Below are 115,343 nucleotides of genomic sequence, written 5' to 3'. Positions count from 1 at the left end.
CAGCGTGGTGTGAGCGCTGATACGGCCCTGCGTCTGGAGCGCTACTTTGGCAGCGAAGCGCAAGGCTGGCTGAATCTGCAGACGGCCTACGACCTGCGCATGGCGCAAATTTCAGAGGGGAAGGCCATCGCCCGGGCGATTACGCCGCTGGCCGCTTTCGCTTGAGGTTGGAGAAGTCAGTCGGGAGCCTCGCTCGTGCGAGCGCTCCTCAAGTTGCACCGATCAGGTGGGCAGAGCTGCCTGCGGCGGCCGCAACTCATCCAGCGGCCAGCGCGGACGCACGCCAAAACCATATTCCTTGCGTGCCGCACCGGGTTCCTCACGCAGGCGCATGGCACCGGCAAAAGCGATCATGGCACCGTTGTCGGTGCAGAATTGCAGTTCCGGGTAGAACACTTCATAACGCCGCTTGGCCGCTGCAGCATTGAGTGCCGCACGCAGCTGCGCATTGGCACCGACACCGCCGGCGATGACCAGGCGCTTCAGGTTGGTCTGTTTCAGGGCCGTCATGCACTTGGCCACCAGCACGTCCACGATGGCATCGACGAAACCGCGCGCGATGTTGGCCTTGTCCTGTTCGCAGATATTGGCGCTGTGCTGCTTGACCACGGTCAGCACCGCCGTCTTCAATCCCGAGAAACTGAAATCCAGGTTCTTTGAGTGCAGCATCGGACGCGGCAACTGATAGGCGGCCGGATCGCCGAACTCGGCCAGGCGCGAGATCGCAGGTCCACCCGGATAGCCCAGTCCCAGCAGCTTGGCCGACTTGTCGAAGGCTTCCCCGGCGGCATCGTCCAGCGTCTCGCCCAGCAGTTCATAGCGGCCCACGCCATCGACCCGCATCAGTTGCGTATGCCCGCCCGAGACCAGGAGGGCGATGAAGGGAAAGCGCGGCGGCTTGCTCGCCAGCAGCGGCGAGAGCAGGTGGCCCTCCAGGTGGTGGATGCCCAGCACCGGCTTGTCCAGCGCCAGGCCCAGTCCGCAGGCCACTGACGCGCCGACCAGCAGCGCCCCGGCCAGACCCGGTCCTTGCGTGTAGGCGATGGCGTCGATGTCGGCGGCTTGCACCTGCGCATCGGCCAGGGTTTGTTGCAGCAGCGGAATGGCGCGGCGAATGTGGTCGCGCGAGGCCAGCTCGGGGACTACGCCGCCATATTCCTGGTGCATGGCAATCTGCGAATGCAGGGCATGCGCCAGCAGGCCGCGCTCGGTGTCATACAGAGCAAGGCCGGTTTCGTCACAGGAAGATTCGACGCCGAGAACTAACATGGGGATGGACTCAATGAAGCTGCCGCCAAATAGCCCGGACAGGCCGCGCGGCAAAGGCGCCATTGTAACGGAAAGCCATCCGGCAAGCGCCCCGGCTGCGGCATGCGGCGGTTTTGGTGTACCCTTCGGCCATGCAAAACGATGCCCACATTCCTGCTCCGGCTGCGGCCGTCGAGCCTGCCTCCAGCGCTGCCGTCGTCACAGCGGCTCCCTTCGCTGCCGCCCGTTTCATCAAGGAAATCGGACGCGGCAAGGACGGTGCCCGCAGCCTTTCGCGCGAAGATGCGCAACTGATGTATGCGGCCATGCTCGATGGCCGCGTGAGTGATCTGGAACTCGGCGGCATCCTGCTGGCCATGCGCATCAAGGGCGAGTCGGTCGAGGAGATCGCCGGCTTCCTGGCCGCGGCCGAGGCCTCCTTCACGCCCCTGCATGCGCCGGCCGGTCCCTATGCGCCGGTGGTGCTGCCCAGCTACAACGGCTCGCGCAAGATGGCCAACCTGACGCCGCTGCTGTGCATGCTGCTGGTCCGCCGCGGCGTGCCGGTGCTCATGCACGGTGTCACCCACGATCCCCAGCGCGTCACCAGCGCCGAGATATTCAGTGCACTGGGCGTGGCCCATGCCGGGTCGGCAGCGCAGGCCGAGGCACTGATGGCGGCCGGCCAGCCGGCCTTCATTCCCATCGCCGCACTGGCACCCGCCATCGCCCGCCTGCTGGGCATGCGGGCGATCCTGGGGGTACGCAATTCCACCCACACCCTGGTCAAGATCATGCAGCCGTTTGCGCAGCCGGCACTGCGTCTGACGTCGTACACCCATCCCGAATACCTGGAGATGCTGACCGACTACTTCAGTCACGCCGCACCCCATGATCGCGGTGACGCCTTCCTCATGCGCGGCACCGAAGGGGAGACCGTGGCCAACGCGCGGCGCGCCCAGCGCATCGACTGGTTCAGCCGCGGCACGCGCACCGTGCTGGTCGAAAAGCAAAGCGTGGCCGAAGACTTGCCCGACCTGCCCGAGGGCCACGATGCCCGCGCTACCGCGGCCTGGATCAATGAGGTGCTGGACGGTCGCCGTCCGGTGCCGCAAGCCATCGCCGAGCAGGTCGACCACTGTGTGGCCGTCGCTGCACGCGTGGGCCGCTGATGGCCTGCTGCGTGGATGATTTGCTACAGTTGTTCCCGCCAAGCGGGAAGCTGACAGGCTGACAGGCTGCGTGCGCGCGGCAGCCAGCCCTCGTGCCGGTTCGCACGCACCTGGTGATGTGAGCAGAAATCGAAGGAAGCAAGATCCCAGGGGGGAGCGGGATCGTGATTCTGGAGGGAGAAATCCCGGGGAATTCGCTGCAGCGGATCACGCAGCCAGCATGGCGGGAGCGTGTCTCAGGTGCGCGTACGGCGACGGGTGGTGGTAGCGGTCTTGGCCGCAGCGGGAGCTTTCTCGGCGGCTTGGGCAGCGACCTGGGAGAAGGCGAAGATCACTTCCTTGACGATCTTGCGCTGGGGGGCGGGCAGGTTGATGAAAGCTTCGAAGGCTTCGCGCTCGCGGTAGCCGATGGCTTCTTCCCAGCGGGCGCGGCGCTTGTCGATACGCTTGCCGATCTCTTCGCCGAAGCGCAGGTGCTGCGGAGTGACGATGAGCCATTCGGCCAGCGTTTCCAGCTTGTCCTGCTTGGGCATGGATTCGCCCAGCAGCCAGCGGCGAACGCCATGCAAGGTCATCGGCTTGCCCCAGTAACGCAGATTGAATTCCCGTTCCAGAACGGCGGGCTTGGGTTCGTATCCAGCTTTTTCCATCGCTGCGCGCAGGCGCTTTGCGAATTTTTGATTGGCGGTTTCCATGATTTCGAAGGTACTTTGAGGTAGCGCTTTCCGGGGTACGTTTGTCTCTGAGGTGAGTTACGCAGCAAACGTGATTTATGCTCACTGGTCGGAAATGGCCCGCCATCGCGCTTTGGGCGCACCATGCGCCAGCTCGCCGAACCCATGTCGGCGGGCAGTTCCATCGGGTGGGAAAGCGTTCACGTGCAGGTCTCCAGTGCGTTCCCTGGCCCCGTGTTTGGCTGCATCCGGCCCATGGATGGGTGCGCAGATGTCAGGTCATCAGGCCAGTTCGAGTACGTCGTCCGGGAGGGGGGAATATCTGGAAACCGGTGGCTCCATCGCTGGCAATGAGCAAGGAGAGTCCGGTCTTGTGATGCCTGCATTGTCGGTCCAGATGCCTTTCGTGTGCGTGCCCGGCCGACAATTATTTAAGGCTTGTGTCCGCAGCGAGACAACGAGACACGGCGTTCCAGCATTGGCGCGCCGCAGTATTTCCGGCCCGAAGCGCGCTAGAATAGCGGGACATCGAAAGGGGCACCGGTCTTCCGGTGGATGAATAGCCGATATGTTTCCCGTCCCATGGGGATGGAAATTAGTTAGAGAATTGGCACCTGCCTTTTCAGGGGCATCACCGACCCGGATCTTGCCGGGCAGTCACACAAGCAGCACGCTGGTTGAATCAAATCGAACAAATCAAAGAAGTCAGCAGCATCCCTGTGGTACGTTTTGGTTACGTAACTTTTTGAGGTTCCTGGAATGGCGCCGGTGTGCGTCGTGACTGCGGCATGGATTTTTGCCGGGTGCGATGTGCCGGCCTCCGTTCCAGGATGGAACGCGGCGACCCGTTGCCATGCAACGGCGATCGACTGACGTCCTGCGGCCCGCTGCGCCACGTTGCCAGCGCGCAAGCTGCCAGGACGGAACGGCCGCGATACCGAGCAGGCGTCCTTTCCTGCGGGCTCCCAGCGATCGCCCGCGAGGAAGGTGCGCACCCGAGCCCAGGTTCGACAATGTCAGCTTCCTTTCATTTCCTGCTGTTGGCCTTCGCCCTGCTGGTGGCCAGCCTGTCGGCGTACGCCGCGCTGGAGGTCTCCGAGCGCATCGTGCTGCAGGAAGCCCAGCATCGCCGCGTGTGGCTCTCGGTGGGCGCGGTGGTGTTCGGCCTGGGCGTGTGGGGCGCCATGCTGCTCAGCGTGGCCTCGCTGGATGCGCCCTTCACCATCGCCTTCGATGCGCGCATGGTGGTGCTGGCCCTGCTGCTGTGCCTGGGCAGCGCCTTCTACCTGATGCACCTGACGGGCATGCGGCGGCCTCATCCGACCCGGCTGGTGATCGGCGGGATGGCCATCGGCGCGCTCTTCAATGCCGCCTTCCACATCGCGCTCAAATCCATGACGCTGGTGCCGCCACTGCTGTATCACACACCCTTGCTGATCGTGGCGCTGGTGGTGTCGGAGGTGGTGGCGGTATTCATCGTCACCCTGTTCTCGGCCAGCAACGGGCGCAAGCCCATGACGGGGTCACTCAATTCGCAGCAGGCACGGCGCGTGCTGGCCGCTCTGCTGGTGGGCGCCGGGCTGGTCTCCTCGGCTGCAGCGGGGCTGCGTGCCGTGCTCATCGAGCCGCAGGCGCAGAGCGTGGTGGCCAACGGCATCAGCCGCGAGCACCTGGTCAATGGACTGGTGTTCCTCGCCTTCATGGCCATGGCGCTGGCGCTGGTGGTCAGCGGCGTGCAGCGCAATGAAGTCCTCAAGAAGATCGTCGGGCGCACCAATGACAAGCTGCTGCATTTCGCCACCCATGACGTGCTCACCGGCTTGCCCAACCGCGCGCTCCTGTCCGACCGCATCCAGCATGCGGTGGAAGTGGCACGCCGCAATGGCAAACCGTTCGCGGTGCTGTTCATGGACCTCGATGGTTTCAAGGCCATCAATGATTCGCTCGGCCATGCCGTGGGCGATGGCCTGCTGGTGGCGGTGGCGCAGCGCATCCGTGCCTGCATCCGCGGCGAGGACATGGTCGCGCGCATCGGTGGCGATGAATTCGTGGTGGTGATGAGCAACCTGTCTTCGCCGGAGGTGGTGGAGCAGTTGTCGGAGAATATCCTGTCGGCATTGCGCCAGGATTTCCAGGTCGAGGATGCCACGCTGCGCGTGACCTCCAGTATCGGCATTGCCGTCTATCCCAACAGTGGCGACTCGGTCGATGCCCTGATGAAGAATGCCGATGCCGCCATGTACGAGGCCAAGCAGAGCGGGCGCAATACCTATCGTTTCTTCGAGCCGGCCATGCATGCCAGCGCCATGCGCCACCTGCAGGTGCGCCAGGCGCTGCAGCAGGCCATCGACGGCCGCCAGTTCCGCCTGCACTTCCAGCCCAAGTATCGCGGTGCCGCCAAGGAACTGACCGGACTGGAAGCGCTGCTGCGCTGGCATCATCCGGAGCTGGGCGAGATGGCGCCGTCCGAATTCATCCCCATCGCCGAGCGCTCGGGGCAGATTCTTTGCATCGGTGACTGGGTGCTGCAGGCCGTCTGCGACCAGATCGCGTGCTGGGATGCGGCCGGCATGAAACCGGTCAAGGTGGCAATGAATCTTTCACCGCTGCAGATGCGCAGCGATCTGGTGGACAGCATCATCAAGGTGGTCAGCGCAGCCGGGATCGCGCCACAGCGGCTCATGTTCGAGATCACCGAGACGGCCGCCATGAAGGATGTGGAGCGCACGACGCGGGTGGTGCGGGAGCTGCAGTCGCTGGGATTCGATATCGCCATCGATGATTTCGGCACCGGCTATTCCAGCCTGGCCTACCTGGCGCAGTTCCACTGCCGGCAGGTCAAGATCGATCGCTTCTTCACCTCGCGCCTGGACCTGGACGATCACTCCGGCCGCGCCATCGTGGCCGCCATCATCGCGCTGGCGCACGCGCTGCAGATGGAAGTGGTGGCCGAGGGCGTGGAGACGGAAGGGCAGCTGCGCGAACTGCAGCTGCTGCATTGCGACCAGGTACAGGGTTTCCTGCTGGGCCGGCCCGACGAAGCGCCCAGCGTGCCTGGCCTGGTCAATGCCAGCAATGACGATCTGTTCGCCGCCGGCGGCCTGCTCAAACGCTGAGTTCGCCGCGCTGCGCGCGGGCCTGGATCACGCGCAGGTAGGCCAGCAGGCCCACCGCCACCATGCCCAGGCTGAGGCTGTTGGCCAACCAGAAGCCGGACGGGCCGCGCAAGGCGGGCGGGGCCATGCCCAGGGGATCGAGTCCCAGCAGATAGCCGCCGCCCAATCCCACTCCCCACAGTGTGACCGCATAGATGACGGTGGGCACCACCGCCACCTTGTAAGCCCGCAGTACGAAGGCGGTGGTCACCTGCATGGAATCGAAGAGCTGGTAGAAGGCGATGTAGAGGAACAGCGGCAGCGCCGCGCCCACGATCACCGGATCGGGCGTATAGGCACGAATGATGTGCTCGCGCAGGAACCACACGATCACCCCGATCACCACCGACAATGAAACGGCCAGGCGGATGCCGGCGCGGCCGATCTTCTTGGCCTCCAGCATGTTGCCGCCGCCGATGGCTTGCGCCACCAGCGTGCTGGTGGCGCTGGCGATGGATAGCGGCAGCATGTAGAGCACCGTGCCGACGTTGGCCGTGATCTGGTGACCGGCCACCGGGACCGCACCCAGGCGGGCGATGAAGACGGCCATCAAGGTGAAGGCGGTGACCTCGATGAAATAGGACATGCCGATCGGAATGCCCAGCCGCAGCAGCGTGCGCTGGCTTTTCCAGGAGGGCGCCACGAAGCCGCTGCCGAACAGCTTGAGCGGACGATACAGCGGCAGGCGCGCCACCAGGAGCCAGGCCGCGATCATCATCAGCCAGGCGATCACCGTCGTGGCGATGGCGCAACCGGGGCCGCCAAAGGCAGGCAGCCCCAGGCCGCCGAAGATGAGCAGTGCATTCAAGGGGAGTTTGAGCAGCAGGCCGCCCAGCTGCAAGGCCATCACCATCTTGGGCTTGGCCAGCGCCGTGTTGAGCGAGGAGTAGACGCGGAAGAACAGCGTGGCAGGCAGGGCCAGTGCCTCGATGCGCAAGTACAGCGTGGCCTTCTCGACCAGTTCCGGCGAAGCCTTGGCGACGGCCAAAAAGAGCGGCGAGAACATCAGGATCAGCGAGCCGACGATGGAAAGCAGCACCGCCAGCCACATGCCCTGCTTGACCTCATGGCCGATCTCGCCCACGCGGCCTGCGCCGTAGAGCTGACCGATGGTCGGCTGCAGCGCCTGCAGCACGCCGGACAAGCCGACGAAGACGCTCACGTAGATCGACACACCCAGCGCCAGCGCGCCCAGGTCCAGCGCGGAAAAGCGCGAGACCATCGCGGTATCGATGACGCCATTGGCGATGATGGCCAGCTGGCCGATCAGCAGCGGCCAGGCCAGCCGCGCGATGCGGCCGGCGTGATGGCGGGAGGAGAGGGCGGGCAGTTCAGTGGTCACGCGAGAAGCAAGCCCTGGTCAGCGGCCGGCACGGCGATAGAGGCGGAAGCGCTCGTCACGGTCGGAGGGGCGGCGGCCTTCCCAGACCATGCGCCAGTTGCCGGGATATTGGCGCAACAGGAGCGTGGCGTCCTGGTTGCTGATGTCATCCTGCAGCAGCAGGTAATCGCAACTCTGGTCGCGCTCATCGGCAAAACGCACGTTGCCGAAATAAGCGAAGGAAGCCCGCTGCGCCGGGCCGACATTGGTCTGCACGCACTGCTTGACCGAGGTCAGCTTGGCTTCGATCTGCTCGGCCACGCCGGCATAGCTCTTGCCATAGTTGACCCAGGGCAGCCACAGCGTCATGAGCAGCACCCAGCACAGGATCACGCCGCCCGAAGACAGCACCACCGCCCGCCACAAGACCGAAGGACGGCGCGAGATGCGCCAGTGCACCACCACGATCCAGGCGATGGTGGCGGCCACCGCAATGGCCAGCGAGATCCATTCGAACCCGGGCTTGAAGCCGGGCGCAAGCTTGTAGGCATTGCGCGCGATCTTGGCCGGCCAGCCGGTTTCCTTGGCGATCCAGCCGATCCAGATGAAGGCGGCCGAGGTGGTCAGCGTCATCACCGAGAACCAGTCCACCGCATTGATGGCGCCGCGCTTCATGGTGGGCAGGCCGAAGGCGGCCAGGATCGCCAGCGGCGGCAGCAGCGGCAGCAGCATGCCTTCTTCGCGATGCACGTTGATCAGGATCAGCAGCGTGATGGGGATCAGGAAGGCCAGCGGCAGCGCGATATGCAGCGAACCCAGCTGGCGCCGCCAGGCGTAGAGCGCCCAGCCGGCGAAGGGCCAGGCGGGCCAGGCAAACCAGACGCCGTACTTGCCGAGGAAGGCCACGGTGGCCAGGGTGGGACGGTTCAACTGGTAGATGTTCCAGCTCATCCACAGCTCGAACTGGCTGGCGGCTTCAGCCGGGATCAGCTTGTGCAGGGTGACCACCCACGCGGCGCTCATGAGCAGGGCCAGCGGCAGCGACAACAACAGCAGCAGGCCCAGGGCCCGGCCATCCTTGCGCAGCGCGGCCAGCAACACCAGGGCGATCAATACGCCGGCCGGCAGGAGCCAGCCATAGGTCAGCACCAGCATGCCCAGCGCCGCGCCCAGCCAGATGCCATGGCGCAGCTTGCCGGCATCGAACACGCGGGCCGCGCCGAACATGGCATAGGCCACCAGGGCGATCTGCAGGGTCTTGGGACTGGTCTCATGGCTGTGCAGCAGCAGGCCGAGGAAACCGAGATAGATCAGGAAGGCACCATCGGCCAGGGTACGGCCGAAGTCCTTGGGTTCGGGCTGGCCACCGAAGGCCAGCTTCAAGGGCTGGGCTTCGGCACGACGGCCCAGCAGGTAGGTGGTGTACCAGATCGAGAGCGAACCGACCAGGAAGCAGCCGATGACCGAGAGGCGCGCGGCCAGCGGGTCGCCCAGCAGCCAGCCGAACAGTTTGATGCAAATTGCACCGAACCAGTAGGCCAGAGGGCTTTCAGCCGGCAGCGGCAGGCCGGCCACGTTGGGGGTGAGCCAGTCGGTGAGCGTACCGTGGGCCATGGTCCACATGACGCCAAAGGTGGTGGCGTCCTCGTTCTTCCAGGGATCGCGGCCGATCAGGCCGGGCAGGATGTAGAGGAGGGCGAGCGCAAGCAGCGCCATGCGCGGAAGCGCATTGGTCGCGGCGGCGGGAAGACGGACTGGCTTCATCAAGATCTTGTTGCTCTTGTTCTGTGCTGCGTGTTGGGTGATGCGCGGGCTGGGGTGGCCTTGGCCGCGCTTGCCGTTGTCGGCGGCTGGTATTGTTGGCTGTTTTTTTAGCAGGCCCTATTGTGCAGGAAAACCCGGTAAATAGTTGTTTCTGTCTGCTACATGCTGGTGCAGGCCACGGGCTGCGCACCACGGGTGGAGCAAACAAAAAAGGCAGCCGGAGCTGCCTTTTTTGGAGGAAGTACTGATTACGCCTTCGAGACAGCAGTCTTCGAACCGACGGAACCGAACTTCTGGCGGAACTTCTCGACGCGGCCAGCGGTGTCGACGATCTTGTGCTTGCCGGTGTAGAACGGGTGCGATTCGGAAGACACTTCGATCTTCACCAGGGGATATTCCTTGCCTTCGAACTCGCCGGTTTCGCGGGTGCCGATGGTGGAGCGGGTGATGAACTTGAAGTCGTTCGACATGTCGTGGAACAGGACTTCGCGGTAATCCGGGTGGATGCCTTCTTTCATGATTGCCTCAAGAGTAGTTTGGTAGCCAATCGCCACTTCGTCGGTCGCCCTGCTTCTTGACCCGATTGATGATCACTTGCCGGTTTGGAAAAGTCCGAAATTATACAGTGGAATCAGGGGCTTGGGTCAAGGCGGGTGACCGGCTGGGCCGGGGCGGCGTGGTATTTCAGATGAAAATGCGCCCGCCTTGTTTCCCATGGGGCAATGAAAAACGGCATGTCCGGTGAGGGACATGCCGTTTTCCGAACCTGCCAAGGACTTAGTTGCTTTGATGAACTTAGTTGCCCCGGCGCATCATGTCGAAGAACTCGGCGTTGTTCTTGGTGGACTTCATCTTGTCGAGGATGAATTCCATCGCCTCGATTTCATCCATGTCGTACATGAGCTTGCGCAGCACCCAGATCTTTTGCAGCTGGTCCGGCTTGATCAACAGCTCTTCGCGGCGGGTGCCGGACTTGGAGAGGTTGATGGCGGGGTAGACACGCTTTTCGGCCAGGCGGCGTTCCAGGTGCACTTCCATGTTGCCGGTGCCCTTGAATTCTTCGTAGATCACGTCATCCATGCGCGAACCGGTTTCGATCAGGGCGGTGGCGATGATGGTCAGCGAGCCGCCTTCTTCGACGTTACGCGCAGCGCCGAAGAAACGCTTCGGGCGTTGCAGCGCGTTGGCGTCCACACCACCGGTGAGCACCTTGCCGGAGGCCGGGATCACGGTGTTGTAGGCGCGTGCCAGGCGGGTGATCGAGTCCAGCAGGATGACCACGTCCTTCTTCATTTCCACCAGGCGCTTGGCCTTTTCCAGCACCATTTCGGCGACCTGCACGTGACGCGTGGCCGGTTCGTCGAAGGTGGAGGCGACCACTTCGCCGCGCACCGAGCGCTGCATTTCGGTCACTTCTTCAGGACGTTCGTCGATCAGCAGCACGATCATCACGGTGTCCGGATGATTGGTGGTGATGGCGTGGGCGATGTGTTGCAGCATCACCGACTTGCCCGACTTGGGCGAGGCCACCAGCAGGCCGCGCTGGCCGCGGCCGACCGGGGCGATCAGGTCGATGATGCGGCCGGTGATGTTTTCCTCGCCGCGCATGTCGCGCTCAAGCTGCAGGAGCTTGTTGGGGTGCAGCGGCGTGAGGTTTTCAAACAGGATGCGGTGCTTGGAGGCTTCCGGCGGTTCGCCGTTGACCTTGTCGACCTTGACCAGGGCGAAATAGCGCTCGCCATCCTTGGGCGTACGCACTTCACCTTCGATGGAGTCGCCGGTGTGCAGGTTGAAACGACGGATCTGCGAAGGCGAGATGTAGATGTCGTCGGTGGACGCCATGTAGCTGGCGTCGGGCGAGCGCAGGAAGCCGAAGCCGTCAGGCAACACTTCGAGGGCGCCATCGCCAAAAATCTGTTCTCCTGATTTTGCGCGCTTCTTCAGGATGGCAAACATCAGCTCCTGTTTGCGCAGGCGCGCAGCATTCTCGATGTCCAGGCTGATGGCCATTTCCAGCAAGGCAGAGACGTGCATCGCTTTTAGTTCTGATAAGTGCATATGAGTGTCCCGGGACGGGATAAGTAAAGGTGGGGGAGGGAATTGCGTGGTGTGGATCTAGGATAAAGCCGGCCACCGTGTGGCGGGCGGACGGCAGCGCGAGCGCGCCGCCGTCGGATGTTACATCAGAATCAGATATTGCTGTCGATGAACGAGACCAGCTGGCCCTTGGCCAGTGCGCCGACCTTCTGGGCAGCGGCGGCACCGTTCTTGAACAGGATCAGGGTCGGGATGCCGCGGATGCCGAACTTGGCCGGGATGGCCTGGTTGGAGTCCACGTCCAGCTTGGCGATCTGCAGCTTGCCGTCGTATTCCTTGGCGACTTCTTCCAGGATCGGGGCGATGGCCTTGCAGGGGCCGCACCATTCCGCCCAGAAATCAACCAGCACGGGCTTGTCGGACTTCAGCACATCGGCTTCGAAGGAGGCGTCAGTAATATGTTTGATATGTTCGCTCATGGCATTTCCTCGGTGTGAGGCAGTGGTGTAATTAGTCAATCAGCGCCGGTGGACACATACCATCAGGCATGGCGTGAGCCATCAACGCTTCCGGAGTTGCTAGGTCTACGTGGAGTCGTTGCGCGCCGATTCAAGTTGTAATTGAAGCGCGGCAGAGGTAAGCGGCGGGATACAGGGGCAATCATAACCCATTTTGAGGGAAAGTGTGGACGCGCGGTCCGTGGCCTGTTGTCACCCGTCCTCATCCCTGCCATTGCGGCGCTGCGCTAGCACCGGCGCGGCTTTGCCCGCTGTGCTTGCAGGACCGCAGGGCAGCCGTCTGGCATACAATGCGCAGCACAGGCTGCCCCGGCGCGATTGAAAAAACCTGTTGGAGCAAGAGAAAAATACAATGACCGTGCGCTCCGCTGTCGCTCTTGTGCCGCCTCGCCGGCGTATCCGTAGATATACGCGCTATCCTCACCAGCCCTCACTGAATCCAGAGAACGCATGCTGCTTGCCACCGTACCGATCCCGCCCACTCCCGATTTCTGGCAACAGGCCGTGCGCGCGCTGCTGCGCGAGGACCAGCCGCTGGGTCAGGCGCTGCAGGCGCAACAGGACGGCGTGCTGGATTTCTCGGGCGTGCAATTGATGGTGCCGGCGTTTTCCCACGCGCAGAATTTCAAGGCGGCCCTGGCGCGCGAACTGCGCCGGCCCTACATCGCCCCGCGCATCAATACGCTCTCCGGCCTGCTGGCGATGCAGCCGCCGGGTGAGAGCGTGCCGCCCTCCGAGAGCGAGCGGCTCATGCAGCTCTATGCGCAACTGCGCGAACACGGCTGGCTCAAGAAAATGTTTTCCGCCCGCCGCAATGCCGACCTGCTGCCGCTGGCGCAGACGCTCTTGTCCTTGTCCGATGAGCTGACCCTGGCGCTGCTGCCGGAGATCCGCGCCAATGCAGAGGGCGAAGAGGCTGCGGTGGGCCGCTGGACCCAGGCCCTGGCGCAATTGCTGGAGCCGCTCGCACCTTCGGCGCACGGCATGCTCTCCGATGAAGCGGCGCTGGTATGGCAGGTCTGGAAGACTCAGCTCGATGCCCATGACCGCATCGTCCAACGCTTTGATGCCATGCTGACCCTGGCTGACCAGGCCAGCCTGCCGCTGGTGTGGGTCAGCCCGACCGAACCGGAACCGCTGGATGCGGCCTTCCTGTCGGCCTATGCACAGCGCCAGCCGGTGCGCATCGTCACGCTGGACTGGAGCCGTGCGGCGATTGCGCCGCTGCATCCGCTCTATTTGTCGGCCTGGGAAGAGCTGGTGCGCGACGATGAAGGCCTGCCGATGGAAGCGGACCAAGCTGCCGCATCCCCCGTACACCCCGTCGCGCTGCCCCGGCTGTGCCCGGCCGGCGACCTGGAAAACGCCGCGATACAAAGCGCACAGATCGTGCTGCGCTGGCTGCAGCAGGGCAAGACCGACATCGCCATCGTGGCCCAGGATCGCGTCACCGCACGCCGCCTGCGCGCCTTGCTGGAGCGTGCCGAAGTGGCCGTGGCCGACGAGACCGGCTGGAAGCTCTCCACCACCCGTGCTGCTGCTGCGCTGGCCGCATGGAATGACCTGGTCTCGGCGCGCGGTGAAACCAATGCGCTGCTGGACCTGTTGAAGTCGCCCTTCGTCTTTCCCGATGATGCCGACCGCAGCGACCGCGTCATGCGCATCGAAGCCCGGCTGCGCCGTACCAACATTGCCGGCGACTGGCAGGCACTGCAGTCGGCCTTTGCCGAAGCGGGGCAGGCTGATGACCTGGCCTGCATCATCACGCTGGCCAAACAGGCCGCGCGCTTCGGTGGCCGCAAGACGCTGGCGCAATGGTGCGAGACGCAGCGCGGCCTGTGCCAGGCGCTGGGCATGGAAAGCGCGCTGCGCGCCGATGGCGCGGGCGAGCAATGCCTGCTGATGCTCGACGAGATCGCCGCCGAGCAGGGTGGACTGGGCGATACCTTCAGTTTTGCGGAATGGCGCGCGCTGCTCAACTTGCGCCTGGATGCGACTTCCTTCATGCCGCCCATCAAGGACCGGCGCGTCGTGATGCTGCCCCTGAACGGCGCGCGGCTGCGGCGTTTCGAGGCGGTGCTGGTGATCGGTGCGGATGCGGCGCACTTGCCTTCACCTCCGCAGGAAACCCTGTTCTTCTCCAATGCCGTGCGGCGCGAACTGAACCTGGCCACGCGTGCCACGCGCCAGCGCCAGCAATTGCGCGACCTCACCGAATTGCTGTGCGTGAATCCGGACGTGGTGCTGTGCTGGCAGACCCACCAGGATGGCGAGCCCAATCCCGTCAGCCCGTGGATCCAGCGCCTTGAACTGAAGCTGGCGCAGCAGGGCGCCACGCCCCTGGAACGTGTGAGCTTGCCGCCGCCATTGAAATCATTGAGTGCGGTGCTCTCCTCCATGCCGATGCCGAGCGCGCCGGATCTCTTGCCGGCGTCGCTGTCGGCCAGCGGCTTCGGCAGTTTCCTGGCCTGCCCGTATCAGTTCTTTGCGCAACGCATGCTGCGCGTGGCGGTGATGGATGAGCTCTCGGACATGCCCGAGAAGCGCGACTACGGCAGCTGGCTGCACGAAATTCTCTATCGCTATCACGCGCACCTGCGCGACAACGACACCCCGCTGCCGGCCCGTGCGCCTTTGCTGGCGCAGCTTTCCGAGGAAGTGTTCCAGCGCGAGATGCAACGCCATCCGGCCGCGCTGGCCTTCCATGCGCGCTGGCAGAAGGTGATGCCAGCCTATCTGCTGTGGGCCAACGAGCGCGAAGCCGAAGGCTGGCAATTCGCCTTCGGTGAAGAGTCGCAATCACACGCCCTGCAATGGCAGGATGGCGGCATCGAGTTGTTCGGACGCCTTGACCGGGTCGACCGCAATGCCGACGGCGAGCGCGCCGTGCTCGACTACAAGACCCGTACCGCCGCCAGCCTCCGGCAGAAGGTCAAGGAAGAGGATGACCACCAGCTGGCCTTCTATGGCCTGCTGGCCGGTGGTGCGGTGGAACACGCGCACTACGTCGCCCTCGAACTGGGCCCTGACAAGAAAACCGGCGACGCCGCCGCTCCCGATTTTGCACGCCAACAGAAGATGCTCCAGCAACAGATCACCACCACCATGCAGGCCGTCGCCCACGGCGCGGCGCTGCCGGCCAACGGCATTGAATCGGTCTGCCAGTATTGCGAGATGCGCGGCCTGTGCCGCAAGGGAGCCTGGCTGTGAGCGCGGCCGACAAGCAACCCGCGGCCTACGAGGTCAATGGGGAAGCCGTCGAGGCCGCTGTCTTCACGCGCGCCGCCTGCGATCCGCGCCATTCGGTCGTGGTCGAGGCCTGCGCCGGCAGCGGCAAGACCTGGCTGCTGGTAGCGCGCATGCTGCGCCTGCTGCTGTCCGGAGCGCAGGCACCGGAGCTGCTGGCCATCACCTTTACCCGCAAGGCCGCGCAGGAGATGCGCGAACGCCTGCTCGAACTGCTGCACGAACTGGCCCTGGCCGACGATACCGAGGCGGCGATGCTGCTGCGCGAACGTGGTGTGGCCGAGCCCGACCTGCCCCGCTTGCTGCCGGTGGCGCGCGGACTGTACGAGCGCATCCTCTCGTCTGAACAGAGCCTGTCCATCGACACCTTCCACAGCTGGTTCGCACGTTTGTTGCAGATTGCACCTTTGGCCTCCGGTGTGCCACACGGCTATACCCTGACCGAAAAGAACGGCGAGCTGATCGATGAAGCTTATCGCCGCTTCATGCAGACACTGCGCGAGCCGGAGGGCGCGCCCGTCAAGGCGGCACTGCTGGAACTGTACGAACTGGCAGGCGACTTCAACGCGCGCCAGTTGCTCGATGCCTTCATCGACAAGCGCGCCGAATGGTGGGCTGCCACGCAAGACGATAGTGAGGAAGGTGAAGAGGCGGCCGACATGTCCTCGCCCCTGCGCTGGCTGGAAGACCTGGTCGGCCCCGATGCACGGCGCGATGCGCGCCTGTCGCTGTGGGACGATCCCGCACTGGTCGCGCGGGCCAGCCAGGTGGCGATCCTGCTGGGCCAGGGGGGCAGCGCCAACAAGACCCGCGCGGTAGCGATCGAATCGGCATTGACGGCCGGGTCTGCGCTGGAGAATTTCGACGCCCTCTACAGCCAGTTCTTCGATGACAAGGACAAGCCGCGCAAGAACGGCAAGGTCAAGTCGCTGCTGGCCGCTCTGGTGCAGCACTTCGGCAGCAGCGAGGAAGCTGCGCTGGCGGCGTTTGAAGAAGAGTTCAATGCCATCGGCAACGCACTGCGCAAGCTGCAGGGGCGCAGCAAGGAAAAGGCGGTCCTGCAACTCAACCGGGCTCTCTTCACCGCTGGCCGCGCCTACCTGGCCTGCTATCAGGAGGTGAAATCCGAACAGCGCGTGCTGGACTTCGCCGACCTCGAATGGCAGGCCTACCGCCTGCTGCGCAACGAGGCCAGCGCCGCCTACCTGCAGACCCGATTGGATGCACGCTACAAGCACATCCTGCTCGACGAGTTTCAGGACACCAACCCGCTGCAATGGTGCATCGTGCGCTGCTGGCTCGATGCCTATGGCGGCGATGCGGCCCAGCCCAGCGTCTTCGTGGTGGGCGACCCCAAGCAATCCATCTATCGCTTCCGCCGCGCCGAGCCGCGCGTGTTCGTGGCCGCGCGCGAGATGCTGCGCGCGCAAGGCGCCGCCATCCTGCGCGCCAACCAGACGCGCCGCAATGCATCGGCCGTGGTCGATGTACTGAATCGTTCATTCGTCATGGGCGGCAATCCGCTGTTCGCGCAGCAGACCACGCTGGGCCTTGCGGGGGGCGAGGTCTGGCGGCTGCCCTTGGCGCGGCAGGACGAGGATGCAGAAAACGTCATTGCGCCTGAAACCGCCGAAGGATCGGCCTCGCCCGCATCCACCGAAAATCCGGAGGACGTCATCCCCTGGCGCAACCCGCTGACCACGCCGCGCGGCGAGGAAGACGACGCCCGCCGCCTGCTGGAAGGGCAGGCGCTGGCGCAGGCATTGCTCAAAGCCCGTCGCGAAGTGCCCGTGGCCGATGGCCGGGGCACGCGGCCCATGCGCTGGGGCGACATCATGCTGCTGGTCCGCAAGCGTACGCACCTGGCCGCCTACGAGAGCGCCTTGCGCGCCGCCGGGATTCCCTTCATTTCCGACAAGCGCGGCGGCCTGCTCGAATCGCTGGAAATCGCCGACCTGATCGCGTTGCTGACGTTCCTCATCACGCCCAACGACACGCGCGCGCTGGCCCACGTCCTCAAGAGCCCGATCATCGGCGCGGCCGATGAGGACCTGGTGCAGATCGCGCGCCGCGTGGCGCAAGCCGAGGGCGGGCACTGGTGGCAGCATCTGCAGGGCATGCAGGAGGAGGGTGCGGCTTCGGCCGCCCTGGTGCGTGCCGTGACCCTGTTGCAGCGCTGGCTGCAGGCGGCGCCGCATCTGCCGGTGCACGACTTGCTGGACATGATCCTGCACCAGGGCGAGCTGGTGGCGCGCTATGCGCAGCATGCCTCGCCGCTCACGCGCAGCCAGACCCTGGGCAACATTGCGGCCTTCGTGGAACTGTCGTTGAACATGGATGCCGGGCGCTATCCGAGCTTGCCCAAATTCATCGATGCCTTGCGCGTCCTGCAGCGTACCTCCGGCGGCGATGCCCCCGATGAGGCGAGCGTGGACGCCAGTGCCGACGCGGTGCGCATCCTCACCGTGCACAGCGCCAAGGGCCTGGAAGCGCCGGTGGTGGCCATCCTCGATGCCAATCACAGCGAGTCGGTGGAAGACAATCTCGGCATCCTCTGCGCCTGGCCGCAGGACCAGGATGCGCCCACGCACTTCTCGGCCTTTGGCCGGCGCAGCGAACGCGGCTGCGCGCGTGACACGCTGTTCGCGGAAGAAGAAAGCCTGAAGACGCAGGAAGACTGGAACCTGCTCTACGTCGCCGTCACGCGCGCCAAGCAATTGCTGCTGGTGTCGGGCGTGGCCGGCACGCGCGGTGCGGGCGAGGGCGGGGTGGTGGAAGGCAGCTGGTATCAGCGCCTGTTCGCCAGCGATGCGCCGGTGCGCGAGATCGGCGAGGACGCCGTTCACGGTGCCGATGCCGCCGCCATCGAGGAGCAATTCTCGCTGGCACTGTTCGATCCCAAGCCGGTGCCGATGTCGCTCTTCGGCGCGGCGCAGGAGGAGGACGTGCTGCCTGAGGTCGATGCCGATGGCACCCTGGCCAGCACCGAAGCCATCGATGAAGGCGTGGCCCTGCATGCGCTGCTGGAGCGGCTCACGCACGGCAACGCATGGCCGCTGCACTTGCCATCGCCGCCCGCCCTGGTGCGCTGGCTGGGCATCTCTGCGGAGATGGCGCAGGTAGTGCATGCGCAGGCACGCGTGGTGCTGGCACAGCCGGAACTGGAGCGCTTCTTCAACCCGGCGCTGCATCGCTGGGCGCGCAATGAAATGGAGATCGTCGCCCCATCTGGTGTCATGCGGCTGGACCGCGTGGTCATGTTCGAGGACGAAGTCTGGGTAATCGATTACAAGCGCCGTCTGCTGGAGAGCGAGCGCGCCGATTACGCCGCTCAGCTGGCGCGCTATCGCAGTGCCCTCGTGTCAGTCTTTTCTGACAAGCGAATCAGGTCTGCTCTGATTACCGCTGACGGCACACTGACCGAACATTGAGGCTCCCCTAACCACATTCATCTTCTCAATGCGCTTCGGATAACTTCCAGAAATTCAATAAATATCAAATCAGGAAATTCAGATTTCCGTTGTAGGTTAAAAAAAAGATCATCGCGTAGAGCAAGAGTGATATCTTCTGTGCTCCGGTTTTTTGATGAGGGATTTTTTCTTCAAAAATCTTCTTGCAAAATCGGGCCCGATCTCGTCGGGCAGCGCTAGCTGCACATGCCAGGCATGTTGCTCACGCGATCCGCAAACTGCACGTCACCGTCAATGGTTGGCGTGCCACTGCGGTTCAACACCACATCGTTACAGGAGGAGATATGGAGTGGGCTCTTCCGTCGTTCACCCTCGCACAGACGCTGCAATGGAATGCCCTGTTGGTATTCGGCGGCCTGCTGCTCTTCGGGCTGATCGCGGGCTACGTAGTTTCCAAGTCCCCATGGGTGCCACGCATCACGGGTTATCTGCTGGTCGGCTTCCTCTTGGGGGCCGGCGGGTTCAATCTGCTTTCCGGTGAAGTCCTCAAGGTCACCAACATCTTTGCCGATATCGCTGTCGCGCTGGTGGTGTATCAGCTGGGGCGCTACGTCGACATCGGCTGGCTGCGCCGCGAAAAATGGCTGATGATCACGGTGGCCGTGTCGGCCGTGCTGTGTTTCGGTTTCGTCAGCATCGCGCTTACCTGGTTCGGTACCGATTCGGTGATGGCGCTCCTGGGCGGTGTGATGGCCATTGCCACCGCACCGGCCGTGGTGCTGGTGGTGCTGCGCGACCTCAAGGCGGAAGGCCAGGTCACGCGCCGCCTGGCGGCCATGACCGCGCTCAACAACTTCGTGGCCGTACTGGCAGCCTATGCACTCTTGCCGGTGATCGCGCATGAGGCCGGCACGCCCGTCTGGACCCTGATCCAGCACACCCTGTATTCGCTGGTGGGCTCGGCCATCCTGGCCTACCTGACCTACTGGCTGATGATGCCGCTGGCGCGCCTGCTGGGCCGCGAGAACAGCTCGCAGTTCGTGCTGGTGATCTCGGTGATCGCTTTGGCCATCGGTGTGGCGCATGCGCTGCATCTGCCGGTGATGTTGACGATGCTGATCTTCGCTATCCTCTCCAAGAACCTGGATCGCCAGTTCGACCTGATGGAGTTGGAGTTTGGTGTCGCCAATGAGTTGTTCGTGGTGATGCTGTTCGTTACCGTGGGCGCGTCGATGAAGCTGTCGGACCTGAGCCTGCTGGGCTTCTCGGTGCTGATCCTGATCGCGGCGCGCTTCCTGGCGATGGGCTTGGGCGTGTTCCTGTTTGCCCGCTTTGCCCGCATGAACTGGCGCCAGGCCGGCCTGCTCACGCTGGGCACCCTGCCCATGACCGAGGTCGGCGTGGGCCTGATGCAGACGGTGTCGTCGCTGTATCCGCACACCACGGCCAATGTCTTGCCGCTGCTGGCGGGCAGCATGGTGGTCCTGGAATTCCTGGGGCCGGTGGCAACCCAGTTTGCCCTGATCAAATCTGGAGAGAGTGGACGCGAATGAATACCGAGACACTGATCCGCAATGAACACGATATCCCCGGCACCCAGGCCCACGTGGCCGGTCCGCAGGGGAGCGCCGGCATCCTGCCGTTCGGTTCCTCCACGCCCTTTACCATGGGCATCGAGCTGGAACTGCAACTGGTGAATCGCCGCAACTACAACCTGGCCAGCGATGCAGTGGACCTGCTGAACTGGATCGAGCCGCGTGATTTGCAAAAGCAGATCAAGCTGGAAATGACGCAGGGGATGATCGAGCTGAACTCCGGCATCCACACCCGCGTGGATGAACTGATCGAGGAATTGAAGGGCTTGCGCGGCGCCTTGAACCGCGGCGCGCAGTACCTCAACATCGATGTCTCCGGCGGTGGCGCGCACCCCTTCCAGCACTGGAACGAGCAGCGCATCACGCCCAGCGAACGCTTCCATTATTTGCACGAGAAGTACGGCTACCTGGCCAAGACCTTTACGGTCTTCGGGCAGCACATCCACATCGGTGTGGAGAACGGCGATGATGCGCTGTATCTCACCCATGGCTTCTCGCGTTACGTGCCGCACTTCATCGCGCTGTCGGCGGCGTCGCCCTTCTACCAGGGCGCGGATACCAAGTTCGATTCCTCGCGCAGCAACGTGGTGCGGGCGTTCCCGCTGTCGGGCACGGCGCCGGTGCATACCAAGTGGGCCGAGTTCGAAACCTATTACGATGAGCTGCACCAGATGGGCATCATCGCCAGCATGAAGGATTTCTACTGGGATATCCGTCCCAAGCCCGAATACGGCACCGTGGAGATCCGCGTCTGCGATACGCCCCTGACCATCGAGCATGCCGCGCACCTGGGTGCCTATGCGCAATTGCTGGCGCGCTGGATCCTGACCGAGCGGCCTTTCGTGGTGGGCGATGATTTCTACCTGCTGTACCAGTTCAACCGTTTCGAGGCCAGCCGCTTCGGGCTCAATGGCCAGTTGGCCCTGCATGGCGCGACTCCCGCGCAATCGCGCAAGCTGCCCATCTATGAGCACCTGCTGCAGCAATTGCAGCTGCTGGAGCCCTATGTGGCCAACGAGGCCGAGCAGCAGACCCTCACGCGCCTGCGCCGCATCGCGCATGATCGCCTGTCCGACGCCGGCTGGCTGCGCCAGATGTTCGCGCAGCGGGGCTCGCTCAATGACATGATGCGCTTGTCTTCGGAATTGTGGATGGGCGTGGAGCCGCCGCCGTACTTCCAGTAAACGATATAAATGATATAAATTGCTGGTTAGGATAAAGTTGTACCAAAGTTGAGGCACCTGGCATTCCGCGTGTTTGCAGAGCGCGCGGGATGATGGGAGGAAGAAGGCGAAGGGCCGGTATCGCAAGATGCCGGCCCTTTGTCTTTATGGCTGACCGGCTGATGGCATCGGCGTTGTTTCCTGGCCCTTGTGCTTTCGGGGCGGGATCGCGGACAATCACGGCTTTGAAGCGGCCTCGGGCTGCACCGAGATGCGTGCCGGAGGAAGCATGAGCAAGAACAACCCCAATCAATTTGACGTGGCCATCATCGGCGCCGGTGCGGCCGGCATGATGTGCGCGGCCGTGGCCGGCCAGCGTGGCCGGCGCGTGGTGCTCATCGACCACGCCGGCAAGCTGGCCGAGAAGATCCGCATCTCCGGTGGTGGCCGCTGCAATTTCACCAATGTGGGCGCGGGTCCGCAGCACTATCTCTCGCAGAATCCGCATTTCTGCCGTAGCGCCTTGTCGCGGTATACGCCCCAGGATTTCATCGGGCTGGTCAAGCGCCATCGCATCGGTTTCCATGAGAAGCACAAGGGGCAGCTCTTCTGCGACGACTCCGCTGAAGACATCATCGCCATGCTCAAGGCTGAGTGCGATGCGGGTAACGTCAGCTGGCGCATGCCCTGCACGGTGCAGGAGGTTGGCAAGAGCGCAGAGCAGTTCCGCATTGCCACCAGTGCTGGCGAGATCCAGGCCAGCAGTCTGGTGATTGCGACCGGTGGGCTCTCCATTCCCAAGATCGGCGCCACCGACTTTGCCTATCGCATCGCCCGCCAGTTCGACCTGAAGCTGGTGGAGACGCGTCCCGGCCTGGTGCCGTTGACCTTCGACGGCAAGGCCTGGCAGTCGCTCACCGAGCTGGCCGGGATTGCGCTGGAAGTGGAGGTGGAGACCGGCGTGAAGAAGGAGCGCGGACACTTCCTGGAAGACCTGCTGTTCACCCATCGCGGGCTCTCGGGGCCGGCCATCCTGCAGATTTCCAGTTTCTGGAAACCCGGCACACCGCTGACGCTGAACCTGTTGCCGCAACTGGATGTGGCCGACACGCTCATCGAGGGCAAGGGCACGCTGAAGAAGAATCTCGGCAACCTGCTGGCGCAATGGCTGCCCAACCGCCTGGCCGAAGGCTGGCTCAAGATCAATGGCTTCGATGCCGGTGCGCGCATTGCCGACATGCCCGACAAGTCCCTCAAGAAGCTGGGCGATTCGCTCAATCGCTGGGTGATCCTGCCCAGCGGCTCGGAAGGCTATCGCAAGGCCGAGGTCACCCTGGGCGGCGTGGATACGCGCGAGCTGTCGCAGCAGACCATGATGGCCAACAAGGTGCCGGGACTGCATTTCATCGGCGAGGCCATGGATGTGACCGGCTGGCTTGGGGGCTACAATTTCCAGTGGGCGTGGGCCTCAGGCGTGGCGGCGGGTTCAGCGGTGTGAGGCCGGCCGGCAGGGCAGGCGTTGGACTTTTTCCTTCATTTGCCCTTGACTTCAGGTGAAGGATCATCTTGACTGTGATAAGTGCCTGATTCTTATCCGTTTTTTACCACGGTGGTGGAAAAAATGCCACGTTTGGCCTTCCAATCGGGTGCCAGTACTGCTACAATCGCTTTCTTTGCTAATCCAACCTAACCTTTCTGGTTTGAATTTACATGACCACTATTCGCGTTAAAGAGAACGAGCCGTTCGAAGTTGCAATGCGTCGCTTCAAGCGCACCATCGAGAAGACCGGTCTGCTGACCGAACTGCGCGCACGCGAGTTCTACGAAAAGCCGACCGCTGAGCGCAAGCGCAAGCTGGCTGCTGCCGTGAAGCGTCACTACAAGCGTATCCGCAGCCAACAGCTGCCGAAGAAGCTGTACTAAGAATTTCTCGCCGCGCATTCGTGCGGCCGATGTGTAAACCCGCTCCGGTGTTGGTCCGCAGCGGGTTTTCGCATTTATTCCCGATTTGTTGTGGTGTTTTCTCCGGGCGGGTATTGGCCTGGTTTTTCCTGTTGGCAGCCCCAGATACGAAGGAAAGCACCAATTCGGGCTGGCGATAAGCCCATCCATGTTCTACGATGCCAAGACCGGGCCCTGCTTTGTTGCTGCCCGGAATACTGGATGCGGGATGGCGCCAGATCGCAGAATACTCATCCACCTCATCTTCGGAGTACCCCATGGGTTTGAAAGAGCAGATCACGGAAGACATGAAGGCCGCCATGCGTGCCAAGGACATGGGCAAGCTGGGCACCATCCGCCTCTTGACCGCCGCGATGAAGCAAAAGGAAGTCGATGAGCGCGTCGAGCTGACCGACGCCCACGTGCTGGCCATCATCGACAAGATGGTCAAGCAGCGCAAGGATTCCATCTCGCAGTTCGAAGCCGGCGGCCGCCAGGACCTGGCTGACGTCGAAAAGGCCGAACTGGCCGTGCTGGCCGCCTACATGCCGGCCAGCCTGTCGGATGACGAGATCAAGGCTGAAGTCCAGGCTGCGGTTGCCGCCACCGGCGCCGCCGGTCCCCAGGACATGGGCAAGGTCATGGGCGTGTTGAAGCCCAAGCTGGCCGGACGTGCCGACATGACGGCAGTGTCCGCCCTGGTCAAGGCCGCGCTGGCTGCGTAAGCAGCCCTTAGCCTCGTTGCCTACTGCCACGCTGCCCAGGTGATTCCCCAGTCGTTCATCCAGGACCTGCTCAACCGCGTCGACATCGTCGACGTGGTGGGCCGCTATGTGCAGCTGAAGAAGGGCGGCGCCAATTTCATGGGCCTGTGCCCCTTCCACAACGAGAAATCCCCCAGTTTCACCGTCAGCCCGACCAAGCAGTTCTATCACTGCTTCGGCTGCGGGGCGCATGGCACGGCGATCAGTTTCCTGATCGAGTATTCGGGCATGGGATTCGTGGAAGCGGTGAAGGACCTGGCCCAGAACGTGGGCATGGTGGTGCCGGAGCGCGAAGACAACATCCCCCTGGCCCAGCGCCAGGAAAAGCAGGCCAAGAGCATGGCCCTGTCGGACGTGATGACGCGTGCCAACGATTTCTATCGTCACCAGTTGCGCAGTGCCCAGCCCGCCATTGCCTATCTCAAGGGGCGTGGTTTGACCGGCGAAGTCGCCGCCCGCTTTGGCCTGGGCTATTCGCCGGACGAATGGGACAGCCTGCGCCAGGTCTTCCCCGACTACGAGAACGACGTGCTGGTCGAGTCCGGCCTGGTGATCGACAAGAGCGAAGAGGGCGGTGGCCATCGCAAGCGTTATGACCGCTTCCGTGGCCGCGTCATGTTCCCCATCCGCAATACCAAAGGCCAGGTGATCGGCTTTGGCGGCCGGGTGATGGATGGCGGCGAACCGAAGTACCTGAACTCGCCCGAAACGCCGCTGTTCCAGAAGGGCAGCGAGTTGTATGGCCTGTTCGAAGCGCGCCAGGCGATCCGTGAAGCGGGTTATGTGCTGGTGACCGAGGGCTACATGGATGTGGTAGCGCTGGCCCAGCTGGGTTTCCCGCAGGCCGTGGCCACGCTGGGAACGGCCTGCACCCCCATCCATGTGCAGAAGCTGGTTCGCCAGACCGATGAAGTCATCTTCAGCTTCGACGGCGACAACGCCGGCCGCCGCGCCGCCCGCCGCGCGCTGGAGGCCTGCCTGCCGCATGCTTCGGACAACAAGACCATCAAGTTCCTGTTCCTGCCCAAGGAACATGACCCTGACAGTTACGTGCGCGAGATGGGTGCCCCGGCCTTTGAGGCGCAGATCCGCGAAGCCATGCCGCTGTCGCAGTTCCTTCTCCAGGAAATCATTGGCGAGAACGACTTGCGCACGCTCGAAGGCCGCGCCCATGCGCAGTTTGCCGCCAAGCCGCTGCTGCAGGCCTTGCCGGCCTCCGGTTTGCGTTTGCAGATCGTGCGCAGCGTGGCCCAGGCCACGCAGACCACGCCGGCCGAGCTGGAAGTGCTGTTTGAGCTGGAAAAGCCGGTGGCTCGCGTACGCAGCGCCCCGCCGCGCACCAAGCGCACCGCCCCGGTCGGGCTGGAGCGCCAGATCATGCGGCTGCTGGTGGCACATCCGCAACTCTCAGCCGACCTTGACGCCGCCGCGCTGGAAGCCATCGCTCGCATTGCGCCGGACCAAGCCGAGATGCTCTCGCACCTGGTCGGTGTGGCCCAGGGCATGGGCGAGCAGGCCAATTTCGCCGCGCTGGTCGAGCACCTGCGCGAGGGCGGGCCCGAGTTTGACTCGATGATCGCGGAAATCGCGGCCGAGTCGGAATCCGAATTCGATGTGGTGCGGGCCGAGATGGCCGGTGCCATCCGCCAGGCCAGGATTCGTGCACTCGATGACGAGATGCAGATGCTGGTGGCATCCAACCTGCGCACCGAGGAAGAGCGCAATCGCTACCGCGAGCTGATGCAGCGCAAGGAATGGCTCAAGCGCCAGACCGGCGGTGCAGTCGCAGCAGGTTGAGTGACGGCTTTTCCGGGGAAAACCGGAGGCCTGGAAAGGAATCGGCAGAAAGGGTCTTGCGCGAGGTGCTGCGTGACCTGATCTGGAGAGTGGGCAGGAGCAGGAAGGCAGGAATCGGCCTGGTGTGGAAAACGCGGTAAAGCACTGCAAATTGTCGTGTTTTACGCACCGGATCGCTGGCGGATGGCCGAATATCGCGGCTTGATCCCCGGGAAAAGAGCCCCATCTGTGCTATACTATAGGGCTTTAGTTCCGCCGGATGGCTCTTGCATCCCCACCCTGCGGCGACATGCCTTCACCCCGGCGCATCGGGAGGGAGGACGGCAGACAGCGGTATCGCCTGCCGGATTGCAAGCGGCATGACTGCCTGCTGCACGCGATCGATGGCCCGCCGGAAAAAGGAACGTTGCGCGTGCAGCCGGAGTCTACCGGGCAACCGGTACCGGAGTTGCATCATTAGCATGACTTGATTGGCGCAATGAGTGAATTCTCAATTGGCAGTTGATTCTATGGCAAATGCAATGAAGAAACCCGCGAAAACTCCAGCAGCGTCGGCAAAGAGCAGCAAGACGGCAGCGGCGGTAAAATCGACCGCCGCGGCCAAGACCACCCAGGCGGTAGCCGCCAAATCGCCAGTCAAGGGGACGGCGAAGGCTGCTGTCACCGTAAAACCCACGGCCAAGACTGCAGCAGCAGCGACGCCGAAGAAGACGGCAGCCCAGACAACTGCCGCCAAGCCGGCCCGCGCCGCATCGCCCAAAGCGACTGCAACGCCAGCCAACAAGTTACCTCAAGCCGCCGAACAAGCGGTTTCTGTGAAAGCGACGAAGACTTCCGTGACCACCAAGAAACCCGAAACCAAGACCGCCAAGACCACCAAAGCCGCACAGGTGGAAGGCAAAGACGTCAGCGCGACTGCTGCGTCGAGCGTAAGCCAAACCACTGATGCCGCTGCCCTGGCAGCCATCGACACGTCCGGCTATGTGCTGCCGAGCGTCAAGGTGCCGGGCCGCCGTGGCCGCAAGCCCAAGGAATTCCAGCCCGAGAGCGATGAAGTTGCAGCACTGAACACCATCGAGCGTACCGAACTGAAGGCCGCCGACAAGGCCAAGGCCAAGGATCGCAAGGCCAAGGAAAAGGCCCTGCTGAAGGACGCCTTCTCTTCCGACACCGAAGCCAGCGAAGAAGAGCTGGAGCGCCGTCGCCAGAAGCTGAAGACCCTGATCAAGCTGGGCAAGGAGCGTGGTTTCCTGACCTTCTCGGAAATCAACGACCACCTCCCGGAAAACATCGTCGATCCGGAAGCCATCGAAGGCATCATCGGTACCTTCAGCGACATGGGCATCTCGGTCTACGAGCACGCTCCTGATGCGGAAACCCTGCTGCTGTCGGACAACGTGGCCAACGTGGCCAGCGATGACGACGCCGAAGCCGCTGCAGAAGCCGCGCTGTCGACCGTCGATTCCGATTTCGGCCGTACCACCGACCCGGTGCGCATGTACATGCGTGAAATGGGTTCAGTCGAACTGCTGACCCGCGAAGGCGAAATCGAAATCGCCAAGCGCATCGAAGACGGTCTCAAGGACATGATCCAGGCCATCTCCGCCTGCCCGACCACGATCGCCGAGATCCTGGCCGCGGCTGACCGCATCTCCAAGGACGAGATCAAGGTCGACGAAATCGTCGACGGCCTGGTCGACCCCAACGAGAGCGAACAGCAGGTCGAGGCCGCCTCTTCCGACTCCGATGAGGACGACGAAGAAGAGGAAGAAGAGGAAGAAGACGAAGAAGAAGAGGAAAACGAGAGCAGTGGCTCTGGTGCCGCAGGCTTCTCCGCCGAACAGCTGGAACAGTTGAAGCGCGACGCGCTGGGCAAGTTCGCCGTCATCGGCACCCAGTTCGAGAACATGCGCAAGGCCTTCGAGAAGGAAGGCTACAACTCCAAGCCTTACGTCAAGGCCCAGGAAATCATTTCCAACGAGCTGCTGGGCATCCGCTTCACCGCCAAGATCGTCGAGAAGCTGTGCGACACCCTGCGTGCGCAGGTGGACGAAGTGCGTACCGTGGAACGCCAGATCCTGGACGTGGCCGTCAACAAGTGCAACATGCCGCGCGCGCACTTCATCAAGGTGTTCCCGGGCAATGAAGTGAACCTGGACTGGGTGGATGGCGAAGTCGCCGCCAACCATGACTACAGCACCGTGCTGAGCCGCAACGTGCCGGCCATCAAGGAACTGCAGCAGAAGCTGATCGACCTGCAGGCGCGCGTGGTACTGCCGCTGCCTGACCTGCGTGCGATCAACAAGAAGATGGGCGCCGGCGAGAAGAAGGCGCGCATGGCCAAGCGTGAAATGACCGAGGCCAACCTGCGTCTGGTGATCTCGATCGCCAAGAAGTACACCAACCGTGGCCTGCAGTTCCTGGACCTGATCCAGGAAGGCAACATCGGTCTGATGAAGGCGGTGGACAAGTTCGAATATCGTCGCGGCTACAAGTTCTCGACCTATGCGACCTGGTGGATTCGCCAGGCCATCACCCGCTCGATCGCTGACCAGGCGCGCACCATCCGTATTCCGGTGCACATGATCGAAACGATCAACAAGATGAACCGCATCTCGCGCCAGATCCTGCAGGAAACCGGTGCCGAGCCGGATCCGGCGACCCTGGCGATCAAGATGGAAATGCCGGAAGACAAGATCCGCAAGATCATGAAGATCGCCAAGGAACCGATCTCCATGGAAACGCCGATCGGTGACGACGACGATTCCCATCTGGGCGACTTCATCGAAGACAACAACACGCTGGCCCCGGCCGACGCGGCCTTGCATGCTTCGATGCGCAACGTGGTCAAGGACATCCTGGATTCCCTGACCCCGCGCGAAGCGAAGGTGCTGCGCATGCGTTTCGGTATCGAGATGTCGACCGACCATACGCTGGAAGAAGTGGGCAAGCAGTTCGACGTGACCCGCGAGCGTATTCGCCAGATTGAAGCCAAGGCACTGCGCAAGCTGCGCCATCCTTCGCGTTCGGACAAGCTCAAGAGCTTCCTGGAAGGGAACTGATCTCAAGGGTGAGTCAGGATTGGCCGGCGAGATGTTAAAATCGCCGGCTGATTTTTTGGCCCCCTAGCTCATGCTTGGTTAGAGCAGCGGACTCATAATCCGTTGGTGCCGTGTTCGACTCACGGGGGGGCCACCAGTATCAGAGCGGCTTAGCGCCAAATTGCGCTAAGCCGCTTTTTCATATGCTGGGGGATTTTTTGCCCATTCTGACAAAACGGCTTTGGGTAAATGGAGGGTTTGTTCGACGGCTGGTCATTACGCCTGTAGCAACTGGCCAGTCTGGGAATCATCCCTAAGTACTTCGCAAGATGTATATCTACAAGCCGGTGCCTAGAGCGCGAGGTGCAGCGCAATGTCGAACTGATGTGGCTGTCGGGGATGACTTGAGCACTACAGTGCTTGTTGGTTTAAAAAAGCGGCTGTTAGAGCCGCCAAGAAGGCTGAGAATGAATTCAAACGACTCAACCAGAAATCCGACATTTATTGGTTAAATGCCCCTTGCGACTGCCAACGGTGCTTGGGAAGCCCAAGGTCGCAAGCCTTCTAGTGCATGCGCCAATTGCAAAACACCGAGGTCATCTCGGGCTGGACCAAAGATTTGCATCCCCATAGGAAGACCATTAGTCCCAAAACCGACGGGTACACTCATAGCAGGTAATCCAGCCAGCGTCGGGCCAATGACCACCTCCATCCAGCGATGGTAGGTATCCATTTCCCGGCCAGCTACCTTTCGTGGCCACTTCGTCGCCGTGTCGAACGGAAACATCTGTGCACTGGGCAGGAGCAGGTAATCATATTGCTCGAAGAGCTTGTGAATCGCACGGTACCAATCGCTGCGCGCCGCTGACGCGCGGAAAATATCGGCGGCCGTCAAATGTAGCCCGGACTCCACTTCCCATTGCGCCTCTGGCTTGAGCAAGCCGCGCTGCGCCGGGTCGGCAAAGCAGGCGCCCAGGTTTCCGCCCACCAGCCAGTGCCGGTGAACGAGCCAAGTCTCCCAGAGCTTTTCCATCGGATAGTCAGGTTGGCATTGCTCTACCTTACAGCCAAGGTCCGTAAAGTCCGATAGCGCTGCCTCGCACAGCGCCATCACGTCCTCTTCTATCGGCAAGTAACCATCGTAGTTCCCGAGCCAGCCAATTCTTGCACCCTTAAAATCGCGTTCGAGTTGCCCGGCATCTCCCGTCACATCCGTGTCGCCGGACATGGGACAGTGGTGGTCATAGCCTGCTTGCGTAGCGAAAAGCCGTGCGACGTCGGCCACGGTTCGTCCCATCGGACCTTCTGTACTCAATTGCTGCAGGAAAAGTTCTCCTCCTGCGCCGTAAGGGACACGGCCCTGCGTCGGCCTGAAGCCATAGACGTTGTTGAAAGCCGCAGGATTTCTCAAGGAGCCCATCATGTCGCTGCCGTCCGCCACTGGCAACATCCGCATCGCTAGCGCCGCGCCGGCACCACCGCTGCTCCCGCCAGCAATGCGCGAGGTGTCATAAGCATTCCTGGTCACTCCAAACACCGGGTTGTAGCTGTTCGAGCCCAGTCCGAATTCGGAGACGTTGGTCTTGCCAATGAAAATTGCACCCGCTTCACGAACCCGCGCTACACAAATTGCATCGTTCAGGTCCGGCTTCAACGAGGACAGCGGAGAGCCTTTGCTGGTAGGTATCCCTCTGCATGAAGCAAGGTCCTTGGGCGCCTGGGGCATCCCGTGCATCCAACCCAGATACATGCCTTGCGCAAGCAACTGGTCAGCGCGCTTCGCTTCGCCGAGCAGCTCCTCTGCCGGACGAAGCGAAACGATAGCGTTGACAAGCGGATTGATCTTCTCGATATGGTCCAGATACGCCTGCATCACTTCACGGCAAGAAATTTCCTTGCTACGAATGGAAGCGGACAACGCTAGTGCATCCAGCGTGACAAGTTGATCCATCTTTTCTGCTCCTTTAATTGCTTGCGCACGCACAGCTTCTGTCACTTGGCCTCTCCAATGCCAGCGAAGACTTCCGTCGTCCGGCTCTTCGCTGCCGGGCTCGGGTCACGCATCGCCCAGGCTGCCGCAACACCGATACAGGCTGCGAAGAGCACGTACCAGGCCGGCGCTACCGGCGAACCCGAGGTCTTGGTGAGCCATGTCACGATGAACGGAGCAAAGCCACCGAAGAGCATCACCGCTAGATTGTAGGCGACTGCAAGACCCGTGGAGCGTACACGCGTGGGGAATTGCTCAGACAAAGCGGTGGGCATCGGGCCGTAATTTGCGCCGATTATGATGCACAGGAGCACTTGCATCACCAGTAGACGCGGCAGACTGGGCGCTGCGGAGACCCAGACGAACAATGGGTACACCATCACTAGGAATGTCAGCGCGCTATAGAGCAGAACGGCTCGGCGGCCAATGCGATCCGAGAGTGCGCCGGCAAGCGGAATGACGACTGTGAGCAGCGCCACCGCAATCATCTGGACCATGAACGCCTGGTCCAGAGGCAGTCCTAGTTGCTTGTTGGCGAACGTAGGCATGTTCACGAGAACGACGTAGAAGGCCACCGTGCCGTTGATGACTTGTCCCATCGACACCAGCACGCCGCGCATATTTGTCTTCACCACATCGAGCAGCTTGATGGGCACCGCATCGGGCTTGTTGGCGCTGGCCATGAAGTCCTCTGTCTCATGCATGTGGCGACGGATCCAGAGACCGACCGGGCCGATGAGCAGGCCGATCACGAATGGCAGGCGCCATCCCCAGCTGTCCAGTGCCTGTGGCGACAGATTGCGTGTCACCAGAGCGCCCATGCCGGCACCGCAGAACACCGCCAGGCACTGGCCGACCAACTGCCACGAGCCGTACAGGCCACGCTTGTCGGCGGGTGCACTCTCGACCAGAAATGCGGTCGAACTGGAATATTCACCGCCGGTGGCGAAACCCTGCAGCATGCGCGCGACCACGATCATGATGGGCGCGGCGATGCCGATGGTCGCGTAGGTGGGTGCGAAGGCAATGAGGGCGATGGCCAGCGTCATCAGCACGATGATTACCTGCATCGCAGCCTTTCGACCTTTGCGGTCGGCGTAGAGGCCGAGCAGGATGCCACCCACCGGGCGCATGAAGAATCCGATACCGAAGGTCGCCAGGGCGACCAGCAAGGAGGTGTATTCGTTGTCGGCCGGGAAGAACAGTCGGGCGATAATGGCCGAGAAAAAACCATAGACGATGAAGTCGTACCATTCGAGGGCATTGCCGACGATCGCGGCAATGACCTGGCGTTGTTTACTGAGTTGTGGTTGCACGGTAGGTCCCTATCAATGGGTTGGCGAGAGCTGCTGACTCGCGAACTGGCGACGGAACAAGTCAAGCTTCCGCCTTATCGCCTTGGTATCTTGCCGCCTCAACCCGGTTTTCCGTTTGACCCGGAAACACAGCTTCTTGATAGTCAACGACAATAAAAAAGCGGCCTCCAAGGAGGCCGTCGCCCAGCCCGCTGCCGGCTGGCCATCTCACTGAACGCGCGGGCGCGCGGCGAGATGCTGGCGCCGCCATTCCGTTGGAGAAATGCCGTGCCAACGCTGAAAGGCCCGTGAGAATGCGCTGATCTCCGAGTAGCCCAATAGGAAGGAGAGTTCGGAAATCTGCAGGGCAGGGTCCTTCAGATACGCTAGCGCCATATTCTTGCGGACATCCAGCAGAACTTCCTGATAGGTCAGCCCGGCGGTGCGCAATCTGCGTTGCAGTGTCCAGTTCGCCATGCCCAGTGCGTTTGCGATTTCATCGAGGGTCGGCTCGCTGTCATCGAGCCGCTGCTGGATTGCAGCGCGCACCTTATCCACCAATGTGTCAGCGATCGAAGCGGCCAGCCCGAGCTGGCGGAGGTTGTTGCGCATCAGGCTGTGGAGATGCGCATCCGCCCCGGGCATCGGCGCATTGAGGTCATTTCCGCGAAGCACGATGGCATTGGTTGCCTGAGAGAACTGGATCGGAGCACCAAAAATGTGCTCGTGCTCCTCGTCACCGTGCAATGCACCATGTTCAAAATGAATTTCCAATGGCGACCATTGCTGGCCCAAGGCCTGTCTCAGGACATTGAAGAACATCCCAATGGACAATTCGGCGTCCTGGCGGCGCTGCGTAATGAGGGGGTCAGTGATGCGGTATTCAACGTAGGCAAGACCATCGACCTGGGTAACACCCAGATGAGAACGCTGCTGATGATGATGGAACATCGCACCCATGTTGCGCAGAGCCTCGCCTACCGTGGGAGAGGTCAACCCGAGATAGCCCAGCATACCGAGCCCTGCAGGCATGAACTGTTGACCAAAGCGCAAGCCGAAGTGCTCATTTTGCGTCTGGCGTGCGGCTTGCTCCATCGCGTTGCAATAGATGTCGAGGCTCAAGGTCGCGGTCGGCTGCTCGATGGCATTGCAGTCGGCGCCCGCGGCTCCGAGGATGCGTTCAGGGTCGCCGCCTTCGCTCTGGATGAATTCAAGCAGGCCCGTTGCCGCCGCAGAAAGGATGCACGACTGGCGGTCGGTAGCGGGAGATACGCGCGGCGCACTGGGCATGGTCGGACTCCATTTTCATGGTAAATAATTTCTCGACCGTGCTAGCAATTTTCAGACCATTAGCCCATTTGGTGCAGATAGTCCGTTGCCAACTCGGCAGTGTCTGCCACCCAGCGCTCACCGAGGCTTTGTGCCAATTCGGTTTCACTGTGCGATGCCATCCAGGCCAGCAGTTGCAAGCGGCGCTGCATAAGGAAGGTCGGGAATTCCTCAATGTCGGCTTGTGTCAGTGCACCATGGCGCGCATAACCATCAGCCCAGTGCAGCATGAGCTCGCGGCGGTCGGGGCGATGTTCTATGAAGCTCAGCGCCGTCGCCATATCATGCAAGAACCAGCCGATGCCGCAGTCATCGAAGTCGATGATAGTGGTGCGATCCCCCTTGATCAGGAGATTCGCGAGACGCAGGTCAGCGTGAATCAGCCCGTACTTATCCGGCGACATCCCGAACGACTCCAGGCGCAAGCTCATCAAATCTCGCGCTCGCTCGAGCACGTTCACCTGTTCTCTGCCGAGCCAGGGAGCGTCTCGCCAGCGGCCCCAGCGGCCGCTCTCGCCCACGGTATCGTCGAGACTCCAGGTATGGCGTTCGAAGTAGCCGGGGCGTTGCCACTGGCGTGACTGCCGATGCATTCTCGCGCTCAATTCGCCCAATTTTTGCAGGGACGGAGGCAGGTTCCCCTCGTCTGGAAAGTCGCCGTCCACCCATGCGAATGTGGCGATCATCCTCTTGCCGGCAGCGGCTGTTTCCACCTCGATCAACGACTCACTATCCAGCGTGCGCAGTGGCTGTGGTGTAGCGATGCCGGCTTCGTTCAATGCCGTCATCCAATCCAGTTCCGACTGGATCGCATTGGCGGTCTGATAGTTGGCGCGATGCACGCGCATCACCGCGCGCCACCCGGTCTTCGGATTGTCGAGCCGGAACACCGTATTCTCCGAATGGCTCAGCAGTGCGACCTGCACATTGGATGAGAATCCATATCTCGGAAGCGCAGAGCGAGCCATTTCTTGAAGAGCCGCGATGTAGGAAAGATGGGATTCAGTAGTTGCAAGGGTCATGAAAGAGGCTCCGAATAGCGTTGCCCACATCTTCACGCCAGCAGCCATGAGTTCGTTTGACATCGCAACACAAATCGTTGACCGTGGATATCAAGCTGTACGCAGCCCATACGGCGCCCCGGCAGAGCGTCTTCTTCTATCAAGGAAATGTCGTCGGTGGTCAAGACAGACTGGCATCTTCGCGAGCACCATTCCCGTGTCGAATTACTTGTACTGGAGAGACCATGACTGACTCCGATGGCATGCTGGCCTTGAACTCTTTCAGCCCGCAATCTGTCAACACCACCGCCCCCGCGACGCGCGCCCTGATCGAGCGCAGGCGCAATACCTTTGGTGATGGCGTCCCTTTGTTCTATCGCGACCCCGTGCATTTCGTCAGCGCCTCCGGCGTGTGGTTGCGTGATCGGGATGGTCTCGAATACCTCGACGCTTACAATAACGTCCCCTCGGTAGGCCATTGCCATCCCCATGTGGTCGAAGCAGTGTCCAAGCAGGCGGCCACCCTCAACACACACACGCGATATCTCTCCGATGTGGTCACGTCCTATGCGGAACGACTGCTCGGCACCTTCCCGCGCGGACTCTCAAAGGTACTCTTCACGAGCAGCGGTACAGAAAGCGTCGACCTCGCCATGCGCCTAGCTCGCCTCTACACGGGCGGCAGCGGCTTCATCGTGACGCGCTTCGCCTATCACGGCCACTCGACTGCCGTGGCCGAGATCACGCCGGCATTCGGCCCGGGTGTTCCTATTGGCATCAATGTGCGTCTGGTCGATGCACCAGACGGATATCGGCAGGATGCGCCTGTTGGCATCAAATTCGCACAGGACGTGGCTGCGGCCATAGCTGACATGGAGCGCCACGGCATCAAGTTCGCAGGGCTCATTCTCGATACCGTATGCTCCAGTGATGGCCTGTTTGTCGACCCGCCAGGCTTCCTCCAGGACGTCGTTGCAACTGTAAAAAGGGCCGGGGGTGTCTTCGTTGCCGACGAAGTGCAGCCAGGGTTCGGTAGAACTGGGGAAGGCATGTGGGGCTTTGAACGCCACAGAATTCTCCCCGACATCGTCGTGATGGGAAAGCCCATGGGCAATGGCATGCCAATCGCTGCCACCGTGACAACTGCAGACATCATGCAGGCTTTCACCGACCGTTCGGGATATTTCAATACCTTCGGTGGAAACACCGTTTGCTGCGCAGCTGCATCAGCTGTTCTGGACGTAATTGAATCGGAGGGCCTGATTAGCAACGCCAAGGAAACGGGGGCGCATCTTAAGCGTGGGCTTGAGCAGTTGAAAGCACAGCATCAATCCATTGGTGACATCCGCGCAATTGGCCTCTACGCCGCCGTTGAGTTTGTGCAGCCTGGTACCAAAAATGGCGATACCGAAATGGCGCTCGATGTCGTCAATGAGCTGAGAAGGAGACGTGTCTTGATAAGCACCTGCGGCCCCCAAGGTAATATTTTGAAGATCCGACCGCCACTTCAATTCTCCTCCGAGAACTGCGACACACTAGTCACCGCAATCGACGAAATTCTTCGGATTCGCTGAATCGATAGTTGCTCCGGGCGAGGCGTGTATGTGACCCGTCCCTTGACCGAGGGGCTCAACTGTGTCGGTAATTTGTAGCCCGTTAAGCACTAACCCGGTAGTCGACCACTCACCGCCGTCGCATCACCGATGTATGGTTGTTGTCTGGATTGTCTTTGCGCAGATCAGGGACTAGCATGGAACGCACCGTGGGGTACACCCACCCATCTGACTGAGCAGGCGATTGCCTCCGCCAGCGCACGACAAGGAGAATCGATTGGCCAACTTTTTACTGGTTCATGGCGCTTGGCAAGGCAAGTGGATCTGGTCCGCCGTCAGCGCCGGACTGACCATGCGCGGGCATGAGGTGCATGCGATAGACATGCCGGGAAGTGGCGAAGACACCACGCCCTTTGGCGAGGTGACCCTGGAAAGATACGCCGACGCCATCCGCAAGGCCATCGTGTCCATAGGCAAACGCGTGACGCTGGTCGGCCATAGCCTGGGCGGCATTGCCGTGGCCGCTGCAGCGGAGAAAAATGCGCAGGACGTGGCGCGCATCATCTACCTGGGTGGCTATGTTCCGAGCGACGGTGAATCGATCGATTCATTGTCGGACGTGGTGCTCGACAAGGAGGCGGTCATCCTGGGCATGCAGGACGATCATCAGGTCGTCGATACGCAAGCCGACAAGCGGGTGACCAGGTTCATGCACGATGCGCCCCATGCCATTGCCGCGTGGGCCGCGCCCCAGTTCCGCACCCAGGCTGTTGCACCCATCATCAGTCCGGTGCAACTGACCGAAGAACGCTATGGAAAGCTGCCCAAGAGTTACGTCGTCTGCACCAAGGATCGCGTACTGGATCCGGTGCTGCAGCGGGTCATGGCCGCCCGTGCCGGCTGCAGCCGGGTCAAGGAAATCGATAGCGGGCATTCGCCGTTTCTCTCCCGACCGACTGAGACGGCGGAGACCCTGCATCGGCTGGTGACGGAGTTATAACGGCTCTTGAAGCGGTGGGGGGCGTTCCGGGAATGCGGGCTTTATCGAATGCAACGGAAATGAAGCTCCCTTGGATGCCGGCGATGGATTGCGTTACTCCTTGGCCGTAGTCAGGAATCAGCTAGCCTGCAATCGTGTCGATGGAAATTTCCTTGAGCCGTACCTTAATCCCCGCATATTTCGTTTGGAATGCCGCCAAGGACAGACCCGCTTCGCCGGTGAATTTGCGTCCGGAGTTGCCCATGTTCCGACCACAATCCTGGTTACCACAGCAGGTGGGAAAGCGGAGTGATGGAGGTGGCCCTACTTGGAATCATTCGACGCGGAGGCAGCGACTTTACCGGACACAACGCATCTCACGCCCGTTGATGCAATGGGTTCTGGTAACGCAAGTGACTATCTCACCCGCTCCCCACCGCTTCCTGCCAAACAGGAAACAAGCCCCAATCTCCGCTTCATCTCATCTGCTCACCAGACAACATCCCGCGCTATAGTCGAGCCTGCCCCTTCGACCACTCCAGCGCAAAGATGAAAAACAATGCCATGGATTACCTGCCCCGCATGGTGATCTTCTCCCGCGTCGTCGAGCTGGGCGCCTTTTCCAAGGCGGCTCGCGAACTCGGGCTGACCTCCTCGTCGGTGAGCCAGCACATCAGCGCGCTCGAAGCCATCCTCGGGACCACCCTGCTGCACCGGACCACCCGCAAGCTCAGCCTGACCGAAGCCGGGCAGGGCTTCTATGCCCATTGCGCGCGCATCGTCGCGCTGGCCAACGAGGCCCGCGATGTCACCGAGAGCCTGCATACCGAACTGGTGGGAGAGCTGCGCATTGCCGCTTCCAGCTTCATGGCCCCCGAATACCTGGTGCCAGCCCTGGATGATTTCATTCGCAATCATCCACAGTTGCGCATCAGCATCGATGTCTGCGATCACAACGTCGACCTCATGGACAAGAGCGTCGACCTGGCCCTGCGCGTAGGCCGCGCACCCGGTCCGGGAGATATCCCGCTGGCCCGGATGGAGGCCGTACTGTGCGCGGCGCCGTCTTATCTCCAGGCCCACCCGCCGATCCGCCGACCCGAGGACATGCTCCATCACCAGTTGCTCTTCTTCAGCCCGCACGGGCCGGGTGCATCTGTAGAGCTGACCCTGCGCAACCGCGCCGGGCAGTGCGCGCAGCTGCGGCTGACGCCGCGCATCACGGCCAACCATGCGCGCTCATTGCGGCAGCTGGCCGTGCAGGGACATGGCCTGGGCCGCTTCCTGCGCAGTAAGGTGCAAGATGATCTTAAGTCCGGACGCCTGGTGGAAGTCTTGCCGGACTGGTCGCTGGAGGGCTATTGCGCCTTCATCACCACCCGCCACCGCGACCCCGTGCCCGCCAAGATCCTGGCCTGCATCGCCCAAATCCGGGAGTATTTTGCGCGCCGGCATCCGCAGCAGCATGAGGATGTTTCTGCTCAGTAAGGATTTTGCCGCTTGTGCATTGTTCAATTTCATTAACGAGATCGTTCGCCAAACGACGGCTAATCAAATGGCCTTGCTTGTAATACAGTGATTCCTGCCGTTCCCTGCCGGTAATGTGTCGGGGGGCACTGCGGGCAACCAGCTCGCGCCGGCGTTGTGTCACTGCGGAGGGGGTGTTCGGTGACGCAGCACTGCAAAGGGGAGGGGGCGATGCCGACAATCGCAGGATGCACCCGACTCCCCTTTCAGGGACGGCCGTCAATGGACAGGTCAGGCATCTGCTCGGCATCGTGATCGACATTGGCATCTGCGCTTCTTGGCGGGCTGGCTCCGGCCTTGCATGAGAAAAAGGCATTGAAGCCCCAGAATTTATCGTTTTATCCGGACCCCGCGCTGCCCTTACCATGAGGCTATCTCATAGTCACCCGGTCAAAGGCACGCAAATGACGATCTCCGCGCAGCACAGCAATCTCCATCAACTCCTGCTTTCCCACTACGGCGACGAGGCCCTGGTGCAGCGCCAGTTCGCGCGCCTGGAAGTCCCTGCCTCGACCCTGCGTCCGGCCGCCGCCGAGGTGTCGCGCCTGGAACTGGCGCAGGCCCTGAACATGCTGCTCTTCGAAGGCCTGCTGCAACAGGTCGCCACCGGCCGTGACTACGTGGCCGATGCCGAGCGCGAGGGCGTGAAGATCTGCTTCGACCACGGCGCCGTGCGCACCGTGCGCCTGGGCCGCGAGCGCGGCTTCCCCGATGGCGAGACGCTCTTCACCAGCGTGCTGCTGCCGCTGGGCTACCAGCAGACCGGCACCTACCCGCTGGCGCGCATCAAGATGACCGGCCGCGTCTATACCCACATCGACGACGCCGAACAGATCGCCCAGTTCTTCGTGAGCGAACTGCATCCGGAACAGTTCTCGCCCCAGTTCCAGCAGACCGTGGACGCCGTACTGGCCACCTCGCGCAATCCGCTCTCCGATGAGGTGCTGGCCCTGCTGGCCAAGCTCTCCGCACAAGGCAAGCTGGGCATGGACGAGGCCAAGCGCCTGCTGCCCGCGATGCTCAAGTGCTTCGCCCGCCATCACGACCTGCCGACGCTGGCGCAATACGAAACGCTCAAGGCCGAATCCGCCGAGATGGCCTGGATTTCCACCGAAGGCAATGCCTTCAATCACGCGACCGACCGTGTCTCCGACGTGGTCGCCACCGCCGAACGCCAGCGCCAGCTGGGCCGTCCCATCAAGGACCAGGTGGAAGTCTCGCGCAATGGCCGCGTGCGCCAGACCGCCTTCCGTGCGGTCAAGGTCGATTACCAGCTGCAGGGTGAGGATGGCCAGCCGGTCGCCGTCACCGTGCCGGGGTCATTCTACGAATTCATCTCGCGTGACTATTTCGCCGACGAGGCCGGCCAGCGCAAGCTGGACCTGACGTTCGACAGCGGCAACGCGCAAGGCATCTTCAAGATGACCGAGGCGGTGGCCCCCGGTGCGGCCAGCGACGAGGCGGCCAGTGTCTGCTGACGCCGCGCTGGCGCGCCTGCAGGACCTGCTGGGCAACGCCGGCCTGATCACCTCTGCGCCCGAGCGCCAGCCCTATGAGCACGGCCCGCGCTATGGGGCTGGACAGGCGCTGTGCGTGGCGCGTCCGGCCAATGTGGCCGAAGCCGCCGAGCTCATGCGCCTGTGCGCCGCCGAAAAACTCCGGCTGATCCCGCAGGGCGCCAACACCGGCCTGGTCGGTGCGGCTTCGCCAGATAGTTCAGGGTTGCAACTTATCCTCAGCATGGAGCGCATCAAGGGCGTGATCGATATCGATCCGGTCGATGGCGTGATCCAGGCCTGGGCCGGCACCCGCCTGTCGGACCTGAACCAGGCGCTGGCCCCGCACGGGCTGTGCTTCCCCATCGACCTGGGGGCCGATCCCTCGGTGGGCGGCATGCTGGCCGCCAACACCGGCGGCGCGCGCCTGATCCGCTATGGCGATGTGCGCCACAACACGCTGGGCTTGCAAGCACTGCTGATGCAGCCACCCGGTGAATTGCTGGAGATGGGCAACCGCCTGCACAAGAACAATACCGGCCCGGACTGGAAACAGCTCTTCATCGGCACGGCTGGCAGCTACGGCATCGTCACGCAAGCAGTGCTGCGCGCGCATCCATTGCCGCGCCAGCGCGCCACCGCCTTGATCGTGCCGTCCTCGCTGGAAGCGGGTTTGCGCCTGCTGCAGGATGCCCAGGCGCAGTTCGCCGACTTCCTCACGGCCTTCGAAGGCATCTCGCGCAATGCGCTGGCGTCCGTCTTGCGCCACCTGCCGCAGGTGAGCGCACCCTTTGATCCATTACCGGACTATGCCTTGCTGGTGGAGCTGAGTTCGTCGTCGGCAGCCAGCGAGCACTTCGATCTCGACAAGCTCTTCATGGCCTGGCTGGAACGCCACTTCGACGACACCATCGTCGATGCCGTGGTCGACAAGCCCGAGACGCTGTGGCGCCTGCGCCATGCCATCAGCGACAGCGTCAAGCAGGAAGGCAAGATCGTCGCCTTCGACATCTCCGTCTCGCGCTCGCGCATGCCGGCCTTCCGCGCCGAAGCACTGGCCCTGGTGGAACGGGACTTCGCCGGTGCCGAGGTGTTCGACTTCGGCCACTGGGGTGATGGGGGTGTGCACTTCAACCTGGCCATCCCGCCAGCGCAGCAGCCGCAGTTCCCGCCGGAGCGCATCGAGGCCCTGCGCACGGCGCTCTATGACTTGGTTGCAAAACGTTACCAAGGCAGTTTCAGTGCCGAGCACGGCATCGGTCCCTTCAACCAGCATTACTACCAGCGCTACACGCAACCCGAGCAACGCGCGCTGGCCGGCCGCGTGCAAGCCGTGTTCGATCCGCACTGCCTGCTGGGCAATACGCGCTTCACATGACGGGTAGCGTGCCGGGACGCTCTGGAGGGGAGGGCACGCCATTTGCTATAGTGCGGGCTCCTTCACCTCCTGCCCCGCCCTCAGCCAGCGGTCTTCGTCCCATGCGCCGTTTCATCCCGTCAACGTCCTGCCTGATCGCCTTCGATACGTCGGCGCGGCACATGTCGTTCACCAAGGCGGCCAATGAATTGCACATGACGCAGGGCGCGGTGAGCCGTCAGGTGGCGATCCTGGAGGAGTACCTCAACGTCAAGCTGTTCGAGCGCATCAACCGCCGCCTGATCCTCACCGAAGCCGGCCGCGACTATGCCGCCCAGGTCTCCACCATCTTGAAGCAGATCGAGATGGCGACCTTCCAGGTCATGACCTACAACAGCCTGGCCAGTGTGCTCAACCTGGCGATCCTGCCGACCTTCGGCGTGAAGTGGCTGATCCCGCGCCTGGCCAAGTTCGCTGCCGCCTTTCCCGATGTGCTGCTGAACCTGAGCACCGAAGTGCTGCCCTTCGATTTCAATACGCGCCAGGTCGATGCCGCCATCCACTTCGGCGAACCCGACTGGCCCGATACCGTGATGGTGCGCTTGATGGGCGAGGAAGTGGTGCCGGTGTGCAGCAAGGCACTGGCCCAGGGCCTGGGCTCGGTAGGGGATTTGGCCAACGTCACGCTGCTCCAGCACACCACGCGTCCGCAGGCCTGGCAGGACTGGTTCCGCCATGTCGGCGTGGATTGCCCCAATGCCTTGTCGGGCCCGCGTTTCGAGCAGCTGGCCATGGTCATCCAGGCCGCTGTTGCCGGCATGGGCGTGGCGCTCATGCCCAAGTTCATGGTCGAGACCGAGATCAGCCTGGGGCAGTTGCACGTGCCGTTCCCGCTGGCGGTCAAGAGCCCGCAATCCTATTACCTGGTCTATCCCGAGAAGAACGCCGGCAAGGCCGCCATCCTCAAGTTCCGCGAGTGGATCCTGGGCGAAGCGCAGGGCGGCTGAGGTCTTCCATCGCGCTGCATCGATTCGGTGCAGCGATTTCCCATGCTGACAAAAACTCATGGCCACGCGGTTTTGCGTCGTGCGCGCATGCAGCCCGCTGCGTGCCATGCCTGCCTTGCAGGCAGCCGCCGGGGCGGCCCCGGCACTGCGGCGGGAAGCGCCGTGGCGCGGGGGCTTGCGGCCGATATGAAGTGATGCGCTGCACCATCCTCGCGCATCCTCGCGCATTCTCGCGCGCCAGGGCAGTGCATTCCAAAAACTCATGATGTGGTGAAATTTTTTGGTTTTAACAAGTAGGGCGGCTGTCCTTATACTCCATCGTTCCAGACCCATCCCACTCCACTTTTCAAGGGAACCCCATGTCTTCTCCACGCATCTTCTCCACCCTGGGTGCCGACTTCTCGGCCTACGCCGGCAACGATCTGGTGATCCGTTCGCCGCGCGATGGCGAGGTCATCGCGCAACTCAAGGCGCAGACGCCGGCTGACGCCGAAGCGGCCATCGCCGGCGCGCAACAGGCCTTCCTGGCCTGGCGCGAAGTGCCGGCGCCGGTACGCGGTGAACTGGTGCGCGTGCTGGGCGAAGTGCTGCGCGAGCATCGCGACGAACTCGGTGCCCTGGTCACCCAGGAAGCCGGCAAGATCCTCTCCGAAGGCTTGGGCGAGGTGCAGGAAATGATCGATATCTGCGACTTCGCCGTGGGCCTGTCGCGCCAGCTGCATGGCCTGACCATCGCCTCAGAACGTCCCGGCCACCGCATGATGGAAACCTGGCATCCGCTGGGCGTGGTCGGCGTGATCACCGCCTTCAACTTCCCGGTCGCCGTGTGGGCCTGGAACGCCGCGCTGGCGCTGGTATGCGGCAACGCCGTGGTGTGGAAGCCTTCCGAAAAGACGCCGGTCACCGCACTGGCCGTGCAAGCCCTGTTCGCCAAGGCCGTGGCACGTTTCTCGGCACAGCGTCCGAACCTGGTGCCGTCACAACTGTGCGGCCTGTTGATTGGCGGTGCCGACCTGGGCGAGACCCTCTCGCGTTCGGCCGCCGTGCCGCTGGTGAGCGCCACCGGCAGCGTGCGCATGGGCCGCAAGGTCGCCACCGTGGTGGCAGAACGCCTGGGCCGCAGCCTCCTGGAACTGGGCGGCAACAATGCCATGATCGTGGCGCCCTCGGCCGACCTGAACCTGGCGCTGCGCGCCATCACCTTCTCGGCCGTGGGTACCGCCGGCCAGCGCTGCACCAGCCTGCGCCGCCTGTTCGTCCATAGCAGCATCCACGACCAGGTGGTGGCGCAGATCAAGCGCATCTATGCCAGCGTGAAGGTCGGTGATCCGCTGCAGGGCGATACCCTGGTTGGCCCGCTGATCGACCAGGCCGCTTTCGATGCCATGCAGGCTGCGCTGTCGCAAGCGCGTGCGCAGGGCGGCGAAGTCACCGGTGGCGAACGCGTGGACGTGATGGGCCAGCAATCCTGGTATGTGCGTCCGGCGGTCGTGACCATGCCCTGCCAGACCGCGATCATGCACCACGAGACCTTCGCGCCCATCCTCTACATCGTCAAGTACGACGAACTGGGCGAGGCCATCGCCATGAACAACGCCGTGCCGCAAGGCTTGTCTTCGGCCATCTTCACCAATGACATGCGCGAGGCCGAACTGTTCGTCTCGGCAGTGGGCAGCGACTGTGGCCTGGCCAACGTCAACATCGGCACCAGCGGCGCCGAGATCGGCGGTGCCTTCGGCGGCGAAAAGGAAACCGGCGGGGGCCGCGAATCCGGTTCGGACGCATGGAAGAACTACATGCGCCGCGCCACCAACACCATCAACTACAGCAAGACCCTGCCGCTGGCGCAGGGCGTGAAGTTCGATATCGACTGAGCGACGGCCACGTCCAACCGCAATACCCCAAGTAAAAAGCAGCACCGTTGCCGGATCCCGCTCCACCATAGGGATCCGGCATGGCATCCCACGACCCACGCCCGCGCAAGCGGGATCCACAACGGCAAACCGGCAAGGAGTGCAGTAATGAAGATGAAGACCCTGGCAGTGACCTGTGCAATCGCTGCGACCCTGATCGCTACTGGCGCGCAGGCGCAGACCAAGACCATTTACGTCGGCATGAACGGCGGCACGATGGAGAAGAACTACACCGCCTCGATCTTCCCCGACTTCGAGAAGGCCAACAACGTCAAGGTGGTGGTGGTGCCCGGCACCTCCTCCGACATCATCGCCAAGATGCAGGCCCAGCGCGACAAGCCGCAGATGCACGTGGCCTTCCTCGATGACGGCATCATGTATCGCGCCATCAACATGAGCCTGTGCGAAAAGGTCAAGGACGCTGCCGTGCTCAAGGACGTCTATCCCTTCGCGCGCCTGGCCAACGACCAGGCCGTGGCCATCGAGATGGGCGTGCTCGGCATCGGCTACAACAAGAAGCTGTTCGCCGAGAAGGGCTGGCCGGCACCGACCTCGTGGATGGATTTCGCTGATCCCAAGTACAAGCAGAAGGTGGTGTTCCAGTCGATCTCGGCCAGTACCTTTGGCCTCTATGGCTTCATGATGTTCAACCGCCTGGTGGGTGGTACCGACAAGAACGTCGACCCCGGCTTCAAGAAGTGGGGCAGCACCGTCGGCCCCAACGTGGTCGAATATCTCTCCAGCTCGGCCAAGATTTCGGAGATGGTGCAGACCAATGAAGCGGCCATCTTCCCGCTGACCGTGACCGGCATCGCCAACCTGAAGGACAAGGGCATCCCCGCTGAATTCGCCACCCCCAAGGAAGGCGGCGTGCTGCTCATGACCGGCGCTTGCCCGATCAAGGGCAACAGCGAACCGGAACTGGCGCAGAAGCTGCTGGAATACCTGCTGACCCCGGCGGTGCAGGCCAAGAGCATGGCACTGGCCAATTCGATTCCGGTCAACCGCAACGTGCCGCTGTCGGACGCCGCGCAAGCCAAGCTGGGCAAGAGCGAAGTGCTGACCAAGAACCTCAATACCGTCGACTGGGATACCGTCAACGAAAAGCGCTCCGAGTGGAACAACCGCTGGAACCGCATGATCGAGCAATAAGCCTGTATCGATCATGACCGCAGCCTATCGTTTCAATCCGGCCTTCCAGTCGCCCCAGGGGTCGCCCATCCGGGAGCTGTTCAAGTACACGCAGCAACCCGGCATGATCTCCTTTGCCGGCGGCTATCCGGCCCCTGCGTTGTTCGATACGCAAGGGCTGGCAAAGAGCGCCGCCACCCTGCTCGACGGCGCAGCGGCGGCCTGCCTGCAATACGGGGCGACCGAAGGCGCCGCGCAGCTGGCGCAAGTGCTCAGGGAAGTCACGCGTGCGCGCATCGGTGGCGGTGATCCGGGCGACCTGATCGTCACCACGGGTTCACAGCAGGGCTTCGAACTGCTGTTGCGCATCCTGCTGGAACCGGGCGATGGCGTGGTCATCGAGCGGCCCTGCTATCCGGCGGCGATCCAGGCCCTGCGCCTGGCGCATGCCGAACTGCTGGAAATTCCCGGGGACGCCCGGGGCATGGATACCGATGCCCTGGAAGCCATGCTGCTGGCGGGCGCCCGGCCCAAGCTGCTGTACCTGGTGCCCAGCTTTGCCAATCCGACCGGTGCCACCTTGCCGCTGGCGCGCCGCCGTCATTTGCTCAGGCTGGCGGTGCGTTACCAGTTCATCGTGATCGAGGATGATCCCTACGGCCAGCTGCGTTTTTCGGGGCAGGCCGAACCGCCGCTGCTGCAGGTGGCGCAGGAGATCGAGGGGGCGCGTGACTGGCTGGTCTACCTGTCGAGTCTGTCCAAGATCGTGGCGCCGGGTTTGCGCATCGGCTGGATGTGCGGCCCGTCGGAAATCCTGCGCCGTGCCGTCATCGCCAAGCAGACCGGCGACCTGTGCACCGCGCCGTGGATGCAGATGGTGGCGGCGCAGTATCTGCAGGCCGGGCATCTGGAGGCGCATCTGCCGCACATCATCGCCACCTACCGCGAGCGCTGCGCGATCATGCTGTCGTCCTTGCGCGAGGCCTTCGGCGATCGTCTCGCGCTGATCGCGCCGGAAGGCGGCATGTTCATCTGGGCCAGCTGGAAGGATGGCACCGACGCCACGGCGCTGTTGCAGACCGCCGTGCGCCACAACGTGATGTACGTGCCGGGCAGCGCCTTCTATGCGACGCAATCCGATCCGGGTCATTGGCGACTGTCTTTCGCCAATGCCCAGCCGCAGGAAATCGTCGATGGCGTGGCTCGCCTGAAGCATGCACACCAGGAATGGATGCACATGCTTGCATGACTTTTCTCCATGCAATGGAAACGCCCCGATGCGCTGTGCGGATCGGGGCGTTTTCTTTGGTGCGGGCGATGAAGGTGACGCGAACGAGCGCGGGGACCTTATCAGTACGACGATTGATCTGGTGCCGGCTTGTCGGCGTATTGTAAAATTGCCCTATCTCAACATTCTCGTATCGCGAGATTGAATGGCAAGGGGTCTGCCAGCATGAGATGCCATCGACAAACCACAACAATCAAAAGGATGAGGCATGAAAAAAATCTGGATCATCACGATCGCGTTGTTCTTGCAGGGCTGTGCCATTGCAATGGGGCCGAAGTTTTCCGGTTACAAGGAAATTGAAGGGGAGACAGCACAGTTGTACATTCTCCGCACCGAGAACGGCAAGCCGTTCGATCAGTGGTCGGCAGGCCGGACTGGTCACTATCCGACCATGCTGGTCAACGGAACCGACATCGGACAGCTCAAACGTGGCGGTTACCTGGTCCGCACCGTCAAGCCGGGACCGGTGCTGGTGGAAACCGAAACCAGCTTCAACTGGCCTCTGCCTCCCCACCGGATCAAGCTCAATGCCGAAGCAGGAAAACGCTACTTCGTGCAGCTCAATACCGGCTTCAACGGCTTTTCAGGAACGGGACTGGTGGTGGGTGTTTCCTTCGTCCCCGTCAAAGAGGACGTTGCTTTGCCGCTGTTGAAGGAGCTCACACTCTCAGACTGATTCTTGATTCTTGATTCTTGAGGATAACGCCCCGTTGAACCGTTGTGCATCGGGGCGTTGTCTTTTTTGCCGGCGCTGCGTCCATGCCGACCCTATCGCTGCCGGTTGAAGCAACCCTTGCTGTCGCCGGACTTGTGGAATTCTTCCGCCAGGTGGCCATGGACCGAAATTGTCCAGCGCCTGCAGGGGATTGCCCCTGCCATCGATGCCGCCATTCGAGGCGTATCCCGAGCGTCACTCCACGTGGAATAGGTGGAAGTGATCGGCGCGCAGGTTGCCTTCTTGGCAGACCAGTAGCCCCGGCACGCGCCATGTTGCCACGCCGGACAGCTTGCCAGGCCCGGACTTGATGCAAGTCATCCTTGTGAGAGATAGGCCACTGCGAGGCGCTCTCCGGCCTCATCATCGCGCTTGCGATCCTGCACGCCCACTGCCGTGATGCTGCGGCCCAGATCCATGAACTGGCGCCATCGTTTCCATCTTCCCCTGGTCGTCTTCTGCGCCCTGGCATTGGCCACCGGCGCGCTGCTGCATGCCTGGCACCTGCCCTTGATCGCCATGCGCGTCTGGCAAGCCAGCGCAGCGCTGGTACTGCTCTTCGTCTTCAGTGAAACGGCGCTGTCCCTGTGGCAACGCCAGTGGGGGCTGGACCTGATGGCCTTGCTCACCCTGGCCGGGGCGCTGGTCTTGCAGGAGGAACTGACCGCAGCCGTGATCGCCCTCATGTTCGTCACCGGCCGTGCCCTGGAAAGCCACGCCGAGCGCCGTGCCCAGCAGGAGATGTCGGCGCGCTGCTGGAGAAGGTGCCGCAACACGCGCATCGCCATGAAGACGGCCGTATCGTGGAGGTCGCGGTGGCGGCGATCCGGCCCGGCGACCGCCTGCTGGTGCGTCCTGGCCAGACGGTGCCGGTCGATGGCATCGCACTGTCGGCAGCGCTGCTCGACCAGGCCACCCTGACGGGCGAGTCACTACCGGTGAACCTGGCCTCGGGGGCTGCGCTCTGCAGCGGCAGCATCAATGCCGGCGAGGCCTTCGACCTGCTGGCCACCAGTACGGCAGAGCAGGGGACCTTGGGCAATATCGTGCGGCTGGTCAGTGCCGCCCGCCAGTCCCGTGCGCCGGCAGTGCGGCTGGCAGATCGCTATGCCTTGCTGTTCGTGCCGCTGGCGCTCGCCCTTGCCGGGCTGGCCTGGCTCATCAGCGGCGACCCGCAGCGGGCGCTGGCGGTCGCCGTGGTGGCCACGCCTTGTCCCCTGATCCTGGCGGTGCCGGTGGCGCTGGTGTGCGCCATGTCGCGTTGTGCCCAGCAGGGCGTCCTCATCAAGCACGGCGGTGCGCTGGAAAAGCTGGCGCAGCTGCATACCCTCTTCGTCGACAAGACCGGTACCTTGACCAGCGGCAAGGCGCATCTGGTCGCCCTGCATCCTGCGCCCGGCATCGGCGCGGATGAGTTGTTGAGACTGGCGGCGTCGCTGGAGCAAATGTCGGTCCATGCCATCGCGCAAGCCGTGGTCAGTGCGGCGCTCGAACGCGGACTCGATCTGGCGCTGCCGGAGCAGGTGAGCGAGTCCCCGGGTGCCGGATTGAGCGGACGCGTACAAGGGCGCGCGCTGCGTGTGGGCAGTCGTGACCATGTGCTGCAGGGTGCGGCGCTGCCGGCCTGGGCCGTACCGTTCAGCGAGCGGATCGGCTATGACGCGGTGGCGGGGGTATATGTCGCCATCGAGGGCCGCCTTGCCGGGGTGTTGTTGCTGGCCGATGAAGTGCGGCTGGAAGCGCCGCGTGCGCTGCGCTTGCTGCGCACGCTCGGTGTGCAACGCATCGTCATGTTGACCGGTGATCGTCATGATGTGGCCACCACCATCGGTCGTGCGCTGGGCGTGGACGAGATCCTGGCCGAGCAGAGCCCGGCTTCCAAGCTGGCCGCCATTACAGCGGCACGCCGGCAGGGTGTCACGATGATGGTCGGTGATGGTGTCAATGATGCCCCGGCCCTGGCTGCCGCCGATATCGGCGTGGCCATGGGTGCGCGCGGGGCTGCTGCGGCGGCCGAGTCGGCGCAGGTGGTATTGCTGGTGGATCGTCTGGATCGCCTGGTGTTGGCCGTGCAGCTGGCGCAGCAGACCCGACGCATTGCCTTGCAGAGCGTGATGGCCGGGATGGGATTATCGGTCGTGGCGATGCTGGTGGCCGCATGCGGCTATCTGCCCCCGGTGGCGGGTGCGGTCTTGCAGGAGTGCATCGACGTGGCCGTCATCCTCAATGCATTGCGTGTGCTGACCTTGCAGAAGGAAGTCCTGCGCAGCCGCTTGCCAGCGGCCGATCGGGAGCGCTTGCAGCAAGAGCATGCCGCGCTGTTGCCGATATTGGATCGCCTGCTGTGGCTGGCCGAGCACAGCGAGGTACTCACCGTCAGCGCCTTGCGCGAGGCATTGCAGTCCTTGAACGGATTGCTCAAGACGCGCCTGCTGCCCCATGAAACCGAAGACGATGCGCGCCTCTATCCGCGCCTGGCGACGTTGATAGGCGGCCGTGATCCGATGGCCGCGATGAGCAGCACCCATCGCGAAATCCATCGCCTGAGCCGCACCCTCGAACGCATTGCCGCACAACTGGGCGCAAGTCCCGCTGATCCGCCGCTGGCAGCGGCCACTGCACAGGAGCTGCGGCATGCGCTGTACGCCTTGGAGGCCATCTTGCGCTTGCATATCGCCCAGGAGGAAGAGCTTTTTCATGGGCTCTCCTCCTGAAAGCGTCGCTTGCCGGGGATACGGTTTGCGGATTACAGGTCGATCTTCATGCGCGCCACGACAGTACGTTCCGCGCCCGGCATCACGTAGAGGTTGTTCCACGAACCCGGATAGTAGTTGCGGTTGAAGAGGTTGTGCACGTCCAGCGACAGCCGCACATTCTTGCTCACCTGCCAGTAGCTCAGGAGCTTGACCGTTGCATACGCCGGCAATGAATACGTGTCTGCGGTATTGCCCGAACGGTTGCCGACGTAGTTCACGCCGCCCCCCAATCCATAGCGCGCGCCATTGGCCGTCGCATCTTCACGCATGACCAAAAGGCCTGCGCTGTAGGCGGGAATGTTGGCCAGGCGCGTGCCTGCTGCCAGGGTCTTGTCCTTGGTCACGCGCGCGTTGTCCCAGGCGAAGTTGGCCGAGACGCGCCAGTGCGCATCGATCTGGCCATAGGCATCGGCCTCGAAGCCGGTGCTCTTGGCTTCGCCCGCAGCCACCTGGAAGCCCGGGATGTCGCTGGCGGTGAGGACATTGGTCTTGGTGATGTCGTAGACGGCGAAGTTGGCGCCCAGTCGCTCATCCTGGGTCTGCAGCTTGAGGCCGGCTTCATAGGCCGTGGAGTGCTGCGGATCGAAGGCGCGGCCGCTGGCGTCCACGCCACTGTTGGCGCGGAAGGATTTGCCTGCCGTCACATACACGGAACTCCAGGCTGTGGGCAGGTAGGTGATGCCGGCGCGCGGCGAGACCGCGCTCTGTTGCTGCGAGGTGTTGGTGACGCCACCTACACGATTCTGGATGCTCTGGTTGTATTGGTCCCAGCGCAGGCCGGCCAGCACTTTCCATTGCGGCGACAGGCTCAGTTGATCCTGCACGAACACCGCCTTGACCCGCTGATGTTCATCCGAACTGCTGGTGCGATTGGTCAGCGGCAGCAGCGGGCTGCCGTAGACCGGATTGTAGATGTCGATGGGCGTATTGGCCGAGCGCAGGATTTCCGTATTCATCCACAGTGTCGACGCTTCGGCACCGATCAACAGGGTGTGACCGATGGCACCGGTGTTGAAGTTGCCCTGCAGCTCCGCCTGGAAGGAGGTATCGCGCGAAGGCAGCTGGCGCCAGGTACGGGTGCGGTTGAGCGTGCGATTGTCGGCGGCCAGCGGATTGGAGAGTGCCGCTTCGGTGTAGTAGCCGTCGAAGCTGCTTTCCTTGTAGCTGGCACCGAGCTTGGCGCGCCACTGCTCGGACAGCGTGCGCTCCAGCGTCAGCTGGTGCGTGTTGCTGCGCATGGCCATGTTGCCGTCGGAGGGTTCGTTCAGGACGCGGTCACGCGGCAGCGTACCCAGCACGCCGCGCACGTTGATGAGGCCGCGGTCCAGCGGTGTGCTGGCCTGCAGGAATTCGGCCTCGTAGTTCAGCAGGGTGTCCTTGTCGATTACCCAGGCCAGCGAGGGGGCTACCAGCGAGCGGCGGTTGTGGAGCAGGCTGGAACGGCTGTCGCCTTCCTCGGTCATGGCGATCAGGCGATAGGCCAGGTTCTGGCCCAGGGGGCCGGTGCTGTCGACCGTGGCACGGCGCAGGCCGCCGGTGCCGGCACTGAGTTCGGCGCTGTTCTTGCGCGTGAATTGCGGTTTCTTGGTGACGATGTTGATGGTACCGCCTGGCTCGCTGCTGCCGTAGAGCGCGGCGGCCGGGCCCTTGAGGAATTCGATGCGTTCGATGGTGGCCGTATCGCGGCGCGGATTGTAGCCGCGCGAACCGGGGAAACCATTGACCAGGAAACCCATGTCGGTACTGCTGAAGCCGCGAATGGCGAAGTTGTCCCAGGTACCGCCGAAGTCATTGAGGCGGCTGATGCCACTGACGTAATCGACCGTATCGGCCAGCCGCACCGCACCCAGGTCCTCGATCTGCTGGGTCGTCATCACGCGGACCGACTGCGGCAGTTCCATCAACGGCGTATCGGTGCGCGTGGCGCCGCTGGTGCTGGTGGCGTTGTAGCTGGTGCCGGCCTTGTCGCGGCCAGCGGAGACGCTGATCTCGGGCAAGGCCGCTGCATTGCTGCCTGCGGCCGTGGCCGTATCGTCGGCCCATGCCAGCGGCGCCATCGCCAGCAGGCTGGTCAGCAGCCACGCGGCGCTGGTGGTGTGGCGGGAGGGAAGGGGAGTCGCAAATCCTCGGTGCATCATCATCGGTATTCAAACAGCCTGGCAAATAAGTCGGGCTGGTGAATATAAATGATAATCGTTAACAATTGTTGGAAAATTGTAAGTTTGTTGTGAAGAAGTGTCTTCCCGCGTCGTTGTTTTGCAAGTTCATCATTAGGGGTCAATGCTTGCCGTACCGAGGCGTGGCGTCGTGGGCCTGAGGCCAGAGAGCTTAAAGTTCGGCCAATGCTGGCCCAGATCAAAACATCGGCAATGAGCGCAACAGCGCCCTCATCCGGCTGACTATACTTGGCGCAAGGATGGCCGCACGGCAACAGGCTGTGCGGCCATCTTGCTTTCATGCTTCCAGTTTCTGTCCCAGGATGATGCGATGTTCGATCAACTCAAAGCCACCTTCAAGTATTTCAACGATGCCGTACCCTTCAAGCTGGGTCCGGCCCTGATCGCCACGGCGGTCCTGGTCCTGCTGCTGCTCACACCCTGCCCGGCGGGGCTGGAGCCCAAGGCCTGGGCGCTGGTGGCGATCTTCCTTACCACCATCGTGGCCATCATCCTCAAGGTCATGCCCATTGGCGTGATGGCGATGATGGCCATCGTCATCGTCTCGCTGTCGCAGGTCACCTCGACTTCCTCCAAGGGCGCCATTGCCGATGCGCTGGCCAGTTTTTCCAATCCGCTGATCTGGCTCATCGTGGTGGCCATCCTGATCTCGCGCGGCTTGAAAAAGACCGGACTCGGCCGCCGCGTCGGGCTGATGTTCATCGCGCTGCTGGGCAAGCGCACGGTGGGCATCGGCTATGGGCTGGCCATCTGCGAACTGGTGCTGGCCCCGTTCACGCCCAGCAATACGGCGCGTGGCGGCGGCATCGTGCATCCCATCATGAAGTCCATTGCCAACGCCTTCGATTCCGATCCGGCCAAGGGCACGCAGAACAAGGTCGGCACCTACCTGGCGCTGGTCAACTATCACGCCAATCCGATCACCTCGGCCATGTTCCTCACCGCCACCGCGCCCAATCCGCTGGTGGTCAACTATGTGGCCAAGGCCACCGGCCATGCGCTGCAGCTCTCATGGACCACCTGGGCGCTGTGCATGCTGCTGCCCGGCCTGGTGTGCCTGCTGATCATGCCGATGGTGATCTACCTGCTCGCGCCGCCGGAGCTGAAGTCCACGCCCAATGCGGTGGACTACGCGCGCAGCGAACTGGACAAGATGGGCCGGCTCGGGGCCAGCGAGAAGGTGATGCTGGGGACTTTCGCGCTGCTGCTGCTGCTGTGGGCCAACGTCCCGGCCATGCTGCTGGGCGCGGCCTTCACGCTCGATCCCACGGTGGTGGCGTTCGTTGGGTTGTTCGTGCTCATCATCACCGGCACGATTGACTGGGATGATGTGCTCTCCGAAAAAAGTGCGTGGGATACGCTGGTCTGGTTCGGGGCGCTGGTGATGCTGGCCGAGCAGTTGAACAAGACCGGTGTGGTGGCCTGGTTCTCGGAAGGCATGAAGGCTGCCATCGTCGCCAGCGGCATGGGCTGGATGGCCGTGGCCAGCGTGCTGTTGCTGGTGTTCGTGCTGTCGCATTACTTCTTTGCCAGTACCACCGCGCACATCAGCGCGATGATGCTGGCCTTCCTCACGGTGGGCGCGCAATTGCTGCCGCCGCAGTATGTGGTCCCCTTCATGCTGATGATGACCGCAGGCTCGGGCGTGATGATGACGCTGACCCATTACGCTACCGGCACTTCGCCCATCATCTTCGGCAGCGGCTACGTCTCCATGGGCAAGTGGTGGGGCGTGGGCTTCGTGATGGCGGTGGTGGAATTGCTGGTGTTTGCGACGGTGGGGATGGTGTGGTGGAAGGTGTTGGGATACTGGTAGGATGCTGGCTGGCCGGACCAAGGGCAAAGGGAGTAGTTCAAATAATACCGATAATAACGTTTGACGTTACTAACGTATGTCGTTACTATTCCCATGATCGAATCATTCAAATGCGCCGACACTGAGGCGTTGCACGAAGGCAAGCGCATAGCGCGGTTTGTCAACATCGAGCGTGTAGCTTTGCGAAAGTTGCGGCAGTTGGAAATTGCCGTTCGGCTGGAGGATTTGAGAATCCCGCCGCAAAATCGCCTTGAATTGCTCAAAGGTAGGCGGCGCGGCCAATACAGCATCAGAATCAACGATCAGTGGCGTCTTTGTTTCGTCTGGAGGGACGGTGCCGCATTCGACATCGAGATCGTTGATTATCACAGCTAGGAGGTTGCGATGGCTCGACGTCTTGCTCCGGTAACGCCGGGCGAACTGCTCAATGAAGAATTCCTGAAGCCGATGGGCATCACCCAATACCGTTTGGCCAAGGAAATCGGCGTATCGCAATTGCGCATCAGCGAGATCGTCAATGGCAAGCGTGCCGTAACAGCCGATACCGATTTGCGGCTCGCACGCTTCTTCGGACTCTCCGACGGATACTGGCTGCGCGCGCAAGTCGCATATGACACCGAAATCGCGCGTGAAAAGATGCGTGATGTGCTGGCTGGTATCAAGCAGTGGCAACCCAAGGAGCCGAGCCCGGTTTGAGGAGGCAGCGGCTTCAACGACAATGACGGCTTCCGGAGAAGCCGTCATTTTTTATTGCGTCAAAATTCTGCGTACGCCGGGACTTCTTACTTCAAGTCCAGCACAATCCGCCCATCAATCTTGCCCTCTTCCATGCGCGCAAAGATGGCATTGATATTGTCCAGCTTGTCCCAGGTAAAGTGCGCCGCCACCTTGCCCTCTGCCGCAAAGACCAGCGATTCTTCCAGGTCCTGGCGCGTACCGACGATGGAGCCGCGCACGGTGATGCGCTTCAACACCGTATTGAACACCGGCAGACTGATGTCGCCCGGGGGCAATCCAACCAGCGCCATGGTGCCGCGGGCACGCAGGAAACCGAACGCCTGTTCCATCGCCTTGGGCGAGACCGCCGTCACCAGCGCACCATGCGCACCACCGATGAGGCGCTGGACTTCGGCCACTGCATTGTGGTCGCGGCCATCGACGGTCAGGTCCGCGCCCAGCTTCTTGGCCAGCGCCAGCTTGTCTTCGTGGATGTCGGCGGCGACCACGTGCATGCCCATGGCCTTGGCATATTGCACGGCCATGTGGCCCAGGCCGCCGATGCCGGAGATCACCACCCACTCACCGGGGCGCACCTCGGTTTCCTTCAAGCCCTTGTAGACGGTCACGCCCGCGCACAGCACGGGGGCGGCCGGGCCGAAGTCCAGTCCGGCAGGCAGGTGGCCGACGAAATTGGGATCGGCCAGGCCATATTCGGCAAAGCTGCCGTTGACGGAATAGCCGGTGTTCTGCTGCTCGGCGCACAGGGTTTCCCAGCCGGTGCGGCAGGGCGAGCAGCAGCCACAGGCCGTATGCAGCCAGGGCACGCCAACGCGGTCGCCTTCCTTGACGTGCTTGACACCCGCGCCCAGCGCGGCAACGTAGCCAGTGCCTTCGTGGCCGGGAATGAAAGGCGGTGTGGGTTTGACGGGCCAGTCGCCATGGGCCGCGTGCAGGTCGGTATGGCAGACGCCGCTGGCTTCGAACTTGACCAGGATCTGGCCCGGACCCGGCGTGGGGACGGGCACTTGTTCAATCGACAGGGGCTTGCCGAATTCGCGGACGACGGCCGCTTTCATCATTTGCGTCATATGCACTCCTCGGGGGGATCAACGGGATGCCAGGGCAGGGCGGCGGCCTTGTGCTGAAATGGCCGTCTGTTGTTCCTGCCTGCAAACGTCAATATCCTCCGCGTGCCGCATGACGACAATCGATGATTGCGCATGGATTGATCCATGTCGCCCATCGTTGAAAAACAAGGTGAGTGCAGTTGCGCATGCCTGTGCAGCATGCCTGCCTGACAGGCTTACTTTGCGATCACCACTTCCACATCGGTTTCCGCCAGCAGGGTCGCCAGTTCCGGCGGGGGCGGGGCATCGGTGAAGAGCACGTCGATCTGCGACAGGTGCGCCATCTTCACCAGCGCCTGCCGTCCGAACTTGCTGGCATCGGCAACCAGCCAGACCTGGCGCGACTGCTCGATGATGGTCTGGGCGACCTTGACTTCACGGGCATCAAAGTCCCGCAAGACCCCATCCATCTCGATGCTGGAAATGCCGATGATGCCGATGTCCACCTTGAACTGCCGGATGAAATCGATGGTGGCCTCGCCCACGATGCCGCGATCCCGCGCGCGCACCACGCCGCCGGCAATGATGACCTCCAGCGCCGGATTGCTGGCCAGCGAATTGGCCACGTTCAGGTTGTTGGTCACCACGTGCAGGTTCTTGTGCTGCTGCAGGGCGCGCGCCACCTCTTCAGTGGTGGTGCCCAGGTTCAGGATCAGCGAACAGCCATCCGGCACCCGCGCGGCCACCGTGCGGCCGATGCGGCGCTTGGCGTCGGCATGCATGACCTGGCGCTCGGGATAGGCAATGTTCTCGGTCGAGGACAGCAGCCCGACCCCGCCGTGATAACGCGCCAGCAAACTGGCATCGACCATCGCCTTGACGTCGCGGCGCACGGTCTGGGTGGTCACGTTCAGTTGCTGGGCCAGCTCTTCCACCGAAATGGTGCCGTGCTTGCGAACGCATTCCAGCAGCGTCTGTTGCCTGGGATTGAGCATGGAGGTGATCGAAATCCGTTGATTTTTGGGAAACAATTTTGATTGAATATGAACATTAAAAAACATAAACGAACATAAAACAACAAATAATTGTTGATTTACTTTCGGGATGTCGCTTATCTTACGTGCATTGGCAACTCCCGGGAAAGTGCGGGGTTGCACGGCAGCTGTTGCACGCAAACACAGCGGAACCGCTGAGACGGCAATACGGTTACCGCACACAAGCAACACGGCACCAATACGGCACCAACACGGCAGTAATACAGCGGAAACACGGCAGCAATACAGTGGCAGCCCGGCAGCAATACGGTGTCGCTGCCGCAGCCAATACAGTTTCACTACGGCATCAATACAGTTTCAACCCGGAACCCATACGGATCCAATACGGAGAAGCGGCGAATGACGCTCGAATATGATCTCTTGGTGGTAGGCGGCGGCATCAACGGCGCGGGCATCGCGCGCGATGCGGCCGGGCGCGGCCTGCGGGTGCTGCTGTGCGAGCAGCATGACCTGGCCCAACATACCTCCTCGGCCAGCACCAAGCTCATCCACGGCGGCTTGCGCTACCTCGAATATTACGAATTCAAGCTGGTGCGCAAGGCCCTGCAGGAACGCGAAGTCCTGCTGCGCTCGGCACCGCACATCATCTGGCCGTTGCGCTTCGTCATGCCGCACGACGCCAACCAGCGCCCGGCCTGGATGATCCGCGCCGGCCTGTTCATGTACGACTACCTCGCCAAGCGCGAGATCCTGCCCGCCTCCGAAGGCGCCAACCTCGCTCGCCACCCGGGCGGGCAGCCTTTGAAGGGCGACTATCGCAAGGGCTTCGTCTATTCCGATGGCTGGGTCGACGACGCGCGCCTGGTGGTCTTGAACGCCATGGACGCCCAGGAACGCGGCGCCCGCATCCTCACCCGCACCAAGTGCATCAGCGCCCGCCGCGAAGGCGATACCTGGCATGCGGTGCTGGAGCACCAGTACGCCAGCGGCGTGCAACAGGAAGAAGTGCGCGCCCGTGCCATCGTCAACGCCGCCGGTCCCTGGGCCGCGCGCTTTGCGCAGTCGGTGCCGCAAGCCAAGACCGGCCGCAGCCTGCGCCTGATCAAGGGCAGCCACATCGTGGTCAAGCGCCTGTTCGACCACCCCTACGCCTACATCTTCCAGAACCCGGACAAGCGCATCATCTTCGCCATTCCCTATCAGGAAGAGTTCACCCTCATCGGTACCACCGACCTCGAATACCACGGCGATGCCGGCAAGGTCGAGATCGATGCCGAAGAGATCGAGTATCTCTGCGAGATGGCCAACCGTTACTTCAAGCGCCAGATCGGCAAGGAAGACGTGGTCTGGACCTATTCCGGCGTGCGTCCGCTGCTGGACGACAGCGCCGAAAACGCCTCGGCCATCACGCGCGACTACCTGCTCGAATGCGACGATGCGGGTGCGCCGATGCTCAACGTCTGGGGCGGCAAGATCACGACCTATCGCAAGCTGGCCGAAGAAGCGCTGTCCATGCTGGCCCCGCACCTGGGTGCATCGAGCCAGCCGTGGACGGCCGGTGCGCCGCTGCCTGGCGGCGACCTGGAACAGCCCGGCAAGATGGTGGCGCGCTACGACTTTGAGGCCTACCTGCGCAAATTGCAGGCGCGCTATCCCTGGTTGCCGGCCGCGCTTGCCCATCGCTATGCGCGCAGCTATGGTTCACGCGTGGACCAGATCATCGGCCAGGCCGACAGCCTGGCAGCGCTGGGCGAAGAACTGACACCGGGCCTCTACGAGGCCGAGGCGCGCTACCTGGTGCAACACGAGTGGGCGCGCGGTGCGGATGACATCCTGTGGCGGCGCAGCAAGCTGGGCCTGCATTGTGGGCCGCAGCACAGAGGGCGGCTGGAGGCGTGGCTGGCGGATTTGCCGGGCGCCACGCCCCACTGAGCCAGGTCACCGCACACCAGATCAATCAAAAAATGTAGCGAGGAGACAGCGTGACCCTGGAATTGAAACAAGTGGCCAAGACGGTCGGTGCCGAAACGCACCTGTACCCGCTTGACCTCCATCTCGCCAAAGGCGGCATCAACGTCCTGCTGGGCCCGACCCAGGCCGGCAAGACGTCCCTGATGCGCATCATCGCAGGGCTCGACAAGCCCACTGCAGGGCGCGTGCTGGTCGATGGCCAGGACGTCACCGGCGTGGGTGTGCGCGAGCGCAACCTGGCGATGGTGTACCAGCAATTCATCAACTATCCTGGCCTGACGGTGTTCGAGAACATCGCCGCGCCCTTGCGCCTGCAGAAGCAGCCCGAGCAGGAGATCAGCAAGCGTGTCAAGGAAATCGCCGACAAGCTGCACATCACCCACCTGCTGCAACGCCTGCCGCTGGAACTCTCCGGTGGCCAGCAGCAGCGCTGCGCGCTGGCACGGGCGCTCATCAAGCGCGCCCCGCTGGTGCTGCTCGATGAGCCGCTGGTCAACCTCGACTACAAGCTGCGGGAGGAATTGCGCAGTGAACTGATTTCGCTCTTCGCTACCGGCGACACCACCGTGGTCTACGCCACCACCGAGCCGCAGGAAGCGCTGCTGCTGGGCGGCCACACCGCCGTGATGCACGAAGGCCGCCTGCTGCAATTCGCACCCACGTTGGAATTGTTCAACAGTCCGGCCTCCACCCGCGTGGCTGCGATCTTCAATGACCCGCCGATGAACCTGCTGGACGCCACGGCCGTCTCCACCGGCCCGGGCGTGGCCGCCATCCGCATGAACGATGGCAGCGTGCTGGAGATCGCCGGACGCAGCTTGTCCCTGTCCGAAGGCCAACCCTGCAAGCTGGGCATCCGCTGCAACGACGTGCGCCTGGAAGCGCTGACGGCACCCGGCGTGAGCCTGGGCTGCAGCGTGACCCTGGCCGAACTGTCCGGTTCCGAAACCTACCTGCACCTGCGCCATGGCGATGTGCCCCTGGTGGCGCAGCTGTCGGGCGTGCATGAAGTGGCCATCGGCAGCACGGTGCAAGTGAGCATCGCCGCCGCCAAGGCCTTCCTCTTCGATACACAGGGTCGCCTGCTGAGCGCCCCGCTGGAGACTCGCTGACATGGCCCGCATCGAATTCAAGAACCTGGGCCACGCCTACAGTGGCAACCCGGCCAGCCTCAAGGACTATGCCCTGCAACCCATGAACATGGTGTGGGAAGACGGCGGTGCCTATGCGCTGCTGGGTCCCTCCGGCTGCGGCAAGTCCACCTTGCTCAACATCATTTCCGGCCTGCTGCAGCCCTCCGAAGGGCAGGTGCTCTTCGATGGCCGCGACATGACTCGCATGGCCACCCGCGATCGCAACATCGCGCAGGTGTTCCAGTTCCCGGTGCTCTACGACACCATGAGCGTGTTCGACAACCTCGCTTTCCCGCTGCGCAACCGCAAGATCGCCGAGCGCGAAGTGCAGGCCCGCGTGCGCGAGATCGCCGAGATGCTCGACCTGACCCGCGACCTCAAGCAGCGCGCCGCCGGTCTGTCGGCCGATGCCAAGCAAAAGATTTCGCTGGGCCGTGGCCTGGTGCGCAAGGACGTGGCGGCGATCCTCTTCGATGAACCGCTGACGGTGATCGATCCGCACATGAAGTGGGAGCTGCGCCAGAAGCTCAAGGAAATCCATCACCAGTTGAAGCTGACCCTGATCTACGTCACCCACGACCAGGTCGAGGCACTGACCTTCGCCGATGAAGTGGTGGTCATGACCGAGGGCAAGGTGGTGCAGCAGGGTAAACCTGAGGCCCTGTTCCTGCGGCCTGATCACACTTTCGTCGGTTACTTCATCGGCAGTCCCGGCATGAACTTCTGCCCGGTGCGCGTGGAAGGCGATGCGGTCGTGCTGGGCCAGCAGCGCGTGCAGGTCGAGGCCGCGCAGCTGCAGGCCCTGAAGAACAGCAGCGGTGACCTCAAGCTGGGCATCCGCCCCGAATTCGTCGAGCTGGCTGCACCCGGTACGGCCGGTGCCGTCAGCGCCGAGATCACCCAGGTCCAGCACCTGGGCACCAGCCAGCTGGTGACCGCGCAGTTCGAGGGCATGAGCGTGAAGGCGCGCGTGGCGCCCGAATTGAAGATCGCCACCGGTGCACACTGGCTGCGACTGGCCAAGCCCGAGACGATCTTCTTCAGCAACGACGAGAGAATTGGACGCTAAGCCATGAACAAGCCCTACAACAACAAGGCCTGGTTCTTCATCCTCCCGGTCTTCCTGACGGTGGCCTTCTCGGCCATCATTCCGCTGATGACGGTGGTCAATTATTCGGTGCAGGACATCATCAGCCCCGAACAGAAAGTCTTCGTGGGCCTGGACTGGTTCCGCGACGTCATGCGCGACAGCGAACTCCATGCGGCCCTGCTGCGCCAGCTGATCTTTTCCTTCTGCGTGCTGCTGGTGCAGCTGCCGCTGGGCATCGGCCTGGCGCTGGCCATGCCGCACAAGGGCTGGAAATCCTCGGCCACGCTGGTGATCCTGGCCATGCCGCTGTTGATTCCATGGAACGTGGTCGGCACCATCTGGCAGATCTTCGGCCGTGGCGACATCGGGCTGGGCGGCCACGTGCTCAACCTGCTGGGCGTCGACTACAACTACGCCTCCAATCCGCTGGACGCCTGGCTGACCGTGCTGCTCATGGATGTGTGGCACTGGACGCCGCTGGTGGCGCTGCTGGCCTTTGCCGGTCTGCGTTCGATTCCGGATGCGTATTACCAGGCCGCGCAGATTGACGGCGCCAGCCGCTGGGCGGTGTTCCGTTTCATCCAGCTGCCCAAGATGCGCGGTGTGCTGGTGATCGCGGTGCTGCTGCGCTTCATGGACAGCTTCATGATCTACACCGAGCCCTTCGTGCTCACCGGTGGCGGTCCCGGCAACTCGACCACCTTCCTCAGCCAGTACCTCACGCAGAAAGCCGTGGGCCAGTTCGACCTCGGTCCGGCCGCTGCCTTCTCGCTGATCTACTTCCTCATCATCCTGCTGTTGTCCTTCGTGCTCTACAACTGGATGCAGAGCGCCGGCAACAACGCCAATGCTTCGGGTGGCCAACATGAATAAGACCCAGGACAAGACCTTCACCCGCACCCTGGTGATGCTGGTCTACATCGCCTTCACGCTGGTGCCGCTGTACTGGCTGCTGAACACGTCGTTGAAGACCAACGAGGAGACGCTGTCGGTCTTCACGCTCTGGCCCAATGCGCCCACGCTGAACAACTACAAGACGATCTTCACCGATCCCTCGTGGTATTCGGGCTACATCAACTCCATCATCTACGTGGCCATGAACACGGTCATGTCGCTGCTGGTAGCCCTGCCGGCCGCTTATGCCTTCTCGCGCTATCGCTTCCTGGGCGACAAGCACATGTTCTTCTGGCTGCTGACCAACCGCATGACGCCGCCGGCGGTGTTCCTGCTGCCGTTCTTCCAGCTCTATTCCACCATCGGGCTGTCGGACACGCACATCGCGGTGGCGCTGGCGCACATGCTCTTCAACGTGCCGCTGGCAGTGTGGATCCTGGAAGGTTTCATGTCGGGCGTGCCGCGCGAGATCGATGAGACGGCCTATATCGATGGCTTCTCCTTCCCGCGCTTCTTCCTGCGCATCTTCCTGCCGCTGATCAAGTCGGGCGTGGGCGTGACGGCCTTCTTCTGCTTCATGTTCAGCTGGGTGGAGCTGCTGCTGGCCCGCACGCTGACCTCGGTCAACGCCAAGCCGATCAGCGCCATCATGACGCGTACCGCGTCGGCAGCGGGCATGGACTGGGGCATCCTGGCCGCGGCCGGCGTGCTGACGATTGTTCCGGGAGCCCTGGTGATCTGGTTCGTGCGCAACCACATCGCCAAGGGCTTCGCAATGGGGAGAGTGTGATTATGGGAAATGCTTTGTCGTGGATGTCGTGGACGCCACCGGTGGCGATCTTTTTCGCCTGCGTGGTGCTGATGCTGGTCGGCATGACGGTGTGGGAAATCCGCTCGCCGACCATCGAGCGCAAGGGCTTCCTGCCCATGCGCACCACGCGCGGTGACCGCCTGTTCATCGGGCTGCTCACGGCTGCTTACATCAACCTGGCCTGGGTCGGACTCACCGACCTGGACCAGTGGTATGCCGCCGCAATCGGTTTCGTGATGCTGGCGCTGATCATGCGCAAGGGGTGAGAAGAGTGTTCGGGCAGCAGGCAAGAGATCTGTAATCAGAACGGTAATCACAATGGACGTCCGGGGATTCTCCTTCCCTACCCGGCACGCCAACCCAGGGGAAGGTGACGAGGAGACATGATGCAGAACATGCGGAAAATCAAACTGACCGTGCTGGCCGCCGCCATGGCCATGGCCGGTATCGCGGGCAATGCCTGGGCCGACATCAAGGCCGCCGAGAAGTGGGTGGATGCGGAATTCCAGCCCAGCACGCTGTCGCGTCCACAGCAGGTCACCGAGATGCAATGGTTCATCGACGCGGCCGCCAAGCTCAAGGCCAAGGGCGTCAAGGAAATCCACGTGGTCTCGGAGACCCTGGACACACACGCCTATGAATCCAAGACCCTGGCCAAGGCCTTCGAGGAAATCACCGGCATCAAGGTCATCCACGACGTGATCCAGGAAGGCGACGTGGTCGAGAAGATGCAGACCTCCCTGCAATCGGGCAAGTCCATCTATGACGGCTGGGTCAACGACTCCGACCTGATCGGTACCCACTACCGCAACGGCCAGACCGTGGTGCTGAGCGACTACATGGCCGGCCCCGGCAAGGAATACACCAACCCCGGCCTGGACCTGAAGGACTTCATCGGTACCAGCTTCACCACCGCCCCGGATGGCAAGCTCTACCAGCTGCCTGACCAGCAGTTCGCCAACCTGTACTGGTTCCGCGCCGACTGGTTCGCGCGCAAGGACCTGCAGGACAAGTTCAAGGCCAAGTACGGCTATGAGCTGGGCGTGCCGCAGAACTGGTCGGCCTACGAAGACATCGCCGCCTTCTTCACCAATGACGTCAAGGAACTGGACGGCAAGAAGGTCTTCGGCCACATGGACTACGGCAAGAAGGACCCATCGCTGGGCTGGCGCTTCACCGATGCCTGGCTGTCCATGGCCGGTGCTGCCGACAAGGGCCTGCCCAATGGCTTGCCGGTCGATGAATGGGGTATCCGCGTAGCCGACGACAAGTGCACCCCGGTGGGCGCATCGGTCTCGCGCGGCGGTGCCACCAACTCGCCGGCGGCGGTCTACGCCCTGACCAAGTACCTGGACTGGATGAAGAAGTACGCCCCGCCCGAAGCGCTGGGCATGACCTTCTCCGAAGCCGGCCCGGTGCCTGCCCAAGGCCACATCGCGCAGCAGATCTTCTGGTACAGCGCCTTCACCGCCAGCATGACCAAGCAGGGCCTGCCGGTGGTCAACGCCGACGGTTCGCCCAAGTGGCGCATGGCCCCCGGCCCGCACGGCCCGTACTGGAAGGATGGCATGCAAAACGGCTACCAGGACGTGGGTTCGTGGACCTTCCTCAAGAGCACCCCGCCGGACCAGATGGCTGCGGCCTGGCTGTACGCGCAGTTCACCACCTCCAAGACCGTCTCGCTGAAGAAGTCCATCGTCGGCGTGACCTTCATTCGTGACTCCGACATCCGTTCCGACTACTTCACCAAGAACGCCGCCAAGTACGGTGGCCTGATCGAGTTCTACCGCAGCCCGGCCCGGGTGGCGTGGACCCCGACCGGTACCAACGTGCCCGACTATCCGAAGATGGCGCAGATCTGGTGGAAGAACATCTCCTCGGCCATCTCCGGCGAGAAGACCCCGCAAGGCGCCATGGACAACCTGGCCGAGGAAATGGACGGTATCATGGCCCGCCTGCAGCGCGCCGGCATGAAGCAGTGCGCGCCCAAGCTGAACCCGAAGAAGGATCCGGCCACCTGGCTGTCCGACAAGGGCGCACCGTGGGCCAAGCTGGCCAACGAAAAGCCGAAGGGCGAAACCATCCCCTACGACAAGCTGCTGCAAGCCTGGAAGGATGGCCGCGTCCGCTGATGCAGCCTGATCGCCATCACGCGTGAGATGACGCCATCCCGGCCGGTGTCGGGGTGGCGTCTTCAATTTGAAGCGGCGCGTGTTGACTTGGTTTTACGTTGAAACTTAGTCTCCTCCGAGATTGACCGCATCTGAATTGCGGTTGCGGCCCGCAGGAATGTGTTATTCCATTTTCAAACCTTAGTATTTCAGTCGTCTGCAAGGAATCATCATGGCCTATCTGCTCGCCCTCGACCAGGGTACCTCCAGCTCGCGCAGCATCATTTTCGACCAGAGCGGCGCCATCGTCGCCACGGCCCAGCAGGAATTCCCGCAGATCTTTCCGCAGCCGGGCTGGGTCGAGCACGACCCCATGGACCTGTGGCAGAGCCAGTTGCAGACGGCGCAGAAGGTACTGGCGCAAAGCGGCATCAAGGCCGAAGAACTGACGGCCCTGGGCATCACCAACCAGCGCGAGACCACCGTGGTGTGGGAGCGCGCCACCGGCAAGCCGGTCTACAACGCCGTGGTCTGGCAGGACCGCCGCGCCGAAGTGGTGTGCGCGGCGCTGCGTGAACGAGGACTCGGCGAGGCCATCCAGAAGAAGACCGGGCTGGTGCTCGATCCTTATTTTTCCGGGACCAAGCTGCGCTGGATCCTGGACAACGTCGACGGCCTGCGTGCGCGTGCCGAACGGGGCGAACTGCTGTTCGGCACCGTCGATTCCTGGCTGGTCTGGAACCTGACCGGGGGCCGCCTGCATGTGAGCGATGTCTCCAATGCCTCGCGCACCATGCTGTGGAATATCCACACCGGTGCCTGGGATGAAGAACTGCTGCAGTGGCTCGATATTCCCGCCGCGATGCTGCCGCAGGTGCATGCCTCGGCCCACATTTATGGTGAGATCGATGCGCAGCACCTGGGTGCGGCGGTCAAGATCGGCGGCATCGCCGGCGACCAGCAATCGGCCCTGTTCGGCCAGGCCTGCGTGAGTCCTGGCATGGCCAAGAATACTTACGGTACCGGCTGCTTCATGCTGCTGCATACCGGCGACCAGTGCGCGACATCGCACAACGGCCTCATCAGTACCGCTGCCTGCCAGGTCGATGAACGCAAACAATATGCGCTCGAAGGCAGCGTCTTCATCGGCGGTGCCGTGGTGCAGTGGCTGCGCGACGGCTTGAAGGCCATCAAGACCTCCACCGACGTCGAGGGACTGGCCTGCACGGTGGAAGATTCGGGCGGGGTGGTGTTCGTGCCGTCCTTCACGGGGCTGGGTGCGCCGTACTGGAATCCCGGTGCCAAGGGCGCCATCGTCGGGTTGAGCCGGGGCAGCACGGTGGCCCACATCGCCCGCGCGGCGCTGGAATCGATTGCCTTCCAGAGCACCGCCTTGCTCAATGCAATGGTCAAGGATGCGGTCTCGCCCATCACCGAATTGCGCGTCGATGGCGGGGCCGCGGCCAACAACCTGCTGCTGCAGTTCCAGGCCGACCTGCTGGGCATTCCGGTGATCCGTCCGCAAGTGACCGAAACCACGGCGCTGGGTGCGGCCTATCTGGCCGGGGTGGCCACGGGGGTCTATCGTGACTTGTCGGAGCTGTCTGCACAGTGGCGCATGGAGCGCACCTTCGAGCCGCACTTCACGCGCGAGCAGGCGCAGGAACGCATTCATGCCTGGGAGGCGGCCATCCGCCAGGTCAGCGCGGCTTGATCGAGAAAGCGGCGGCGCAGTGCTGCGCCGCCGGGATGCATCAGTTTGGCGTGCCGGTGCTGAGCATCTGCATGGTGTCGAGATGGCTCAGGCGCGCCCATTCCTCGCCGCCCCGGGCGACGATGGTATCGGCTTCGGGCGTGGCCATCAGGTCGAGGATCTCGGTGTCGCTCATTTCCATGTCGTCGTTGTAGCGGAACACCTTCAACACCGGGCGGGTCAGGTCCTGCGCATTCTGGCGGATCACGAAACCGGAGCGGCCCGATTCCAGCTTGACGATGGAGCCGACCGGGTAGATGCCCAGGGTCTTGACGAAGGCCAGGAACATGGCGCGGTCGAAGTGGCCGGTCCAGGAGGCCATGCTGGAAATCGCTTCGGCAGGGTCCCAGGCGCGCTTGTAGGGACGGTCCGAGGTGAGCGCGTCATACACGTCGCAAATCGCCGCCATGCGCGCATACAGGCTGATCTGGCCGCTGCGCAGCAGTTCCGGGTAGCCGTGGCCGTCCATCTTCTCGTGATGGTGCAGGCAGACATCGCGCGCGTAATCGGGCACGTTGGGGTCCAGGCTCAGGTATTTGTAGCCCAGTTCGGGATGCTTCTTGATCAGGGTGAATTCATCGTCGGTGAGCTTGCCGGGCTTGTTGAGCAGGTCGTGCGGCAGGAAGGCCTTGCCCACATCGTGCAGGAAGCCACCCAGGCCGGCTTCGCGGCAGGCCTTCTCGTCCAGGCCCAGGGTGCGCCCCAGGGCGACCATCAGGGCGCAGACCGCCACCGAGTGCAGGTAGGTATATTCATCGGCCAGTTTGAGGCGCAGCACGCTGAGCGTGCCATTGGGGCTTTGCAGGACGGCCCCGGCAATTTCCTCCACCACCGTCACGCAGCGCTCCATGTCCAGCGCCTTGCCCAGCCGGGCTTCGCTGAACATGGCCTTGGTCGCCTTCTTGGCGTTCTCGCGCAGGGCTTCGGCTTCCAGCAGGGTGGTGTCGATGTCCGGACCCGGCGGCAGTTCGGGGGCAGGCTCGGCGGGCACGGGTGCGCTGTCTTCAGGGGCTGCCCCTTGCCCGTTCGTCTCGGCCACATCCAGCCCGCGTTCCGGATCGATCCAGCAGTGGGCGATGCCGCTGGCATGCGCCTGCTTCAGGTCGGCCTCATTCTTGAGCAGGAACTTGTTCTTCCAGAACGGATGGTCCAGCCAGGCCGCTTCGAAGCCGCAGAAATACATCCCGAGGACCAGATCCTCCGTTTTAATTTTTTTCAACATTTCTCGTACATCTTTCCGGCGCACCGGGGAACGGGTTGGCGTGGCGCTCCTGGCCGCAGGCGATGGAGCGCCGAGGGTACGCGGACAGGATTGCTTGTCGTTAATGATCTCATATGCATGACCATATGTGAACGTTTCTGATTTGTTGCAATCGTGCCAATGCCGCGCCGTTGCGGGCTGCCGGCGCACCTGGCCCGGTTTCAGACCACGGCCGGTTTCATCAGCGGCTGGTCGGCCAGTGTGCTGCGGATGAGGCCCAGGGCATGCTGGATGTCACTGCGGCTGGCGATGCCGCCGATGCACACCCGCACGGCCTGCACCGGGGCGGCCGTCACCGAGAAGGCATCCACCCCCACCACGGCCACGCCATTGCTGCGCATCTGGGCGGAAAAGCTGCTGGCCTGCCAGCCGCCGGGCAGCTTGAGCCACAGGTGGAAGGCTTCCGCTTCGGAGGCATAGCTGTGCTCGGGCAGGATGCGGGCGGCGATCTTCTGGCGGGCCATCGACTCCTTGCGGATGTTGGCCAGCGCCAGGTCGGCCACGCCGTCGCGGATCCAGTGCGTGGCCAGGGTCGAGGTGACCGGCGAGGCCATGACCGTGGTCGCGCGCAGGGCGGCCGTCAGGCGTGCGGCCGAGGCCACGTCCGGCGCCACCATGTAGGCGATGCGCAAGCCCGCGCCCACGGTCTTGGCCAGGCCCGTGACGTAGTAGGTCAGTTCGCTGCCCAGGCTGGCGATGGCCGGTGGCGCATTGCGCGGCAGGAAACCGTAGGCATCGTCCTCGATGATGGCGACCTCGTAGTGGCGGGCGATCTCCACCAGCGCCTGGCGCCGTGACACCGAGGTCGTGCAGGTGGTCGGGTTCAGCAGCGTGGGATTGCAATACAGCGCCTTGGGCGCGTATTGCGCGCAGGCGCCCGCGAAGGCCACGGCATCGATGCCTTCATTGTCCATCGGCAAGCCGACCAGCTTGATGTTGAGATGCCCGGCCAGCGCCCGCAGGCCGGGATAGGTGACGTCCTCGCAGCAGAGCACGCCGCCCGGCCCGACCACCATGGTGAGGATGGCCAGCAGCGCACATTGCGCGCCCGGCGTCACCAGTACCCGTTCCGGTTCCACCAGCAGCGCGCGCCGGCGCAGCCAGAGCGCACCGGCTTCGCGATCCTCCGGCGATCCGCCGAAATCCTGGTAGCGCATCAGGTCGCGCAGGCGGCCGTTGACCTTGCTCCATCCCGACTGCATCAATTCCATCAGCTCCGGCGACTCCGGCTCGGGCGGCATGTTCATCGACATGTCCACATTGGGCCGGCCTTCGGTCACGCGCGGGATGCGCGGACGGCGTTTGCCGCAGACGAAGGTGCCGCGTCCCACCACCGAATCCACCAGGCCGCGCCGATGCGCTTCCGTATACGCGCGGGCCACCGTGGTGAAGTCCAGGTCCAGCAACTCGGCCAGCTTGCGTTGCGGCGGCAGGCGCTGCTCGGGCTGCAGGTGGCCGGTGGCGACATCCTCGGCGATCGCATTGGCGATGGCCAGGTAGAGCGGTCCGCTGCCCTTCTTCAATTTCGGGACCCACAGGGTGCTGTTCTTGGACATGGCGGCTTCCTCGTTTCCGGCGTTCAACATTGACTGCATCGAAAAGCCTCATTGAATGCAATTTGCATTCCATCCAATCGGACTGCAAAGGGGCTGCGATTGCACCGTCTTGCGTCATCCCGTGCAGTGCCGGCGCACCAACTCAAGACACGGCGCTGCGCCAGGGTGCATGCGGGTTTGCGCGGTGTTTGCGGATTGTATGGAGGGATTGAATGGATTGCTTCATGGCCCGTAAAAAACCTTTCGCCGGTGACGATTCGGCAAGCCGCACAGGAGCTGGGGGTGGCATCGGAATGCTGCGATTGACGGGATTTTTATGCAGTCAATTTACCCATTGACGGGGTGCTGGTGGCACGCCTGATGCATTCAATGCCAGCGTCGCGGCGAGGTCGCCGGACCACTTCCCCAAGTGCAGACCAACAGCAATCGAGAGGAGTATCACCATGCCCGCAGTCACCAAAGCAGCCCACGCCCCCGGCGATTTCCTGGTGGATTATGAAGAGAAGGTATTCGAAGACGTCAAAGCCCAGCCGGGAGAAAAAGCGCTGGTGACTTTCCATACGGTGGCCTTCGAAGGCTCGATCGGTTTCGTCAACCTGCTGCAGGCCACGCGCCTGAAGCGCAAGGGTTTCGAGACCTCCATCCTGCTCTACGGTCCCGGTGTGACGCTGGGCGTGCAGCGCGGTTTCCCGACCCTGGGCGATGAGGCTTTCCCCGGTCACCAGAACTTCAACAAGCAGATCGTCAAGTTCATGGAAGAGGGCGGCAAGGTCTACGCCTGCCGCTTCGCCCTGCAGGCCCTGTACGGCCACGGCGAGCCCTCGCTGATCCCGGGCATCCGCCCCATCAATCCGCTGGACGTGCTGGACCTGGTGCTGCTGCATCGTCGCGACAACGCCTTCATCCTCGACACCTGGACCCTGTAAGCGGAAGGGCGGCCCCATGAGCAATCACAAGAGAACGGTACGGGCGGCGGCGGTACAGATCGCGCCCGACCTCGACAGCGAACACGGCACCGTGGCCAAGGTCTGCCAGGCCATTGCCGAGGCCGCTGCGCAAGGCGCGCAACTGGTCGTGTTTCCGGAAACCTTCGTTCCCTACTATCCGTACTTCTCGTTCGTGAGGCCGCCCTTCGCCTCGGGCCCGGAACACCTGCTGCTCTACGAGCGGGCCGTGACGGTGCCCGGTCCCGTGACCCAGGCGGTATCCGAAGCCGCACGCGCGCATGGCACGGTGGTGGTGCTGGGCGTCAACGAACGCGATCACGGCACGCTCTACAACACGCAGCTGGTCTTTGATGCCGATGGCACCCTGGTATTGAAGCGCCGCAAGATCACGCCGACCTATCACGAACGCATGATCTGGGGCCAGGGCGATGCCAGCGGCCTGAAGGTGGTGCCCACCGCCGTGGGCCGCCTGGGGGCGCTGGCCTGCTGGGAACACTACAACCCGCTGGCGCGCTACAGCCTCATGGCGCAGCACGAGGAAATCCACTGCGCACAGTTTCCCGGTTCCATGGTGGGCCAGATCTTTGCCGACCAGATGGAGGTGACCATCCGCCATCACGCACTGGAATCGGGCTGTTTCGTCATCAATGCGACCGGCTGGCTCACCGATGAACAGATCGCCGCCATCGAGCCCGATCCCAAGGCGCAGAAGGCCCTGCGCGGTGGCTGCTGTACCGCCATCGTCTCGCCCGAAGGCAAGCTGCTGGCCGAACCCCTGCGCAGCGGCGAAGGCATCCTGGTGGCTGACCTGGACATGGAACTGGTCACCAAGCGCAAGCGCATGATGGATTCGGTGGGCCACTATGCGCGCCCGGAACTGCTGCACCTGGTGATCGATGATCGCCGCACTTCGCCCATGTCATCGCTGTTCCCGGTCGAACAGCCCGCTCCTGTCATCCACTCCTCCACGAGGTCCCATCATGCAGACAGCCGTCATCCAGTTGCACCCCCAGCGTCCGAGCCGCAAGGCCCCCATGGAATTGATCTCGGAACTGCAGTCCTTGGGGCTGCGTCTTGACGATCCCGCAGCCGGCGCACAGAGCCGCCGGGGCGGGGCAGGGCCGTCGGATCACAAGGCGGTAACCGTCGACGGGCATACCGTGATGATCCCGGTGCATACGGCCGGGGCCTGGTCCTCGCCCTATGTGGCCACGCAGCCTGGCGCCGATGGCGCTTCGCGCATCCTGCGCGATGGCGTGGAGGTGGGCGTGGTGTCCTTCCCGCACCAGCCGCGCTTCTACAAGATGCAGACCTTCGATGGCATCCCCTACGGCAAGATCGCCACGCTGCATGGTGCCGATGTGCTGGCCACCACCATCCTGCAGAGCTGCATCCGCTACGAGAGCCGCCGCAAGTCCTGCCAGTTCTGCGCCATCGGCCAGTCGCTGGCGGCCGGCCGCACCATCCTGCGCAAGACGCCCGAGCAGCTGGGCGAGGTGGCGCGTGCGGCAGTGCTGCTCGATGGCGTCAAGCACATGGTCATGACCACCGGTACGCCCAATGCCACCGATCGCGGTGCGCAGCTGCTCTGCGAGAGTGCCTTCGGCGTGAAGTCGGCGGTGAACCTGCCGATCCAGGGCCAGTGCGAGCCGCCCGACGACAACGTCTGGTTCCGCCGCATGGCCGATGCCGGCATCGATACCCTGGGCATGCACCTGGAAGCGGTCACGCCGGAAGTGCGCAAGCGCATCATGCCCGGCAAGGCTACGGTGCCGGTGGAGCGTTACATGGAGGCCTTCGCCGCTGCCGTCGAGGTGTTCGGACGCGGGCAGGTCAGCACCTACATCCTGGCCGGCCTGGGTGACAGCGACGAGGCCATCCTCAGGATGAGCGAGCAGCTCATCGCACTGGGCGTGTATCCCTTCGTGGTGCCCTTCGTCCCGATCTCGGGCACGCCGCTGGAAGATCACCCTTCTCCCGATGCCGCATCGATGCGTCGCCTGCTCGCGCCCCTGGCCGACATGCTCGCTGGTGCCGGCATGCGCTCGGGCGACGCCAAGGCCGGCTGCGGCAAGTGCGGTGCGTGTTCCTCGCTGTCTTCGTTCGAAAGGAAATGACATGAGCGACGTGGCCGAAAAAATTTCCCTCGCGCCTGAAATCCTGGCGCAAGGCGTGCGCATCAAGCTGGCGCTGGACAAAGGGGAGCGCGAAGCAGCGCGCCGCCTGCGCCGGGACGTGTTCTGCACCGAGCAGGGTGTCTTCCGGGAGGACGACACCGATGCCATCGACAGCATCGCCATGCCCATCGTGGCCGTTCTTGAGCGCGCCGATGGTTGGCGGGAAATCATAGGAACGGTGCGTATCCATGAATCTTCGCCAGGCGTGTGGCACGGTTCCCGGCTGGCCGTGGCGCAGCATGCGCGCCGCATCGGCTCGGTCGGCAGCGGCCTCATCAAGCTGGCCGTCTCCACCGCCCATGCGCATGGCTGCCACACCTTCCTGGCCCAGGTGCAGAGCCAGAATGCACCGCTGTTCCGGCGCCTGCACTGGCATACCCTGGCCGAGATCGAAGTGCATGGGCTGCCGCATCACCAGATGCAGGCCGACCTGTCCTTCTATCCGCCCATCAGCGATGGCGACGTCGGTTTCATCGTGGGTGGCCGCCAGGAGCACAAGCCATGAATGCGCGCCACGGCAGCGCCGCGTTGGCGCAGATCGTCGAGGCCTTGCGCAACTCGCGCGGCATCGCCCACAAGCGCGATATCGACGCGGTGATGCAGGCCTTGCCGATGGCGGCGGCGATCCGGCACCAGGGCCATACCCTGGCCGTGGGCGATGATTGTGCCGCCATTCCCGATGGCGACGGCTACCTGCTGTTTGCCATCGAAGGATTCATCAATGAGTTCGTGGAGCAGCAGCCCTGGTTTGCCGGCTACTGCGGCGTGATGGTCAACGTCAGCGACATCTATGCCATGGGCGGCCGTCCCCTGGCGGTGGTCGATGCGCTGTGGAGCCGTGGCGGCGAGGCTGCACGTCCCATCCTCGAGGGCCTGGCCGAGGGCGCCCGCGTCTACGGCGTACCGCTGGTGGGCGGACACAGCAATGGCCGCAATGACCGCGAGCAGTTGTCGGTTGCCATCATGGGCCGGGCCAAGCGGCTGCTCACCAGTTTCGATGCGCGCAGTGGCGAGCACCTGGTGGCGGCCATCGATTTGCGCGGACGCTTCCAGGAACCCTATGCCTACTGGAATGCCAGCACCGGTGCGCCCGCCGAACGCTTGCGCGCTGATCTCGAGGTGCTGCCCGGGCTGGCCGAGGCAGGCCTGGTGCGGGCGGCCAAGGACATCAGCATGGCCGGCGTGATCGGGACCGCCCTGATGCTGCTGGAGTGTTCCGGCAAGGGGGCGGTGATCGACCTGGATGCCGTGCCGCGTCCGCCGGAGGCCGATTTCCTGCGCTGGCTGGGCGCCTTCCCCAGCTATGGTTTTTTGCTCAGCGTGGCCGGGGAGGACCTGCAGGAAGTACTGTCCCGCTTCGCCGCGCGCGACATTGCCGCTGCCGCCATCGGCCGCATTGATGACAGCCGCCAGCTCGACCTGTGCATGCAGGGGCAGCGGCTGCCGTTCTGGAACCTGGCCGAGGAAGCGTTGATCGGTTGCGGTCCGCGCCGGGGGGCGTAAATGGACGCACTACGCACACCACTGCGCATCGCCATGCTGACCCACTCCGTCAATCCGCGCGGCGGTGTGGTACACGCCTTGCAACTGGCCGAGAGCCTGCAGGCCATGGGGCAGGACGTCACCCTGTTTGCCCCCGACGCCCGCGGCAAGGGTTTGTTCCGGCCTGCGGCCTGCCATTTCCAGCCGGTGCCGGGACCCGTGCAGTGCGGTGATGTGGCTGGCATGGTGCGCCAGCGCATCGACGATTACCTGCGCTGCTTCGCGCAGCGCGACATGGGGCGCTTTGACATCTGCCATGCGCAGGATTCCATCAGCGCCAACGCACTGGCCACCCTGGCCGAGCGTGGCGTGATCGGCGGCTATGTGCGCACCGTGCATCATCTCGACCAGTTCGACGATGCGCGCCTGCACGCCTGGCAGGAACGCGGCTACCGTGAGGCCGACCTGGTGCTGTGCGTGAGCCGGACCTGGCAGGACATCCTGCTGCGCGAACATGGCGTGCGCTCCGCGCTGGTGTCCAACGGGGTCGACACGCTGCGCTATACCCCCGAGCCAGGACCCCGCGATCAGGCTTTGCGGCATGCCCTTGGCCTGACCGGCGCCCCGCTGTTGCTGGCCGTCGGCGGCGTCGAACCCCGCAAGAACACGCTGGGCATCCTGCAGGCGTTCGTGCGCCTGCGCCGCGTCTATCCGCAGGCGCAACTGGTCATTGCGGGTGGCGCCAGCGTGCTCGATCACGCGCACTACCAGCAAGCCTTCCAGGCCGAGCTTGAGGCCGCCGCCTTGCCGGCCGACACCGTGCGCATCCTCGGCCAGGTGGCCGACGCCGACATGCCGTCCCTGTTCCGTTGTGCCGATGTGCTGGTGTTTCCCTCGCTCAAGGAGGGTTTCGGCCTGGTGGTGCTGGAGGCCATGGCCAGCGGCGTGCCGGTGGTGGTCTCGCGCATCGCGCCTTTCACCGAGTATCTCGACGGCGACTGCTGCGCCTGGGTCGATCCGACCGACCCGGCCTCGGTGGCCGCCGGCATCGCCCATGCGCTGGACCCGTGCGCGCGGCCAAGTTTGATCGCGGCGGGCCGGGAAGTATGTGCGGGCTTCGCATGGCAGCGCTCGGCACGGCGGCATGCGGACCTGTATGCAGATTTCATCAGCTGCCGTCCGTTGGCAGCGTCATTCCAAGAGGAACACCATGCCTGAAATGCACTTTCGCGTCCGCTGGCCGGACGACACCGTCACCGATTGCTATTCGCCCTCGCTGGTGGTGAAGGAACACCTGGAGGCCGGCCGCAGCTACCCGCTGGCCGAGTTCGTCCAGCGCAGCGCGACCGCGCTCAACATCGGCAGCGAGCGGGTGCGCGAGAAATACGGTTTCGCCTGTTCATCCGCCCTGGACCAGCTGCGCCGCATCGAGGAGCTGGCTGCCCGCTTCGAGGCCAGTCCCGATCCGGTGGTGCGGGTCGAATCCTTTACGCCCTGAGCGGCATCTTCCTGACTCTCCATCAACACGACATCGCAAGAGGAACATCATGGCTACCCCATCTTCCGGCGCAGCGCGCCACCACAGCGTCATCATCATCGGCGGCGGACAGGCCGGCCTGTCCATCAGCTGGTACCTGAAACAGGCCGGCATCGATCACCTGGTGCTGGAAAAGCACGAGGTCGGCCATGCCTGGCGCAACGAGCGCTGGGACACGTTCTGCCTGGTCACACCCAACTGGCAATGCAACCTGCCCGGCTATCCCTATCGCGGTGACGATCCCTACGGTTTCATGAAGAAGGATGAGATCGTGGCCTACCTCGATGGCTTCGTGGCCAGCTTCCAGCCCCCGGTGCGCGAAGGCGTGAGCGTCCAGAAACTCTGGCGCACAGGTGAGGGCTGGCACATCACCGCCAGCGATGGCGACTATACGGCCGACCAGGTGGTGGTGGCCGTGGGGGGCTACCATATCCCCGTGGTGCCGCGTGCGGCCGAGCGCCTGCCGGCCGATATCGTGCAGATCCATTCCAGCCAGTATGTCAATCCGGAGTCGCTGCCTGAGGGCGAGGTGCTGGTGGTCGGTACCGGCCAGTCCGGCTGCCAGATCGCCGAAGACCTGCACCTGGCCGGACGCCGCGTGCACCTGGGCGTGGGCGAGGCGCCGCGCGTGGCGCGCACCTATCGCGGCAAGGATGTGGTGGAGTGGCTGGACAAGATGAAGTACTACGACCTGCCGGTGGACCAGCATCCGCTGGGCACGGGCGTGCGCGAGAAGACCAACCACTACGTCACCGGCCGTGATGGCGGGCGCGATATCGACCTGCGCAAATTCGCCCTGGAAGGCATGCAGCTCTACGGCAAGTTCGACAGCCTCGACGGCGAGGTCGTGCGGTTCGGGGCCGGTCTCAAGGGCTATCTCGATGAAGCCGATGCGGTCTCCGAAAGCATCAAGGACAGCATCGACAAGTTCATCGCCGCGCAACAGATCGAGGCGCCGACGGAGGCCCGCTATGTGCCGGTCTGGCAGCCTCCCGCAGAGGAAGTGCGCACCCTGGACCTGCGCGCACGGGGCGTCTCGGCGGTGGTGTGGTGCATCGGATTCCGTACCGATTTCAGCTGGATCGCCGAGCCCATCTTCGATGGCCGTGGCTATCCCGGACATGAGCGTGGCGTGACGGCGGCACCGGGCCTGTATTTCCTCGGCTTGCCGTGGCAATACACCTGGGGCTCGGGCCGCTTCTCGGGCATAGCCCGCGACGCGCGCTACCTGTTCGACCACATCACGGCGCTGCGCGCGCAGGCCGGGCAGCCGGCGCTGTCGCAAGCCGCCTGATTGCCGGAGGCGCCCATGCATCCCGCACCGCAGCCCTTGCCGGTGGAGGCCGGCTCCTCCGCCTATGGCCGGCTCATGGACTTCTCGCGGCAGGACCCGCACGCCTTCTGGCGCATGCAGGCCAGCCGCATCCACTGGCAGCGCGCTTTCGACCAGGTCCTCGATGATGGCCGTGCGCCGTTTGCCCGCTGGTTTGCAGGCGGGCTGACCAACCTGTGCTACAACGCCGTCGACCGCCATCTGCCAGAACGGGGCGAGCAGTCGGCCCTGGTGTGCGTGTCGCAGGAGACGGGGCAGGAGCGCGTACTGAGCTATCGGCAACTGCACCGGGAGGTCAGTATCATGGCCGCCATCCTGCGTGCTCGCGGGGTGCAGCGCGGCGACCGGGTGCTGGTCTATTTGCCCATGATGGCCGAGGCAGCCATTGCCATGCTGGCCTGTGCCCGCATCGGGGCGGTGCATTCGGTGGTCTTTGGCGGCTTCGCGCCGGCCAGCCTGGCCGCGCGCATTGCCGATGCGGCGCCGGCGCTGGTGGTGTGTGCCGATGCCGGTTTCCAGAACGGCGTAGCGGTCCGCTACAAGACCTGGGTCGACCAGGCCATGGACATCGCCGGCTGCAGCTGCCCGGTGCTGGTGGTCGATCGCGGCCTGCTGCCCTGGACTGCCGTGCCGCAGCGTGATCATGATTATCACGCCTTGCGCACGCAGTACTTCGACGCCGACGTGCCCTGCGTGTGGCTGGAGTCCGGCGAGCCCAGCTACCTGCTCTACACCTCCGGCACCACCGGCCAGCCCAAGGGCGTACAGCGTGATACCGGTGGCCATGCAGTCGCCCTGGCGACGTCGATGGCCCTGCTGTTCCAGGGCCAGCCGGGGCAGACCATGTTCACCACCTCCGACCTGGGCTGGGTGGTGGGGCACAGCTATGGCGTCTATGCACCCCTGCTGACGGGGATGTGCACGGTGCTTTACGAAGGCTCGCCGATGCGCCCCGATGCCAGCGCCTGGTGGCGCCTGGCGGAAAAATACCGGGTGAACCTGATGCTGTCCTCGGCCACCGCCATGCGCCTGCTCAAGCGCGGCGGGCGCCGGGCCTTCCGCATGGCCGACCTGTCAGCGCTGCGATGCCTGTTCCTGGCGGGCGAACCGCTGGACGAACCCACGGCGGCCTGGCTGGACGACGCCCTGGGCAAGCCCGTCATCGATCACTACTGGCAGACCGAAACCGGGTCCCCGGTCATCGGCCTGCCCTTGACCGACCTCGATGGCCGCACCCCCTTGCGCCGCCAGCGCGGCTCGCCCGGCTTGGCCACAGCCGGCTATCGTCTTGAATTGCGCGATGAGCACAGCGGTGCGAGCTGCGCGCCGGGCAGCAAGGGCTTGCTCATGGCTGCCGGTGTCCTGCCGCCAGGCTGCTTGACCACGCTGTGGCAGCGCGATGAACAGTTTGTGCGCACCTACTGGAGCCAGTTGCCGGAACAGGCCGAGCCGTCATCGCCGTCATCGCCGTCCGGGCAGTGGCGCTATGCCACCTTCGATCTCGCCGTGGCCGATGTACAGGGCCATCTGCGGGTGCTCGGGCGCGCCGACGATGTCATCAACGTGGCGGGCAAGCGGCTGGGAACGCGTGAAGTGGAAGAGATCCTGCTGGCCGATGATGCTGTGGCCGAGGTCGCCGTCTTCGGCATACCGCATCCTCTGCGCGGACAGGTACCGGTGGCCGTGGTGGTGCCGCGTCCTGATACCGGCTACCAGCGCAGCCTGCTGGAACATCGGCTGGGAGACGCCGTGGTGGCGGCCATCGGCGCCTGGGCCAGGCCGCGCCGCATCGTGCTGGCGCAAGCCTTGCCGCGCACGCGCTCGGGCAAGGTCTTGCGCCGGGACCTGCGCGAACTGGTCGCCCGCGAGGCCAGCGGCGACGTTGCTGCGCCGGAATTGCAGGAACTGCAGCAGGCATTGGCTGCCGCCGCCCGCCTGGACCTGCCGGAACCGGCATGAGCAGTCGGCGGCAGCGCACGAAAAAAAGCCCGTCCGGGGGAGTGGACGGGCTGAAAGATCCGCTGGATGTCGTCGCAGCGGACAAGGGGAAAGAGGAGATCCCGATGTGGCTACTGTAGGCTCCGAAAATTAAGCCAGACTTAAATCGGCAGAAAATCGCAGCGCAGTCCTGGCGACCCGCCGGGAGGCCACTTGCCACTTGCCACATGGCAACGTGGCATGCGCGCATCACTTCATCCCGCTTTGCCGGGAACCGCGCGAATTGTTGAAGTTCCCATGCCGCCCGCTGTTACGCTTGCAAGCAATCGGATTGCGTGACTACAACGGGGGAACGATCCGAGCATGGCGTCCGGTCGCATCAGAACGGGACGAGCCCTGGCTGCGGCCAGGCTCGTGATGACGGACCGACCCATTCCCCGCACTCCGGCCAAACCGGGGTCATAACAACATTCCATTCTGCCCTCAGGTCCGACCGCAGCCAGGCTGCGTGCCGGCGAGGGCGCTTGCTTGATCATCCACAGCTTTCCAGGTCAATACACCATGACATCTTCTTCCCTGCGTACCCGACTCATTGCCCTCTGTGCCGGCATCGTCGTACTGGCCATGCTGGCCATCGTCCTGACCAACTTCATCACCGCACGCTCGCGCACCATGAGCGTGCTGGACGGCCAGATGGCCCAGCTGGCGCAGAGCCAGGCATCGGCCATTGCAGAATGGGCCGATGCCAGGAAACTGGTGGTCTCCTCCATCAAGCAGGCGGCTGACGCCGCCGAACCGCTGCCCTTCGTGAAGGCGGCCGAGACCGCCGGCGGCTTCGACCTGGCCTACATCGGCTACGCCGACAAGCACGCCGTGTTCTCGCAGCAGCGCAACCGCGCGCCGGACTACGATCCGACCAAGCGTCCCTGGTACCAGCTCGCTTCCTCCAGCAAGGGGCCGGTGCTGACCGCCCCCTACACCAGCGCCAGTACCGGCAAGCTGCTGGTGACTTTCGCCGAAGCCATCACCAAGGACGGCCAGGTCACGGCCGTGGCGGCGGCCGATGTGCTGCTCGACAGCGTGGTGGCCGATGTGGTGGCCATCAAGCCCACCCCCAACAGCTATGCCTTCCTGGTCGACCTGGGCGGCAAGATCATTGCCCACCCCAATGACAAGCTGCGCCTCAAACCCTTGTCGGACCTGGATGCGGCCATCACGCCGCAATCGCTGTCGGCCGCCATGGCCGCCAACAGCCATCAGGAACTGGCGCTGGACGGCCGCAAGCAGATGCTGTTTGCGGCCCGCGTGGCCGGCACCGACTGGCTGCTGGTGGTGGCGGTGGACCGCGCCGATGCGCTGGCTTCGCTGACGGCCATGCTGGCCAGCTCGGGCGTCATGGCGGTGGTGGTGACCATCCTCGCTGCCCTGGTGCTGGGTGCGCTGATCTCGCGGGTGCTGCGCCGGTTGTCGGTGGTGCAGCGTGCGCTGGAAGAAATCGCCGATGGCGACGGCGACCTGACGCGCCGCCTCGATACCCATGGCAGCACCGATGAGCTGGGCCGCATCAGTGCCGCGTTCAATCGCTTCGTCGACAAGGTCGAGCACGTCATGCTCGACATCCGCGAGGCCAGCCACACCATCCACGCCGCCACCCGCGACATCGCCAGCGGCAACATGGACCTCTCGCAGCGCACCGAATCGCAGGCCAGCTCGCTGGAGCAGACGGCCGCGGCCATGGAGGAACTGACCTCCAGCGTGCGCCACAACGCCGACAACGCCCACCAAGCCAACGAACTCTCGCAGTCGGCCTCCGAGATCGCCGGCCGGGGTGGCGCCATGGTGGAGCAGGTGGTCCAGACCATGAGCGCCATCAATGCCTCTTCGCAGAAGATCGTGGACATCATCAGCGTGATCGACGGCATCGCCTTCCAGACCAACATCCTGGCCCTGAATGCGGCAGTGGAAGCGGCCCGTGCGGGTGAGCAGGGACGCGGCTTTGCGGTGGTGGCCTCCGAAGTGCGCTCGCTGGCCCAGCGTTCGGCCACGGCCGCCAAGGAAATCAAGGTCTTGATCAGCGATTCGGTGGAGCAGGTGCGCGCCGGTGAGCAGACCGTCAGTGAAGCCGGCAGCACCATCCGCAGCGTCGTGGAAAGCGTGCGCAAGGTCAGCGACGTGGTGGCCGAGATCACCTCGGCCAGCCGCGAGCAGAGCCAGGGCATCCAGCAGACCAACGACGCCGTGGCCCACATGGACCAGGCAACGCAGCAGAACGCGGCACTGGTGGAAGAGGCCGCCGCCGGTGCCCAGCAACTGCAGGAGCAGGCGGCGCGGCTGGCGGAGGTGGTGGCCTTGTTCCGCTTGCGGGATGCGGCGCGGCAATGAATTTCACACCGGTAAGGATTTGTGGTTTAAAAAACAACTAATTGTAAAAAAGACTAAACTTTTTGTTGTCGTTTGATTAAAATCAAACTCGTAAAGATATCAATTCGACAACAAAGAGGAACGTCATGAAAGCCCTGATTGCAGCCATCCTTCTGGTAGCCAGTTCAATCGCGGTCGCAGCGCCTGGTGGTAACAACAAGGGTGGCGGCAACTCCGGTAATTCCGGCAACTCCGGTAATTCCGGCAACTCGGGTAATTCCGGTGGTTCCGGTGGTTCCAGCAGCCCTGGGCTGGGTACCGCCAGCGTCAATGACGTGATTCTGGCTGGCAAGACAGCCAACAATTTCGTGCTGACCAGCGGCAACGCGCAGTCGGGCCAAGATGGCGACAGTTCGCTGTTCAGCAGTTCGTTTGGCGGCGGAACCTGGAATCTGCTGGGCAAGATCGGCTCCAACAGCGCCCTGTCGGGCTCCGCCAGCCAGGTCCTGGGTTCCAACCTGACCCTGACCTTCAGTGTGGCCAATGGCAGCAAATCCGGTACCTGGAGCATCACCTCCAGCAAGAGCCTGCAGATGGACCTGGTGCTGGGCATTCACGCGGGCAATGCTACCGGTTCCTTCCTCTTCGACAACCTGGTGCTCAACGCCGGCCAGACCAAGTCGGGCAGCTTTGCGATCAACTGGAACAACAATGGCGGGCAGGTGCCGGCGTTTTCCAACGCCACCCTGTTCACCTCCAACGCCTCGCTGCGCAGCGTCGCACCGGTGCCGGAACCGTCGACCTATGCCATGCTGCTGGCCGGTCTTGCCATGGTGGGATGGCTGGCTTGGCGCCGTCGCAGCCAGTTTGCTGCATCCGTACCGGCAGCTGCCGCCTGATCCGGGTTTGCGCCGCGCCACTGGGCGCACGTATGAAGAAAAACGCGCTGGCTTGCGGGCCAGCGCGTTTTTTTGTCATGTCCAACAGTCTTTGCGTGAATGCTGCGACGATCTCAGCGCTCGCGCACATCCGGCAGCAGTACCGTCAGCACCCCTGCCAGCGGCAGGAAGGCGCACAGGCTGTAGACCCAGGCGATGCCGTACAGGTCGGCCAGGTGACCCAGCAGCGCCGCACCGATCCCGCCGAAGCCGAACATGAGGCCGAAGAACACCCCCGCAATCATGCCCACCTTGCCCGGCACCAGCTCCTGGGCGTAGACCACGATGGCCGCAAAGGCCGAGGAAATCACCAGCCCGATCACCACCGACAGCACGGCCGTCCAGAACAGGTTGGCGTGCGGCAGCATCAGGGCGAACGGGGCGGCGCCCAGGATCGAGATCCAGATCACCAGCTTGCGGCCGATGCGGTCGCCAATCGGGCCGCCCACGAAGGTGCCCACCGCCACCGCCCCCAGGAACAGGAACAGATACAGCTGGGAGGAAGCCACCGACATCTGGAAGCGCTCGATCAGGTAGAAGGTGAAGTAACTGGTGAAGCTGGCCATGTAGAAATATTTGGAAAACACCAGCAGCGCCAGCACCACCAGCGCGCGGCGCACGGTGGCCGCCGGCAGCGCGTGGGCCGCGCGCGGCTTGCCTTTGCCCTTGTTGGCCGCGAGATGCCCGCGATACCAGGCCGACACCCGCGACAGCACCACGATGGCCAGCACCGACAGCAGCACGAACCAGGCCACGTTGCCCTGGCCATAGGGCACCACGATGGCTGCCGCCAGCAAGGGGCCGAAAGCCGAACCGGCATTGCCGCCGACCTGGAAGGTCGATTGCGCCAGGCCGAAGCGTCCCCCCGAGGCCATGCGGGCGATGCGCGAGGCTTCCGGGTGGAAGGTGGAGGAACCGATGCCGATCAGGGCGGCCGCCAGCAGGAAGGCGTGGAAGCTGCCCGCCAGCGCCAGCAGCACGATGCCGACCAGGGTCGCCACGGCGCCGGTGGGCAGCAGCCAGGGCTGGGGATGGCGATCGGTATACATGCCGATCCAGGGTTGCAGCAGGGAGGCCGTGACCTGGAAGGTCAGCGTGATCAGCCCGACCTGCGTAAAGGTGAGGCCATAGCCGGTCTTGAGCATGGGATAGATCGAGGGCAGCAGCGCCTGGATCATGTCATTGATCAAGTGCGCACCGCCGCAGGCCAGGATGATGCTCATCACCAGCGGCTGGGCGGCGATGGCCGCAGGAGAATCGGTGGAGGCAGTCGCGCCGGAAGGCACGGCCGCATTGGAGTCGGTGGCACTGGTCATGGTGTGGAGAAGGCAAGCACGAGGAAGACTCGAAGCGTATCATTGGCACCTATTCATGATGATGACACTTGTTGTCGAATAAATGCCATGCGTGCCCACCTGACCTCCGTTTGTCCCAGCGCTGAAGTGGATGCGTTCCAGCACCTGCCCAGCAGCGTGGTGGCGTTTGCCCGCGAGCTCTCGGCGCGTGACCTGCTCACGGCGCACTCGCATCGGCGCGGCCAGTTGCTCTATGCGGTGGAGGGCGTGATGCAGGTGCGCACCCCGCAGGGCGTGTGGCTGGTGCCGCCGCTGCGGGCGCTGTGGGTGCCGCCCCAGGTGGAGCACGAGATCCTCATGCTCACGCGCGTGAGCATGCGCACGCTCTACATCGATGAGGCCCAGGGCCGCGAACTGGGCGCGCAATGCCGCCTGCTGGAAGTGTCGGTGCTGTTACGGGAACTGATCCTGGCGCTGCTGGCCGAGCCGCGCGAGTACGCGCCCCGCAGCCGCGCCGGCCATGTGGCCGAACTGATCCTGTCGGAACTGGCCCGTGCGCCCGCCATTCCGGTGGCCATCCCGTGGCCGCGCGACCGCCGCCTGCAGGCCATCTGCGAAGCCATCCTGGAGGACCCGGGGCGGCAGTTTTCCCTGGCCGACTGGGCGGGCATGGGCGGAGCCAGCGTGCGCACGGTGATCCGTCTCTTCCCGAAGGAAACGGGTTTGCAGTTTCGCCACTGGGTGCAGCAGGTGCACCTGAGCGAAGCACTGGTGCGGCTGGCGCGCGGCGACGCCGTGGGCGTGGTGGCGCAGGCGCTGGGATATCGCAGCCAGAGCGCGTTTTCCAACATGTTCCGCAAGGCCTTGCGCAGTTCGCCCAACCACTACCACCCGCGCCAGGACAAGCGCCGCATCACGTTGGCGGCTCAATAATGGATGGTCACCACCTTGGGCCCGCGCCGCTTGTCCGGGACCACCGGTACCGGCTGTCCTGCGGCCATGCCGGCCGCGCCCCCGGGACGCTGCGCATCGCGGTCGAGGAAGTAGGGATCCTCCTCCGGGGCAAGCGCCGTGGCAGCGCCCAGGAACTGCCGGGCGCGCTCATTGGCCACTCCTTCGCCGACCGAGCAGACCTGGAAGAAGTCGGCACTGCCCTCGGAGAAGTCGACGCGGCACTTCTCGGCCACCACCACTGAAATGTCCAATGCGCCGGCATTGGCGGCCACGGCCCGCTCGCTGCGCGTGGCCTGCAGTGCCAGCAGCGAAGCCAGCAGGGCGATGACGGCATGTGTCTTGACCATGGGATTCTCCTGTCTGGTTTCCACTGTAGAGCAATGCCGCTGGCGCAGGCATCGGAGAAATCCTGAACCGCCACCTTGAGCAGGCCGGCAGAGGCGGCCAATTCCGGGCACACTGGCGGCTTCGTTCGCCTTCCATGGAGCCTGCATGTCTTCTCCCCACCGCCTGCCCGCCATCAGCCGCGAGGCCATGCGCCCTGACCAGACCGCGATGCTCGATGCCATCCTGGCCGGCCCGCGCAAGAATCTCAACGGACCTTTCGTGGCCTGGATCCACAGCCCGCCGCTGGGCGAACTGGCCCAGCGCCTGGGAGCCTTCTGCCGCTATGACACCGGCCTGCCGCTGCGCCTTTCGGAGCTGGCCATCCTCACCACCGCCGCCTGCTGGCAATCGCAGGCGGAATGGTTCATCCATCTGCCCATCGCCATCGAGGCCGGCATCGATCCGGCCTTGGCCGAGCAGATCCGGCTGGGCCAGTCACCGCAGTTCGTGGCCGACGATGAGGCCGTGATCTGGCGCTTCGCCAGCGAGCTTTACCGCGACAAGCGGGTCAGCGATGCCACCTATGCGCAGGCCTGCGAGATGTTCGGCTTGCAGGTCGTGGTCAACCTGGTCGGCTTGCTGGGCTATTACGCGCTGGTGGCCATGACCCTCAATACCTTCGGCATGCGTGCCGAAGGGCAGGGGGAGGACAGCCTGCCCTTTGCGGAGCCGCCCGCCCGCGCCGGCTGATCGACCGAGACGCCGCGTCCCGCCTGGCTGTTGCCGGTTTTCAAGTGTAAAGATTGTCGATCTTCCACCGTTACCAAGTCATGAGAGCTCCGAACCAGGAGAGTGAACATGGCAATGGAAACCGATCTGGTCATCACCGCGCGCGACGCCCTCGCGCAACTGGCGCAGCAAAACCTGCCGCGCAATGACGCCGCGCCCGCAGCGGCGAGCACGCCTGCGCCCTTGGCACCGGCCGTGCCGGACGAGGGCGTGACGCTGTCGCTGTCGGCGCAGGGCAAGCTGATGGCCGCGCTGGCCACGGCCGTCGACAAGGTCACCACAGCCGCAGTGGATTCCACCGAAGCTGCGCAGGCGGCCACGGTGCAAGCGCTCGCCCGGTCGGTGGCTGATGCGGCCGGTCCGGTCACGCGTGCCACGCTCTTCGCCATCGAAGCCCGCCTGGTGGCCGCGCGCCGTGGCAGCGACGCCATCGCCGCAGCCGACGCTGAAGTGCCGCCCTCGAACGATCCCCAGCGGCTGCGCCAGGCACGCCAGGCGACCGAGTCCTTGTATGGACGTGCGGACAATCCGTTTGCATACAAGTCGCGCGCCGAGCTCTCGGCCATCGTGTATGACGAGAGCGGCTCCTACACCGTCAACGAGCGCTACGCTGCGGCCAACCAGCGCACCGAACTGGACCAGAAGTTCTGGGCGCCAGTGTTCCAGCGCGCCCTGGAGAGTGGTGACTGGAAACCGGTCATCACGGCCGCCCTGGTGTTCTATGCCAGCTTGTCTGCATTGGAGCAGACCGCCTATCCGGACAACTACGCCCAATTGCTGCAGCAATACCTGGATCTCTACCAGTTGCAGTCACCGTCTTCCCCCAGCGCGCTGCCGCCGCAGCAACAGATGGACCTGGCGCGCATGCTGGAAACCCTAGTGCTGCCGCTGGGCCCGCTGGCGCTGGCCGGTGGCGTGATCCGGGGATTGGCACTGCCGCGCCTGGGACCGTCGCTGGCCGAACTGATCGCCGCTGCACCGCGCCTGGCCGATCTGCTCCAGGTCAACAACAGCGCGCAGGCGGCCCAGGACAGCGCCTACCTGATGTTGTTGCAGCGGGTCTTTGGCGTGTCACGGCGGGAAGATGAGCCGGCACCGGTGCGCCGTGCGGCAGCCGGCACAAGTGCGCGTGACTTCCTTGCCTATGGCGACCGGCGCCTGTTGGCCGAAGCTTACGATTACGCGCAGGCCCACGAGATGGCGCTGGAAGAAGTCGATGCGCTGGCGCGCGACCTGGCGGCCTATCGTCGTGCCCGTGCCGGGAATGCGGGTCTGTTGGGGGCAGGCCAGGGCGCTGCTGCCACCAGTGCAGGCAGCGTGGACGCCGTCGATGAGGTGTTATCCCATGCGGCCCGCATGAGCAGCGAAGAAGCCACGATTGCACGGCGCCTGCTGGCCAGCCGTGCGGCCAGCCTGACGCGGCTCGACCACGGTTTCCTGGCCAGGCTGCTGGATCCTGCCGGAGGCGGCTGGCGCGATGGTCAACTCAGTGGCCACGCCGTCAGTTTCAGCGCGCTGGAGAAATTGCTGGCCGGCCTGGCCGGGGTGAACATCGGCGAGTCCGTGGGCGATGCCAGCGCGGTGGAGGCGTCCTATCGCATGGTGCTTGAACGCATCGCGCTGCAGGATCCTTACCTGCTGCGCCAGCCGGCGCATGTCGCCGCCGAGGGCACGCAGACGCTGACACTGGCCGCGCAGATGGCTGCGCTGGCGCGCAGCGATGCGGCCGATACCGCCTTCATGAACAATGCCCTGATGCTGTTGCGCATGTATCGCATGTCGCTGACCATGAGCCCGGCCGAGCAGCGCACGCTGGCCGAGCTGGTGTATTCGGCCATGAAGAAGCGGCGCGTGCGCACGCGCCGTGGCAAGCTCTTCGTGGCCTGGGCCGGGCGCAGTCCGCTGATGCCCTCGCTGCCCGGCTGAGTCGCTGCCCCGCTGACCTGACTTCACGCCACCGGCCAGGCGCGCTCCAGGATGGCCTGCTGTACGCCCAAGGTGGTGCCATCCAGGGCGCCGTAGACGCGCGCGCCATCGCCGTCGCTGCGGCTGGCGAGGAAGGCCTCGGCCGATTCCTTTGGGGCATGGCGCAGCATCAGCATGCTTTGCAAGGCCAGTACCAGTTGCTGCACCAGCCGGCGTGCGCAGGCTTCACGTTCTTCTTCCGGTGCGGCCAGCGACTGCTTGAGCGTGCGCACCTGTCGCGCCAGTGCCGGATGGGCGCTGGCGGCATCGTCGAGTTCCATCAACAGCCGCGCAAAGCCCTCGGCCTCGCGGCTCATCGCGCGCAGCACATCGAGGCACATCACGTTGCCGGATCCTTCCCAGATCGAATTGACCGGCGCTTCGCGATACAGGCGCGCCATCGGTGCGCTTTCCACATAGCCGTTGCCGCCCCAGACTTCCATGCATTCGCCGGTGAAGGCCAGTGCACGCTTGCAGATCCAGAATTTGGCCGCGGGTGTGACGATGCGCTTCCAGGCGCGCTGCAGTGGATCATCGGGGGCATCGAAGGCATGTGCCAGGCGCAGCATGAGCATGGTGGCGGCCTCGCTTTCCAGCGCCAGGTCGGCCAGCACCGCGCGCATGATCGGCTGCTCGGCCAGCCGGCGGCCGAAGGCGCTGCGGTGGCGCGCATGGTGGATGGCCTGCACCAGCGCCTGGCGCATCAGGGCAGCGCTGCCGATGACGCAATCCAGGCGCGTGTGGTTGGCCATCTCGATGATGGTGGGAATGCCGCGACCGTCTTCGCCGACCATGATGCCCATGGCTTCCTCGAACTCCACCTCGCTGCTGCTGTTGGAGCGATTGCCGAGCTTGTCCTTGAGGCGCTGGATCAGTACCGGATTGCGTGTGCCATCGGGCAGCCAGCGCGGCACGAAGAAACAGGACAGGCCATTCTCGGTACGGGCCAGCATCAGGTGCGCATCGCACATCGGCGCCGAGAAGAACCACTTGTGGCCGCAGAGCAGGTAAGCCTTGCCGCGCCCGCTATCGAGCGGATCGACCGGCATGGCGATGGAGGCATTGCTGCGCACGTCCGAGCCGCCCTGTTTTTCGGTCATGCCCATGCCGATCAGGATGGAGCGCTTCTGCGTCATCGGCAGGTCGCGCCCGTCGTGCTCGCGCGAGAACAGGCGGCTCTGCAATTGCGCGAACAATGCCGGCTCCTGCTGCAACACCGGGATGGCGGCGAAGGTCATGGTGGTCGGGCAGAGCGAGCCGGCCTCGACCTGGGCATGCAGGAAGTAGCCGGCGGCCCGTGCCGCGTGTGCGCCGTCGCCGGGCTGCATCCACGGCAGCGCATGCAGGCCGGCGCGGCGCAGCTGCTCCAGCAGCGTGTGCCAGGCCGGATGGAACTCCACCACGTCGATGCGATGGCCGGTACGGTCATGCGTGTGCAGCACCGGTGTGTGGGTGTTGGCCAGTGCGGCCAGTTCGCCCATCTCGGCCCGGCCCAGCAGTTCGCCCTGGCAGGCGAGCGTGCCATCGTGCCAGTGCGCGCCTTCGCGGTGCACTGCCTCGCTGAGGGCAAGGTCGCGGTGGTAGAGGTTGTAGTCGCACAGGTCGGGGACCTGGTTGAGGATGTCGTGGGTGTGCATGTCGTCTCCATGGTTGCGCAGCCGCTTGCCGATGAGTACGCCCTGTTGGAGTTGTGATGGGACGTGCCCGATACAGTGTAGGGCATCGCCGGTGGGCGGACAGGGCAACAATGCTTTAAATGATTTGGCTATATCCTTATAAGCATCTTGTTAGGGCGCGCCACCGGCACATGCGCTGGAGTCATATTAGAATGCCCCTTTCGACCAAAGATCGCCCCGTGTCCCTGCACGGCTGCGCAAGGAATCCAAGCAGATGTCTTATCCGACCATCGAATCCACCATCGGCAACACCCCGCTGATCCAGTTGCCGCGCATCGGCGGCGAAGAAGCCAAGCGCCGCAACAACCTCATCCTCGGCAAGCTGGAGGGCAACAATCCCGCAGGCTCCGTCAAGGACCGCGCTGCCTACTCCATGATCACCCGTGCCGAGGCGCGCGGCCAGATCAAGCCGGGCGACACCCTCATCGAAGCCACCAGCGGCAACACCGGCATCGCCCTGGCGATGGTAGCGGCCATGCGCGGTTACAAGATGGTCTTGCTGATGCCGGAAAATCTTTCCGAAGAACGTCGCCAGAGCATGGCCGCCTATGGGGCGAAGATCGTGCTGACGCCCAAGAGCGGCGGCATGGAATACGCCCGCGACCTGGCCGAGCAGATGCAGAAGAACGGTGAAGGCCTGATCCTCGACCAGTTCGCCAATCCCGACAATCCGCTGGCACACTACGAGACCACCGGTCCCGAGATCTGGCGCGATACCAAGGGCAGCATCACCCACTTCGTCAGTGCCATGGGCACGACCGGCACCATCATGGGCGTGTCGCAGTACCTCAAGGAGCAGAACGCCCAGGTGCAGATCGTGGGTGCGCAGCCGGAAGAGGGCTCCTCCATCCCCGGTATCCGCAAGTGGCCCGAAGCCTACCTGCCGAAGATCTTCGACCGCTCGCGCGTGGACCAGGTGGAGTCGGTCAGCCAGGCCGATGCCGAAAACATGGCCCGCAAGCTGGCCGTGACCGAAGGCCTGTTCTGCGGCATCTCGGCCGCCGGCGCGTGCGAAGTGGCGGTGCGCCTGTCGCATCAGCTGGAGAATGCGACCATCGTCTTCATCGTCTGTGATCGCGGGGATCGCTATCTGTCCACCGGTGTGTTTCCGGCGTGAGCCGGGCAAGATTGCAGTCGCGCCAGACGTGAGTGCAAGCCGCAATGAAAAACGGAGCCAGAGGCTCCGTTTTTTGTATGGTCAGACGCGAGGAAAACTTATTTTTTGCTGAGCAGAAACTAAGTAAACCCCGGTATCCGCAACACCACCATGACAGCGGTGCTGCGTGAGAGCACCCGCTTACTCGGGCGTGCCGCCAGTCGGTGCCGGTGCGCCCGGTGCTGCACCTGGCTTCGGCTTGAACTGCTTGTCGCTGATACGGAATTTCTCGCGGCGGTCGCCCATCAGTTCGCGCAGTTCGCGGATCGACAGTTCGCTCACCTCGTGCATGCGGATGAGCAGCGATGCGCCCACCGGCAGGCGGCGGTGACGGATCTTGCTGATCACCGGCGGTGCCACTTCCAGCGCACGCGAGAGCGCGGCATCGTTCTTCAGGTGCAGCTTTTCGATCAGCGCATCGAGCAGATGGTTGGGATCGTAGTTGACGTGATCGGTGATCGAGTTGGATTCAGCAGTATCGTGGGTATTCATGATCGGGACGTTCCATTATGCAGATGTTTGTGGAAGGCTTTGCGCCTATGCATTAATTGTTTGTAAAACTGCAAAACGCGACTGACGTTATCCGAGAAGGGGTTGCCTTTTTCTGCAAGATATCGAAAGCCCTATCAAAGAACGGCTTCAAAACAACACGTATCTATTTCTCTGTTCTCTGACCAAGTGCGCCTGAAGCAGCACAACAATAATTCTATGTCTATATAGAAATAATTGCACATTTTTCATGCAGTCAGAAAATTCTATTCCACAATAGTTGCAGAAACTCATTTTCGAATTTGTAACAGATATTAACAGGATTTTTTGCCCATTTGCTAGCGTTGTTCTTTTGATACGACAAATGGGAGCATATTCCACCCACTTAGCCCCAATTTGCGCAAGGTAGCCATGTTTTTCTCAAAGATGGCGGCCGCATCGGGGTAGGCCGCCACGGCCCGGTCGATGCTGCTTTCTCGCAACAGATGGAGGATGGGAAAAGGCGAGCGATTGCTGTAGTTCTCGATATCGTCGGGTCCCGCGTCGGCAAACTGGTAATCCGGGTGGAAGCTGGCGATCTGCAATTGCCCGTCCAGCTCCAGTCTTTCCAGCAGGCGGTCGGCCCAGTCCAGGAAGTCGTTGTACTCGTAAAAATCGGCTAATGCGAGCGGGATGATGAAGAGGGTGGTATCCACCTGTTCCGGGTCGGCTTGTGCGAGAAAGCTCAGTTCTTGTTCCAGCTCAACGGAAAGTGCATCCCAATCCTGATGCCGGCTGACGTGGTATCTGACCTGATTCTTCACATGGACCGACTTGGCAAATGGACAGAGATTCAGGCCGATCACGGCCTGCTCCAACCAGGCGCGGGTAAGGGCTACGACGTCCTTGTCGCTCGTAGTTGTCGGGGAAAGGGCTGGGGAAGGTGAAGAAGTGCTCATAGGGGCATTGTCGCACGGCCACAGCGGGGGAAGCCACGGTGACTCGCCCCCGGTTTGACCTGCTCCAACACAAACGCCCACGGCCGCGCCAGATCGGCTATGCTTGCCAACCTTTGGCGGCGCGGCCCGGCTGCGCTGCTGCCTTTTCCCGCACGAACAGATTCCCATGGCGCTCAAATCCACCATCTTCAAGGCCGACCTGCAGATTTCCGACATGGACCGGCACTATTACCAGCAGCATGCCCTGACCATCGCCCGCCATCCTTCCGAGACCGACGAGCGCATGATGATCCGCGTGCTTGCTTTCGCGCTCAATGCCAGCGAGGCCCTGGCCTTCGGCAAGGGCTTGTCCGATACCGACGAGCCGGACCTGTGGCAGAAGGACCTGACCGGCGCCATCGAAGTGTGGGTGGAAGTCGGCCAGCCGGATGACCGCGCCATCCTCAAGGCCTGTGGGCGTGCGGACAAGGTGCTGGTCTACAGCTACAGCAGCACCTCCCACATCTGGTGGAACCAGACCGGCAGCCGCGTGGATCGCGCCAAGAATCTCAAGGTCATCAACATCCCGGCCGAGGCCAGCCAGGCCCTGGCGGCGCTGGCCCAGCGCACCATGCAGCTGCAATGCACGATCCAGGACGGGCAGGTCTGGCTGGGTGCCAATGAGAACATGGTGTTGATCGAGCCGGAGACCATCAAGGACTTTGCCTGATTGCCAGCATCAGGCCACTTCAAACCAAGCGCAGAGGAGACAAGAGCCAGGGCCATACCTCCCTGTTGCCGATGCAGTACGTCCAATGGCCCGCGCCCAAGGCGCAGGCCGGCGGGCAGCAGTGCGGCTTGCTGTTCTCAGGAATCCGCACTGCTGCCATGCCAAGGAGTTACCAGCGATAACGCCAGCCCGCCACCACGGCGTGCTGGGTCTGCAGGTCGTTCAGGCCCAAGTTGTAGTCAAGGAACAGGCTCGACGCCTGGCCCAGCTTGCCGGACAGGCCCGCACCCAGCACCAGGCCATCGCGCTTCTGTTGCAGGCCGGCGACCTGGAAGTTGACGCCCGGCGCGCCCTGGAAGGAGGCGTTGAGGCTACCGCCGGCATCCAGCCATTGATGGCTCCAGAAGGCACGCAGCTCGCTCTGCAGCTTGCCGTCTTCGCGCAGGGGCAGGTGCCAGCGGGCACCCACCATCGACACCGCCGAGCGTGAAGTCTGTGCACTGGCATTGAGGCCGAGCACACCGGCACCGTTTTCGGAGAAGGCATCCTGGCGCAGCAGCGTGCCTTGCAGCGAGACCAGCGGCTCGAACACGTAGCTGCCACGATCGATACGATAGCTGGCCTCGGCATGCAGGCCCAGTTCATCGCCGTTGTAGTCACCGCTCGCGCGCGAGACATCATTGCCGATCACGATGCTGCGCTGGGTAGCGTACTGGTTGCGGCCATAACCGACGATGCCCTTGAAGCGCCAGTCACCGCTCTGGTACTGCGCGTACACGGCAACCTGATGGCCTTCGACCTTGGCGCTGTCGCCGGCGGTGTTGTAGGCCAGGCGGGTATTGTCGTAGTGATAGGCCAGGCCCGCACTCCAGCGATCATCCAGCACCCGTTCCACCCCCACCAGCAGGCCATTGCTGTTACTGGTGTAGCCGGCGGCGTTGCCGTCGGAGCGGGTATTGCCATGGCCGCCCGCAACCTGCGCCCAGGCGCCGCCATCTTCGCGCGCACGCAAGGGCAACAGGCCACTGCTGCCGTTGCTGCTGTCGGTCATGGTAGCGGCGCTGTACTGGTAGTCATAGCGATCCGTCTCAGCCGAGGCCAGTTGCAGCTGGCTCATCGCAAAACCGCTGCCGCCGGAGAAGGCGGACCCGCCGCCGATGTTGCGGTTACCCAGGGTCTGCAGCGATTGGCCCATCAGGCCCAGCGTGGACAGGCCCTGATAGGCGCGTCCCCCCAGGCTCTCGAAGGCGCTGCGCGCCTGCACCGCCGACAGGCCGTCGATCAGCGCCAGTTTGGCGCGCATGGCGCTGGACAGGCCTGTCACCTGGCCGGCCTGGCTCAGGGCATTGGCCACGCTGGCCTGGTTGCCGGTAGTGGTGACCGAGGCATAGCTGTTGCCGTTGCGCGCCATCGTCAATTGCACCGCATTGCCGGTATAGCTGACCGTGGGCGAGACAAAGGCAAAGTCGCTGCGCACGGCATTGAAGGTGCCGCTCACGCCGCCACTGGTCGACAGGATGGTATAGGGCGTGCTCAGCGCATAGGCGCCGCTGCCGGCGGCGATCGACAGGCTGCCGGCCAGGGTGGCATTGCCGTTGACCTGGATCAGGCCGCCGCTGCCGTCGGCGCTGGTGCTGACCTGGGTGGTGGCGCCGTCCTGCAGGTTCAGGTTGCCCTGGACCGTCAGCGTCGACGTGCCGGCCGTGGCCAGCGTGCCACCGGCGGCGACGGTGGTGCTGCCCACCGTGCCGGTGCCGGAGAGGGTGCCGCCACTGTTGACGCGCACTGTGCCACCCAGCACGCCGTTGACACTGAGCTTGCCGCCATTGACATTGGTGCGGCCGGCGAAGCTGGTCGAGTTGCCGCTGAAGACCGTTTCGCCGGCCAGCTGGTTGATCGTGCCGTTGCCCGAGATGGCCGCTGCCAGCGTGTAGTTGCTGCTGCCGCTGGCATTGTGGTTCAGGTTCAGCGTACCGTTGCCGGCGCCGAAGGCCAGCGATGTGGTGTCGAGCTGGCCGGGCGCGGCTGCCGTGCTGCCAGGGGCGGCACCGACGTTGAGGGTACCTGTGGAACCACTGCTGGTGGCGATGCGGATCACCGAGGCGGTAGCGCGCGCGCCGTTGCTGATGGTCAGGGTGCCATTGCCACCGGCCCCGACATGCAAGGAGTTGGTGGTGATCCAGGCCGAGTTGGCACCGGTCAGCGTCACGCTGCCGTTGCTGTTGGCATTGTTGGCGATATAGCTGCGGTTGCCGGTGACCTGCCCGCCATCGGAGATGGTCAGCGTACCGTTGCCCAGGCGACCAACGTTGACGTCCGAGCTGCTGCTCCAGGTGGAGCCGGCCCCGGTCACCGTCATGGTGCCGGAGGCGCCATTGAGGTCGCCCAGCAGGCCCTGCACATCGTTGATGCGGCCGCCGCCCGAGATGACGACGCTGCCCGTGGCACCATTGTTGTGGCCGACCAGGAAGTCTCCCGAGTGGTTCCAGACCGAGCCGCTGCCGGTGACCAGGGCGCTGCTGTTGGACCCCGCTTCGGTTCCCACATAGCCATCGGTGCTGGTGACGTTGCCGCCTCCCGAGATGGTCAGGTTGCCGCTGCCGACGTTGCCCACGTAGAGCACGCCGGTGTTGATCCACTTGCTGCCGCTGCCGGACACGGTGACATTGCCGCTGCTGCCTGCCAGGTGGCCGACCAGAGCGCCCGTATCGGTGACCACGCCGCCATTGCTGATGCTGAGGTTGCCGCTGGCACCGTCGCCGTAGCCGATCGACAGGCGATCGCTGGCGGTGAAGTTGGCATTGTTGACCGTGAGCGTGCCGCGCGCGCCAGTAACGTCACCCAGATGCACGACCGCGGCGGTCGCATTGGCGCCATGGCTGACGGTAAGTCCTCCGGTGCCGCCCGTGGAGCCGGAGCCGGCGTCACCGCCTACGGTGAGGTTGCCCGCCGCCAGCGAAGAACCGGTGCCGCTGACGCTGACGCTGCTGTTGGAGCTGCCCTGGCGCCCGATTACCGTATAGGCGCTGCTGACATTGGCACTGCCACTGATGGTGAGGTTGCCATCGTTGACCGTGCCCACGAAGAGCGAACCGGTATTGGTCCAGCGACTGCTGACGCCGCTGATATTGACGGTTGCCAGCGTGCTGCCGGCGGTACCGATCACGCCGGTAACCGAATCCACCGTGGAGCCACCGGTGATGGAAAGGCTGGCACTGCCGCCACTGCCGACCGTGAGGCGGTCACCGATCAGCCATTGCGCCCCGTTGATCAGGCTGGCGCTGCCATTGCTGCCGCCGCCGCTACCCAGCACCACCGAGCCGCTCATGTTGACGACACCGCCATCGACCCGTATCGTGCCGACCGCTCCGGTGTTGCCGATGACCAGGCCGTTGCCGATCAGGCTGCTGTTGGTATTGATCGTGAGGTTGCCTACGCCACCGCTGCCACCACCGACATACGTGGTGCCGCTGACGTTGGCGAGCGCCCCGGCGCCAAGCGTCAAGGACCCGACGCCATTGAGGCCGACGATCGCATCGCCGCTGCTGTTGAGCCGGGCGCTGCCATTGGTGCCGCTGCCGGTGACGGTAATGGTGCCGTTGGAGCCGTTGCTGTTGCCGATCAGGATCGACGAGGTGTTCAGCGTCGCCTGGTTGATCTGCAGGTTGCCCACCGTACTGCCGCCGACGGTCAGTGCCTGGATGGTGGTGTTGCTGGAAAGCACCGGATCGACGCCGGGATAGGCATTGATGACCGCAGCATCCGTGGAGGTGGGGGCTGCCCCCGTCCATTGCCAGTTGCTGTTGTTGGTCCAGTTGTTGTCGACGTTGCCGGTCCATGACGCCACCTGGGCGTTCGCGGTGCTGCCGATCAGCAGCAGTGTTGCCAGTGCGCTGACTGGCAACGGTCTTGCATTGGCGAAGCTGCGCTTCGAGTGCATGATTTCCCCCCCCCGGGTAAGAGGCTGCCTGTTGCCGACATCTCTTTGCGGATGAGCTGGCGTTGCAGCCGATGTTTGTTATTGATTGATCTTTACGGAAAGCCGCCATGATTTTACAGGCATCAAGGCGCTCTTATGGCGAGAGGGATTGTTTTTGTGAAAGCGGCTCTCATCGGCGAGCCTTTTTTTGTTGTTGGCGGGCCCGCCAGGAATTTCCACGCGCATCAACAAGTGATCCTGGAGGCAGTCAGCTGATGAGACAGGTGCGCCCATCACGGGCGCTGGAGGGCGCAACACAGTAGAAATCTCGGCGCATTGAAATGCGGTGTCCTCTATCTCTCGCACCACCAGCGCAATCGAATACCAATTCTGCGAAGTCTTAGTTTTCCGGACGCGTTTTCTTAATCTACGGCCAGTAAAAACTTAGTTTTTTTCCAGCGCCTGCGCACGTTGTTCCAGATGCCCCAGCAGCCGCTGCCCTTCGCTGGAGTGGAACCAGTCGGCATGGCCGAGGAAGTAGGTGTCATAGGCCAGCGAGGCATTCTGCGGCGACTGTGTCACCCCATGGAAATAATCCAGCTCGGCCAGTGCGAACTCGGCATGCACCAGCGGCAGCAGGGCGGCCAGTGCACGCACCTGGCGTGCCGTCAGGGGGAGCGTGGCGGCATAGCCATCGAGCATCGCATCCAGCAGGTCCAGGTGCACCAGTTGCTCCGCCCGCTGCGCAATGGCCAGCCACTCGACGATGTTGCGCTCGATCGCCGTAGCCAGGTCATGCAGGGCGCAGGTGCGATCGCACAAACCGAAATCGAGCACGGTCTGGACCTGGGCTTCACGCGTGGCATCGCTCCACAGCAGGTTGGAGGCGTGCCAGTCATTGTGCGTCCACAAGGGGACGAATTCATCGAGGTAAGGTTTGAGCGCGGCATGCCAGGGCAGCAGGTGCTGCGCCACTTCGCCGCGCCAAGGACGGTTTTCGAGATAGTCGGCAATGGCCGGGCGCTGCTCGATGTAATGCTGCAGCGGACGTACCGGATCTTCCTGAGAGAAGATGGTGAAGCTCGACACCAGCGGACGCGCCGGGCGCGCCGGCGCATCGTAACCGGCCGAGGCCTGGTGCAGGCGCGCCAGCATCTGCCCCGCTGACCGGGCATGGGTGCAACTGGTAAAGGGCGTCCACGACATCGCCTCGCGATACAGGTCGACGCCCGGCGCCAGCGGGAAAACTTCATAAGTCCAATAGTCGTCGGCCAGCGCGGTGGCGCCCTCATTGGTAGCCAGGGCGCTGCTGACCGGCAGCCCGCGCGCCTGCAGGTGCGCAGCGAAGCGATGTTCTTCGGCCAACGCCGCCACATCGCGCACGCGCGCATGATGGCGCTTGACGATGACAGGTCCGCTCTCGGTCTGCATCACGCAGGCCGCCGAGAACGGGCGCGGGCTGTGCCACTCCAGCCGCAGCGGCTGGCCCACGCCAGGATAGTGGCGCAGCACGCGCGCGACCTCCGCCGAGGTCAGCGCGGGCCAGTCGGAGATGACCGGCTCCACGCCCATGCCGTGGCTGATGACGCGGGTGAGATGATGGGAAGCGGCGTCCATGGAAATTCAGCAGGTCGGCAGGTCAGAAATCATATTGCAGCGACAGCCGCGCGGTGCGCGGCGCGCCCAGGTGCACGTAGCCGTCGCCCAGGTACTGGCCGGCATCCTTCCAGTATCGCTTGTCGAAGACGTTGTCGAGGTTGGCGCGCAAGGTGGCAGTGTGGCCGCTGACACGCAGCTGGTAGCGCAGGCCGGCATTGAACACATGCACGGCCGGCAGGCTCACGCTGCCATCGCGAGTGGCAGGCTTGCTGGCGCTGTAGAGCCAGCTGCCCATCAGGTTCACGCCTTGCACGCCCGGCAGGGCGTAGTCGGCATAGACGCTGCTGCGCAGGCGCGGCACGTTGACCACTTGCTGGCCATCGTAGGCGGCGGTGCCGGTGTCGCTGGCGCGCGCGCGGGTGGCGGTCACGCTGGCACCGACGGCCAGGCGCGGGGTGAGCTTGCCGCTGGCGCCGAGTTCGAGGCCGGTGTTGGTTTGCTTGCCCTGCTGGACATAGGTTAAACCTTCGAGAGAGTTATCCGGCTTCTGATACTCGTAAGCCTTGCGAATACGGAATACGGCAGCGGTCAGTGCGAGCTCAGGCGAGGCATCGTACTTCACCCCAGCTTCCAGTTGCTTAGCAACGGACGGTGCTAATACCTCGTATTTGTTGCTAGTCCAGAAGGGGGCTGTAGTGCCGAGCGTCAGCGTTTCCGCGTAGCTGCCGTATAGAGAGACGTTCTGTATTGGTTTAAAAATCAAGGCCAATTGTGGCAAGAACAGGTTACGCGACGTGGTGCGTGGGTTAGTGCCGAAGGCCTGCTCGTTCAGCCACACTTCGCGGCCCCCCGCAAGGGCTTGCCAACGCTCAGAAAATTGCAACCGATCACTGAAGAAAAGTGCCTTCTGTCGGCTGTCCAGATTTCTGTAGGCGGGTGGAATGATCGCGTTTGCAGGAGCGAGCTGCTCGGTACCGGTGTAGATATTCCCGCTTCCCACTTGCACGCTGATGCCATCCGATTTATCCACCACCCGGCGCGACATGGCCACACCCATGGTCAGCTCATGCTTGAGCCAGCCAGTCGCGAACTTGCCGATCATGACCGCCTGCGCTTCATCATTGCGGCGTTCGTCGTTGGGCACGCGATAGTCATACACATCGAAGTCGCCGTTGGCTGCAAAGGTCGAAGAAGCCCCGCCACCGCTGCCATAGGGGAAAGCCAGGTAATCATCGATGACCGCCCGGCTGCGGCCCGCCTGCACATAGCCATGCCAGTTGGCATTGAAATCGGTATCCACCCGCAGGCGATAGTTGAGCGAGCTGTCACGCACCGGCTGCGCCCACGATTGCGGCGTCAGCATGGTCTTGGGCGAGACGCCCGAGGGCAGCGTGGTGCCGCCCAGCAGCTGGTAACCGGCCACAGAGTGCTGGGCCTTCTGCTGGTATTCGGCGTCGAACTGCACCAGCGTCTTCGACGACAACGCCCAGGTCGCCGAGAGCGAAGCGAAGTCGCGCCAGCCATCGCCATTGTTGACGTAGGAGTGGATGTCTTCGTGCGCGGCATTGATGCGCAGGCCGAACTGTTTCTGTTCACCGAAGAGCGTGCCCAGGTCGGTGGCCAGATAGCGCGATCCGTAGGAGTCGGTCCCCAGCGTGATCGAACGCACATCGGCCGGACGCTTGGTGACGTAGTTGACGATGCCGCCCGCGCTGCTCACACCGGCCTGCAGGCCGGCCACCCCCTTGAGGAATTCGACGCGCTCCTTGTTCTCCAGCGCGATGGTCTGCTCGCCGGCCACGGTGAGGCCGTCGATGCGATAGGCACTGGCCGGGTCCAGCGTGATGCCGCGGATGCTGAAGTTCTCGTAGTAACCGACCGGGGCATAGTTCTCGTTGATGGAGGCATCGTTCTTGACCACATCGGAAAGCAGGCGCGATTGCTGGTCGCGCATCTGCGCAGCGGTGACCACGGCCACCGAGGCCGGCGTATCGATCAGCGGCGCCTCGTCGAAACCGGCCACGCCCGCCGAGCGCACGCGGCTGGCATCGCGTCCGGTGCCGCTGGCGGTGACGTTGACGGTGGGCAGGGACTCGCCCTTGTCGTCGCGGGCGTCGGCCGCACGGGCGGTCGCCGCAAGGCCTAGCGAGGTGCCGGCCAGCGTCAGCATGAGCGTGGAGGCCAGGGGTGCAATGCGTTTCATCGTGGTTCTGTCGTGGAAATAAAGGAGCAGGAGCGCGCCGGGCACGCTCCCTCATCGAGGCTCAGGTGGAAGTTCAGCGATTGCGCGCCGAGGCAACGGCACGGCCGAGGTCAGCTACCGACATCGCGTAGAAGTAGCTGCGATTGTACTGCGTGATGGCGTAGAAGTTGTTGGTGGCCACCCAGTACTCCGTGGGGCCGGTGCCGTTCTGCAGGTCGACCAGGCCAAAGCGCAGGGCGGCCGGCAGGCCGGAGGTGGAGATGCCGGCGGCTTGCAGTTCCTCGACGGTGTACTTGGCTTCCAGGCCCTGGTTGAGCATGGCTTCCCACTGGCGGTTGTCGCTGGAGACCGTGACCGGGAAGGCCACCGGTTCGCCGCGCTGCCAGCCATGCACGGCCAGGTAGTGGGCTACGCTGCCGATGGCGTCCACGGGCGAATTGCGCAGGTCGATCTTGCCATCGCCGTCGAAGTCCACCGCGTATTCGCGGATGCTGCCCGGCATGAACTGCGGCCATCCGATGGCGCCGGCATAAGAGCCGCGCAAGGACATCGGATCGATGCCGGCCTCGCGCGCCAGCAGCAGGGTGTTTTCCAGCTCGCCGCGGAAGAAGGCCATGCGCGCATCACGGTTGGCGGTGTTGGGGTAGTCGAAGGCCAGCGTGGTCAACACATCCATGACGCGGAAGTTGCCGGTATTGCGGCCATAGACGGTTTCCACGCCGATGATGCCGACGATGATCTCCATGGGCACGCCGTATTGCGCCTCGGCGCGCGCCAGGGCCACGCCATAGGTGTTCCAGAAATCGACGCCGGCATTGATGCGCACCGGTTCCACGAAGCGTGCGCGGTAGGCCGCCCAGTTCTTGGGCTTGTTGCTGGGCGCCGGCTTGATGAGCTGGATGGCGCTGTCCACGTAGCGGGTCTGGGCGAAGAGGGCGTTGAGGTCGCTGCGCTGGAACTGGTTGCGTTCGGCCATCTCATCCATGAAGCGCGCCACGTCCTTCCACTCGTTGAAGTTGACGAACTCGCCCTGGTCGGCAGCGGCCACCGTCTTTTTGGCGGGCGGCCTGGCTTTCTTCTCTGCTGTCTTCTTGTCTTTCTTGTCCACCGCCTTTTTCTGCGTTTTCTTTTCCACAGGCTTGCCGTCCTGCGCCTGCACGGTCATCGGCAAGGCACACAGTGTGGAGAGCAGCAGGGGGGAGGCGAGGGCGGTGAGGCGGGGCAAGGAGATGGGCATGAGCAGGATGAGCAGCAGGGGGAGGCCAGACAAGGGGGCAAGTATACCGCATCGGCCGCGCCGCCCCGTGCTGGTGCATGGTGCCGACGCGCCTTTGACCACGATAGGCGGCAGCCAATGTACACTAGTCCAAGGAGACAACCCGGGCAGCCTGGTGCTTGCCTGGTGGCAATATCATCGCAACAAGATCGCAACAAGAGCAAGAATGACCACCGCCATCTATACGCACGCCGATTGCCAGCGCCATGAAATGGGTGACTGGCACCCCGAGACGCCCGCTCGCCTGGAAGCGATCGAGGACCAGCTGATCCTGAGCCGCATTGACCAGTTCCTCGACCGCCGCGAAGCTCCGCTGGCCGATCCGGCCGACCTGGAGCGGGTGCACACCGCCGCCGCCGTCGATTACGTGCGCGAGCACAGCCACGCCCTGAGCCTGTCCGGCGAGCCTTACCATTCGGTCGATGGTGACACCCTGCTCAACAAGCACAGCTGGAAAGCCGCCCTGCGCGCGGCCGGTGCCGCCGTGGCCGCGACCGATGCGGTGCTGGCCGGCGAACTGGACAATGCCTTCTGCGCGGTGCGCCCGCCGGGTCATCACGCCACGCCGGGCAAGGCCATGGGCTTCTGCCTGTTCAACAACGTGGCGGTGGCGGCGCGCCATGCCATCGACGTGCACGGGCTGGAACGGGTGGCCGTGATCGATTTCGACGTGCATCACGGCAATGGCACCGAAGACATTTTTGCCCATGATCCCCGGGTGCTGATGGTGAGCTTTTTCCAGCATCCCTTTTATCCCTTTTCGGGCGACGGGCCGACCGAATCGCACATCGTCAACGTGCCGGTGCCGGCCTATTCCGATGGCAGTGCGGTGCGCCAGCTGGTGACCGAGAAATGGCTGCCGGCGCTGCATGCGCACCAGCCGCAGATGATCTTCATCTCGGCCGGTTTCGATGCCCACCGCGAGGATGACATGGGCCAGATGGGCCTGGTGGAAGCGGATTACGCCTGGATGACGCGGCAGATCATGAAGATCGCCGACCAGTACGCCAAGGGCCGCATCGTCAGTTGCCTGGAGGGCGGCTACAACCTGTCTGCGCTGGGACGCAGCGTGGTGGCCCACCTGAAGGTGCTGGCCGACCTGGAGTGAAAGTTAGATTTTCCACAGGCGTTTTTAAGAAATGGCGCGATAAAAACTAAGGTTTTTGTCGCGCCTTGTTTTTATGCACAGGGGCAGGCAGTGCGCCGCCCGCAGCATCCTTCATCAAACCTCGGCAGGCGCATTTGCCTCATGAGCCTCATGGGCCTCTGGGGTCTCATAAGCCTCATAGGCCCCAATGATCGCATCGGCCACCGCCCGCACCCGGGCCGTGCGGTTCAAATCGCTGTGCAGCACCAGCCACATGTCGTAAGGCACGGCCCGCTGCGGCCAGATGCGCACCAGGCCGCTGGTCTTGTCGCCCACGTGCGTGGGCAGTTCGCCAATGCCGAAACCCGCCTGCAGGCTGTCATACATGACCAGCCCGGTGCTCACTTCCATGGCCACGCTGGCGTGCGCAATGGATTCGCCGCAGATCTGCTCGGACTTGCTGGGCGAGACGCTGCGCGGATAGATCACCACGTCATGTCCCTTGAGGCCCGTACCGGGATCGGGCAGTCCGCGCTTTTTCACATAGGCTTTGGAGGCATACATGCCGGTATGCAGCCGCTTGAGATGGCGCGCGATCAGGTCCGGCGCATCCGGGCGCACGGTGCGCACGGCGATGTCGGCTTCACGCTTGGTGAGGTTGGTGATCTGGGTGGAGGTCGAGAGCACCACGCGGATTTTCGGATGTGCCTGGCGCAGCCGGTGCAGCGCCGGCAAGAGGAAATGGCGCGCCGTTATATCGGTGGCCGCCAGCCGCACCACGCCGCACAGGCGTTCATCCATGCCCTGCATCTGCCGTTGCAACTGTTCCGCGCCTTGCTCCATCTGGGTGGCTGCTGCCGCCGCCAGTTCGCCCGCCGGGGTGGGTACGTAGCCGCTGGGCGTGCGCAGGAACAGGCGCGCACCCAGCGAGCTTTCCAGTGAGGCCAATCGACGGCCCGCGGTGGCCTGGTCGATCTCCAGGTGTTCGGCGGCTCCGCGCAAGGTGCCCACGCGATAGATGGCCAGGAAGATGCGGGCGTTGTCCCAATCCATGATGTGCCTTTGCTGCAAGAAGGGAAGTGAGGGAAGTGAGGGAAGGGCGTGATGCAAATTTGCATCAGCGCGCTGATTTTATACCTCTTTATTGCATCACGGCCCAAGCCTAGAATCTGGCCCATTCAACCCCGCCCCGGCCTTCTCCGGTCGCGGGTTTGCGGTTTTCCCTCGCACCCTGCGTGCAGAAAGTCCTCTTGCCATGTCTTCCACACAATGCCCTCGTGCGCCAGCCCCGGTGCTGGCGCCTCCCCTTGCCGATGCCGCGCCGCGCGCCGGCATGCTGCCCCTGGTGGCGCTGGCCATCGGTTTCGTCATGGCCATGCTGGACGTGACGGTGGTCAACGTCGGGCTGTCCAATATCTCCACCAGCCTGGATGCGCCCTTGTCCATGCTGGTGTGGATCGTCGACGGCTACACGCTGACCTTTGCTGCCATGCTGCTGGTGGGTGGCGCGCTGGCCGACCGCTTCGGTGCACGCCGGCTGTACCTGGCCGGGCTGTTCCTGTTCGTGCTGGCCTCCTTGCTGTGCGGGGCGGCACCCAACGGTCCCTTCCTGATCGCGGCACGCCTGCTGCAGGGCTTGGGCGCGGCCTTCTTCATGCCCAGTTCGCTGAGCCTGCTCACGCACGTCTATGAGGATGACCGCGTGCGTGCCCGCATGCTGGGCGTCTGGTCGGCGACCGTCGGCCTGGCCGCGGCTGCCGGACCGCTGCTGGGCGGCGTGCTGATCCACTGGCTGGGCTGGCGCAGCGTGTTCCTCATCAACGTGCCGGTCGGCTTGGTGGGTTTGCTGATGGCCCGTAAGCTGATCCCGCAGGTGGCCGGTCATGCCCGCGCCCTGCACCTGTTCAGTCACCTGGCTGGCGTGGTGATGCTGGCCGCGCTGTCCTTCGTGCTGATCCAGGGGCCGGTCTATGGCTGGATTTCGCCGCGCATCCTGGTCGGGCTGGTCGTGGCGGTGCTGGCCGCGGTGGCTCTGGTGCGCCATGAACTGCGTGGCATCGCACCGCTGTTGCCGCGTGCGCTGTTTGCCACGCCGCAGTTCGCGGCGGCCAATGGCATTGGTTTCCTGATCAACTTTGGCGTCTATGGCAACCTGTTCTACCTGGCCCTGTTCCTGCAGCAGGGGCGTGGTGCCGACGCCTTGCAGACCGGCTTGCAACTGGTGCCGATGATGGCGGTGATCTTCTTCGGCAACCTGATGTCGGGCCGCATGTCGGCCCACTGGGGACCGCGTGTGCCGCTGCTGCTGGGCTTGTCGGTGGGCGCTGCCTTTACTGCGGTGGCGATCAGCTTCCGCCCCGAGACGCCCTACTGGATCTTGGCCCTGGTCTGCGCTGCCGCCAACCTGGGCGTGAGCACCGCCATTCCCGCCATGACCACGGTGGTCATGCAGGTGGCCGGCAAGGCCCATGCCAATAGCGCCGCCGCGGCACTGAACGCCAATCGCCAGATCGGTGCCTTGGTGGGGGTGGCCTTGATGGGGGCCATCCTGCATAGCGTGCAGGCGTGGAGCCTGCGCAATGGGCTGGCTTTTGGCGCCATGGCGGCGGGCTACGGCACGGCGCTGTGGCTGGTATGGCGCTTCGTCGGTGTTGTCAAGGAGCAATGGGTGACGCGCCGCGCGTGAGTGCGGGTGTTGTTCCCCGTCCAACGGCCTGCCCCGACTTGCGCGCGGCAGGCCGTTTTCTTGGGGATTTGTTAGGGATTGGCGGGGCAGGGCCGTAAAATAGCGCCTTCAACGAAATACGCATCAGAAAGAAGCCCCGCATGTCCATCCAATGGTTCCCCGGTCACATGAACTCTGCCCGCCGCAAGGCCGCGGAGAGCATGGAAAAAGTCGATATGGTCATCGAAGTGGTCGATGCCCGCCTGCCGCAGGCCAGTTGCAATCCCATGATCGAGCAGCTGCGCAATGCACGCCAGCGCCCCTGCCTGAAGATCCTCAACAAGACCGACATGGCCGACCCGGTGGCTACCCAAGCCTGGATCGACTACTACAACAGCCAGAAGGGCGTCACGGCCGTGGCCCTGTCCTGCAAGAAGCCCTCCGATGTGGCGCGCGTGCCCAAGCTGGCCATGCAGGTGGCACCGCATCGCGGTACTGCCTTGAAGCCGCTGCGCATGATGATCATGGGCATTCCCAACGTGGGCAAGTCGACCCTGATGAATGCGCTGCTGAAAAAACGCGTGGCCGCCGTCGGTGATGAACCGGCCGTGACCAAGACCCAGCAGCGTCTCTACCTGGGCAACAACATGGTGCTCACCGACACCCCCGGCATGCTCTGGCCCAAGATCGAACATCCCAGCGATGGCCTGATGCTGGCGGCCAGCCATGCGGTGGGCAGCAATGCACTCATCGAAGAGGAAGTGGCGACCTTCCTGGCCGACCTGCTGCTGCAGCGCTATCCGCAGCTGCTCAAGGCGCGCTATGGCTTCAATACCGACGGCATGGATGGCGTTGCCGTGGTGGAGGGGGTGGCGGCCAAGCGCGGTTTCCGCCTCAAGGGCGGCGAGTACGATTTCGAGAAGGCCGCGCACACCTTCCTGCAGGATTACCGCAGCGGCGCACTGGGCCGCATCTCGCTGGAGACGCCGCAATCGCGTGCCGAACTGCTGGCAACCTATCGGTCCACCGACAATCCCGATGCCCTGCAGGCCGAGGATGAAGAGGAAGACGACGACTATGACTGGCGAGACGCTCCGGATCACCGGGGGCGTTGAATCTGAGTTATCTAAGTTTTGCTTTCCGGAAAACTTAGAAAGCGGATTGCAAAAACTAAGTTTTTTGGGGATCACCGGCAAGCTGCCGATTCCCGTCCAATGAAAAAGGCCAGCTCGATGAGCTGGCCTTTTCGTTGATGCAGGCAAGTACGGGGTGGCGGATTACCAGGAGGTGATCACGGAACCCTTGTACTTTTCCAGCACGAACTTCTTCACTTCCGGGCTGTGGTAGGCCTTGACCAGCTTGGCGACCCAAGGCTTGTCCTTGTCGGCGATACGCACGGCGATCACGTTGGCGTAGGGACCGGTGGAGGCTTCCACGGCAATCGCATCCTTGGTCGGCGACAGGCCGGCCGATTCAGCGTAGTTGCCGTTGATGACGGCAGCGTCGAAGTCATCCAGCGAACGCGGCAATTGGGCGGCATCCAGTTCGACGATCTTGATCTTCTTGGGGTTCTCGACGATGTCCAGCGGGGTTGCCTTCAGGCCGGCATCGGCCTTGAGCTTGATCACGCCCTTGGCTTGCAGCACCAGCAGGGCACGGCCACCATTGGTCGGATCGTTGGGCACGCCCACGCGCGCACCTTGTTTCAGGTCGTTGAGCGACTTGATCTTCTTGGAGTACACGCCCATCGGGAAGGTGATGGTGCTGCCCACGCTGACGAACTTGTAGCCGCGGTCCTTGATCTGCGCATCCAGGTAGGGCTGGTGCTGGTAGGAGTTGGCGTCCAGGTCGCCGGCCGAGAGGGCCGCGTTGGGCTGGATGTAGTCGGTGAATTCGATGACCTTCATCTGCACGCCGTCTTTTTCCAGCAGCTTCTTGACCTGTTCCATGATCTCGGCGTGGGGACCGGCGGTCACGCCCATCTTGATCTGGTCTTCGGCCATGGCCGGGGCAGACACCAGGCCGGCGGCCAGGCCCAGGCCTGCGATGAATTGAATCAACTGACGACGCTTCATGACTTTCCTTTCGAGCTTTGAGGTGGGCAGCGGATCGCTGCCGTTTTTTATGAATTGCGGTGTTCAGCGGTGGCTGAGCTTGCGGACCAGCAGGTCTCCCAGGGATTGCACCAGCTGGACGAACACGATCAGGATCAGCACCACGGCCAGCATCACTTCCGGCAGGAAGCGCTGGTAGCCGTAGCGGATGCCCAGGTCGCCCAGGCCGCCGCCACCGATCGCACCGGCCATGGCCGAATAACCGACCAGGCTGACGAAGGTGATCGTGAGACCGGCGACGATACCAGCAAATGCTTCAGGCACCAAGACCTTATAAATGATTTGCCAGGTGGTGGCGCCCATGGCTTGCGCCGCTTCGACCAGGCCGTGATCGACTTCGCGCAGGGCGGTCTCGACCAGCCGCGCAATGAAGGGCGCGGCGGCGATGGTCAGCGGCACGATGGCCGCGGCGGTGCCGATGGAGGTGCCGACGAAAAAGCGCGTCATCGGGATCACCGCCACCAGCAGGATGATGAAGGGCGTCGAGCGCACCGCATTGACCAGCAGGCCGGCGATGCGGTTGAAGGCGACATTGGGCAGCACGCCCTTGGATTCGGTGATGTGCAGGGCGATGCCGAGCGGGATGCCCAGGAGCGAGCCGACCACGCCCGAGATCACCACCATCATCAGCGTCTCGCCGAAGGAGCTGACGAACAGATCGATCAGTTCAGATGACATGGTTGAGCTCCTCGACGACCACGCCCTGCTCGCGCAGGTATTGCATGGCTTGGTTGATGTTGTCCTGGGTGCCGTTGGCGAGGATCGCCAGCGAGCCGAAAGCCTGGCCCTGGATCTCGTCGATCTGGCCGTGCAGGATGTTGAAATTCAGGTTGAAGCGGCGCACCGCTTCCGACAGGTGCGGCTGGTCCACATCGTTGCCGGTGAAGGCGAAGCGGAACAGGTGGTCCGTGCCCTGGCCGGCGTCGGCACGCGCCAGGCGCTCGCGCAGGCGGGCCAGCACGCCCTTGGGCAGCTCGTGGGCAATGACGTCGCCGATCAGCGCGCGGGTGACTTCATGGCGCGGCTGGCGGAACACGTCCAGCACTTCGCCCTGTTCGATCACCTGGCCGGCTTCCATCACGGCCACGCGGTCGCAGATCTGCTTGATGACTTCCATCTGGTGCGTGATCAGCACGATGGTCAGGCCCAGTTCCTTGTTGATCTTGCGCAGCAGTTCGAGGATGGAGCGGGTGGTTTCCGGGTCCAGCGCCGAGGTGGCTTCGTCCGAGAGCAGGACCTTGGGATCGTTGGCCAGGGCGCGGGCGATGCCCACGCGCTGCTTCTGGCCGCCGGAGATCTGCGCCGGATAGCGATCGCGCAGGGCGGTCAGGCCGACCAGTTCCAGCAGGGGTTCGACCTTGGCCGCGATCTCCGACTTGCTCTTGCCGGCCAGTTCCAGCGGCAGCGCGATGTTGTCGTAGACGCTGCGCGAGGAGAGCAGGTTGAAGTGCTGGAAGATCATGCCGATGCCACGGCGCGCTTCGCGCAGCTGGGACGAGGACAGCGAGGTCAGGTCCTGGCCATCCAGGACGATGCGCCCGGACGTGGGACGATTCAGCAGGTTCAGGGTACGCACCAGCGTGCTCTTGCCAGCGCCGCTGCGGCCGATGATGCCGAAGATCTCGCCCTTGCGGATCGACAAATCGACATTGCGCACCGCTTCGACATTGCCGAACCGCTGGGTGACAGCTTGTATTTCGATCATGATGGAAAAGAAGAATGGCAGCGGGCCCCCGGGTGCCAGTGCCAGCGCGGCATCGTGGGACGCTGCGGGCGGGTCAGGACCTCAGGTCTCCACTGCCATCAATATTTTTATAAGAAGCCGCTATTTTAAGGCGGCACGGTTATATGGGGAAAATAAATTTTCGTCTATGCATATAACTGGCGCGTCTTAGCAGGCGGCGGGAAGCCGCTTGTGCATTGGCTTTGCGGCCGGTTTGGCGGTGTGGGGGGGGCGGTGCGGCGCGTGGGTCTCGATGTTGCGCGAGAAAGTTGTCGAATAAGTTTTGTCGCCGACTTCATTTTTGCTTTGAACGGGGCCAGTGGCAGCGCCAGGGCTTATCTTCCTGAGTTTTTTGTCCCGCGTGCTGCAACTGCTGCAGCGCGCCGGACCCCGTCCCCGGAATCCTTCCCATGTATGCCTTTCCCGTCACTGACCTGGCAGAGCGCCTCGACGCGCTGCTGGAGCTGGCCGATATCGACGAAGTCATCCTCACCCGAGCCGGCGCCGACAACCTGGTGCTGGTCCGCGAACCGGTCTGGCGCGGCGTGCAGGAAGCCCTGCACCTGCTGGGCAACGACCTCAATGCCGAACGCCTGCTATGCAGCCTGCTGCAGTTGCGCGCCGACCTGTTGCCGATCAGGGACACACCATGACACCGGTATGGATGTCTCCCCTGGCGCGCGAGGACCTGGCCTGGTGGCGCTGCCACGACCGCCGCGTTGCGCGCGAATTGCTTCATTTGATACGCCGCCTGCGTGACGGTGCTTGCATTCCCCCCGCCCGCCAGGTGGGCTTGCCCCTGCGCTTGCCGGGTCTTTACGCGGTGCGCCTGCAGGGCGAGCACCGGCTCGTCATCGAACGCGTGGCGGGTCGGGTGGTGATTCACCAGTGTCGATTCCACTACTGAAAACATGGTCGGCAGGCTGACCAATATGCGCGACATTGGTTGCTATAAAGCTACAGAATATTCTTATAAAGCAGTGCATTTCAAAGAATGAGGCTTTTGAGGAAATAAAGTCGGTTTAAATTTGCCGTGACTTCTTGATTTTTCTTTGGGAAGCCGGGGCGTCCCGCTCGCCGTGCAGCGGTACCGCCCTTCAATCAACAGCAATCAAACCACTACGGAGTACTCTATGAAAAAGTCCATCCTGGCACTGGCCGTGCTGGCGGCCTTCGGCGGCGCGGCGCACGCGCAGAGCAGCGTGACCATCTACGGTGCGGTCGATGCCAGCTTGTCCTACACCAACAAGATCTCCACTGGCGGCAAGGATACGGGCGGCCAGATGGCTCTCGATTCCGGCCTGATGAAGGGTTCGCGCCTGGGTGTGAAGGGCGTGGAAGACCTGGGCGGCGGCATCAAGGCGCTGTTCACCATCGAGAACGGTTTCAACCTCGATACCGGCGAGGCGGGTCAGAAGGGTGTGCTGTGGGGTCGCCAGGCCACCATTGGCCTGTCCGGCAACTTCGGTACCATCCTGGCGGGCCGCCAGAAAGACGTGCTGGACGACGTGGGCAGCATCACCTCCCCGGGCGACTTCGGTGGCGTGGTCAGCCGGGTTCACTCGCTGAACCTGGATCGCACCAACGGCGAGCGCGTCAACAACTCCATCCGCTACAACACCCCGAACTTCAGCGGCTTCACCGGTAGCGTCATCTATGGCTTCGGCGAGGAGCCTGGCAGCACCGGCGCCGGCCAATCCTTCGGCTTGGGCGGTACCTACGCCAACGGTCCGCTGAACATCGGCCTGGGCTACTTCCAGAGCAAGATGGGCGGCAAGTCCGCCAGCGACGTCAACGGCGCGGCAGCTTGCAACGGCGCAGTGATGGCCATGGGCAAGGACAAGATCGGCGACAAGGCGGGCGACACTTGCCTGAAGACCTGGACCCTGGCGGCCGCTTACCAGTTCGGACCGGCCCGGGTCTATGGCTCCTACTCGCGCGTGAAGCTGCCGTTGGCCAAGGTGCCCTCGGAAATCGCCGACAATCCGAAGCACAACTACAGTTTCGCTGCGCTGGCACATCCCAAGGACCGTCGTGACACGCCTCTCTACAGCATGCCAAGCGACGGCGACTTCGTCATTGGTGGCTACAACAACGAGTCCAGCAGCACGCTGGACTTCGGCGTGCACTACCAGGTCTCGCCGGCCCTGTCGCTGATCAGCAGCCTGCAGTACACCCGCGCCAAGTTCGCCCGCAGCGCCGACGGCCGTCTGCTGCAGGTCAACCTGGGTGCCAAGTACGAGTTGTCCAAGCGCACTTCCACCTACGCCGTCGTGCGCAACCTGCGCTCGTCCGACATGTACAGCGTTGGCCTGGCCAGCGACCGTGTGCCGGGTAGTGATCGCAGCCAGACCGGCATCAACGCCGGCCTGATCCACAGCTTCTAAGTTCTGGCACTGCATCGGGCTCGTGGGAGCCCGATGTTTTGGCCCGCATCTGCAAGGATGCGGGTCTTTTTTTATGCAGAAAACTTTGTCCGCTGGATGCCCGGTAGACGCGGCTGCGCGCGCTGGCAGGGAGGCTTTGCATGCCAGATCCGCTGCGATCGCCGCCCAACAAAAAACCCGCATCATCGCTGATGCGGGTTTTTTTCTTGCAGCACAGGCCATGCGATGCATGGCCTTGGGCCGGAAGGCAAATTACATCATGCCGTCCATGCCGCCCATGCCGCCCATACCACCCATGCCGCCAGGCATGCCGGCCGGCTTGTCGTCCGCCACTTCGGCCACCAGGGCGTCGGTGGTCAGGATCAGGCTGGCCACGGAGGCAGCGTTCTGCAGGGCCGAACGGGTCACCTTGGCCGGATCCAGCACGCCCAGTTCCACCAGGTCACCGTAGGTGCCGTTGGAGGCGTTGTAGCCGAAGTTGCCCGAACCTTCCAGCACCTTGTTCACCACCACCGACGGCTCATCGCCGGCGTTGAAGACGATCTGGCGCAGCGGCTCTTCGATGGCGCGCAGCACGATCTTGATACCGGCTTCCTGGTCGGCGTTGTCGCCCTTCAGGTCCTTGACGTTGGCGCGAGCGCGCAGCAGGGCAACGCCACCGCCAGGCACGACGCCTTCTTCAACAGCAGCACGGGTAGCGTGCAGGGCGTCTTCGACGCGGGCCTTCTTTTCCTTCATTTCGACTTCGGTGGCAGCGCCAACCTTGATCAGTGCAACACCGCCAGCCAGCTTGGCCACGCGCTCTTGCAGCTTTTCACGGTCGTAGTCGGAGGTCGCTTCGCCGATCTGGGTGCGGATCATTGCCACGCGTGCTTCGATGCCAGCGGCTTCGCCGTTGCCGTCGATGATGGTGGTGTTTTCCTTGCCGATTTCAACGCGCTTGGCTTGGCCCAGTTCAGCCAGGGTAGCCTTTTCCAGGGTCAGGCCGACTTCTTCAGCGATCACTTGGCCGCCGGTCAGGATGGCGATGTCTTCCAGCATGGCCTTGCGGCGGTCGCCGAAGCCAGGAGCCTTGACGGCAGCGGTCTTCAGGATGCCACGGATGTTGTTGACCACCAGGGTCGCCAGGGCTTCGCCTTCGACGTCTTCAGCCACGATCAGCAGCGGACGGCCAGCCTTGGCGACTTGTTCCAGCACCGGCAGCAGGTCACGGATGTTGGAGATCTTCTTGTCGAACAGCAGGATGAAGGGATTGTCCAGGGCGACGATCTGCTTCTCTTGGTTGTTGATGAAGTACGGCGACAGGTAGCCGCGGTCGAATTGCATACCTTCGACGATGTCCAGTTCGTTTTCCAGCGACTTGCCGTCTTCGACGGTGATGACGCCTTCCTTGCCGACCTTTTCCATGGCCTTGGCGATGATGTCGCCGATGTCCGCGTCGGAGTTGGCCGAGATCGAGCCGACTTGAGCGATTTCCTTGGAGGTGGTGGTGGGCTTGGCCAGGTTCTTGACTTCGCCGACGATGGCGGTGACAGCCTTGTCGATACCGCGCTTCAGGTCGGTCGGGTTGAAGCCGGCGGCGACGTACTTGAAGCCTTCGCGCACGATGGCCTGGGCCAGCACGGTTGCGGTGGTGGTACCGTCACCGGCGTTGTCGGAGGTCTTGGAAGCGACTTCCTTGACCAGCTGGGCACCCATGTTTTCCAGCTTGTCCTTCAGTTCGATTTCCTTGGCGACGGAAACGCCGTCCTTGGTCACGGTCGGGGCGCCGAAGCTGCGCTCCAGCACGACGTTGCGGCCCTTGGGACCCAGGGTGACCTTGACTGCGTTGGCCAGGATGTTGACGCCGTTGACGACCTTGGCGCGTGCTTCATCGCCGAAAATAACTTGCTTTGCTGCCATGTTGGATTCTCCAGAAATTCGGTTCAGTTCATGTCGCCGGGCTCGGGCCTGAAGCTTCAGGGAGCGCCGGCTGCTGTCTTGTTGCCGATGGCCTTCACGTTTTCTCTATCTATATAGAAGGAAAAGGAAGGCCGGATGCCGAATTACTTCTCGACGACGGCGAACAGGTCTTCTTCGCGCATGACCAGCAGTTCCTGGCCATCGATCTTCACGGCCTGGCCGGAGTACTTGCCGAACAGAACGCGGTCGCCGACCTTCACGGCCAGTTGACGGACCTTGCCATCTTCCAGGATCTTGCCGTTGCCGACGGCCAGGACTTCGCCTTGGTCCGGCTTTTCGGTCGCTGCGTCAGGCAGAACGATACCGGAAGCAGTCTTGGTTTCCTGGTCGAGGCGCTTGACGATAACGCGATCGTGCAAAGGGCGAAGATTCATGAGAACTCCTTAATTTTCAATAAGTTAGCATTGATTGCGGCGATGCCTGCAACGGTTTTCTTCCAAATGCAGCAGACGTCACCGCATGAAAAAGGGGATTGCGCCCGGCGGCGCTGTTAGCACTCTGCCGTGACGAGTGCTAAGTATAGGGACGGGTTGGGGAATTTTCAAGGCGTCAATTGGTGGCGTTTGCCATCCTTCTCTGCAAGATTGACGCGATACCCTGCAGCAGCCGGGAACCTGCAGTATTCACGCTCATATCGGCCGCCAGACACTCTCATCCATCGGCGAGTCAGTTGAAATGTAAAAACAAAGTTTTTTTTACATCCGAAAATCGCATAAAAATTAGAAAAATCCCTTTATTATCAATTACTTGCGATTTGACTTTTCGATTGACTAGAGCTATCTTCGGCCATCCAATTTTTGGCAACCTTTGAAAATGTCCCCTGGAGCCATGAAGCTTCTTGAACTGCGTAAGCACCTCGGCATGAGCCAAGAGGCGTTTGCGGAGAGCATCGGCGCATCCCCCTCTCAACTGAGTTACATCGAGAGCGGTCAACGCCATGTACCGGATAAAGCCAGTGACATTTTGCGAATATGTGATGGATTGCCACTTTCGCAACATCAATATGCGGCGTTACATGAGGCGCTAACGCTTTCACTTGGGAAATTTCGACTTTCACCTGGCGCGCCAGAAGAGCAGTTTTTGCTATTGGCTGCATTGCGTGATGCCGTTATGAGGGAGCCCTCACGAGCGAAAGTTTTGCAATGGAGAGAATTGCTGCTGATAACCGCTAAGCAAACGTAAGCAGCATCAACGAAGCCTTAACTAGGAGGATCTAACGAAGACAACAGATTTGAATTTAGCCGCCTGACAGGCAGCAACTAGCTGCCTTCAGGGGATGACGCATACAGATACTACGGTGTAGGAGCCTCAAGTATCCGTCCGCGTCCTCCCCCTGTCAAGTTGCGCCCCCTGTTTTTGAGATGCCTTTCCTGGCAGGGGGACTTGCACCCTAAACATTTTGACGTTTTGGAGGTTACATGGAGCAAATTGGAGCGGGTCGCCGCATCTTAAGAAGAAATCCTCATCGAATTGTGGGCACGATTTCATTTCCTACTCTTGGAAATGCGGATAGGGAATGGGAGTCCGTAGTGGAAAGGGATGCCTACGCGATCATCGGATATTGCAGCGAGGTCGTTGGTATCAACACACAACCCTTTTCGTTCACATATGAGTCAGGCACAGGGAAAAAGGCAACCTACACCCCAGATGCTCAGATTCTGTTCAAGGAGGGGCGCGAAATACTACTCGAAGTAAAGCCAGCAATCTTCGCCCTAGCGGATGAGGAGTTCGAGCTGTTGATTTGCTCGCGGATTTGACCCTCTCCATTTGACCCACCTTCCACCGTCTACCAAAGGCGGCCACGCGGTCGTACGACCCTTCATATCCCAGCTCTTTTAAATCCAGGAACATCTGTTTCA

Annotated in this window: 90 protein-coding genes, 1 tRNA gene and 1 pseudogene (1 of these 92 running past the window's edge); 59 read left to right on the top strand and 33 right to left on the bottom strand. The window is 63.2% G+C overall.

All coding sequences use genetic code 11. The features are described 5' to 3' along the window. On the top strand, window positions 1-165 hold the 3' portion of the coding sequence (locus FYB76_RS15470; protein WP_154134216.1) for a HigA family addiction module antitoxin. 141 nt of this gene lie to the left of the window's left edge; 165 of the gene's 306 nt are visible here — the last part of the coding sequence; the start codon falls outside the window, past its left edge; the stop codon is at window positions 163-165. 57 nt (window positions 166-222) lie between these two features. Here the strand turns inward: FYB76_RS15470 and tsaD are convergent, their stop codons facing one another. After that, window positions 223-1,269 carry a tRNA (adenosine(37)-N6)-threonylcarbamoyltransferase complex transferase subunit TsaD gene (gene tsaD, locus FYB76_RS15465; protein ID WP_154134215.1) on the bottom strand — a complete coding sequence of 349 codons (1,047 nt, stop codon included), beginning with the start codon at window positions 1,267-1,269 and terminating at the stop codon, window positions 223-225. Window positions 1,270-1,400: 131 nt separating this feature from the next. Between tsaD and ybiB the strand changes: the two genes are divergently transcribed. Further along, on the top strand, window positions 1,401-2,420 hold the full coding sequence (ybiB, locus tag FYB76_RS15460; RefSeq protein ID WP_154134214.1) for a DNA-binding protein YbiB: 1,020 nt from the start codon (window positions 1,401-1,403) through the stop codon (window positions 2,418-2,420). A 236-nt stretch (window positions 2,421-2,656) separates the two neighbouring features. Here ybiB and FYB76_RS15455 read toward each other — a convergent pair whose 3' ends face one another. Further along, window positions 2,657-3,115 carry a DNA-binding protein gene (locus FYB76_RS15455; RefSeq protein ID WP_088754670.1) on the bottom strand — a complete coding sequence of 153 codons (459 nt, stop codon included), beginning with the start codon at window positions 3,113-3,115 and terminating at the stop codon, window positions 2,657-2,659. A gap of 992 nt (window positions 3,116-4,107) precedes the next feature. Here FYB76_RS15455 and FYB76_RS15450 point away from each other — a divergent pair. After that, the gene (locus FYB76_RS15450; protein WP_154134213.1) at window positions 4,108-6,210 is read left to right on the top strand and encodes a bifunctional diguanylate cyclase/phosphodiesterase; all 2,103 of its coding nucleotides are present in this window, start codon (window positions 4,108-4,110) and stop codon (window positions 6,208-6,210) included. Here the strand turns inward: FYB76_RS15450 and FYB76_RS15445 are convergent. The 5 genes from FYB76_RS15445 to trxA form a co-directional block, all read right to left on the bottom strand. Continuing rightward, window positions 6,200-7,591, bottom strand: coding sequence for an MATE family efflux transporter (locus tag FYB76_RS15445; protein ID WP_088754673.1), 1,392 nt, complete (start codon window positions 7,589-7,591; stop codon window positions 6,200-6,202). The two genes, FYB76_RS15450 and FYB76_RS15445, sit on opposite strands and share 11 nt — an antisense overlap. Window positions 7,592-7,609: 18 nt before the next feature. Next, window positions 7,610-9,334 (bottom strand): glycosyltransferase family 39 protein, encoded by a 1,725-nt coding sequence (locus FYB76_RS15440; RefSeq protein WP_088754674.1) that lies wholly within the window; start codon window positions 9,332-9,334, stop codon window positions 7,610-7,612. Window positions 9,335-9,582: 248 nt separating this feature from the next. After that, complete coding sequence (locus FYB76_RS15435; protein WP_088754675.1) at window positions 9,583-9,852, bottom strand: type B 50S ribosomal protein L31; 270 nt, start codon at window positions 9,850-9,852, stop codon at window positions 9,583-9,585. 277 nt (window positions 9,853-10,129) lie between these two features. Further along, entirely contained in the window at window positions 10,130-11,392 is a 1,263-nt protein-coding gene (gene rho / locus FYB76_RS15430; RefSeq protein WP_008325783.1) for a transcription termination factor Rho, read from the bottom strand. A gap of 131 nt (window positions 11,393-11,523) precedes the next feature. Beyond that, window positions 11,524-11,850 carry a thioredoxin TrxA gene (gene trxA, locus FYB76_RS15425; protein WP_006462943.1) on the bottom strand — a complete coding sequence of 109 codons (327 nt, stop codon included), beginning with the start codon at window positions 11,848-11,850 and terminating at the stop codon, window positions 11,524-11,526. Window positions 11,851-12,339: 489 nt separating this feature from the next. On the opposite strand from trxA, the gene FYB76_RS15420 reads away from it, so the two are divergent. The 8 genes from FYB76_RS15420 to dnaG all read left to right on the top strand — a co-directional run bounded on the left by FYB76_RS15420 (window position 12,340) and on the right by dnaG (window position 25,805). Beyond that, complete coding sequence (locus FYB76_RS15420; protein WP_154134212.1) at window positions 12,340-15,099, top strand: PD-(D/E)XK nuclease family protein; 2,760 nt, start codon at window positions 12,340-12,342, stop codon at window positions 15,097-15,099. Then, window positions 15,096-18,566 (top strand): UvrD-helicase domain-containing protein, encoded by a 3,471-nt coding sequence (locus FYB76_RS15415; protein WP_370516357.1) that lies wholly within the window; start codon window positions 15,096-15,098, stop codon window positions 18,564-18,566. The genes FYB76_RS15420 and FYB76_RS15415 overlap by 4 nt, the downstream gene beginning before the upstream one ends. Before the next feature lie 323 nt (window positions 18,567-18,889). After that, window positions 18,890-20,098 (top strand): cation:proton antiporter, encoded by a 1,209-nt coding sequence (locus tag FYB76_RS15410; RefSeq protein ID WP_034331088.1) that lies wholly within the window; start codon window positions 18,890-18,892, stop codon window positions 20,096-20,098. Continuing rightward, a complete protein-coding gene (locus FYB76_RS15405; RefSeq protein WP_255475315.1) occupies window positions 20,095-21,324 on the top strand; it encodes a YbdK family carboxylate-amine ligase in 1,230 nt (409 codons plus the stop codon). The genes FYB76_RS15410 and FYB76_RS15405 overlap by 4 nt, the downstream gene beginning before the upstream one ends. A 268-nt stretch (window positions 21,325-21,592) precedes the next feature. After that, window positions 21,593-22,801 (top strand): NAD(P)/FAD-dependent oxidoreductase, encoded by a 1,209-nt coding sequence (locus FYB76_RS15400; protein WP_154134210.1) that lies wholly within the window; start codon window positions 21,593-21,595, stop codon window positions 22,799-22,801. A gap of 212 nt (window positions 22,802-23,013) precedes the next feature. Beyond that, a complete protein-coding gene (rpsU, locus tag FYB76_RS15395; RefSeq protein ID WP_006462949.1) occupies window positions 23,014-23,226 on the top strand; it encodes a 30S ribosomal protein S21 in 213 nt (70 codons plus the stop codon). Window positions 23,227-23,522: 296 nt separating this feature from the next. After that, a complete protein-coding gene (locus tag FYB76_RS15390) occupies window positions 23,523-23,969 on the top strand; it encodes a GatB/YqeY domain-containing protein (protein WP_154134209.1) in 447 nt (148 codons plus the stop codon). Between the two features lie 39 nt (window positions 23,970-24,008). Continuing rightward, complete coding sequence (gene dnaG, locus FYB76_RS15385) at window positions 24,009-25,805, top strand: DNA primase (protein ID WP_370516356.1); 1,797 nt, start codon at window positions 24,009-24,011, stop codon at window positions 25,803-25,805. 490 nt (window positions 25,806-26,295) lie between these two features. Here dnaG and FYB76_RS27105 read toward each other — a convergent pair whose 3' ends face one another. Further along, entirely contained in the window at window positions 26,296-26,589 is a 294-nt protein-coding gene (locus FYB76_RS27105; protein WP_227022640.1) for a hypothetical protein, read from the bottom strand. Window positions 26,590-26,641: 52 nt separating this feature from the next. Between FYB76_RS27105 and rpoD the strand changes: the two genes are divergently transcribed. Both rpoD and FYB76_RS15375 read left to right on the top strand, forming a co-directional pair. Next, window positions 26,642-28,867, top strand: coding sequence for an RNA polymerase sigma factor RpoD (gene rpoD, locus FYB76_RS15380; RefSeq protein ID WP_241517303.1), 2,226 nt, complete (start codon window positions 26,642-26,644; stop codon window positions 28,865-28,867). Window positions 28,868-28,924: 57 nt separating this feature from the next. Continuing rightward, window positions 28,925-29,003, top strand: a tRNA-Ile gene (locus FYB76_RS15375). A gap of 351 nt (window positions 29,004-29,354) precedes the next feature. Here FYB76_RS15375 and FYB76_RS15370 read toward each other — a convergent pair. The 4 genes from FYB76_RS15370 to FYB76_RS15355 form a co-directional block, all read right to left on the bottom strand. Then, entirely contained in the window at window positions 29,355-30,842 is a 1,488-nt protein-coding gene (locus tag FYB76_RS15370) for an amidase (RefSeq protein WP_370516355.1), read from the bottom strand. Further along, a complete protein-coding gene (locus FYB76_RS15365) occupies window positions 30,839-32,152 on the bottom strand; it encodes a citrate-proton symporter (RefSeq protein WP_088754733.1) in 1,314 nt (437 codons plus the stop codon). Before FYB76_RS15365 ends, FYB76_RS15370 begins: the two co-directional genes overlap by 4 nt. Window positions 32,153-32,359: 207 nt before the next feature. Further along, window positions 32,360-33,421: an AraC family transcriptional regulator gene (locus FYB76_RS15360; protein WP_088754734.1), complete on the bottom strand. Its 1,062-nt coding sequence runs from the start codon at window positions 33,419-33,421 to the stop codon at window positions 32,360-32,362. A gap of 59 nt (window positions 33,422-33,480) precedes the next feature. After that, on the bottom strand, window positions 33,481-34,482 hold the full coding sequence (locus tag FYB76_RS15355) for a phosphotransferase enzyme family protein (RefSeq protein ID WP_158214910.1): 1,002 nt from the start codon (window positions 34,480-34,482) through the stop codon (window positions 33,481-33,483). A 224-nt stretch (window positions 34,483-34,706) separates the two neighbouring features. Between FYB76_RS15355 and FYB76_RS15350 the strand changes: the two genes are divergently transcribed. The 11 genes and pseudogenes from FYB76_RS15350 (at window position 34,707) to FYB76_RS15300 (ending at window position 50,141) form a co-directional block, all read left to right on the top strand. Further along, window positions 34,707-36,035, top strand: coding sequence for an aspartate aminotransferase family protein (locus FYB76_RS15350; RefSeq protein ID WP_088754736.1), 1,329 nt, complete (start codon window positions 34,707-34,709; stop codon window positions 36,033-36,035). Between the two features lie 256 nt (window positions 36,036-36,291). Beyond that, entirely contained in the window at window positions 36,292-37,014 is a 723-nt protein-coding gene (locus FYB76_RS15345; protein ID WP_154134207.1) for an alpha/beta fold hydrolase, read from the top strand. A 528-nt stretch (window positions 37,015-37,542) separates the two neighbouring features. Beyond that, complete coding sequence (locus tag FYB76_RS15340; protein ID WP_229296981.1) at window positions 37,543-38,481, top strand: LysR family transcriptional regulator; 939 nt, start codon at window positions 37,543-37,545, stop codon at window positions 38,479-38,481. A gap of 443 nt (window positions 38,482-38,924) precedes the next feature. Next, complete coding sequence (locus FYB76_RS15335; protein ID WP_154134205.1) at window positions 38,925-39,998, top strand: DUF1338 domain-containing protein; 1,074 nt, start codon at window positions 38,925-38,927, stop codon at window positions 39,996-39,998. Further along, on the top strand, window positions 39,988-41,394 hold the full coding sequence (locus tag FYB76_RS15330) for an FAD-binding oxidoreductase (protein WP_370516354.1): 1,407 nt from the start codon (window positions 39,988-39,990) through the stop codon (window positions 41,392-41,394). Before FYB76_RS15335 ends, FYB76_RS15330 begins: the two co-directional genes overlap by 11 nt. Window positions 41,395-41,495: 101 nt before the next feature. Beyond that, complete coding sequence (gcvA, locus tag FYB76_RS15325; protein ID WP_154134204.1) at window positions 41,496-42,380, top strand: transcriptional regulator GcvA; 885 nt, start codon at window positions 41,496-41,498, stop codon at window positions 42,378-42,380. A gap of 359 nt (window positions 42,381-42,739) precedes the next feature. After that, complete coding sequence (locus tag FYB76_RS15320) at window positions 42,740-44,254, top strand: aldehyde dehydrogenase family protein (RefSeq protein WP_154134203.1); 1,515 nt, start codon at window positions 42,740-42,742, stop codon at window positions 44,252-44,254. A 153-nt stretch (window positions 44,255-44,407) separates the two neighbouring features. Then, on the top strand, window positions 44,408-45,445 hold the full coding sequence (locus tag FYB76_RS15315) for an ABC transporter substrate-binding protein (protein WP_370516360.1): 1,038 nt from the start codon (window positions 44,408-44,410) through the stop codon (window positions 45,443-45,445). 13 nt (window positions 45,446-45,458) lie between these two features. Continuing rightward, window positions 45,459-46,673, top strand: coding sequence for a PLP-dependent aminotransferase family protein (locus tag FYB76_RS15310; protein ID WP_154134202.1), 1,215 nt, complete (start codon window positions 45,459-45,461; stop codon window positions 46,671-46,673). Window positions 46,674-46,920: 247 nt separating this feature from the next. Continuing rightward, on the top strand, window positions 46,921-47,388 hold the full coding sequence (locus FYB76_RS15305) for a DUF2846 domain-containing protein (RefSeq protein ID WP_088754743.1): 468 nt from the start codon (window positions 46,921-46,923) through the stop codon (window positions 47,386-47,388). 456 nt (window positions 47,389-47,844) lie between these two features. Next, window positions 47,845-50,141: pseudogene (locus FYB76_RS15300) on the top strand (heavy metal translocating P-type ATPase). 32 nt (window positions 50,142-50,173) lie between these two features. Here the strand turns inward: FYB76_RS15300 and FYB76_RS15295 are convergent. After that, entirely contained in the window at window positions 50,174-52,324 is a 2,151-nt protein-coding gene (locus FYB76_RS15295) for a TonB-dependent siderophore receptor (RefSeq protein WP_154134201.1), read from the bottom strand. Beyond that, window positions 52,321-52,641: a hypothetical protein gene (locus FYB76_RS15290; protein ID WP_154134200.1), complete on the bottom strand. Its 321-nt coding sequence runs from the start codon at window positions 52,639-52,641 to the stop codon at window positions 52,321-52,323. The genes FYB76_RS15295 and FYB76_RS15290 overlap by 4 nt, the downstream gene beginning before the upstream one ends. A gap of 29 nt (window positions 52,642-52,670) precedes the next feature. Between FYB76_RS15290 and FYB76_RS15285 the strand changes: the two genes are divergently transcribed. The 3 genes from FYB76_RS15285 (at window position 52,671) to FYB76_RS15275 (ending at window position 54,872) form a co-directional block, all read left to right on the top strand. After that, entirely contained in the window at window positions 52,671-54,176 is a 1,506-nt protein-coding gene (locus tag FYB76_RS15285; RefSeq protein ID WP_154134199.1) for a DASS family sodium-coupled anion symporter, read from the top strand. A gap of 93 nt (window positions 54,177-54,269) precedes the next feature. Beyond that, complete coding sequence (locus FYB76_RS15280; RefSeq protein WP_187697646.1) at window positions 54,270-54,551, top strand: type II toxin-antitoxin system RelE/ParE family toxin; 282 nt, start codon at window positions 54,270-54,272, stop codon at window positions 54,549-54,551. 72 nt (window positions 54,552-54,623) lie between these two features. Then, a complete protein-coding gene (locus FYB76_RS15275) occupies window positions 54,624-54,872 on the top strand; it encodes a HigA family addiction module antitoxin (RefSeq protein ID WP_338152857.1) in 249 nt (82 codons plus the stop codon). 86 nt (window positions 54,873-54,958) lie between these two features. On the opposite strand, the gene adhP is transcribed toward FYB76_RS15275, so the two are convergent. Both adhP and FYB76_RS15265 read right to left on the bottom strand, forming a co-directional pair. Continuing rightward, window positions 54,959-55,984 carry an alcohol dehydrogenase AdhP gene (adhP, locus tag FYB76_RS15270; RefSeq protein WP_088754748.1) on the bottom strand — a complete coding sequence of 342 codons (1,026 nt, stop codon included), beginning with the start codon at window positions 55,982-55,984 and terminating at the stop codon, window positions 54,959-54,961. A 215-nt stretch (window positions 55,985-56,199) separates the two neighbouring features. After that, window positions 56,200-56,958, bottom strand: a complete 759-nt coding sequence (locus tag FYB76_RS15265) for a DeoR/GlpR family DNA-binding transcription regulator (RefSeq protein WP_034331224.1) — start codon at window positions 56,956-56,958, stop codon at window positions 56,200-56,202. A gap of 399 nt (window positions 56,959-57,357) precedes the next feature. Between FYB76_RS15265 and glpD the strand changes: the two genes are divergently transcribed. From glpD to glpK, 8 genes are all read left to right on the top strand, one after another. Next, complete coding sequence (glpD, locus tag FYB76_RS15260; RefSeq protein WP_154134198.1) at window positions 57,358-58,890, top strand: glycerol-3-phosphate dehydrogenase; 1,533 nt, start codon at window positions 57,358-57,360, stop codon at window positions 58,888-58,890. 50 nt (window positions 58,891-58,940) lie between these two features. Continuing rightward, complete coding sequence (locus FYB76_RS15255) at window positions 58,941-60,041, top strand: ABC transporter ATP-binding protein (RefSeq protein ID WP_220407338.1); 1,101 nt, start codon at window positions 58,941-58,943, stop codon at window positions 60,039-60,041. Window position 60,042: 1 nt separating this feature from the next. Then, window positions 60,043-61,131, top strand: coding sequence for an ABC transporter ATP-binding protein (locus FYB76_RS15250; protein ID WP_154134197.1), 1,089 nt, complete (start codon window positions 60,043-60,045; stop codon window positions 61,129-61,131). A 3-nt stretch (window positions 61,132-61,134) separates the two neighbouring features. After that, window positions 61,135-62,025, top strand: a complete 891-nt coding sequence (locus FYB76_RS15245; RefSeq protein ID WP_039790028.1) for a carbohydrate ABC transporter permease — start codon at window positions 61,135-61,137, stop codon at window positions 62,023-62,025. Next, the gene (locus FYB76_RS15240; protein ID WP_088754752.1) at window positions 62,018-62,836 is read left to right on the top strand and encodes a carbohydrate ABC transporter permease; all 819 of its coding nucleotides are present in this window, start codon (window positions 62,018-62,020) and stop codon (window positions 62,834-62,836) included. The genes FYB76_RS15245 and FYB76_RS15240 overlap by 8 nt, the downstream gene beginning before the upstream one ends. 2 nt (window positions 62,837-62,838) lie before the next feature. Then, window positions 62,839-63,123, top strand: coding sequence for a DUF2160 domain-containing protein (locus FYB76_RS15235; RefSeq protein WP_154134196.1), 285 nt, complete (start codon window positions 62,839-62,841; stop codon window positions 63,121-63,123). A 117-nt stretch (window positions 63,124-63,240) separates the two neighbouring features. Continuing rightward, window positions 63,241-64,989, top strand: a complete 1,749-nt coding sequence (locus FYB76_RS15230; protein ID WP_154134195.1) for an ABC transporter substrate-binding protein — start codon at window positions 63,241-63,243, stop codon at window positions 64,987-64,989. A gap of 211 nt (window positions 64,990-65,200) precedes the next feature. After that, a complete protein-coding gene (gene glpK, locus FYB76_RS15225) occupies window positions 65,201-66,682 on the top strand; it encodes a glycerol kinase GlpK (RefSeq protein ID WP_154134194.1) in 1,482 nt (493 codons plus the stop codon). 40 nt (window positions 66,683-66,722) lie between these two features. On the opposite strand, the gene FYB76_RS15220 is transcribed toward glpK, so the two are convergent. Then, window positions 66,723-67,943: an HD-GYP domain-containing protein gene (locus tag FYB76_RS15220; protein WP_088754755.1), complete on the bottom strand. Its 1,221-nt coding sequence runs from the start codon at window positions 67,941-67,943 to the stop codon at window positions 66,723-66,725. Window positions 67,944-68,143: 200 nt separating this feature from the next. Next, window positions 68,144-69,538, bottom strand: coding sequence for a PLP-dependent aminotransferase family protein (locus FYB76_RS15215; RefSeq protein ID WP_229296980.1), 1,395 nt, complete (start codon window positions 69,536-69,538; stop codon window positions 68,144-68,146). A gap of 443 nt (window positions 69,539-69,981) precedes the next feature. On the opposite strand from FYB76_RS15215, the gene FYB76_RS15210 reads away from it, so the two are divergent. The 11 genes from FYB76_RS15210 to FYB76_RS15160 all read left to right on the top strand — a co-directional run bounded on the left by FYB76_RS15210 (window position 69,982) and on the right by FYB76_RS15160 (window position 82,212). Next, complete coding sequence (locus tag FYB76_RS15210; RefSeq protein WP_006463016.1) at window positions 69,982-70,464, top strand: MSMEG_0572/Sll0783 family nitrogen starvation response protein; 483 nt, start codon at window positions 69,982-69,984, stop codon at window positions 70,462-70,464. A 16-nt stretch (window positions 70,465-70,480) separates the two neighbouring features. Continuing rightward, window positions 70,481-71,563, top strand: coding sequence for a Nit6803 family nitrilase (locus tag FYB76_RS15205; protein ID WP_154134193.1), 1,083 nt, complete (start codon window positions 70,481-70,483; stop codon window positions 71,561-71,563). Then, the gene (locus FYB76_RS15200; RefSeq protein ID WP_154134192.1) at window positions 71,520-72,602 is read left to right on the top strand and encodes an MSMEG_0568 family radical SAM protein; all 1,083 of its coding nucleotides are present in this window, start codon (window positions 71,520-71,522) and stop codon (window positions 72,600-72,602) included. The genes FYB76_RS15205 and FYB76_RS15200 overlap by 44 nt, the downstream gene beginning before the upstream one ends. A 1-nt stretch (window position 72,603) precedes the next feature. Beyond that, complete coding sequence (locus tag FYB76_RS15195; protein WP_154134191.1) at window positions 72,604-73,167, top strand: MSMEG_0567/Sll0786 family nitrogen starvation N-acetyltransferase; 564 nt, start codon at window positions 72,604-72,606, stop codon at window positions 73,165-73,167. Further along, entirely contained in the window at window positions 73,164-74,165 is a 1,002-nt protein-coding gene (locus FYB76_RS15190) for a sll0787 family AIR synthase-like protein (protein ID WP_154134190.1), read from the top strand. The genes FYB76_RS15195 and FYB76_RS15190 overlap by 4 nt, the downstream gene beginning before the upstream one ends. Next, entirely contained in the window at window positions 74,166-75,362 is a 1,197-nt protein-coding gene (locus tag FYB76_RS15185; protein ID WP_195724648.1) for an MSMEG_0565 family glycosyltransferase, read from the top strand. Continuing rightward, window positions 75,355-75,642: an MSMEG_0570 family nitrogen starvation response protein gene (locus tag FYB76_RS15180; RefSeq protein ID WP_088754762.1), complete on the top strand. Its 288-nt coding sequence runs from the start codon at window positions 75,355-75,357 to the stop codon at window positions 75,640-75,642. The genes FYB76_RS15185 and FYB76_RS15180 overlap by 8 nt, the downstream gene beginning before the upstream one ends. 49 nt (window positions 75,643-75,691) lie before the next feature. Beyond that, window positions 75,692-76,975, top strand: coding sequence for an MSMEG_0569 family flavin-dependent oxidoreductase (locus FYB76_RS15175; RefSeq protein WP_154134189.1), 1,284 nt, complete (start codon window positions 75,692-75,694; stop codon window positions 76,973-76,975). 15 nt (window positions 76,976-76,990) lie between these two features. Next, entirely contained in the window at window positions 76,991-78,973 is a 1,983-nt protein-coding gene (locus tag FYB76_RS15170; protein ID WP_154134188.1) for an AMP-binding protein, read from the top strand. Between the two features lie 540 nt (window positions 78,974-79,513). Then, window positions 79,514-81,334 carry a methyl-accepting chemotaxis protein gene (locus FYB76_RS15165; RefSeq protein WP_154134187.1) on the top strand — a complete coding sequence of 607 codons (1,821 nt, stop codon included), beginning with the start codon at window positions 79,514-79,516 and terminating at the stop codon, window positions 81,332-81,334. A 125-nt stretch (window positions 81,335-81,459) separates the two neighbouring features. After that, window positions 81,460-82,212, top strand: coding sequence for a PEP-CTERM sorting domain-containing protein (locus FYB76_RS15160; RefSeq protein ID WP_154134186.1), 753 nt, complete (start codon window positions 81,460-81,462; stop codon window positions 82,210-82,212). A 113-nt stretch (window positions 82,213-82,325) separates the two neighbouring features. Here FYB76_RS15160 and FYB76_RS15155 read toward each other — a convergent pair whose 3' ends face one another. Continuing rightward, window positions 82,326-83,567 carry an MFS transporter gene (locus FYB76_RS15155; RefSeq protein ID WP_088754767.1) on the bottom strand — a complete coding sequence of 414 codons (1,242 nt, stop codon included), beginning with the start codon at window positions 83,565-83,567 and terminating at the stop codon, window positions 82,326-82,328. Window positions 83,568-83,654: 87 nt separating this feature from the next. Here FYB76_RS15155 and FYB76_RS15150 point away from each other — a divergent pair, with 87 nt between their 5' ends. Further along, window positions 83,655-84,479 carry a helix-turn-helix transcriptional regulator gene (locus tag FYB76_RS15150; protein WP_088754768.1) on the top strand — a complete coding sequence of 275 codons (825 nt, stop codon included), beginning with the start codon at window positions 83,655-83,657 and terminating at the stop codon, window positions 84,477-84,479. On the opposite strand, the gene FYB76_RS15145 is transcribed toward FYB76_RS15150, so the two are convergent. Further along, window positions 84,473-84,847 carry a hypothetical protein gene (locus FYB76_RS15145; protein WP_229296979.1) on the bottom strand — a complete coding sequence of 125 codons (375 nt, stop codon included), beginning with the start codon at window positions 84,845-84,847 and terminating at the stop codon, window positions 84,473-84,475. The genes FYB76_RS15150 and FYB76_RS15145 overlap by 7 nt on opposite strands. 145 nt (window positions 84,848-84,992) lie before the next feature. Between FYB76_RS15145 and FYB76_RS15140 the strand changes: the two genes are divergently transcribed. Both FYB76_RS15140 and FYB76_RS15135 read left to right on the top strand, forming a co-directional pair. Continuing rightward, window positions 84,993-85,577 (top strand): carboxymuconolactone decarboxylase family protein, encoded by a 585-nt coding sequence (locus FYB76_RS15140; protein ID WP_088754769.1) that lies wholly within the window; start codon window positions 84,993-84,995, stop codon window positions 85,575-85,577. Window positions 85,578-85,685: 108 nt separating this feature from the next. After that, the gene (locus FYB76_RS15135; protein WP_154134185.1) at window positions 85,686-87,542 is read left to right on the top strand and encodes a hypothetical protein; all 1,857 of its coding nucleotides are present in this window, start codon (window positions 85,686-85,688) and stop codon (window positions 87,540-87,542) included. Between the two features lie 23 nt (window positions 87,543-87,565). Here FYB76_RS15135 and FYB76_RS15130 read toward each other — a convergent pair whose 3' ends face one another. Beyond that, a complete protein-coding gene (locus FYB76_RS15130) occupies window positions 87,566-89,218 on the bottom strand; it encodes an isovaleryl-CoA dehydrogenase (protein ID WP_154134184.1) in 1,653 nt (550 codons plus the stop codon). 253 nt (window positions 89,219-89,471) lie between these two features. Here FYB76_RS15130 and cysM point away from each other — a divergent pair, with 253 nt between their 5' ends. Then, the gene (gene cysM, locus FYB76_RS15125) at window positions 89,472-90,374 is read left to right on the top strand and encodes a cysteine synthase CysM (protein ID WP_088754772.1); all 903 of its coding nucleotides are present in this window, start codon (window positions 89,472-89,474) and stop codon (window positions 90,372-90,374) included. A 180-nt stretch (window positions 90,375-90,554) separates the two neighbouring features. On the opposite strand, the gene FYB76_RS15120 is transcribed toward cysM, so the two are convergent. After that, window positions 90,555-90,905, bottom strand: coding sequence for a hypothetical protein (locus tag FYB76_RS15120; RefSeq protein ID WP_088754773.1), 351 nt, complete (start codon window positions 90,903-90,905; stop codon window positions 90,555-90,557). A gap of 335 nt (window positions 90,906-91,240) precedes the next feature. Then, window positions 91,241-91,840 carry a DUF1415 domain-containing protein gene (locus FYB76_RS15115; protein WP_154134183.1) on the bottom strand — a complete coding sequence of 200 codons (600 nt, stop codon included), beginning with the start codon at window positions 91,838-91,840 and terminating at the stop codon, window positions 91,241-91,243. 166 nt (window positions 91,841-92,006) lie between these two features. On the opposite strand from FYB76_RS15115, the gene FYB76_RS15110 reads away from it, so the two are divergent. After that, window positions 92,007-92,549, top strand: a complete 543-nt coding sequence (locus tag FYB76_RS15110) for a YaeQ family protein (RefSeq protein WP_145605297.1) — start codon at window positions 92,007-92,009, stop codon at window positions 92,547-92,549. 169 nt (window positions 92,550-92,718) lie between these two features. Here the strand turns inward: FYB76_RS15110 and FYB76_RS15105 are convergent, their stop codons facing one another. From FYB76_RS15105 to mltB, 4 genes are all read right to left on the bottom strand, one after another. Further along, window positions 92,719-96,489: an autotransporter domain-containing protein gene (locus tag FYB76_RS15105; protein ID WP_154134182.1), complete on the bottom strand. Its 3,771-nt coding sequence runs from the start codon at window positions 96,487-96,489 to the stop codon at window positions 92,719-92,721. Between the two features lie 423 nt (window positions 96,490-96,912). Continuing rightward, window positions 96,913-98,085 carry a phosphotransferase enzyme family protein gene (locus FYB76_RS15100; protein WP_154134181.1) on the bottom strand — a complete coding sequence of 391 codons (1,173 nt, stop codon included), beginning with the start codon at window positions 98,083-98,085 and terminating at the stop codon, window positions 96,913-96,915. Between the two features lie 22 nt (window positions 98,086-98,107). Further along, on the bottom strand, window positions 98,108-100,270 hold the full coding sequence (locus FYB76_RS15095) for a TonB-dependent siderophore receptor (protein ID WP_154134180.1): 2,163 nt from the start codon (window positions 100,268-100,270) through the stop codon (window positions 98,108-98,110). Between the two features lie 73 nt (window positions 100,271-100,343). Continuing rightward, the gene (gene mltB, locus FYB76_RS15090) at window positions 100,344-101,507 is read right to left on the bottom strand and encodes a lytic murein transglycosylase B (protein ID WP_154134262.1); all 1,164 of its coding nucleotides are present in this window, start codon (window positions 101,505-101,507) and stop codon (window positions 100,344-100,346) included. A gap of 205 nt (window positions 101,508-101,712) precedes the next feature. On the opposite strand from mltB, the gene FYB76_RS15085 reads away from it, so the two are divergent. Then, window positions 101,713-102,654 carry a histone deacetylase family protein gene (locus tag FYB76_RS15085; RefSeq protein ID WP_088754779.1) on the top strand — a complete coding sequence of 314 codons (942 nt, stop codon included), beginning with the start codon at window positions 101,713-101,715 and terminating at the stop codon, window positions 102,652-102,654. A 114-nt stretch (window positions 102,655-102,768) separates the two neighbouring features. Here the strand turns inward: FYB76_RS15085 and FYB76_RS15080 are convergent, their stop codons facing one another. Beyond that, window positions 102,769-103,686: a LysR family transcriptional regulator gene (locus FYB76_RS15080; protein WP_154134179.1), complete on the bottom strand. Its 918-nt coding sequence runs from the start codon at window positions 103,684-103,686 to the stop codon at window positions 102,769-102,771. 202 nt (window positions 103,687-103,888) lie between these two features. On the opposite strand from FYB76_RS15080, the gene FYB76_RS15075 reads away from it, so the two are divergent. After that, the gene (locus FYB76_RS15075; RefSeq protein WP_229296978.1) at window positions 103,889-105,319 is read left to right on the top strand and encodes an MFS transporter; all 1,431 of its coding nucleotides are present in this window, start codon (window positions 103,889-103,891) and stop codon (window positions 105,317-105,319) included. A gap of 140 nt (window positions 105,320-105,459) precedes the next feature. Next, window positions 105,460-106,413, top strand: coding sequence for a ribosome biogenesis GTPase YlqF (ylqF, locus tag FYB76_RS15070; RefSeq protein WP_154134178.1), 954 nt, complete (start codon window positions 105,460-105,462; stop codon window positions 106,411-106,413). Window positions 106,414-106,575: 162 nt separating this feature from the next. Here ylqF and FYB76_RS15065 read toward each other — a convergent pair whose 3' ends face one another. From FYB76_RS15065 to FYB76_RS15055, 3 genes are all read right to left on the bottom strand, one after another. After that, window positions 106,576-107,373: a MetQ/NlpA family ABC transporter substrate-binding protein gene (locus FYB76_RS15065; protein ID WP_088754782.1), complete on the bottom strand. Its 798-nt coding sequence runs from the start codon at window positions 107,371-107,373 to the stop codon at window positions 106,576-106,578. A gap of 63 nt (window positions 107,374-107,436) precedes the next feature. After that, on the bottom strand, window positions 107,437-108,090 hold the full coding sequence (locus FYB76_RS15060) for a methionine ABC transporter permease (RefSeq protein ID WP_034333917.1): 654 nt from the start codon (window positions 108,088-108,090) through the stop codon (window positions 107,437-107,439). Beyond that, window positions 108,080-109,117 (bottom strand): methionine ABC transporter ATP-binding protein, encoded by a 1,038-nt coding sequence (locus tag FYB76_RS15055; protein WP_088754783.1) that lies wholly within the window; start codon window positions 109,115-109,117, stop codon window positions 108,080-108,082. The genes FYB76_RS15060 and FYB76_RS15055 overlap by 11 nt, the downstream gene beginning before the upstream one ends. 428 nt (window positions 109,118-109,545) lie before the next feature. Between FYB76_RS15055 and FYB76_RS15050 the strand changes: the two genes are divergently transcribed. The 3 genes from FYB76_RS15050 (at window position 109,546) to FYB76_RS15040 (ending at window position 111,522) form a co-directional block, all read left to right on the top strand. Next, the gene (locus FYB76_RS15050; RefSeq protein ID WP_088754784.1) at window positions 109,546-109,788 is read left to right on the top strand and encodes a type II toxin-antitoxin system Phd/YefM family antitoxin; all 243 of its coding nucleotides are present in this window, start codon (window positions 109,546-109,548) and stop codon (window positions 109,786-109,788) included. Beyond that, entirely contained in the window at window positions 109,785-110,042 is a 258-nt protein-coding gene (locus FYB76_RS15045) for a type II toxin-antitoxin system YoeB family toxin (RefSeq protein ID WP_158214911.1), read from the top strand. The genes FYB76_RS15050 and FYB76_RS15045 overlap by 4 nt, the downstream gene beginning before the upstream one ends. Window positions 110,043-110,268: 226 nt before the next feature. Continuing rightward, the gene (locus FYB76_RS15040) at window positions 110,269-111,522 is read left to right on the top strand and encodes a porin (protein WP_154134176.1); all 1,254 of its coding nucleotides are present in this window, start codon (window positions 110,269-110,271) and stop codon (window positions 111,520-111,522) included. 252 nt (window positions 111,523-111,774) lie between these two features. Here the strand turns inward: FYB76_RS15040 and groL are convergent, their stop codons facing one another. Both groL and groES read right to left on the bottom strand, forming a co-directional pair. Beyond that, a complete protein-coding gene (gene groL / locus FYB76_RS15035; RefSeq protein WP_088754787.1) occupies window positions 111,775-113,424 on the bottom strand; it encodes a chaperonin GroEL in 1,650 nt (549 codons plus the stop codon). A gap of 143 nt (window positions 113,425-113,567) precedes the next feature. Next, window positions 113,568-113,858 (bottom strand): co-chaperone GroES, encoded by a 291-nt coding sequence (groES, locus tag FYB76_RS15030; protein ID WP_008115200.1) that lies wholly within the window; start codon window positions 113,856-113,858, stop codon window positions 113,568-113,570. A gap of 454 nt (window positions 113,859-114,312) precedes the next feature. Here groES and FYB76_RS15025 point away from each other — a divergent pair, with 454 nt between their 5' ends. Both FYB76_RS15025 and FYB76_RS15020 read left to right on the top strand, forming a co-directional pair. Next, the gene (locus tag FYB76_RS15025) at window positions 114,313-114,666 is read left to right on the top strand and encodes a helix-turn-helix domain-containing protein (RefSeq protein ID WP_181458997.1); all 354 of its coding nucleotides are present in this window, start codon (window positions 114,313-114,315) and stop codon (window positions 114,664-114,666) included. A gap of 236 nt (window positions 114,667-114,902) precedes the next feature. Then, window positions 114,903-115,241, top strand: coding sequence for a TnsA endonuclease N-terminal domain-containing protein (locus FYB76_RS15020; RefSeq protein ID WP_154134175.1), 339 nt, complete (start codon window positions 114,903-114,905; stop codon window positions 115,239-115,241). Window positions 115,242-115,343 lie beyond the last annotated feature (102 nt).

Source organism: Herbaspirillum sp. CAH-3 (assembly GCF_009668275.1).
Classification (GTDB): Bacteria; Pseudomonadota; Gammaproteobacteria; order Burkholderiales; family Burkholderiaceae_D; genus Herbaspirillum; species Herbaspirillum aquaticum.
The sequence above is the reverse complement of the archived record's forward strand: the minus strand, read 5'-3'. Positions and strand labels throughout refer to the sequence as shown.

What these genes read in the sequence shown, in the direction of transcription:
- tsaD (WP_154134215.1), bottom strand. Translation starts at nt 1,269, where the DNA reads ATGTTAGTTCTCGGCGTCGAATCTTCCTGTGACGAAACCGGCCTTGCT.
- ybiB (WP_154134214.1), top strand. Translation starts at nt 1,401, where the DNA reads ATGCAAAACGATGCCCACATTCCTGCTCCGGCTGCGGCCGTCGAGCCT.
- FYB76_RS15455 (WP_088754670.1), bottom strand. Translation starts at nt 3,115, where the DNA reads ATGGAAACCGCCAATCAAAAATTCGCAAAGCGCCTGCGCGCAGCGATG.
- FYB76_RS15450 (WP_154134213.1), top strand. Translation starts at nt 4,108, where the DNA reads ATGTCAGCTTCCTTTCATTTCCTGCTGTTGGCCTTCGCCCTGCTGGTG.
- FYB76_RS15440 (WP_088754674.1), bottom strand. Translation starts at nt 9,334, where the DNA reads ATGAAGCCAGTCCGTCTTCCCGCCGCCGCGACCAATGCGCTTCCGCGC.
- FYB76_RS15435 (WP_088754675.1), bottom strand. Translation starts at nt 9,852, where the DNA reads ATGAAAGAAGGCATCCACCCGGATTACCGCGAAGTCCTGTTCCACGAC.
- rho (WP_008325783.1), bottom strand. Translation starts at nt 11,392, where the DNA reads ATGCACTTATCAGAACTAAAAGCGATGCACGTCTCTGCCTTGCTGGAA.
- trxA (WP_006462943.1), bottom strand. Translation starts at nt 11,850, where the DNA reads ATGAGCGAACATATCAAACATATTACTGACGCCTCCTTCGAAGCCGAT.
- FYB76_RS15420 (WP_154134212.1), top strand. Translation starts at nt 12,340, where the DNA reads ATGCTGCTTGCCACCGTACCGATCCCGCCCACTCCCGATTTCTGGCAA.
- FYB76_RS15410 (WP_034331088.1), top strand. Translation starts at nt 18,890, where the DNA reads ATGGAGTGGGCTCTTCCGTCGTTCACCCTCGCACAGACGCTGCAATGG.
- FYB76_RS15405 (WP_255475315.1), top strand. Translation starts at nt 20,095, where the DNA reads ATGAATACCGAGACACTGATCCGCAATGAACACGATATCCCCGGCACC.
- FYB76_RS15400 (WP_154134210.1), top strand. Translation starts at nt 21,593, where the DNA reads ATGAGCAAGAACAACCCCAATCAATTTGACGTGGCCATCATCGGCGCC.
- rpsU (WP_006462949.1), top strand. Translation starts at nt 23,014, where the DNA reads ATGACCACTATTCGCGTTAAAGAGAACGAGCCGTTCGAAGTTGCAATG.
- FYB76_RS15390 (WP_154134209.1), top strand. Translation starts at nt 23,523, where the DNA reads ATGGGTTTGAAAGAGCAGATCACGGAAGACATGAAGGCCGCCATGCGT.
- FYB76_RS15360 (WP_088754734.1), bottom strand. Translation starts at nt 33,421, where the DNA reads ATGCCCAGTGCGCCGCGCGTATCTCCCGCTACCGACCGCCAGTCGTGC.
- FYB76_RS15355 (WP_158214910.1), bottom strand. Translation starts at nt 34,482, where the DNA reads ATGACCCTTGCAACTACTGAATCCCATCTTTCCTACATCGCGGCTCTT.
- FYB76_RS15350 (WP_088754736.1), top strand. Translation starts at nt 34,707, where the DNA reads ATGACTGACTCCGATGGCATGCTGGCCTTGAACTCTTTCAGCCCGCAA.
- FYB76_RS15340 (WP_229296981.1), top strand. Translation starts at nt 37,543, where the DNA reads ATGAAAAACAATGCCATGGATTACCTGCCCCGCATGGTGATCTTCTCC.
- FYB76_RS15335 (WP_154134205.1), top strand. Translation starts at nt 38,925, where the DNA reads ATGACGATCTCCGCGCAGCACAGCAATCTCCATCAACTCCTGCTTTCC.
- gcvA (WP_154134204.1), top strand. Translation starts at nt 41,496, where the DNA reads ATGCGCCGTTTCATCCCGTCAACGTCCTGCCTGATCGCCTTCGATACG.
- FYB76_RS15320 (WP_154134203.1), top strand. Translation starts at nt 42,740, where the DNA reads ATGTCTTCTCCACGCATCTTCTCCACCCTGGGTGCCGACTTCTCGGCC.
- FYB76_RS15315 (WP_370516360.1), top strand. Translation starts at nt 44,408, where the DNA reads ATGAAGACCCTGGCAGTGACCTGTGCAATCGCTGCGACCCTGATCGCT.
- FYB76_RS15310 (WP_154134202.1), top strand. Translation starts at nt 45,459, where the DNA reads ATGACCGCAGCCTATCGTTTCAATCCGGCCTTCCAGTCGCCCCAGGGG.
- FYB76_RS15305 (WP_088754743.1), top strand. Translation starts at nt 46,921, where the DNA reads ATGAAAAAAATCTGGATCATCACGATCGCGTTGTTCTTGCAGGGCTGT.
- FYB76_RS15295 (WP_154134201.1), bottom strand. Translation starts at nt 52,324, where the DNA reads ATGATGATGCACCGAGGATTTGCGACTCCCCTTCCCTCCCGCCACACC.
- FYB76_RS15290 (WP_154134200.1), bottom strand. Translation starts at nt 52,641, where the DNA reads ATGAAAGCAAGATGGCCGCACAGCCTGTTGCCGTGCGGCCATCCTTGC.
- FYB76_RS15285 (WP_154134199.1), top strand. Translation starts at nt 52,671, where the DNA reads ATGTTCGATCAACTCAAAGCCACCTTCAAGTATTTCAACGATGCCGTA.
- FYB76_RS15280 (WP_187697646.1), top strand. Translation starts at nt 54,270, where the DNA reads ATGATCGAATCATTCAAATGCGCCGACACTGAGGCGTTGCACGAAGGC.
- FYB76_RS15275 (WP_338152857.1), top strand. Translation starts at nt 54,624, where the DNA reads ATGGGCATCACCCAATACCGTTTGGCCAAGGAAATCGGCGTATCGCAA.
- adhP (WP_088754748.1), bottom strand. Translation starts at nt 55,984, where the DNA reads ATGACGCAAATGATGAAAGCGGCCGTCGTCCGCGAATTCGGCAAGCCC.
- FYB76_RS15265 (WP_034331224.1), bottom strand. Translation starts at nt 56,958, where the DNA reads ATGCTCAATCCCAGGCAACAGACGCTGCTGGAATGCGTTCGCAAGCAC.
- glpD (WP_154134198.1), top strand. Translation starts at nt 57,358, where the DNA reads ATGACGCTCGAATATGATCTCTTGGTGGTAGGCGGCGGCATCAACGGC.
- FYB76_RS15250 (WP_154134197.1), top strand. Translation starts at nt 60,043, where the DNA reads ATGGCCCGCATCGAATTCAAGAACCTGGGCCACGCCTACAGTGGCAAC.
- FYB76_RS15245 (WP_039790028.1), top strand. Translation starts at nt 61,135, where the DNA reads ATGAACAAGCCCTACAACAACAAGGCCTGGTTCTTCATCCTCCCGGTC.
- FYB76_RS15240 (WP_088754752.1), top strand. Translation starts at nt 62,018, where the DNA reads ATGAATAAGACCCAGGACAAGACCTTCACCCGCACCCTGGTGATGCTG.
- FYB76_RS15235 (WP_154134196.1), top strand. Translation starts at nt 62,839, where the DNA reads ATGGGAAATGCTTTGTCGTGGATGTCGTGGACGCCACCGGTGGCGATC.
- FYB76_RS15230 (WP_154134195.1), top strand. Translation starts at nt 63,241, where the DNA reads ATGATGCAGAACATGCGGAAAATCAAACTGACCGTGCTGGCCGCCGCC.
- glpK (WP_154134194.1), top strand. Translation starts at nt 65,201, where the DNA reads ATGGCCTATCTGCTCGCCCTCGACCAGGGTACCTCCAGCTCGCGCAGC.
- FYB76_RS15220 (WP_088754755.1), bottom strand. Translation starts at nt 67,943, where the DNA reads ATGTTGAAAAAAATTAAAACGGAGGATCTGGTCCTCGGGATGTATTTC.
- FYB76_RS15215 (WP_229296980.1), bottom strand. Translation starts at nt 69,538, where the DNA reads ATGTCCAAGAACAGCACCCTGTGGGTCCCGAAATTGAAGAAGGGCAGC.
- FYB76_RS15210 (WP_006463016.1), top strand. Translation starts at nt 69,982, where the DNA reads ATGCCCGCAGTCACCAAAGCAGCCCACGCCCCCGGCGATTTCCTGGTG.
- FYB76_RS15205 (WP_154134193.1), top strand. Translation starts at nt 70,481, where the DNA reads ATGAGCAATCACAAGAGAACGGTACGGGCGGCGGCGGTACAGATCGCG.
- FYB76_RS15200 (WP_154134192.1), top strand. Translation starts at nt 71,520, where the DNA reads ATGGAATTGATCTCGGAACTGCAGTCCTTGGGGCTGCGTCTTGACGAT.
- FYB76_RS15195 (WP_154134191.1), top strand. Translation starts at nt 72,604, where the DNA reads ATGAGCGACGTGGCCGAAAAAATTTCCCTCGCGCCTGAAATCCTGGCG.
- FYB76_RS15190 (WP_154134190.1), top strand. Translation starts at nt 73,164, where the DNA reads ATGAATGCGCGCCACGGCAGCGCCGCGTTGGCGCAGATCGTCGAGGCC.
- FYB76_RS15185 (WP_195724648.1), top strand. Translation starts at nt 74,166, where the DNA reads ATGGACGCACTACGCACACCACTGCGCATCGCCATGCTGACCCACTCC.
- FYB76_RS15180 (WP_088754762.1), top strand. Translation starts at nt 75,355, where the DNA reads ATGCCTGAAATGCACTTTCGCGTCCGCTGGCCGGACGACACCGTCACC.
- FYB76_RS15175 (WP_154134189.1), top strand. Translation starts at nt 75,692, where the DNA reads ATGGCTACCCCATCTTCCGGCGCAGCGCGCCACCACAGCGTCATCATC.
- FYB76_RS15170 (WP_154134188.1), top strand. Translation starts at nt 76,991, where the DNA reads ATGCATCCCGCACCGCAGCCCTTGCCGGTGGAGGCCGGCTCCTCCGCC.
- FYB76_RS15165 (WP_154134187.1), top strand. Translation starts at nt 79,514, where the DNA reads ATGACATCTTCTTCCCTGCGTACCCGACTCATTGCCCTCTGTGCCGGC.
- FYB76_RS15160 (WP_154134186.1), top strand. Translation starts at nt 81,460, where the DNA reads ATGAAAGCCCTGATTGCAGCCATCCTTCTGGTAGCCAGTTCAATCGCG.
- FYB76_RS15155 (WP_088754767.1), bottom strand. Translation starts at nt 83,567, where the DNA reads ATGACCAGTGCCACCGACTCCAATGCGGCCGTGCCTTCCGGCGCGACT.
- FYB76_RS15150 (WP_088754768.1), top strand. Translation starts at nt 83,655, where the DNA reads ATGCGTGCCCACCTGACCTCCGTTTGTCCCAGCGCTGAAGTGGATGCG.
- FYB76_RS15145 (WP_229296979.1), bottom strand. Translation starts at nt 84,847, where the DNA reads ATGGTCAAGACACATGCCGTCATCGCCCTGCTGGCTTCGCTGCTGGCA.
- FYB76_RS15140 (WP_088754769.1), top strand. Translation starts at nt 84,993, where the DNA reads ATGTCTTCTCCCCACCGCCTGCCCGCCATCAGCCGCGAGGCCATGCGC.
- FYB76_RS15135 (WP_154134185.1), top strand. Translation starts at nt 85,686, where the DNA reads ATGGCAATGGAAACCGATCTGGTCATCACCGCGCGCGACGCCCTCGCG.
- FYB76_RS15130 (WP_154134184.1), bottom strand. Translation starts at nt 89,218, where the DNA reads ATGCACACCCACGACATCCTCAACCAGGTCCCCGACCTGTGCGACTAC.
- cysM (WP_088754772.1), top strand. Translation starts at nt 89,472, where the DNA reads ATGTCTTATCCGACCATCGAATCCACCATCGGCAACACCCCGCTGATC.
- FYB76_RS15120 (WP_088754773.1), bottom strand. Translation starts at nt 90,905, where the DNA reads ATGAATACCCACGATACTGCTGAATCCAACTCGATCACCGATCACGTC.
- FYB76_RS15115 (WP_154134183.1), bottom strand. Translation starts at nt 91,840, where the DNA reads ATGAGCACTTCTTCACCTTCCCCAGCCCTTTCCCCGACAACTACGAGC.
- FYB76_RS15110 (WP_145605297.1), top strand. Translation starts at nt 92,007, where the DNA reads ATGGCGCTCAAATCCACCATCTTCAAGGCCGACCTGCAGATTTCCGAC.
- FYB76_RS15105 (WP_154134182.1), bottom strand. Translation starts at nt 96,489, where the DNA reads ATGCACTCGAAGCGCAGCTTCGCCAATGCAAGACCGTTGCCAGTCAGC.
- FYB76_RS15100 (WP_154134181.1), bottom strand. Translation starts at nt 98,085, where the DNA reads ATGGACGCCGCTTCCCATCATCTCACCCGCGTCATCAGCCACGGCATG.
- FYB76_RS15095 (WP_154134180.1), bottom strand. Translation starts at nt 100,270, where the DNA reads ATGAAACGCATTGCACCCCTGGCCTCCACGCTCATGCTGACGCTGGCC.
- mltB (WP_154134262.1), bottom strand. Translation starts at nt 101,507, where the DNA reads ATGCCCATCTCCTTGCCCCGCCTCACCGCCCTCGCCTCCCCCCTGCTG.
- FYB76_RS15085 (WP_088754779.1), top strand. Translation starts at nt 101,713, where the DNA reads ATGACCACCGCCATCTATACGCACGCCGATTGCCAGCGCCATGAAATG.
- FYB76_RS15080 (WP_154134179.1), bottom strand. Translation starts at nt 103,686, where the DNA reads ATGGATTGGGACAACGCCCGCATCTTCCTGGCCATCTATCGCGTGGGC.
- FYB76_RS15075 (WP_229296978.1), top strand. Translation starts at nt 103,889, where the DNA reads ATGTCTTCCACACAATGCCCTCGTGCGCCAGCCCCGGTGCTGGCGCCT.
- ylqF (WP_154134178.1), top strand. Translation starts at nt 105,460, where the DNA reads ATGTCCATCCAATGGTTCCCCGGTCACATGAACTCTGCCCGCCGCAAG.
- FYB76_RS15065 (WP_088754782.1), bottom strand. Translation starts at nt 107,373, where the DNA reads ATGAAGCGTCGTCAGTTGATTCAATTCATCGCAGGCCTGGGCCTGGCC.
- FYB76_RS15060 (WP_034333917.1), bottom strand. Translation starts at nt 108,090, where the DNA reads ATGTCATCTGAACTGATCGATCTGTTCGTCAGCTCCTTCGGCGAGACG.
- FYB76_RS15055 (WP_088754783.1), bottom strand. Translation starts at nt 109,117, where the DNA reads ATGATCGAAATACAAGCTGTCACCCAGCGGTTCGGCAATGTCGAAGCG.
- FYB76_RS15050 (WP_088754784.1), top strand. Translation starts at nt 109,546, where the DNA reads ATGTATGCCTTTCCCGTCACTGACCTGGCAGAGCGCCTCGACGCGCTG.
- FYB76_RS15045 (WP_158214911.1), top strand. Translation starts at nt 109,785, where the DNA reads ATGACACCGGTATGGATGTCTCCCCTGGCGCGCGAGGACCTGGCCTGG.
- FYB76_RS15040 (WP_154134176.1), top strand. Translation starts at nt 110,269, where the DNA reads ATGAAAAAGTCCATCCTGGCACTGGCCGTGCTGGCGGCCTTCGGCGGC.
- groL (WP_088754787.1), bottom strand. Translation starts at nt 113,424, where the DNA reads ATGGCAGCAAAGCAAGTTATTTTCGGCGATGAAGCACGCGCCAAGGTC.
- groES (WP_008115200.1), bottom strand. Translation starts at nt 113,858, where the DNA reads ATGAATCTTCGCCCTTTGCACGATCGCGTTATCGTCAAGCGCCTCGAC.
- FYB76_RS15025 (WP_181458997.1), top strand. Translation starts at nt 114,313, where the DNA reads ATGAAGCTTCTTGAACTGCGTAAGCACCTCGGCATGAGCCAAGAGGCG.
- FYB76_RS15020 (WP_154134175.1), top strand. Translation starts at nt 114,903, where the DNA reads ATGGAGCAAATTGGAGCGGGTCGCCGCATCTTAAGAAGAAATCCTCAT.